107 protein-coding genes, 2 pseudogenes and 1 riboswitch (1 of these 110 only partly in view) are annotated in these 110,580 nt (G+C 72.6%); of the genes and pseudogenes, 48 read left to right on the top strand and 61 right to left on the bottom strand.

What is annotated here, in order from left to right:
* Positions 1-1,796: the 3' portion of an SMC family ATPase gene (locus AB0L89_RS20960; RefSeq protein WP_365142918.1), read on the top strand. Its footprint begins 1,309 nt before the window's first position; only the last 1,796 of its 3,105 coding nucleotides appear in the window; its start codon lies beyond the left edge, outside the window; it ends in the stop codon at positions 1,794-1,796.
* Between the two features lie 21 nt (positions 1,797-1,817).
* Here the strand turns inward: AB0L89_RS20960 and AB0L89_RS20955 are convergent, their stop codons facing one another.
* Positions 1,818-2,264, bottom strand: a complete 447-nt coding sequence (locus AB0L89_RS20955) for an Lrp/AsnC family transcriptional regulator (protein WP_365142916.1) — start codon at positions 2,262-2,264, stop codon at positions 1,818-1,820.
* A 196-nt stretch (positions 2,265-2,460) separates the two neighbouring features.
* On the bottom strand, positions 2,461-3,198 hold the full coding sequence (locus AB0L89_RS20950; RefSeq protein ID WP_365142914.1) for a trypsin-like serine protease: 738 nt from the start codon (positions 3,196-3,198) through the stop codon (positions 2,461-2,463).
* A 615-nt stretch (positions 3,199-3,813) separates the two neighbouring features.
* On the opposite strand from AB0L89_RS20950, the gene AB0L89_RS20945 reads away from it, so the two are divergent.
* Positions 3,814-4,332 (top strand): rhodanese-like domain-containing protein, encoded by a 519-nt coding sequence (locus tag AB0L89_RS20945; protein ID WP_365142912.1) that lies wholly within the window; start codon positions 3,814-3,816, stop codon positions 4,330-4,332.
* A gap of 175 nt (positions 4,333-4,507) precedes the next feature.
* Here the strand turns inward: AB0L89_RS20945 and AB0L89_RS20940 are convergent, their stop codons facing one another.
* On the bottom strand, positions 4,508-6,226 hold the full coding sequence (locus AB0L89_RS20940; protein ID WP_365142910.1) for a DUF885 domain-containing protein: 1,719 nt from the start codon (positions 6,224-6,226) through the stop codon (positions 4,508-4,510).
* A 46-nt stretch (positions 6,227-6,272) separates the two neighbouring features.
* Positions 6,273-6,773 (bottom strand): Lrp/AsnC family transcriptional regulator, encoded by a 501-nt coding sequence (locus AB0L89_RS20935; protein WP_365142908.1) that lies wholly within the window; start codon positions 6,771-6,773, stop codon positions 6,273-6,275.
* A 60-nt stretch (positions 6,774-6,833) separates the two neighbouring features.
* On the opposite strand from AB0L89_RS20935, the gene AB0L89_RS20930 reads away from it, so the two are divergent.
* A complete protein-coding gene (locus tag AB0L89_RS20930; protein WP_365142906.1) occupies positions 6,834-8,117 on the top strand; it encodes a PLP-dependent transferase in 1,284 nt (427 codons plus the stop codon).
* Between the two features lie 4 nt (positions 8,118-8,121).
* Here the strand turns inward: AB0L89_RS20930 and AB0L89_RS20925 are convergent, their stop codons facing one another.
* Complete coding sequence (locus AB0L89_RS20925) at positions 8,122-9,594, bottom strand: GNAT family N-acetyltransferase (RefSeq protein ID WP_365142904.1); 1,473 nt, start codon at positions 9,592-9,594, stop codon at positions 8,122-8,124.
* 112 nt (positions 9,595-9,706) lie between these two features.
* A complete protein-coding gene (locus AB0L89_RS20920) occupies positions 9,707-11,287 on the bottom strand; it encodes an alkaline phosphatase D family protein (protein ID WP_365142902.1) in 1,581 nt (526 codons plus the stop codon).
* Between the two features lie 268 nt (positions 11,288-11,555).
* On the opposite strand from AB0L89_RS20920, the gene AB0L89_RS20915 reads away from it, so the two are divergent.
* A complete protein-coding gene (locus tag AB0L89_RS20915) occupies positions 11,556-11,966 on the top strand; it encodes a VOC family protein (protein WP_365142900.1) in 411 nt (136 codons plus the stop codon).
* Here the strand turns inward: AB0L89_RS20915 and AB0L89_RS20910 are convergent.
* Positions 11,924-13,489, bottom strand: coding sequence for a PLP-dependent aminotransferase family protein (locus AB0L89_RS20910; protein ID WP_365142898.1), 1,566 nt, complete (start codon positions 13,487-13,489; stop codon positions 11,924-11,926). The two genes, AB0L89_RS20915 and AB0L89_RS20910, sit on opposite strands and share 43 nt — an antisense overlap.
* Before the next feature lie 211 nt (positions 13,490-13,700).
* On the opposite strand from AB0L89_RS20910, the pseudogene AB0L89_RS20905 reads away from it, so the two are divergent.
* Positions 13,701-14,489, top strand: a pseudogene (locus AB0L89_RS20905) (DMT family transporter); the annotation flags it as partial.
* Between the two features lie 105 nt (positions 14,490-14,594).
* Here the strand turns inward: AB0L89_RS20905 and AB0L89_RS20900 are convergent.
* Positions 14,595-15,443 (bottom strand): alpha/beta fold hydrolase, encoded by an 849-nt coding sequence (locus AB0L89_RS20900; RefSeq protein WP_365142896.1) that lies wholly within the window; start codon positions 15,441-15,443, stop codon positions 14,595-14,597.
* Between the two features lie 261 nt (positions 15,444-15,704).
* Between AB0L89_RS20900 and sigJ the strand changes: the two genes are divergently transcribed.
* Together sigJ and AB0L89_RS20890 are read left to right on the top strand one after the other, a co-directional pair.
* Complete coding sequence (gene sigJ / locus AB0L89_RS20895) at positions 15,705-16,595, top strand: RNA polymerase sigma factor SigJ (protein ID WP_365142894.1); 891 nt, start codon at positions 15,705-15,707, stop codon at positions 16,593-16,595.
* Between the two features lie 307 nt (positions 16,596-16,902).
* Positions 16,903-17,661: a GntR family transcriptional regulator gene (locus AB0L89_RS20890; protein ID WP_365142892.1), complete on the top strand. Its 759-nt coding sequence runs from the start codon at positions 16,903-16,905 to the stop codon at positions 17,659-17,661.
* A gap of 108 nt (positions 17,662-17,769) precedes the next feature.
* Here AB0L89_RS20890 and AB0L89_RS20885 read toward each other — a convergent pair whose 3' ends face one another.
* A complete protein-coding gene (locus AB0L89_RS20885; RefSeq protein ID WP_365142890.1) occupies positions 17,770-18,927 on the bottom strand; it encodes an ROK family transcriptional regulator in 1,158 nt (385 codons plus the stop codon).
* Positions 18,928-19,060: 133 nt separating this feature from the next.
* Entirely contained in the window at positions 19,061-20,302 is a 1,242-nt protein-coding gene (locus AB0L89_RS20880; protein ID WP_365142888.1) for a histidine kinase, read from the bottom strand.
* A 147-nt stretch (positions 20,303-20,449) separates the two neighbouring features.
* Between AB0L89_RS20880 and AB0L89_RS20875 the strand changes: the two genes are divergently transcribed.
* Positions 20,450-20,905 (top strand): hypothetical protein, encoded by a 456-nt coding sequence (locus AB0L89_RS20875; protein WP_365142886.1) that lies wholly within the window; start codon positions 20,450-20,452, stop codon positions 20,903-20,905.
* A 39-nt stretch (positions 20,906-20,944) separates the two neighbouring features.
* On the opposite strand, the gene AB0L89_RS20870 is transcribed toward AB0L89_RS20875, so the two are convergent.
* The 5 genes from AB0L89_RS20870 to AB0L89_RS20850 all read right to left on the bottom strand — a co-directional run bounded on the left by AB0L89_RS20870 (position 20,945) and on the right by AB0L89_RS20850 (position 28,074).
* A complete protein-coding gene (locus AB0L89_RS20870; protein ID WP_365142885.1) occupies positions 20,945-22,018 on the bottom strand; it encodes an enoyl-CoA hydratase/isomerase family protein in 1,074 nt (357 codons plus the stop codon).
* Between the two features lie 96 nt (positions 22,019-22,114).
* Entirely contained in the window at positions 22,115-23,122 is a 1,008-nt protein-coding gene (gene meaB / locus AB0L89_RS20865; protein ID WP_365142883.1) for a methylmalonyl Co-A mutase-associated GTPase MeaB, read from the bottom strand.
* 19 nt (positions 23,123-23,141) lie between these two features.
* Positions 23,142-25,343 carry a methylmalonyl-CoA mutase gene (gene scpA / locus AB0L89_RS20860; protein ID WP_365142881.1) on the bottom strand — a complete coding sequence of 734 codons (2,202 nt, stop codon included), beginning with the start codon at positions 25,341-25,343 and terminating at the stop codon, positions 23,142-23,144.
* Positions 25,343-27,193 (bottom strand): methylmalonyl-CoA mutase small subunit, encoded by a 1,851-nt coding sequence (gene mutA, locus AB0L89_RS20855; protein ID WP_365142879.1) that lies wholly within the window; start codon positions 27,191-27,193, stop codon positions 25,343-25,345. Before mutA ends, scpA begins: the two co-directional genes overlap by 1 nt.
* The gene (locus AB0L89_RS20850) at positions 27,190-28,074 is read right to left on the bottom strand and encodes a GNAT family N-acetyltransferase (protein ID WP_365142877.1); all 885 of its coding nucleotides are present in this window, start codon (positions 28,072-28,074) and stop codon (positions 27,190-27,192) included. Before AB0L89_RS20850 ends, mutA begins: the two co-directional genes overlap by 4 nt.
* Before the next feature lie 374 nt (positions 28,075-28,448).
* On the opposite strand from AB0L89_RS20850, the gene AB0L89_RS20845 reads away from it, so the two are divergent.
* Positions 28,449-28,868 carry an SAV_915 family protein gene (locus AB0L89_RS20845; protein ID WP_365142875.1) on the top strand — a complete coding sequence of 140 codons (420 nt, stop codon included), beginning with the start codon at positions 28,449-28,451 and terminating at the stop codon, positions 28,866-28,868.
* Between the two features lie 25 nt (positions 28,869-28,893).
* Entirely contained in the window at positions 28,894-30,291 is a 1,398-nt protein-coding gene (gene lysA, locus AB0L89_RS20840; RefSeq protein ID WP_365142873.1) for a diaminopimelate decarboxylase, read from the top strand.
* 63 nt (positions 30,292-30,354) lie between these two features.
* Here the strand turns inward: lysA and purB are convergent, their stop codons facing one another.
* From purB to AB0L89_RS20825, 3 genes are all read right to left on the bottom strand, one after another.
* Entirely contained in the window at positions 30,355-31,797 is a 1,443-nt protein-coding gene (gene purB, locus AB0L89_RS20835; RefSeq protein ID WP_365142872.1) for an adenylosuccinate lyase, read from the bottom strand.
* 119 nt (positions 31,798-31,916) lie between these two features.
* Positions 31,917-32,696, bottom strand: coding sequence for an SGNH/GDSL hydrolase family protein (locus AB0L89_RS20830; protein ID WP_365142870.1), 780 nt, complete (start codon positions 32,694-32,696; stop codon positions 31,917-31,919).
* 82 nt (positions 32,697-32,778) lie between these two features.
* Entirely contained in the window at positions 32,779-33,273 is a 495-nt protein-coding gene (locus AB0L89_RS20825) for a MarR family winged helix-turn-helix transcriptional regulator (RefSeq protein ID WP_365142868.1), read from the bottom strand.
* A gap of 288 nt (positions 33,274-33,561) precedes the next feature.
* On the opposite strand from AB0L89_RS20825, the gene AB0L89_RS20820 reads away from it, so the two are divergent.
* Positions 33,562-34,134, top strand: a complete 573-nt coding sequence (locus tag AB0L89_RS20820) for an NAD(P)H-dependent oxidoreductase (RefSeq protein ID WP_365142866.1) — start codon at positions 33,562-33,564, stop codon at positions 34,132-34,134.
* Between the two features lie 93 nt (positions 34,135-34,227).
* A complete protein-coding gene (locus tag AB0L89_RS20815; RefSeq protein ID WP_365142864.1) occupies positions 34,228-34,482 on the top strand; it encodes a holin in 255 nt (84 codons plus the stop codon).
* A 45-nt stretch (positions 34,483-34,527) separates the two neighbouring features.
* Here the strand turns inward: AB0L89_RS20815 and AB0L89_RS20810 are convergent, their stop codons facing one another.
* From AB0L89_RS20810 to AB0L89_RS20785, 6 genes are all read right to left on the bottom strand, one after another.
* Positions 34,528-35,541, bottom strand: coding sequence for a hemolysin family protein (locus tag AB0L89_RS20810; RefSeq protein ID WP_365142862.1), 1,014 nt, complete (start codon positions 35,539-35,541; stop codon positions 34,528-34,530).
* A complete protein-coding gene (locus tag AB0L89_RS20805; protein WP_365142860.1) occupies positions 35,538-36,872 on the bottom strand; it encodes a hemolysin family protein in 1,335 nt (444 codons plus the stop codon). Before AB0L89_RS20805 ends, AB0L89_RS20810 begins: the two co-directional genes overlap by 4 nt.
* A 153-nt stretch (positions 36,873-37,025) precedes the next feature.
* A complete protein-coding gene (locus AB0L89_RS20800; protein ID WP_365142858.1) occupies positions 37,026-37,451 on the bottom strand; it encodes a GNAT family N-acetyltransferase in 426 nt (141 codons plus the stop codon).
* Between the two features lie 130 nt (positions 37,452-37,581).
* Positions 37,582-38,472 (bottom strand): TIGR03621 family F420-dependent LLM class oxidoreductase, encoded by an 891-nt coding sequence (locus AB0L89_RS20795; RefSeq protein WP_365142856.1) that lies wholly within the window; start codon positions 38,470-38,472, stop codon positions 37,582-37,584.
* Between the two features lie 77 nt (positions 38,473-38,549).
* Positions 38,550-41,114, bottom strand: a complete 2,565-nt coding sequence (locus tag AB0L89_RS20790; protein WP_365142854.1) for an FtsX-like permease family protein — start codon at positions 41,112-41,114, stop codon at positions 38,550-38,552.
* Between the two features lie 14 nt (positions 41,115-41,128).
* On the bottom strand, positions 41,129-41,977 hold the full coding sequence (locus AB0L89_RS20785) for an ABC transporter ATP-binding protein (RefSeq protein ID WP_365142852.1): 849 nt from the start codon (positions 41,975-41,977) through the stop codon (positions 41,129-41,131).
* A 165-nt stretch (positions 41,978-42,142) separates the two neighbouring features.
* On the opposite strand from AB0L89_RS20785, the gene AB0L89_RS20780 reads away from it, so the two are divergent.
* The 3 genes from AB0L89_RS20780 (at position 42,143) to AB0L89_RS20770 (ending at position 43,254) form a co-directional block, all read left to right on the top strand.
* Positions 42,143-42,370: an antitoxin gene (locus tag AB0L89_RS20780; RefSeq protein WP_365142850.1), complete on the top strand. Its 228-nt coding sequence runs from the start codon at positions 42,143-42,145 to the stop codon at positions 42,368-42,370.
* A gap of 3 nt (positions 42,371-42,373) precedes the next feature.
* A complete protein-coding gene (locus AB0L89_RS20775) occupies positions 42,374-42,745 on the top strand; it encodes a fic family toxin-antitoxin system, toxin component (protein WP_365142848.1) in 372 nt (123 codons plus the stop codon).
* A gap of 146 nt (positions 42,746-42,891) precedes the next feature.
* A complete protein-coding gene (locus AB0L89_RS20770) occupies positions 42,892-43,254 on the top strand; it encodes a VOC family protein (protein ID WP_365142846.1) in 363 nt (120 codons plus the stop codon).
* Positions 43,255-43,264: 10 nt separating this feature from the next.
* Here the strand turns inward: AB0L89_RS20770 and AB0L89_RS20765 are convergent, their stop codons facing one another.
* From AB0L89_RS20765 to bioB, 4 genes are all read right to left on the bottom strand, one after another.
* Positions 43,265-43,936: a class I SAM-dependent methyltransferase gene (locus AB0L89_RS20765; protein WP_365142844.1), complete on the bottom strand. Its 672-nt coding sequence runs from the start codon at positions 43,934-43,936 to the stop codon at positions 43,265-43,267.
* Between the two features lie 122 nt (positions 43,937-44,058).
* On the bottom strand, positions 44,059-44,793 hold the full coding sequence (bioD, locus tag AB0L89_RS20760) for a dethiobiotin synthase (protein ID WP_365142842.1): 735 nt from the start codon (positions 44,791-44,793) through the stop codon (positions 44,059-44,061).
* A gap of 1 nt (position 44,794) precedes the next feature.
* Entirely contained in the window at positions 44,795-46,072 is a 1,278-nt protein-coding gene (locus AB0L89_RS20755) for an adenosylmethionine--8-amino-7-oxononanoate transaminase (RefSeq protein ID WP_365142840.1), read from the bottom strand.
* Positions 46,065-47,270 (bottom strand): biotin synthase BioB, encoded by a 1,206-nt coding sequence (gene bioB, locus AB0L89_RS20750; protein ID WP_365142838.1) that lies wholly within the window; start codon positions 47,268-47,270, stop codon positions 46,065-46,067. Before bioB ends, AB0L89_RS20755 begins: the two co-directional genes overlap by 8 nt.
* Before the next feature lie 120 nt (positions 47,271-47,390).
* Between bioB and AB0L89_RS20745 the strand changes: the two genes are divergently transcribed.
* Positions 47,391-48,569, top strand: a complete 1,179-nt coding sequence (locus AB0L89_RS20745) for an 8-amino-7-oxononanoate synthase (RefSeq protein ID WP_365142836.1) — start codon at positions 47,391-47,393, stop codon at positions 48,567-48,569.
* Between the two features lie 33 nt (positions 48,570-48,602).
* On the opposite strand, the gene AB0L89_RS20740 is transcribed toward AB0L89_RS20745, so the two are convergent.
* Both AB0L89_RS20740 and AB0L89_RS20735 read right to left on the bottom strand, forming a co-directional pair.
* On the bottom strand, positions 48,603-48,827 hold the full coding sequence (locus tag AB0L89_RS20740; protein WP_365142834.1) for a DUF397 domain-containing protein: 225 nt from the start codon (positions 48,825-48,827) through the stop codon (positions 48,603-48,605).
* Positions 48,824-49,699 carry a helix-turn-helix transcriptional regulator gene (locus AB0L89_RS20735; protein WP_365142832.1) on the bottom strand — a complete coding sequence of 292 codons (876 nt, stop codon included), beginning with the start codon at positions 49,697-49,699 and terminating at the stop codon, positions 48,824-48,826. Before AB0L89_RS20735 ends, AB0L89_RS20740 begins: the two co-directional genes overlap by 4 nt.
* Positions 49,700-49,972: 273 nt before the next feature.
* Here AB0L89_RS20735 and AB0L89_RS20730 point away from each other — a divergent pair, with 273 nt between their 5' ends.
* Positions 49,973-50,425: an ATP-binding protein gene (locus AB0L89_RS20730; protein WP_365142830.1), complete on the top strand. Its 453-nt coding sequence runs from the start codon at positions 49,973-49,975 to the stop codon at positions 50,423-50,425.
* 84 nt (positions 50,426-50,509) lie between these two features.
* Here AB0L89_RS20730 and AB0L89_RS20725 read toward each other — a convergent pair whose 3' ends face one another.
* Complete coding sequence (locus AB0L89_RS20725) at positions 50,510-51,427, bottom strand: LysR family transcriptional regulator (protein ID WP_365142828.1); 918 nt, start codon at positions 51,425-51,427, stop codon at positions 50,510-50,512.
* Positions 51,428-51,511: 84 nt separating this feature from the next.
* Here AB0L89_RS20725 and AB0L89_RS20720 point away from each other — a divergent pair, with 84 nt between their 5' ends.
* Positions 51,512-52,129 carry a LysE family transporter gene (locus tag AB0L89_RS20720; RefSeq protein WP_365142826.1) on the top strand — a complete coding sequence of 206 codons (618 nt, stop codon included), beginning with the start codon at positions 51,512-51,514 and terminating at the stop codon, positions 52,127-52,129.
* Positions 52,130-52,242: 113 nt separating this feature from the next.
* On the opposite strand, the gene AB0L89_RS20715 is transcribed toward AB0L89_RS20720, so the two are convergent.
* The 3 genes from AB0L89_RS20715 to AB0L89_RS20705 form a co-directional block, all read right to left on the bottom strand.
* Positions 52,243-52,716: a C40 family peptidase gene (locus tag AB0L89_RS20715; protein WP_365142825.1), complete on the bottom strand. Its 474-nt coding sequence runs from the start codon at positions 52,714-52,716 to the stop codon at positions 52,243-52,245.
* A 3-nt stretch (positions 52,717-52,719) separates the two neighbouring features.
* Positions 52,720-52,896: riboswitch (cyclic di-AMP (ydaO/yuaA leader) on the bottom strand.
* Positions 52,897-53,254: 358 nt separating this feature from the next.
* Positions 53,255-53,563, bottom strand: coding sequence for a hypothetical protein (locus AB0L89_RS20710; protein ID WP_365142823.1), 309 nt, complete (start codon positions 53,561-53,563; stop codon positions 53,255-53,257).
* Positions 53,564-53,570: 7 nt separating this feature from the next.
* Positions 53,571-54,206 (bottom strand): ATP-dependent Clp protease proteolytic subunit, encoded by a 636-nt coding sequence (locus AB0L89_RS20705; protein ID WP_365142821.1) that lies wholly within the window; start codon positions 54,204-54,206, stop codon positions 53,571-53,573.
* A gap of 130 nt (positions 54,207-54,336) precedes the next feature.
* Here AB0L89_RS20705 and AB0L89_RS20700 point away from each other — a divergent pair, with 130 nt between their 5' ends.
* Positions 54,337-55,119, top strand: a complete 783-nt coding sequence (locus tag AB0L89_RS20700) for a GNAT family N-acetyltransferase (protein WP_365142819.1) — start codon at positions 54,337-54,339, stop codon at positions 55,117-55,119.
* Positions 55,120-55,189: 70 nt separating this feature from the next.
* Positions 55,190-55,468 (top strand): type II toxin-antitoxin system Phd/YefM family antitoxin, encoded by a 279-nt coding sequence (locus AB0L89_RS20695; RefSeq protein ID WP_365142817.1) that lies wholly within the window; start codon positions 55,190-55,192, stop codon positions 55,466-55,468.
* A gap of 107 nt (positions 55,469-55,575) precedes the next feature.
* On the opposite strand, the gene AB0L89_RS20690 is transcribed toward AB0L89_RS20695, so the two are convergent.
* Positions 55,576-56,583 (bottom strand): ABC transporter permease, encoded by a 1,008-nt coding sequence (locus tag AB0L89_RS20690; RefSeq protein ID WP_365142815.1) that lies wholly within the window; start codon positions 56,581-56,583, stop codon positions 55,576-55,578.
* Positions 56,584-56,761: 178 nt separating this feature from the next.
* Here AB0L89_RS20690 and AB0L89_RS20685 point away from each other — a divergent pair, with 178 nt between their 5' ends.
* The 8 genes from AB0L89_RS20685 to AB0L89_RS20650 all read left to right on the top strand — a co-directional run bounded on the left by AB0L89_RS20685 (position 56,762) and on the right by AB0L89_RS20650 (position 64,002).
* On the top strand, positions 56,762-57,382 hold the full coding sequence (locus AB0L89_RS20685; protein WP_365142813.1) for a TetR/AcrR family transcriptional regulator: 621 nt from the start codon (positions 56,762-56,764) through the stop codon (positions 57,380-57,382).
* Between the two features lie 199 nt (positions 57,383-57,581).
* Entirely contained in the window at positions 57,582-57,884 is a 303-nt protein-coding gene (locus tag AB0L89_RS20680; RefSeq protein WP_055697283.1) for an urease subunit gamma, read from the top strand.
* 49 nt (positions 57,885-57,933) lie between these two features.
* Complete coding sequence (locus AB0L89_RS20675; RefSeq protein ID WP_365143378.1) at positions 57,934-58,245, top strand: urease subunit beta; 312 nt, start codon at positions 57,934-57,936, stop codon at positions 58,243-58,245.
* Complete coding sequence (locus AB0L89_RS20670) at positions 58,238-59,959, top strand: urease subunit alpha (RefSeq protein WP_365142811.1); 1,722 nt, start codon at positions 58,238-58,240, stop codon at positions 59,957-59,959. Before AB0L89_RS20675 ends, AB0L89_RS20670 begins: the two co-directional genes overlap by 8 nt.
* 29 nt (positions 59,960-59,988) lie before the next feature.
* Positions 59,989-60,663, top strand: coding sequence for an urease accessory UreF family protein (locus tag AB0L89_RS20665; RefSeq protein ID WP_365142809.1), 675 nt, complete (start codon positions 59,989-59,991; stop codon positions 60,661-60,663).
* Between the two features lie 95 nt (positions 60,664-60,758).
* Positions 60,759-61,442 carry an urease accessory protein UreG gene (gene ureG / locus AB0L89_RS20660; RefSeq protein WP_365142807.1) on the top strand — a complete coding sequence of 228 codons (684 nt, stop codon included), beginning with the start codon at positions 60,759-60,761 and terminating at the stop codon, positions 61,440-61,442.
* On the top strand, positions 61,424-62,251 hold the full coding sequence (locus tag AB0L89_RS20655) for an urease accessory protein UreD (protein WP_365142805.1): 828 nt from the start codon (positions 61,424-61,426) through the stop codon (positions 62,249-62,251). Before ureG ends, AB0L89_RS20655 begins: the two co-directional genes overlap by 19 nt.
* A 137-nt stretch (positions 62,252-62,388) precedes the next feature.
* Positions 62,389-64,002: an alpha/beta hydrolase gene (locus AB0L89_RS20650; protein WP_365142803.1), complete on the top strand. Its 1,614-nt coding sequence runs from the start codon at positions 62,389-62,391 to the stop codon at positions 64,000-64,002.
* Positions 64,003-64,073: 71 nt separating this feature from the next.
* On the opposite strand, the gene AB0L89_RS20645 is transcribed toward AB0L89_RS20650, so the two are convergent.
* Positions 64,074-65,105 carry an NAD-dependent epimerase/dehydratase family protein gene (locus AB0L89_RS20645; RefSeq protein WP_365143376.1) on the bottom strand — a complete coding sequence of 344 codons (1,032 nt, stop codon included), beginning with the start codon at positions 65,103-65,105 and terminating at the stop codon, positions 64,074-64,076.
* 116 nt (positions 65,106-65,221) lie between these two features.
* Positions 65,222-65,956: a lysophospholipid acyltransferase family protein gene (locus tag AB0L89_RS20640; protein ID WP_365142801.1), complete on the bottom strand. Its 735-nt coding sequence runs from the start codon at positions 65,954-65,956 to the stop codon at positions 65,222-65,224.
* Between the two features lie 190 nt (positions 65,957-66,146).
* On the opposite strand from AB0L89_RS20640, the gene AB0L89_RS20635 reads away from it, so the two are divergent.
* A complete protein-coding gene (locus AB0L89_RS20635; RefSeq protein ID WP_365142799.1) occupies positions 66,147-66,539 on the top strand; it encodes an SSI family serine proteinase inhibitor in 393 nt (130 codons plus the stop codon).
* A gap of 77 nt (positions 66,540-66,616) precedes the next feature.
* Here AB0L89_RS20635 and AB0L89_RS20630 read toward each other — a convergent pair whose 3' ends face one another.
* The 5 genes from AB0L89_RS20630 to AB0L89_RS20610 all read right to left on the bottom strand — a co-directional run bounded on the left by AB0L89_RS20630 (position 66,617) and on the right by AB0L89_RS20610 (position 71,176).
* A complete protein-coding gene (locus AB0L89_RS20630; protein WP_365142797.1) occupies positions 66,617-66,772 on the bottom strand; it encodes a hypothetical protein in 156 nt (51 codons plus the stop codon).
* An 87-nt stretch (positions 66,773-66,859) separates the two neighbouring features.
* The gene (locus tag AB0L89_RS20625; RefSeq protein WP_365142795.1) at positions 66,860-67,810 is read right to left on the bottom strand and encodes a cytochrome c oxidase assembly protein; all 951 of its coding nucleotides are present in this window, start codon (positions 67,808-67,810) and stop codon (positions 66,860-66,862) included.
* Positions 67,811-67,991: 181 nt separating this feature from the next.
* Entirely contained in the window at positions 67,992-69,017 is a 1,026-nt protein-coding gene (locus tag AB0L89_RS20620) for a 6-phosphofructokinase (RefSeq protein ID WP_365142793.1), read from the bottom strand.
* A 170-nt stretch (positions 69,018-69,187) separates the two neighbouring features.
* Positions 69,188-69,916 (bottom strand): glutamine amidotransferase, encoded by a 729-nt coding sequence (locus AB0L89_RS20615; protein ID WP_365142791.1) that lies wholly within the window; start codon positions 69,914-69,916, stop codon positions 69,188-69,190.
* 21 nt (positions 69,917-69,937) lie between these two features.
* Positions 69,938-71,176, bottom strand: coding sequence for a MurT ligase domain-containing protein (locus AB0L89_RS20610; RefSeq protein WP_365142789.1), 1,239 nt, complete (start codon positions 71,174-71,176; stop codon positions 69,938-69,940).
* A 141-nt stretch (positions 71,177-71,317) separates the two neighbouring features.
* On the opposite strand from AB0L89_RS20610, the gene def reads away from it, so the two are divergent.
* Positions 71,318-71,857: a peptide deformylase gene (def, locus tag AB0L89_RS20605; protein WP_365142787.1), complete on the top strand. Its 540-nt coding sequence runs from the start codon at positions 71,318-71,320 to the stop codon at positions 71,855-71,857.
* Positions 71,858-71,880: 23 nt separating this feature from the next.
* Here the strand turns inward: def and AB0L89_RS20600 are convergent, their stop codons facing one another.
* Positions 71,881-72,525: a TetR family transcriptional regulator gene (locus AB0L89_RS20600; protein ID WP_362337119.1), complete on the bottom strand. Its 645-nt coding sequence runs from the start codon at positions 72,523-72,525 to the stop codon at positions 71,881-71,883.
* Positions 72,526-72,689: 164 nt separating this feature from the next.
* Here AB0L89_RS20600 and AB0L89_RS20595 point away from each other — a divergent pair, with 164 nt between their 5' ends.
* On the top strand, positions 72,690-73,916 hold the full coding sequence (locus tag AB0L89_RS20595; RefSeq protein WP_365142785.1) for an acyl-CoA dehydrogenase family protein: 1,227 nt from the start codon (positions 72,690-72,692) through the stop codon (positions 73,914-73,916).
* Positions 73,917-73,990: 74 nt separating this feature from the next.
* Here AB0L89_RS20595 and AB0L89_RS20590 read toward each other — a convergent pair whose 3' ends face one another.
* On the bottom strand, positions 73,991-74,500 hold the full coding sequence (locus AB0L89_RS20590) for a nucleotidyltransferase domain-containing protein (RefSeq protein WP_365142783.1): 510 nt from the start codon (positions 74,498-74,500) through the stop codon (positions 73,991-73,993).
* A gap of 6 nt (positions 74,501-74,506) precedes the next feature.
* Positions 74,507-74,953: a PaaI family thioesterase gene (locus AB0L89_RS20585; protein ID WP_365142781.1), complete on the bottom strand. Its 447-nt coding sequence runs from the start codon at positions 74,951-74,953 to the stop codon at positions 74,507-74,509.
* Between the two features lie 140 nt (positions 74,954-75,093).
* On the opposite strand from AB0L89_RS20585, the gene AB0L89_RS20580 reads away from it, so the two are divergent.
* Positions 75,094-75,621, top strand: coding sequence for a DinB family protein (locus tag AB0L89_RS20580; protein ID WP_365142779.1), 528 nt, complete (start codon positions 75,094-75,096; stop codon positions 75,619-75,621).
* Between the two features lie 57 nt (positions 75,622-75,678).
* Here AB0L89_RS20580 and AB0L89_RS20575 read toward each other — a convergent pair whose 3' ends face one another.
* Positions 75,679-76,806: a hypothetical protein gene (locus AB0L89_RS20575; protein ID WP_365142777.1), complete on the bottom strand. Its 1,128-nt coding sequence runs from the start codon at positions 76,804-76,806 to the stop codon at positions 75,679-75,681.
* A 269-nt stretch (positions 76,807-77,075) separates the two neighbouring features.
* Here AB0L89_RS20575 and AB0L89_RS20570 point away from each other — a divergent pair, with 269 nt between their 5' ends.
* The 3 genes from AB0L89_RS20570 (at position 77,076) to AB0L89_RS20560 (ending at position 79,708) form a co-directional block, all read left to right on the top strand.
* Positions 77,076-77,519: a MarR family transcriptional regulator gene (locus AB0L89_RS20570; RefSeq protein WP_365142775.1), complete on the top strand. Its 444-nt coding sequence runs from the start codon at positions 77,076-77,078 to the stop codon at positions 77,517-77,519.
* Positions 77,516-78,967 (top strand): MFS transporter, encoded by a 1,452-nt coding sequence (locus AB0L89_RS20565; RefSeq protein ID WP_365142773.1) that lies wholly within the window; start codon positions 77,516-77,518, stop codon positions 78,965-78,967. Before AB0L89_RS20570 ends, AB0L89_RS20565 begins: the two co-directional genes overlap by 4 nt.
* A gap of 189 nt (positions 78,968-79,156) precedes the next feature.
* Positions 79,157-79,708, top strand: a complete 552-nt coding sequence (locus AB0L89_RS20560; protein WP_365142771.1) for an isochorismatase family protein — start codon at positions 79,157-79,159, stop codon at positions 79,706-79,708.
* Positions 79,709-79,765: 57 nt separating this feature from the next.
* Here the strand turns inward: AB0L89_RS20560 and AB0L89_RS20555 are convergent, their stop codons facing one another.
* The 4 genes from AB0L89_RS20555 to AB0L89_RS20540 form a co-directional block, all read right to left on the bottom strand.
* Positions 79,766-80,554, bottom strand: coding sequence for a GNAT family N-acetyltransferase (locus AB0L89_RS20555; RefSeq protein ID WP_365142769.1), 789 nt, complete (start codon positions 80,552-80,554; stop codon positions 79,766-79,768).
* Positions 80,555-80,618: 64 nt separating this feature from the next.
* On the bottom strand, positions 80,619-81,659 hold the full coding sequence (locus AB0L89_RS20550; RefSeq protein ID WP_365142767.1) for a PhlD: 1,041 nt from the start codon (positions 81,657-81,659) through the stop codon (positions 80,619-80,621).
* 116 nt (positions 81,660-81,775) lie between these two features.
* Complete coding sequence (locus AB0L89_RS20545; RefSeq protein WP_365142765.1) at positions 81,776-82,591, bottom strand: helix-turn-helix domain-containing protein; 816 nt, start codon at positions 82,589-82,591, stop codon at positions 81,776-81,778.
* A 430-nt stretch (positions 82,592-83,021) separates the two neighbouring features.
* Positions 83,022-83,912, bottom strand: a complete 891-nt coding sequence (locus AB0L89_RS20540) for a Gfo/Idh/MocA family oxidoreductase (protein WP_365142763.1) — start codon at positions 83,910-83,912, stop codon at positions 83,022-83,024.
* A gap of 357 nt (positions 83,913-84,269) precedes the next feature.
* Here AB0L89_RS20540 and AB0L89_RS20535 point away from each other — a divergent pair, with 357 nt between their 5' ends.
* The 3 genes from AB0L89_RS20535 (at position 84,270) to asnB (ending at position 88,553) form a co-directional block, all read left to right on the top strand.
* Positions 84,270-85,763, top strand: coding sequence for an MFS transporter (locus tag AB0L89_RS20535; RefSeq protein ID WP_365142761.1), 1,494 nt, complete (start codon positions 84,270-84,272; stop codon positions 85,761-85,763).
* A 2-nt stretch (positions 85,764-85,765) separates the two neighbouring features.
* Positions 85,766-86,383 (top strand): TetR family transcriptional regulator, encoded by a 618-nt coding sequence (locus tag AB0L89_RS20530; protein WP_365142759.1) that lies wholly within the window; start codon positions 85,766-85,768, stop codon positions 86,381-86,383.
* Positions 86,384-86,711: 328 nt separating this feature from the next.
* On the top strand, positions 86,712-88,553 hold the full coding sequence (gene asnB / locus AB0L89_RS20525; protein ID WP_365142757.1) for an asparagine synthase (glutamine-hydrolyzing): 1,842 nt from the start codon (positions 86,712-86,714) through the stop codon (positions 88,551-88,553).
* A 27-nt stretch (positions 88,554-88,580) separates the two neighbouring features.
* On the opposite strand, the gene AB0L89_RS20520 is transcribed toward asnB, so the two are convergent.
* Both AB0L89_RS20520 and AB0L89_RS20515 read right to left on the bottom strand, forming a co-directional pair.
* The gene (locus AB0L89_RS20520) at positions 88,581-88,865 is read right to left on the bottom strand and encodes a hypothetical protein (RefSeq protein WP_365142755.1); all 285 of its coding nucleotides are present in this window, start codon (positions 88,863-88,865) and stop codon (positions 88,581-88,583) included.
* Between the two features lie 315 nt (positions 88,866-89,180).
* Complete coding sequence (locus AB0L89_RS20515) at positions 89,181-89,936, bottom strand: sulfite exporter TauE/SafE family protein (RefSeq protein ID WP_365142753.1); 756 nt, start codon at positions 89,934-89,936, stop codon at positions 89,181-89,183.
* A 190-nt stretch (positions 89,937-90,126) separates the two neighbouring features.
* On the opposite strand from AB0L89_RS20515, the gene AB0L89_RS20510 reads away from it, so the two are divergent.
* The gene (locus AB0L89_RS20510; RefSeq protein WP_365142751.1) at positions 90,127-91,077 is read left to right on the top strand and encodes a LysR family transcriptional regulator; all 951 of its coding nucleotides are present in this window, start codon (positions 90,127-90,129) and stop codon (positions 91,075-91,077) included.
* On the opposite strand, the gene AB0L89_RS20505 is transcribed toward AB0L89_RS20510, so the two are convergent.
* Both AB0L89_RS20505 and AB0L89_RS20500 read right to left on the bottom strand, forming a co-directional pair.
* On the bottom strand, positions 91,041-92,273 hold the full coding sequence (locus tag AB0L89_RS20505) for a sigma-70 family RNA polymerase sigma factor (protein WP_365142749.1): 1,233 nt from the start codon (positions 92,271-92,273) through the stop codon (positions 91,041-91,043). The genes AB0L89_RS20510 and AB0L89_RS20505 overlap by 37 nt on opposite strands.
* Positions 92,270-92,686, bottom strand: coding sequence for a YciI family protein (locus AB0L89_RS20500; protein WP_365142747.1), 417 nt, complete (start codon positions 92,684-92,686; stop codon positions 92,270-92,272). Before AB0L89_RS20500 ends, AB0L89_RS20505 begins: the two co-directional genes overlap by 4 nt.
* Positions 92,687-92,887: 201 nt before the next feature.
* Here AB0L89_RS20500 and AB0L89_RS20495 point away from each other — a divergent pair, with 201 nt between their 5' ends.
* Complete coding sequence (locus AB0L89_RS20495) at positions 92,888-93,034, top strand: hypothetical protein (protein WP_365142745.1); 147 nt, start codon at positions 92,888-92,890, stop codon at positions 93,032-93,034.
* Positions 93,031-94,542, top strand: a complete 1,512-nt coding sequence (locus tag AB0L89_RS20490; RefSeq protein WP_365142743.1) for an MFS transporter — start codon at positions 93,031-93,033, stop codon at positions 94,540-94,542. The genes AB0L89_RS20495 and AB0L89_RS20490 overlap by 4 nt, the downstream gene beginning before the upstream one ends.
* 35 nt (positions 94,543-94,577) lie before the next feature.
* Here the strand turns inward: AB0L89_RS20490 and AB0L89_RS20485 are convergent, their stop codons facing one another.
* Positions 94,578-96,746 (bottom strand): MMPL family transporter, encoded by a 2,169-nt coding sequence (locus AB0L89_RS20485; protein ID WP_365142741.1) that lies wholly within the window; start codon positions 96,744-96,746, stop codon positions 94,578-94,580.
* A gap of 131 nt (positions 96,747-96,877) precedes the next feature.
* Complete coding sequence (gene lpdA, locus AB0L89_RS20480) at positions 96,878-98,281, bottom strand: dihydrolipoyl dehydrogenase (RefSeq protein WP_365142739.1); 1,404 nt, start codon at positions 98,279-98,281, stop codon at positions 96,878-96,880.
* A gap of 279 nt (positions 98,282-98,560) precedes the next feature.
* Here lpdA and AB0L89_RS20475 point away from each other — a divergent pair, with 279 nt between their 5' ends.
* Both AB0L89_RS20475 and AB0L89_RS20470 read left to right on the top strand, forming a co-directional pair.
* A complete protein-coding gene (locus AB0L89_RS20475; protein ID WP_365142737.1) occupies positions 98,561-99,448 on the top strand; it encodes an SAM-dependent methyltransferase in 888 nt (295 codons plus the stop codon).
* A gap of 205 nt (positions 99,449-99,653) precedes the next feature.
* The gene (locus tag AB0L89_RS20470; RefSeq protein ID WP_365142736.1) at positions 99,654-100,574 is read left to right on the top strand and encodes a TauD/TfdA family dioxygenase; all 921 of its coding nucleotides are present in this window, start codon (positions 99,654-99,656) and stop codon (positions 100,572-100,574) included.
* 2 nt (positions 100,575-100,576) lie between these two features.
* On the opposite strand, the gene AB0L89_RS20465 is transcribed toward AB0L89_RS20470, so the two are convergent.
* Positions 100,577-101,086 (bottom strand): GNAT family N-acetyltransferase, encoded by a 510-nt coding sequence (locus AB0L89_RS20465; protein ID WP_365142734.1) that lies wholly within the window; start codon positions 101,084-101,086, stop codon positions 100,577-100,579.
* 231 nt (positions 101,087-101,317) lie between these two features.
* Here AB0L89_RS20465 and AB0L89_RS20460 point away from each other — a divergent pair, with 231 nt between their 5' ends.
* The gene (locus AB0L89_RS20460; RefSeq protein WP_365142732.1) at positions 101,318-102,556 is read left to right on the top strand and encodes a CoA transferase; all 1,239 of its coding nucleotides are present in this window, start codon (positions 101,318-101,320) and stop codon (positions 102,554-102,556) included.
* Positions 102,557-102,586: 30 nt separating this feature from the next.
* Entirely contained in the window at positions 102,587-103,012 is a 426-nt protein-coding gene (locus tag AB0L89_RS20455) for a hypothetical protein (protein WP_365142730.1), read from the top strand.
* Here the strand turns inward: AB0L89_RS20455 and AB0L89_RS20450 are convergent.
* The 3 genes from AB0L89_RS20450 to AB0L89_RS20440 all read right to left on the bottom strand — a co-directional run bounded on the left by AB0L89_RS20450 (position 102,997) and on the right by AB0L89_RS20440 (position 105,886).
* Positions 102,997-103,716: a cupin gene (locus AB0L89_RS20450; protein ID WP_365142728.1), complete on the bottom strand. Its 720-nt coding sequence runs from the start codon at positions 103,714-103,716 to the stop codon at positions 102,997-102,999. The two genes, AB0L89_RS20455 and AB0L89_RS20450, sit on opposite strands and share 16 nt — an antisense overlap.
* A gap of 162 nt (positions 103,717-103,878) precedes the next feature.
* The gene (locus AB0L89_RS20445; RefSeq protein ID WP_365142726.1) at positions 103,879-104,319 is read right to left on the bottom strand and encodes an SSI family serine proteinase inhibitor; all 441 of its coding nucleotides are present in this window, start codon (positions 104,317-104,319) and stop codon (positions 103,879-103,881) included.
* A 346-nt stretch (positions 104,320-104,665) separates the two neighbouring features.
* Complete coding sequence (locus tag AB0L89_RS20440; protein WP_365143374.1) at positions 104,666-105,886, bottom strand: diaminopropionate ammonia-lyase; 1,221 nt, start codon at positions 105,884-105,886, stop codon at positions 104,666-104,668.
* A 105-nt stretch (positions 105,887-105,991) separates the two neighbouring features.
* On the opposite strand from AB0L89_RS20440, the gene AB0L89_RS20435 reads away from it, so the two are divergent.
* The 3 genes from AB0L89_RS20435 to AB0L89_RS20425 all read left to right on the top strand — a co-directional run bounded on the left by AB0L89_RS20435 (position 105,992) and on the right by AB0L89_RS20425 (position 110,485).
* Positions 105,992-106,921 (top strand): LysR family transcriptional regulator, encoded by a 930-nt coding sequence (locus AB0L89_RS20435; RefSeq protein WP_365142724.1) that lies wholly within the window; start codon positions 105,992-105,994, stop codon positions 106,919-106,921.
* Between the two features lie 164 nt (positions 106,922-107,085).
* Complete coding sequence (locus AB0L89_RS20430) at positions 107,086-109,890, top strand: hypothetical protein (protein ID WP_365142722.1); 2,805 nt, start codon at positions 107,086-107,088, stop codon at positions 109,888-109,890.
* 79 nt (positions 109,891-109,969) lie between these two features.
* Complete coding sequence (locus AB0L89_RS20425; protein WP_365142720.1) at positions 109,970-110,485, top strand: GNAT family N-acetyltransferase; 516 nt, start codon at positions 109,970-109,972, stop codon at positions 110,483-110,485.
* Here AB0L89_RS20425 and AB0L89_RS20420 read toward each other — a convergent pair.
* Positions 110,483-110,580: pseudogene (locus AB0L89_RS20420) on the bottom strand (slipin family protein); the annotation flags it as partial. The gene AB0L89_RS20425 and the pseudogene AB0L89_RS20420 overlap by 3 nt on opposite strands.

Genomic DNA, 110,580 nt, shown 5'->3' with positions numbered 1-110,580 from the left:
CCGCCCTCCACGAGCGCATCACCTCCGCCCAGGAGGCCGCCACGCATGCCGAGCGTCTGGCAGGGCGCCTCGAACCGGCCCAGGCACGTCTCGCGGCGGCGCGCCGCCGCGACCGGCTCGCCCAGGACGCGGCACAGGCGCAGGAGCGAGCCCTCGCCGCCCGCGAGAGCGCCACCGCCGCCCACGAGCACTGGCTCGCCCTCAAGGAACAGCGCCTGACCGGCATCGCCGCCGAACTCGCCGCGCACCTCACCGACGGCGAGCCGTGCGCGGTGTGCGGCGCGACGGAACACCCCGCGCCCGCGCGGAAGGTCGCCGGACACGTGGACCGCGGCGCAGAGGAAGCCGCGCTCGCCGCCCACCGCGAGGCGGACGAGTCCCGCACGGCCGCCGAGCGCGCGCTCGGCGACGTACGCGAACTGCTCGCGGCGGCGACGGAGGCCGCGCGGGGCGGCACGGCACCGGAGCGGGAGGCGGCACAGGACGGCACCCGCGCGCCGGACGCGCAGCCGACGGGCGCCGCCGCGCGGGAGGCCACCGTCGACGAACTCGCCGCGGCCGTCGAGGAGCTGCGCCGCGCCCACGCCGTGGCCCACGAGAGCGCCTCCGGGCTGCACGCCGCAAGGGAGGCCCTCGCGCGGGCCGAGCGCGAGTACGACCGCAGACTCGCCGGGCAGCAGGAGGCCGCTCGCCGGGCCGCCTCCCGGACCACCCTGCGCGACGCCCTGGAGCGCGAACGGACGGCACTGGACGAGGAGTTGGCCCGCGCGCGTGGCGGTGCCGGCAGTGTGGCGACCCGCGCCCACCAGCTGGAGCGGCAGGCCGCGCTGCTCACCGAGGCCGCGGACACCGCCCGCGCCGCCGACGAGACCGCCGAGCGCCTCAAGGACGCGGACGCGCGACTCGCCGACGCCGCCTTCCGCGCCGGGTTCGACACGCCGACGGACGCGGCTGCGGCGCTGCTCGACGACGCCGGGTACCGCGAGGTCCAGCACCGCATCGACGCCTGGCGCAACGAAGAGGCCGCGGTCCGCTCGGTGCTCGCCGAACCGGACACGGCCGCCGCCGCGCGCCAGCGGCCCGCCGACCTCCTCGCGGCGCGGAGCGCCGCCGACGCCGCGGGCCTGCGCCTGCGCCGGGCGGCCTCGGCGCGCGACGCCGCGGCCCGGCGCTGCGCCGAACTCGACCGGCTCTCGGGCCGGGCGGCGGACGGGATGCGGGGACTCGCGCCCCTGCGCGCCGCGTACGACCGGGTGGCGCGCCTCGCCGGTCTCGCCGCGGGCACTTCGGCGGACAACGAACGCCGGATGCGCCTGGAGTCGTACGTGCTGGCGGCCCGGCTGGAACAGGTCGCGGCGGCCGCGACCGTGCGGCTGCGGCGCATGTCGTCCGGGCGTTACACCCTCGTGCACTCCGACGACCGCACGGGGCGCGGCCGTTCGGGCCTCGGCCTGCACGTCGTCGACGCCTGGACGGGCCGCGAGCGCGACACGGCGACGCTGTCGGGCGGCGAGACGTTCTTCGCCTCGCTGGCGCTCGCGCTCGGCCTCGCCGACGTGGTCACCGACGAGGCGGGCGGCGTCCGCCTCGACACGCTCTTCATCGACGAGGGCTTCGGCAGCCTCGACGACCAGACGCTCGACGAGGTCCTCGACGTCCTCGACGCGCTGCGCGAGCGGGACCGCAGCGTCGGCATCGTCAGCCACGTAGCGGACCTGCGACGCCGCGTGCACGCGCAGCTGGAGGTCGTGAAGGGGCGCGCGGGATCGACGGTGCGGTTGAGGGGCGGCGGCTGAGCGGCGTCCGTGCCGCCGGGGTCAGCGTCCGAGGGGGCGGCGTGGCAAGGGGGAGGAGTAGACGACGCTCGTCGTCACCGATCCCAGTGCGCCGATCTTTCCGGAGACCTCTTCGAGGTGCTGCATCGAGCGCGCGGTGACCTTGATGACGAAGCAGTCGTCGCCCGTGACGTGGTGCGCCTCCAGGATCTCGGGGGTGGCGTCGACCAGGTCGTGGAAGGGCTTGTAGTTGCCGTTCGGATAGCGCAGCCGTACGAACGCGAGGATGGGGAGGCCGAGCCGCTCCGGGTCGACCACGGCGGCGTATCCCTGGATGACGCCCGCCTCCTCCAGGCGCCGCACGCGTTCGGTGACGGCGCTCGCCGACATCGAGACGGCGCGCGCCAGTTCGGCGTAGCTGGCGCGGCCCTCGCGCTGGAGGACCTCGAGTATGCGCCAGTCGGTGGCGTCCGTGGAATAACCCGTCATCCCCGAGAGGTACCAGGGAAATCCCCGGTCGATCAAGGGGTGAGCCCGAGAAAGTCGCTGCTCGGAGGGTGTCGCCCCCGCGCGGTGGGAGCGCGGAGGCGACGGTTCTTGCGGGTTCCCGGGACCCGGGAGCCCTCAGGCTGCCCGGCTTCCGGGCCCGGGGAGCCGGGCCTCAGGTGCCCGTGCGGTCATGCCGTCAGACGCCCGCGACGCTCTGGATCCAGGAGCGGTACGCCGTCACGTTCGTGTAGGCCGTCGTGGTCTGGCGGTCGCTGGTGGAGGCGACGCCGACCTGCGCGCCGCCGGCCATCATCGGACCGCCCGAGTCGCCGCCCGCGGTGATGCCGTCGCCGCGGCGGGCGCAGATGGCCTGGCCCTGGTAGGCGTCACGGCAGCCGCCGGTCACGACGACGTTGGCGACCTTCAGGAGCCGGGACTGGCAGTTGATCTCAGGGCTGCACTGGGAGGTCGCTCCCCAGCCGTAGACCTGGACGGTCTGGCCCACGGAGACGGATCCGGGAGTGCCCAGACGCGCGTACGTGCCCGGCACGGAGCGGTCCAGCTTGACCAGGGAGAGGTCCGAGGCCGAGTGGCTGGTGACGCTGATGCCGTTGGCCGTGGTGCCGCCGGACGACTGGTCGAGGCTGCCGATGCGGAAGGAGAGGCCGCCGCCGCTGACGCAGTGCTTCGCGGTGAGGATCCAGGTCGGGGCGATGATGGTGGCGCTACAGGTCTGCCGGCCGTTGGAGAAGAGCCGGGCCGCCCAGGGCGCGTTGCTCGCGTTGCCGCCGCCGATGATCGGCTGGGGGGAGTCGACGGAGGCCGCCGGGGGAGCTGGTGTCTGCGCGGCGGTCTGGGCCACTGCCGTGGGGGCGAGCCCCAGAACGGCGAGGGCGGTGGCCGCGAGCGCGGGGACGAGTCTGGATATACGCACGTTCGTCTCCATTGTGTGGGGATGAAACGTTCTGTTGGGGAGCAGGGCTGCATAGGTATGCGGCCACGGTGCACACGCAGGAGGCGGGTAACTCCTGTTGCGTGCATGCCATTTCGGCTGGGGTGAATCTGGCAGAGGAGGCGTCGGCGGCGCAAGAGGTCGGCCGCCGGAAATCCGTTGCCATCGTGGGCCGGTGGCGTTCCTCGGACCGCTTTCTTAGACCAGCGCGGCGCATTGACCTTCAATCGAACGATCAGTCGGGCGTTCGCCCCTGCCGCGCCGCTGGCCGGATGTCGTCGTTCCGGGGGGCGGGTGGGTGTGCTGCCGGGCTGATCCCTCGTCATGGAGTGCGCGTGCCGCGGTGTTTTGCGGCAGCGCGGAACCGCCGTGTGAGCTTGCGTTTTTCCGCATGGGCAAGCGGACTCTGGTCTGAACCATTCTCGGCGGGAAGGGTGCCCCTCTGGCAACGGTCTTTCGCGACAAAGCCGTTCTCTCCGCGCCTCCATGAGTGGCCCCGGCGAATGCCGCGCATCGCAGGGGATTCCACGGCGCGACGGTCGTGATGCCGGGGAAAAGCCCTTCAGGGTTTCGGCCACCGCCCGTAGATTTTCTGCCATGAACAACACGAACGTGCAGCTCAGCGCCCCTTCCGCAGTCCCCGCCGCCACGGCGGGCAACCCCGTTCTGCGTGTCCCCCCGGCATCCCCGGCCGCGGCTGCCGCCTACTTCGGCGCGAGCCTCGCCTTCCACGCGGACGTCTCCGACGTGGCGTCCGCGCTCGCCGCCGAGGGCGACCCGGGCTTCGTCGTCATCGACACCCGCTCCACCGCGTCCTGGGGCCAGGGGCACGTCCCCGGCGCCCTCCACCTGCCCACGGCACTCATCCCCGAGCAGGCGGAGGCGCTGCTCGACAAGTCGGTGCCCGTCGTCACCTACTGCTGGGGCCCCGGCTGCAACGGCGCGACCCGCGCGGCCCTCGCCCTCGCCCAGCTCGGCTTTCAGGTCAAGGAGATGCTGGGCGGCTTCGAGTACTGGGCGCGCGAGGGCTTCGAGTTCGAGACCTGGGAGGGCCGCGAGCGGCGTGACCCGGACGCGCTCACGGCGCCGGTCGACGCCGAGGACTGCGGCTGCTGAGGTCCGTGCAGGGGCAATCGCCGCGCGCGGCGGCCGCGCGGCACGCATCACCGCGCTCGTCACCGGAGCCAGTCGGCGCGGCTCGCCCGCGCGGCCGTGACCTCCGGGGCGAACTCGGGGTCGGGCCGCGCGGCGCGCTAGGAGGCGGACGGGACGACGGAGGCGAAGCCGGCACTTACAGCGCGGACAACTCGTCGACCAGGTCGTCCAGGCCCAGCGAGCCCTGCGAGAGCGCGGCCATGTGCCAGGCCTTGGCGTCGAACGCGTCGCCGTGCCGACGGCGCGCGTTCTCCCGGCCGAGCAGCCAGGCGCGCTCGCCGAGCTTGTAGCCGATGGCCTGGCCGGGCATGGTCAGATAGCGCGTCATCTCGCTCGTCACGTAGTCCGTGGGACGGCTGCAGTGCGCGTCGTAGAACTCCTGGGCGAGGTCGGGCGTCCAGCGCTCGCCCGGGCGGAAGGGCGAATCCGCCGGAATCTCCAGTTCCAGGTGCATGCCGATGTCGACGATGACCCGCAGCGCCCGCATCATCTGGGCGTCCAGATAGCCGAGCCTGCGCTCGGGGTCGGTCAGGAAGCCGAGCTCGTCCATGAGCCGCTCCGCGTACAGCGCCCAGCCCTCGGCGTTGGCGCTGACGATGCCGACGGTGGCCTGGTAGCGCGAGAGGTCCTTCGCGACGTGCGCCCACTGGGCCAGCTGGAGGTGATGGCCCGGCACGCCCTCGTGGTACCAGGTGGAGACCAGGTCGTAGACGGGGAAGCGGGTGTCGCCCATCGTCGGCAGCCAGGTGCGGCCGGGGCGCGAGAAGTCCTCGGAGGGGCCGGTGTAGTAGGGGGCCGCGGCGCCGCCGGGCGGGGCGATGTGGGACTCCACCTTCCGTACCCGCTCGGCGAGTTCGAAGTGCGTGCCGTCCAGGGCGCCGATGGCCTCGTCCATCAGCTCCTGCAACCAGACGCGGACCTCCTCGACGCCCTCGATGTGCGTCCCGTGCTCGTCGAGGTGGGCCAGCGCCACCCACGGCGTCTCGGCGCCGGGCAGGATCTTCTCGGCCTCGGCCCGCATCTCCGCCAGCAGCCGGTGGAACTCCGCCCAGCCGTACGCGTACGCCTCGTCCAGATCCAGGTCGGTGCCGTTGAAATCGCGGGAGAGGAGGGCGTAGCGCTCGCGGCCCACGACGTCGGGGGAGCCCTCGATCGCGGGCGCGTAGACGTCCCGCATCCAGTCGCGCAGCGCCACGACCGACGCGGTCGCGGCCCGGGCCGCGGCGTCCAGGTCGGCGCGCAGCGCCTTGGGGCCCGCGGTCGCGAAGTCCTCGAACCAGCCGCGTCCGCTCGGCTCCGCGCCCGCCTCGCCCGCCCACTCGGTCAGCTGCCCGATGAAGGTGGCGGTCGGGCGCGGCGGCCCGAACAGCTTGCGCTCCAGGCCCAGTTCGAGTCCGGCGCGATAGCCCTCCAGCGCGGCCGGCACGGCCCGCAGCCGCTCCGCGATCGCCGCCCAGTCCTCCTCGGTCTCCATGGGAGTCACCGTGAAGATCTCCCGCACCTGGTGCGGCATCGTGTGCAGATTGCCGACCGCGCGCAGCCCCTCGCCGGCCTCGTGCACGGCCAGCTGGGCGGTGAGCCGCTCCCGCAGCAGCCGGCCGCAGCGGCGCTCGATCTCACTGTCCGCGCCGGGCAGGCGCTCGGCCTCGTCGAGCCGGGCCAGCGTCGTCCGGGCCAGGCGGGCGAGGGCCTCCTGGCCCTCGGGGGAGGTGTCGGGGAGCTTGCTGTTGCTCTCCTTGACGCCGAGATACGTGCCCGTGATGGGGTCGAGGGCGATCAGCTCGTCGACAAAGGCGTCGGCGACGGCGCGGGGCAGGAGACCGGTGTTCGGCTGCGGGTTCTTCGTGTCTGACATGCGGACATCCTCGTACGCGGGACGGGCGCGCGTCATCAAGATTCACTCACTGGCCGGGCGCTGCCGCGGCCACGGGGTCGGGCGGCAGCAGCGGGCCGCACGCCCACTGCTGGAAGATCAAGCGCGTCTCCACGCGCGCCACTTCGCGCCGTGCCGTGAACTCGTCGAGGACGAGCCGCTGGAGATCCGCCGGTCCGGCCACCGCCACGTGCACCAGGAAGTCGTCGGGCCCCGTGAGGTGGAACAGGGACAGCGACTCGGGGAGGGCGCGTACGCGTTCGATGAACGGGCCCACGAGGTCCCGGCGGTGCGGCCGGACCTGGACGGACAGGAGCGCCTCGAGTCCGCGGCCGAGTTTCGCCGGGTCGAGCCGCAGGTCGTGTCCGAGAATCACCCCCGAGCGCCGCAGCCGCGTCACACGGTCGAGGCACGTGGACGGCGCGACACCTACCTGCGCCGCCAGGTCGCGGTACGTGGTCCGGGCGTCGTTCTGCAACAGGCGCAAAATATGCAGGTCCACCGGGTCCAGTGCGACAGATTCGGCCATCGGCCGAACGTAGCACGGCATCCCGGCGACGGTCCCCGGCCGATGTTCAGCCTGGGCGACATGGAAGCGAACACCGGCACCGCATCGCGCACCCCCACCCCCACCGCCGACGTCACGTCACCGCCGCGCGCCCTGGCCACCGAGGCCGTGCACGCGGGCCGCGACGACCTGGCCGACCTCGGCCTGCACGCCCCGCCGATCGACCTCTCCACGACCTACCCCTCCCGGGACAGCCGCGGCGAGGCCGCGCGCATCGACGCGTTCGCCGCCGACGGGACCGTCGACGACGGCCCGCCGGTATACGCCCGCCTCGGGAACCCCACCGTCGCCCGGTTCGAGACGGCCCTCGCCCGCCTCGAAGGCACGGAGAGCGCGGTCGCGTTCGCGAGCGGCATGGCGGCGCTGACCGCCGTCCTTCTCGTCCGAGGGGCCGCGGGCCTGCGCCACGTCGTGGCCGTCCGCCCGCTGTACGGATGCAGCGACCACCTGCTCACCGCGGGCCTGGTCGGCACCGAGGTGACCTGGGTCGATCCGGCGGGCATCGCGGATGCCGTCCGGCCCGACACCGGCCTGGTGATGGTCGAGTCACCCGCCAACCCCACCCTCGCCGAACTCGACCTGCGCGCGCTCGCCCACGCCTGCGGCACGGTGCCGCTGCTCGCCGACAACACCTTCGCCACGCCCGTGCTGCAGCGGCCCGTCGAGAGCGGCGCCCGCCTGGTCCTGCACAGCGCCACGAAGTACCTGGGCGGGCACGGCGACGTCCTCGGGGGAGTGGTCGCGTGCGACGAGGAGTTCGCGCGACAACTGCGCCAGGTGCGGTTCGCCACCGGCGGCGTGCTCCATCCGCTGGCCGGGTACCTGCTGCTGCGCGGCCTGGCCACGCTGCCGGTCCGGGTGCGGGCGGCGTCGGCGAACGCGGCGGAGCTGGCCCGCAGGCTCGCCGCCGACCCGCGCGTGGCCCGCGTCCACTACCCGCGGCTCGGCGGGGCCATGGTCGCCTTCGAGGTGCACGGCGACCCGCACGAGGTGATCGCGGGAGTACGGCTGATCACTCCGGCGGTCAGCCTCGGCAGCGTCGACTCGCTGATCCAGCATCCGGCGTCCATCAGCCACCGCGTGGTCGACGTCGGCGACCGGCACGCGTCCGGCGTGAGCGACCGGCTGCTGCGGATGTCGTGCGGACTGGAGGACGTCGAGGACCTGTGGCGTGATCTGGACCGGGCACTGGGCGGTCCGGGTGCCCGTCCCGCAGGAGGCTTCCGTCCTCGGGACGGCCACGGCCCTGTAGGGATGTCCGTCCGGGAGGGGCAACCTGCCCCGGAGGCCGTCCCGGCCCCGTGAACCGTCAGCGTTCCAACCGCTGATGCCGTTCGGCCGGGCCGTCCCGCCCCTCCTCGACGTCGTACGGCAGGCGTGAGCCGACCGGCGTCGCGTCGAGGCGGGCCGTGATCACGAGCGTGCCCTCCTCGATCTGGTAGTCGAGCGGCAGGCCCAGGCCGCGCATCGCGGCGACCATGCCCGTGTTGGACGCCTGCGTCACCGCGTACACGCTCTCGCAGCCCGCCTCGACCGCCATCGTCACGAGCCTGCCGAGCAGCTGACCGCCGATGCCGCGGCGCTGCCAGCCGTCCTCGACGAGCAGCGCGACCTCGGTCTCGTCGCCGTCCCAGAGGAGGTGGCCGATCCCGACGATCCTGCCGGACGCGGTCTGCACCGCGAGGGTGCGGCCGAACCGGGGGCTGAGCAGGTGGTTGAGGTAGCGGTCGGCGTCGCGCACGGGGCCGTGGTACCGCATGCTCAGCGTGCGCGGGGAGCAGCGCTCGTGCATGGCCTTGGCGGCGGCGACGTCGCCGGTGTCGGCCCGGCGCACGGTGATCGAGTCGCCCTCGGGCAGCGTCAGGACGTCCTGGCTGCGGGGGATGCGCGGGCCGAGGCGGGTGTCGAGCTCGACCAGGGCCCGTGCGCGGGCGAACTCCGTGGGAGTGAAGGGCAGATAGGGCCGCTCAATGGTGATCACTTCGCCCTCGGGGCCCTTGAGGCGCAGCACGGTGCCTTCGAGTACGCCGTCGACCGGGACGCCGTCCGCCTGCGTGGCCTCGCCCTTGCGTGCCGTGGCGGGCAGCGAGCGGATGGTGCAGCGGCCGAGCAGGTGGCGCAGCGCGAGCGGCAGTTCGGCCGCGTCGAGCGCGGTGCGGGTGGCCAGGCCCAGGATGCGGGTGGGGGCGTCCACCAGGTCGTGGGCGTCGGCGCGCTCGATCCAGGTGCCGGAGCCGCCGGCGCGGGAGACGGCCCGGGTGATCGCGGCGGCGGACAGGTCGTCGGGAGCGCGCAGTAGGAACTCGTCGACGGTGCCCTCGGCCAGCGGGTGGGCCTGGAGACTCAGGATGTCCACGCGCTGCTCGGCGAGGGAACCGCACAGGGCGGCCAGGGAGCCCGGTTCGTCCCGCACCGTGGTCCGCATCCGCCACAGGGTGCCGGCACCCGGTACCGGCGCGTCGGCGGACGCCCCCGCGGTCGTCGTGGGGCCGGTGGTCGCGGGCCCGGCCTGCTCCGCGTCCGCGGGCGGCCGGGCGCCGGTATCGTGCGCCGTCGGTGGCGCGTGGTTGTGGCGCCGTGCCCACCACGTGTGGAAGCCGACCGTGGCGAGGAGCACCACGGCCGACACCACGAGCAGGGCGGGCCCGTCGGGGCCGTGCCCGACCATGTTCGCCACGGCGTCGGCCACCGCGACGGCCGTGAAGAGCGCCGCCAGTTCGACCACGTCGCGCCGCCAGTGGTGAACGGGGCGACCGTGCTTGGTCCGTGTCACGTCAGGCATCTCAGCTCGCATACGGCCACTGTGCTGGACGGGTGTTGCGTGATCACGAACGATGTGTGACCGATGGGTTAAGAGGTCATATGTCCCTTCAGTGGCGATTTGCCCTGGCGGGCTACTGTCCCACCCGCCCCGGCTCCAGGACCTGCGTGAACAGCACGCCACCACCCTCCTGCCGCAGCCGCACCGTCAGCGCGCCGCTGTCCCCGTCGATGTCGACCTCGCCGAAGTACTGCGGGGTCTCGGCCGGGGAGGTGTTGGCACGGCTCGGCGCCTTGATGAACTTCTGCTCGGGACCGAACGTCCCGTCGAGCTTCGTCGCCGGGAAACCGCCGGCGGCCAGCGGCCCGGACACGAACTCCCAGAACGGCGCGAAGTCCTTGAACGCCGCGCGCGAGGGGTCGTAGTGCTGCGCCGAGGTGTAGTGGACGTCGGCGGTCAGCCACAGCGTGCCGGTGATCCTGCGGTGCTTGATGTGCCGCAGCAGCTCGGCGATCTGCAGCTCGCGGCCCAGCGGGGCACCGGGATCGCCCTGCGCCACGGCCTCGAAGTTCTCCTTGCCGTCGGCCACGACCAGGCCCAGCGGCATGTCGGAGGCGATGACCTTCCACACCGCACGCGAGCGTGAGAGCTCCCGCTTCAGCCAGGCCAGCTGCCGGGCACCCAGGATGCCGGTGGCGTCGTCGGGCTGCCGGCCCGGCGAGTTGGCGTTGCGATAGGAGCGCATGTCCAGGACGAACACGTCCAGGAGCGGACCGTGCCGCAGCACGCGGTACACCCGGCCGTCCTCGTCGCCCGGCGGCAGCGTCGAGACGGGGAAGTACTCGCTGAACGCCCGCAGCGAGCGCCCGGCGAGGACGTTCACGTCCTTCTCCGTGTAGCGCGCGTCGTCCAGGATCTGCCCGGGGTACCAGTTGTTGCGCACCTCGTGGTCGTCCCACTGCACGATGGACGGCACCTGGGCGTTGAACCGCCTGAGGTTCTCGTCGAGGAGGTTGTAGCGGAACGCGCCGCGGAACTCCGCGAGCGACTCGGCGACCTTGGACTTCTCCTCCGTCGTGACATTGCGCCACACCGTGCCGTCGGGCAGCGTGACGCTCGGCAGGATGGGCCCGTCGGCGTAGATGTTGTCGCCGCTGCACAGGAAGAAGTCCGGGTCCCGCCGCCGCATCTCCTCGAAGACGCGATAGCCGCCCCGGTCGGGGTTGATGCCCCAGCCCTGCCCGGCGATGTCGCCCGACCACAGGAAGCGCACGCCCTGCTTGCGGCCCTTGGGCGTGGTGCGGAACGTGCCGCGGACCGGTTCGCCGGTGCGCCGGGGGTCGTCGGGGTCCGCGAGCAGCACGCGGTAGTGGATCTGCTCGCCCGCGGGCAGACCGCGCAGCCGGGCCGTCCCGGTGAAGTCCGTGTCCGGGCCGAGCAGCGGGCCGTGCCACCGCCGGGGATTGCGGAACGACTCGGTGGCCGACGTCTCCACGATCATCCGGGCCGGTCTGTCGGACCGGACCCACACGAGCCCCGAATGCGCGCCCACGTCGCCCGCCTGCACCCCCCACCCGGCCTTCGGGCGTCCCGAGAGGGCGAGCGAGGGGGCCGCCCCGGCCAGCGCGGGCACGGCGAGCGCCGCCGGAACGGCGAGCGAACCGCGCAGCACACTGCGGCGGCGGGGGGACGGGCTCGGCTGACGATCTGACATGAATGCGCCTCCAGTTGACGGGTGCGACCAGTGTGCGGGTGCCCGGCCGGTACTGCGCCACAGCGTCCACGCGAACCACAAGTGAACAACTCCCCACAGGCGAGGGGGAACCGCCGCGCGGGGATCCCGTCGACCCGGCCTGGGCCGATGGTCGTACGTCGCAGGGCCGGACGCCCGGGACCCACGACCGATGTCCGCAAGATCCACTGCTGGCTACGCTCGGGACCAGGGCACGCCGCCGGGCGTGCCGCACCGAAGGGGGAGTCCCGTGCCCGTGAACGGCCGGAGCCACATCCGCATCGCCCGCCCGTCCCGCGACCTGGCGGCCGCCGAGCGCTTCTGGGCCGGCGGACTCGGCCTTGACGTGGTGTACCGGGCCGAGAGCGGCGGCGCGCCCGGCGAGCACGACCTGCTCATGGTGGGCTGGCCCGACGCCTCCTGGCACCTCGAACTGGTCCACGATGAGGCCGCGCCCGTCCGGCCCCGGCCCACCGAGGAGGACCTGCTCGTCGTGTACGTCGACGGCGAGGTGCCCGACGCACTCGTCACGCGCCTGGAGGAGCACGGCGGCAAGCCGGTCCTGTCGCCCAACCCCTACTGGAACGAGTGGGGCGTCACCGTGGAGGACCCCGACGGCTACCGCTTGGTGCTCTCCACCCGCGCGTGGTCCAACTCCTGAGCCGTCCGCGCCGCGCCCGCCTTGCGCCCCGGCCGGGCCTTGCGCAGGGCCTCCGGTTGATGGACGACCGTCGGCTGCCGCACGGCCTCCGCCAGGATCCGTACGCCCTCGGTGATGCGGGCCGGTGACAGGTGGGCGTACCCGAGCACCAGACGCACGCCGTCGCCCGCCGGACCCGTGCGGTCCGCCGCCGCGCCGTAGTCGCTCAGCGGACGGACGGCGACGCCCGCCGCCGCGGCCCGCGCCAGGAAGGCGTCCTGCGGGCCCCAGCGGGCGGGCAGCCGGGCGATGACGTGCAACCCGGCCGCGATCCCGGTGACCCGCACGCCCGGCAGCCGCTCGTGCAGCGCCGCCACCAGCGCGTCCCGGCGCTCGCGGTACGCCCGCTGGCAGCGGCGCAACTGCCGGTCGTAGTCGCCCTGCTCGACGAACCCGGCCAGGAGCGCCTGGTCGAGTGCCGGGTTGCCCAGGTCGACGACGCGCTTGCGCTCCACGATCTCCTCGGCGAGCCTCTCCGGCACCAGCACCCAGCCCAGCCGCAGCCCGGGAGCCAGCGACTTGCTGACCGATCCGGTGTACGCGACGTGCTCGGGGTCGAGGCCCTGCAACGCGCCCACCGGGGCGCGGTCGTAGCGGAAGTCCCCGTCGTAGTCGTCCTCGACGACCAGGCCGTCCACGGACCGCGCCCAGTCCAGGAGCGCGGCGCGGCGCCGCGCGGAGTAGGCGATTCCCGCGGGGAACTGGTGGGCCGGGGTGGTGACGACCGCGCGCACGCCCTGTTCCCGCAGGGCGTCGACGACCACGCCCTCCTCGTCCACGGGGATGCGCACCGGCGCGACCCCCGCGGCGGCGAGCAGCGTCTCGTGCTCGGGGCTCCCGGGGTCCTCGACGCCGATCGCGGTGTGTCCGCGCGCGTGGAGCACCTGCGCCAGGAGCGTCATCGCCTGGGCCACTCCGGAGCACACGACCACGCGCTCCGGTTCCGCGACCACGCCCCGGCGCCGCACGAGCAGTTCGGCCAGAACCGTCCGCAGCCGGGGCAGCCCGCGCGGGTCCGGATAGCCCAGCATGTGGTGCGGCAGCGCGGCGAGTTCGCGCCGGTGGGCGGCGGCCCAGGCGGCGCGCGGGAACAGCGACAGGTCCGGGAGGCCGGGAAGGAAGTCCACGCGCGCGTGGCCGTCGCGCGGCGCGAGGTCGCGCACCGGGGGCGTCGCGGCCCGCGCCGCGTCGCTCACCCACGTCCCCGAACCGCGGTCGCTGCGCAGATAGCCCTCCGCCGTCAACTGCTCGTACGCCTCCGTGATCAGGCCCCGGGAGACGCCCAGGTCGGCGGCGAGTTCACGGCTGGAGGGCAGTCGGGTGCCCGGCGTGAGCCGGCCCGACCTGACGGCCTCGCGCAGGGCCGAACGCAGCGTGCGGCCCCGGCTGCGCGCGGGGGCGGACACGGCCGGCAGCAGCAGTTCCCAGGCGGCGTTCCACCGCCCGCGGCCGGCGTCACTCTGTGGCAGTGATGTCAGCGCCATGCACCTCTTCGGTCTTCTTGTTCCTCGGACGAACGGGTGGACTGATGAACGGTCGCGCAGGTGAACGTTCGTGCGGGTGAGCGGTCGTGCGGTGGGGAACGCGGGTGCCGGTCGGAGCGAGCGTACGGGTGACGGGCCGGGCGAAGTGGTCCCCGAAGCAGCCACGGAAGTGGACCTCGAAGGGGACCGCCGGGCTTCCTAGCGTCGAGGCATGAACGTGAACTCCACGCGAGGAGCGCTGCCCGCGGCCCTCGCCTGTCTCCTCGTCGGCTGCTCCTTCACCGCCAACAGTGTGCTGGGCGACTACCCATACCTGGGAGGCCAGTTCGTCCGCTACGGCTTCGCGTGTCTGCTTCTCATCCCCCTGTTGGGCACGGGCGGCACGAGGCCTCTGCGACGCCTGAGCACCGGCCAATGGGGCCGCCTCGCGCTTCTCGCGGCCGTGGGGATGGTCGGTTTCAACGTGGCGATTCTGGCTGCGGAACGATCGGCGGAACCTGCCGTACCGGGTGTCTTCGTAGGATGCGCGCCGGTTGTCGTGGCCCTCCTTGTGCCCCTCCTGGAACGGCGTTCCCCTCAAAGGGCCGTGCTGCCCGGCGCCCTGCTCGTCGCCGCCGGGGCCTTCGCCGTGCAGGGGTGGGGCCGCACCGACGTGCCGGGGCTCGTCTTCTCGGTGGGCGCGCTCGCCGGTGAGGTCGGCTTCGCGGTGCTCGCGGTGCCCGTGGTGCGCCCGCTCGGCCCCCGGCTCCTCGCGGCCACCGTGTGCGGCCTCGCCGCCGTCGAGTCGGCGGTCCTGGGGATCGCCGTCCACGGGAGTGCCTTCGTGAGCCTGCCCGACCTCACCGAAGGCGCCGCCCTGCTGTGGCAGTCGGCGATCGTCACCGTCGTCGGGTTCGTCCTCTGGTACACGGGCCTGCAGCGCATCGGCGCCGAGCGGGCCACGCTCTTCTCGGGACTCATCCCGGTCGCGACGGCCTGCACCGCGCCCCTCGTCGGGACGGGAAGCTACGGAGCACCCCAGGCCATCGGCAGCGCCCTCGTCGGCGCCGGGGTGGCCCTGGGGTCCGGAGTCCTCGGCCGGCGTACGTCGACGGCAGGCGTCGGGTCAGCGGCTGACGTCGGGTCGGCGGCAGGTGTCGAGGATGACGCGCGAGACGAGGGCCGGGTCGTCGTGCATCGGCACATGACCGCACCCGCGCAGCCGGACGAGCCGCGCGCCGGGGATGGCGTGCTTGGCGCGGATGCCCTGGCGGGGCAGGAGCAGCCGGTCCCGCGTACCCCAGGCGACGGTGACGGGCAGGCCCGGCACGTCGTCCCGGACGACGACGTCACGCCCGGCCGCGAGCGTCGCGTCGAACCCGGTGGCATCGCGCAGCGCGAGCGTCTCGGCGACGACGGCCCCCGGTGAACGGCGCCAGGGGCGGGCGTAGATGGTGCTCGTCAGCGCCGTGCGCCCGGCCGCCGAGCCCGACAGGCGCTCGATCGCGGGCAACGGCAGCAGCCGGGCGCCCCGCCGCATCGCGAGCAGTGTGGTGAACGCGTACCGGCGCTCCGCGGGCGACCAGAAGCCGCCGGGGGACAGTGCGGTGACGGAACGCACGAGCTTCTCGCGGCCCAGCTCCAGGGCGAGCAGCCCGCCGAGCGAATTGCCCGCCACGTGCGGACGTTCGACCTCCAGGGCCTCGCAGAACGCGCCGAGGACGGGGACGACCGTCGCGAGGTCGTAGGCGAGTCCGTCCGGCAGCGCGGGGGACGCCCCGAAGCCGGGCAGGTCCGCGGCGATCACGTCGTGCTCGGCGGCCAGGATCTCGATCACCGGGTCCCAGGCCTGCCGGTGGTGTCCGATGCCGTGCAGCAGGAGCAACGGCTCGCCGGCGCCCGCCCGTTCATAGCCGACCGTCACGGTGCGCGGGCCGTCGGGGGACGCCACGCCGAAGGACACCTCTGACGCCATGACCACTCCTGTCCCCGCCGCGGGGCGACGGCTCGTCCGATGCGTTAGACATGCTGTCAGCAACAATTACCGCTCAGTAGCCCCCACTTCAAGCGCTCCGTGGGCCCCACTTCAAGAGGGCCGCCGTCGGCCCTGGCCGGATCCGGCCGGACCCGCCGCCGTCACGCCCCGCGCACACCCCCGCGAGGGGACGCCCGATGTGCTCTGCGCCGCACCGATTTCTCCTGGACAGACGCTGTTTCGTGGGCTGGGATGGAGGGCGTGGGTACCGACAGCGCGACCGATGTCTTCGAAGAGCACCGCCCCGTCCTGATGGGCGTCGCCTATCGCATGCTCGGCCGGGTGGCCGACGCGGAGGACGTCGTCCAGGAGGCGTGGCTGCGCTGGTCGGCGGCCGACCACGACCAAGTGCGCGAGCCGCGCGCCTACTTGGTGCGCGTGACGACCCGGCTCGCCGTCGACCGCCTGCGCCACGTGCAGTCCCGGCGCGAGGCGTACGTGGGGCCGTGGCTCCCCGAGCCCTACGTCACCGACTTCGGGCGGACCGTCCCCGATACCGCGGAGCGTGCCGTCCTCGCCGAGTCGGTGTCCCTGGCGGTCCTCGTCGTCCTGGAGTCCCTCTCGCCCCTGGAGCGCGCCGTGTTCGTGCTCCGCGAGGCCTTCGGGTTCCCCTTCTCCGAGATCGCCCTCACGCTCGACCGCAACGAAGCCGCCGTGCGCCAGCTCGCGGCGCGGGCGCGCAAGCACGTCGACGCGGGCCGCCCGCGCTACGAGGTGGACCCGGCCGAGCGCCGCGACCTGACCGAGCGCTTCCTCGCGGCGGCGACGGAGGGCGACCTGGACGGGCTGATGTCGCTGCTCGCGCCGGACGTCCGCCTGGTCGGCGACAGCGGCGGGAAGTCCAAGGCGCCGCTGCGGGTCATCGAGAGCGCCGACAAGGTGGGTCGGTTCCTGCTGGGCGCCGCCCGCAAGAGCGTGCCCGGAGCCGGCGAGTTCGCCTTCCGGTTCCTGGAAATCAATGGCGCCGACTCCGTGCTCTTCCTCGTCGACGGCAAGCCGGACAGCATCTTCCAGTTGGATGTCGCCGACGGGCGGGTCCAGAGCGTCTACATCGTCCGTAATCCGGACAAACTCGTGTCGCTCGCGCCCTAGAGCGGCGCCTCGGGATCGTCGCCGGCGCCGTATTTCCGCAGGACAGAGCCCCCGCCCGGAAAAGCGGGGGCTTTTTGCTGCGATCTTTGTGCGCCGTTCACGCGCGCGTGGCCGATTTCGCCCGCTTGGCCCCGCACGAACAGCACATGAATGCTCTGTGGCATCACCCCTGTGCGGGCTGTAACGGATCGAGGATTGGTCTTGACCAAGGGTGAGTGCGGCCCTATGGTCGCAGAGATAGTGCAGGAACCTTTAATAAACAAGGGCGCTAAAAAGCCGCCGGTGAACGGCGATTGCGGAGGACAGGGTGGGGACCACGCAGCTCGAAACGGTGCCGGAGCCGAAGTACTGGCATCTGAAGACCGTGCTCAGTGAGGCACTCGACTCCGAGTTCACGGTCGGCGAGATCCTGCCGAACGAGCGCGACCTCGCCGCCCGCTTCGGTGTCGCCCGTGCCACGCTCCGGCAGGCTCTCGAACAGCTCGAACTCGAAGGCAGGCTCCAGCGCCGCCGCGGAGTCGGCACGACCGTCGCTCCGCCGCGGATGGGCGTGGCCGTCGGATCGGCGCAGGGCTCGTGGCCGGGCGCGGTCGGCGACGCCTGGCAGCCCGCGGACTGCGCGCCGGCGGCCCCGCCCGCCGAGGTGGCCCGCATGCTGGAGACGCTCCCCGAGGAGCAGGTGCACGTGGTGCGCCGCACCCGCGTGTCGAACGGCCAGCCCGTCGCCGCCGAGCTCCTGTACGTTCCCACGTCGGCGGTCGCCGAGCTGACCGGGATGGACGCGCCGTCCGGCGCGGCCCGCGCCCGCGTGGTCCTGCGCGAACTCGCCCGGCTCGACCTCGAGGGCCAGGACCGGGCCGTCGAGCTCGGCTCGGCCCGCGCGGACGACGCCAAGGCGCTGGACCGCCTCCCGGGGGCACCGGTCCTCGTAGTGACGACCCGCTTCTTCGCCGAGGGGCGTACGGCCGCGGTCTCGGTGGCCACCTACCGCGCCGACACGTGCCGCCTCACCTTCGGCGACACGGGCGGCGTCGAGATCCACCACGAGGGGGAGGGGCGGGCCTAGACCGAGGCCGCCGACGGGGTCCGCGACGTACGCGAGCCCCAGCTCAAGTGATACGGCATCCAGCGCCCGGCACTCCGTGTGCCGGGCGTCCTGTGTGCGCGGCGGTGCTCAGCGCCGGGCCGTGACCGTTCCCTCCACGGCGAACAGCTGCTCCTCCACGTGGTCGAGTGCCAGACGCAGGGCGCCGGTCGAGACCGCCGCCTCGCCCAGCGTCGACAGGGCCACCTTCGGAGGGCGCAGGCAGTAGCGGGCCAGTTCGCGGTCCAGGGGCTCCAGGACGCCGTCCAGGCCCGAGGCCCAGCCGCCCACGACGACCAGCTCGGGGTCGAGGGCGAGGACCAGGGCCGCCACGTCGTGGACGAGGCGCTGGATGAAGCGCTCCACCGCCGCCCGGGCGCGCTCGTCGCCCTCGCGCGCGTGGGCGAAGACGTCGGCCACCGCCTCCTCGTCCAGAGGGTGCAGGGGCTCGCCCGTGGTGGACAGGAGGGTCTCCGGGGTGGCCTCGCGGCCCAGCAGGTGCAGCGCGCCGATCTCGCCGGCCGCGCCGCCGTAGCCGCGGTGCAGCCTGCCGCCGATCAGGGACCCGGCGCCGGGGCTCAGCCCCGCGCGCACGAACACCACGTCGTCCGTGTCGGCCGCGACGCCCTTCCAGTGCTCGGCCACGGCCGCGGCGTTCGCGTCGTTCTCCACCAGGACCGGACACTTGAACGAGCGGCGCAACCGCTCGCCCAGCTGGAGACCCGTCCACTCGGGCAGCGCCGTGCACAGTTGCACCGTGCCGTCCGCCTCCAGGATGCCGGGGCTGCCCACGCCGACCGCGCGCAGTGAACTGCGGGCGATGCCCGCGCGGCGCAGCACGTCGGCGACCATCGTCCGCAGGCGATCGAGCCGGTCGTCCGCCGAGGCTTCCGCGGAGACGCTCTTCGCGCCGGTGCCGAGGACCGTGCCGTCGAGGTCCGAGAGGACGGCCGCGACGCGGTGCGGGCCGATCTCCAGGCCGAGCAGATGCCCTGCCTCCGCCCGGAAGCGGAACTTCCGGGCGGGGCGTCCCTGGCGCCGGGTGCCACTGTCCTCGGGGGCGGACTCCACCACGAGCCCCGCCTCGATGAGTCCCTCGACGACCCCCTCGACGGTGGGCCGGGAGAGCCCGGTCACGCGGGTGATCTCCGTGAGCGTCGCCAAGTCCGCGGCGCGCAGCGCGTGCAGCACCACCGCGGAGTTGATCCGCCGCAACAGAGAGGGGTCCCCGCCGGTCAGCTGCCCCAACGTCCGTCCTCCCAGCTCGTGCGCATGATGGCCGGATCGTACTCGCAGGACGGGACAGCGGCGAGTGCCGGACCCTCCGGAGTCCCGCACGCCGACAGGCGCGACACTGCGACCGGCGTCCGGTCAGCGTAGATCACCGAAGGGGTAGTTCGACGTGGACCTGCCATGCATCGTCGTGCGGACCCGTCGTGGCGCGCCCGCCGAGGAGCGCGGCGCGCTCGCGTATGCCGTGCAGTCCGCTGCCGCCGCGAGCGGTGCCGGGAGAGGCCGACGGGGGCAGTGCGTTGCGTACGTCCAGCACGAGGCGCGCGTCGTCGACGGCGACGCGCAGCCGTACCGGAACCGGGCCCGCGTGGCGCAGCACGTTCGTCAGCGCCTCCTGGAGCATGCGGTAGCCCTCCCGGGAGACCGGCCCCGGCACGCGCTCCACCGGGCCCGTCACCTCGACGTCGACCTCGGTGCCCGAGGCACGGGCGGAGACGAGCAGGCGCTCGGTGTCGAAGAGCGTGGGCCGGTCGCCCGCGGGCTCCCCGTCCTCGCGCAGGACGCGCAGGACGCGTTCCAGGTCCTCCAGGGCGGCCCGGCCGGTCTCTTCGACGGCCTCCAGAGCACGGTCGGTGAACGCGGGGTCGGCCGCGGCTCTCGCGGCGCCCGCCTGGACGACGGCGACGGTCAGCGCGTGCCCGATCGAGTCGTGCAGCTCCCGGGCGATGCGATTGCGTTCCAGGAGCTGTTCGGTGCGCTCCTCCAGGACGGCGAGGCGCTCCGCGGGGGAGGGGCCCAGGAGGTGGCGTGCCGCGCCCGCCATGACGTGACCGGTCGCGACGACCAGCGCGAGGACGGCGAGGACGGGGAGCACGCTCAGGGGGATGTCCGCCCGGCCCAGGGACGGCACGCGCGGGAACGCGCCCGCGTCGTGGGAGCGTTCGTCGTCCGTCGAGCCCAGCAGAGTCAGACTCAGCCCCAGGAGCTGCACCGTCGCCAGGGCCGTGACGACCCCGACCTCCAGGCGCAGCACGAGCCACAGCGCGGTCCTGGCCCGGTCGCGCCACGAGGCGGACGGGGCCACGGAGATGCCCGGGGCGCCCTCGGCGCCCGCCACGCGCGCGTGCCCGTCGTGTCCCGGCGGTGGCGGGGCCGGGAACAGCATCAGCCGTGCCTGGAGCCCCTCGACGCGTCGCATGGCGGGCACCATGGCGGCCACGACGACCAGGGGCACGGGAATGACGAGCAGGAGGAGCCAGTCGGTACGCGCGTCGACGGGCAGGCCGGGATAGATCGCGCCGCAGATCCAGGCGACCACCGAGCCCACGAGGACGTGCAGCCAGCGCGCGTAGGTGACCGCGCGGGTCAGGGGTCTCAGGAAGCCGGGCATGACGTCATCCTGCCAGCCGTTCCCGCGTGGGCGGATCCCCTGCCCGGGGGAGGCGAACTCCCTGGTCCGGGGCGCCCCGGCGGTCTGCCGTGAGCCGGGTGCACGGCAGGTGACCCGTTGTCAGTGGCGCCCGCTTTACTGGACGTCATGAGTACCGCACAGCATCTCGCCGCCATCGATCTGCTGCGCTCCCGGGAGTTCCCCGCGGAGCACGGCAGATCGGCGTGCGGCGCCGAGGGACCCGGGTACCACATAGCGGAGTTACTGACGAGCGACACCTTCTGGGACGACGACGGCACGCGCTGGCACGCCGCCGAGGAGCAGTTCGAGGCCGAGCGCGACGGACTGACCGTGCTGCTGGCCGACCGGTGGGGGCCGCCGCAGAGGTTCAGCCTGGCGAGCCTCTTCGAGCGCGCGATGGAGGCGGACTCGGGGGAGGACACCGAGGAGATACCGGAGCCGTGGCTGCAGTTGTGCTCGGCCGTCCCCGATCTGCACCTGTGGCGGGTGGAGGACCGCTGGATAGCGCTCGGTGTCGCCCAGTGGGACCGCGAGCTGCCCTTCCAACTGCTGGCCGTCGTCACGGAGATCGATCCGCCATGACGCGCGGGAAGCACCCGTCGTGACGGCGCGGCACCGACGTCAGACCAGGCGGAGACCGCCGCCGTCCGCCGGACCGTCCACCGCCGCGAAGACCCGGGCCACGTCCGCCTCCGTCACCTGCGACAGCTCCGCGGGCGACCAGCGCGGCCTGCGGTCCTTGTCGACCACCTGGGCGCGGATCCCCTCGGGCAGGTCCGGCGAGGCGAGCATGGCGCAGGAGACGCGGTACTCCTGCTCCAGGACGGCCTCCAGGGACGGCAGTTCCCGTGCCCGGCGCAGGGCCGCGAGCGTGACCTTCAGCGACGTCGGTGACTTGGCGAGAAGGGTCTCGGCGGCCTCCTTCGCCGGCCGCTCCCCGCTGGCGTGCAGCCGGTCGACGATCTCCTCGACGGAGTCCGTCGCATAGCAGTGGTCGATCCACGCGCGGTGCCCGGCCAGTTCACCCGCCGGTGCCTGGGTGGCGAACCGCCGCACGGCATCCGCCGGATCGGTGTCGGCGAGCGCGGCCGTGAACTCCCGCAGCCGCTCGGAGGGTACGAAGTGGTCGGCGAGGCCGCACAGCAGAGCGTCGCCCGCGCCCACCGCGCCGCCCGTCAGCGCGAGGTGGGTGCCCAGCTCGCCGGGCGCGCGGGTGAGCAGATAGGTGCCGCCCACGTCGGGCGTGAAGCCGATGCCCGTCTCCGGCATCGCGACCCGCGAGCGCTCGGTGACCACACGCACGCCGCCGTGTGCCGAGACGCCCACGCCTCCGCCCATCACGATGCCGTCCATGACGGCGACATAGGGCTTGGGGAAGCGGGCGATACGGGCGTTGAGCCGGTACTCGTCGTGCCAGAACGCCGCCGAAGCAGCGGCGCGGCCCGCGCGCACGTCGTCGTGGATGGACCGGATGTCGCCGCCCGCGCACAGCCCGCGCTCCCCGGCGCCGGTGAGCACCACCGTCGCCACCGACTCGTCCCGCTCCCAGGCGTCGAGGGCGCCCGCCATGAGCTCGACCATGGGGTGGTTCAGGGCGTTGATGGCCCGGGGCCGGTTGAGGACGATGTGCCCCGCCCGCCCCTCACGGCGGAGCAGGACAGGGGCGTCGTCGGGAGTGGCGTTCGCGGCGGTCATCGTGCGGGTGGCTCCAATTCACAGGGGGCGCGGCGCTCGTCGTAGCAGACGCGGTGCCGCCGGGATCGCGGTACGTCGGCGGGGGGGACGCGGTGCTCAGCCGGCGGGTGGTGCGGTCCGCTCGCCCTGGAACGCGTCCAGGATCTGCTCGGCGGCCGAGGTCGCCGTCAACGTACCCTCGCGGACGCGCTGTTCGAGATCCGGGGCGACACGCTGCACGTCGGCGTCGCCGCGCAGCCTGCCCAGCAGCTCGTCCCGCACCATCGACCAGGTCCAGTCGACCTGCTGGTCGCGGCGCTTGGCGGCGAGCCGGCCGGAGGAGTCGAGCAGCGTCCGGTGCTGCTCGATCCGCTCCCAGAGGGTGTCCAGGCCGCTCGACTCGCGGGCGCTGCACGTGAGCACCGGGGGAGTCCAGGAGGCGTCTGCCGGGTGCATCAGGCGCAACGCGCCCGCCAGTTCGCGCGCCGCCGAGCGCGCGTCCCGCTCGTGCGGGCCGTCCGCCTTGTTCACGGCGATCACGTCCGCCAGCTCCAGGACGCCCTTCTTGATGCCCTGCAACTGGTCGCCGGTGCGGGCCAGGGTCAGCAGCAGGAACGTGTCGACCATGTTCGCGACCGCCGTCTCCGACTGGCCGACGCCCACGGTCTCCACGAGCACCACGTCGTACCCGGCCGCCTCCATCACCACGATCGACTCCCGGGTCGCCTTGGCGACCCCGCCGAGCGTGCCGGCGGAGGGAGACGGCCGGACGAAGGCCGCGGGATCCAGCGAGAGCCGCTCCATCCTGGTCTTGTCGCCCAGGATGGAGCCGCCCGTGCGCGTGGACGACGGGTCGACCGCGAGCACCGCGACCCGGTGGCCCAGCGCGGTGAGCATCGTGCCGAGCGCGTCGATGAAGGTCGACTTGCCGACACCCGGCACACCGCTGATGCCGAGCCGCCGGGCCCGTCCGCTGTGCGGGAGCAGCTCGGTGAGCAACTCCTGGGCCAGCGCGCGGTGCCGCGGCCGGGTCGACTCGACGAGGGTGATGGCGCGCGCGACGTACGCGCGCTTCCCGTCGAGGACGCCCTTCACATACGCATCGATGTCGATCGTCACAGGCATGGGGTCGGCGCTCACCGGCTCACAGGTCGTGGCCGAGATCGGCCGCCAGTCGCTTCACCAGGTCGTACGCCGCGTCCGGGATCACCGTGCCGGGCGGGAACACGGCCGTGGCGCCCGCCTCGTGGAGCGCGTCCACGTCCTGCGGCGGGATCACCCCACCCACGACGATCATGATGTCGTCGCGGCCCTCGGCGGCGAGCTCCTCGCGCAGCGCCGGTACGAGGGTGAGGTGGCCGGCGGCCAGCGAGGAGACGCCCACGATGTGCACGTCCGCCTCGACGGCCTGGCGCGCGACCTCCGCCGGCGTCTGGAACAGCGGGCCGACGTCGACGTCGAAGCCCAGGTCGGCGAAGGCCGAGGCGATCACCTTCTGGCCGCGGTCGTGACCGTCCTGGCCCATCTTGGCGACCAGGATGCGGGGCCTGCGGCCCTCGGCCTCGTCGAAGGAGTCCACGAGCGTGCGCGTGCGCTCGACGGACGGGGACTGGCCTGCTTCGGTGCGGTACACACCGGAGATCGTACGGATCTGTCCCGCGTGCCGCCCGAACACGCTCTCCAGTGCGTCGGAGATCTCACCGACGGTGGCCTTGGCGCGCGCAGCGTCCACGGCGAGCGCGAGGAGGTTGCCCTCCAGGCCCTGGCCGGGGCCGCGCTGGGCGGCGGCGGTGAGGGCGCGCAGCGCGTCCTGGCAGGCCGACTCGTCGCGCTCCGCGCGCAGCCGCTTGAGCTTGGCGATCTGCTGGGCGCGCACCGAGGAGTTGTCGACCTTGAGGACCTCGATCTGCTCGTCGCTGTCCACCCGGTACTTGTTGACGCCGATGACCGGCTGGCGCCCCGAGTCGATGCGGGCCTGCGTGCGCGCCGCGGCCTCCTCGACGCGCAGCTTCGGGATGCCGGCGTCGATGGCCTGCGCCATGCCGCCCGCCGCCTCGACCTCCTCGATGTGCTGCCAGGCACGGCGCGCCAGGTCGTACGTGAGCTTCTCGACGTACGCGCTGCCGCCCCACGGGTCGATCGAACGCGTCGTACCCGACTCCTGCTGGATCAGGAGCTGGGTGTTGCGGGCGATGCGCGCGGAGAAGTCGGTGGGCAGAGCGAGCGCCTCGTCCAGGGCGTTGGTGTGCAGCGACTGGGTGTGGCCCTGCGTCGCCGCCATCGCCTCGACGCAGGTGCGCGTGACGTTGTTGAACACGTCCTGCGCGGTGAGCGACCAGCCCGACGTCTGCGAATGGGTGCGCAGCGAAAGCGACTTGGCGTTCTTCGGGTCGAACTGCTTGACGAGCTTCGCCCACAGCAGGCGCGCCGCGCGGAGCTTGGCGACCTCCATGAAGAAGTTCATGCCGATCGCCCAGAAGAACGAGAGACGCGGCGCGAACGCGTCCACGTCCAGGCCCGCGTCACGGCCCGCGCGCAGGTACTCCACGCCGTCGGCCAGCGTGTACGCCAGCTCCAGGTCGGCCGTCGCGCCCGCTTCCTGGATGTGGTAGCCGGAGATGGAGATGGAGTTGTAGCGCGGCATCTTCTGCGACGTATACGCGAAGATGTCGGAGATGATCCGCATCGAGGGCTTCGGCGGATAGATGTAGGTGTTGCGGACCATGAACTCCTTCAGAATGTCGTTCTGAATGGTCCCGGCCAGCTTCTCGGGCGCGACGCCCTGCTCCTCCGCCGCCACGATGTAGAGCGCGAGAACGGGCAGCACGGCGCCGTTCATCGTCATCGACACCGTCATCTTGTCGAGCGGGATCCCGTCGAACAGCTGACGCATGTCGTAGATCGAGTCGATGGCGACGCCCGCCATGCCGACGTCACCCGTCACCCGCGGGTGGTCGCTGTCGTACCCGCGGTGCGTGGGCAGGTCGAAGGCGACCGACAGGCCCTTCTGGCCCGCCGCGAGGTTGCGGCGGTAGAAGGCGTTCGACTCCTCGGCGGTGGAGAATCCCGCGTACTGCCGGATCGTCCAGGGCTGGTTCACGTACATCGTCGGGTAGGGGCCGCGCAGATACGGCGCGACGCCCGGGTACGTGGCGAGGAAGTCGAGGCCCTCCACGTCGCTGCCCGTGTACAGCGGCTTGACCGCGATGCCCTCGGGGGTCTCCCACAGCAGGTCCGCCTCGGAGCGGCCCGCCGACTCCTTCACGGCGGCGCGCCACTGCTCGTCCGAGCCCGAGGGCCCGCCACCCGCGCCGAGTTCGACGTCGGAGAAATCGGGGATCCGCATTACGCCACTCCCATGCGGTCGAGGGTGGAGGTGAGATGGGCGACCGCGTCGCAGCCCACGAAGACGTTGTCGTCGACGTCGGCGAACTCCCCGCGCCCCGCGAGGAACACCCGCTGCGCGCCCGCCGACTTCAGGGCCTTGGCGACATCGGCGGCCTGCTCCTCGTAGAGCGCGTCGCTGGAGCAGAGGCACGCGACGCCAGCCCCGCTCGCCGCGAACGCCTCGGCGGCCGACTCCGCGTCCACCGACACCGGGTCGTGCACGGGCTCGATGCCGCCCGCCATGAAGAGGTTCGACGCGAAGGTGGCGCGCGCGGTGTGCGCGGCGGCCGGGCCGAGCGCGGCGATGAACACCTTCGGGCGGCTGCCCGTGGCTTCGAGGTGCGCGTCCGAACGCGTACGCAGCTCCTCGTACGCCTCGTCGCGGCGCACCCGGGGAAGTCCGCCGGACGGTGCATCGGGAGCGGCCTCGCGCTCCACCGGGCGCTCCGCGAGCAGCGGGAACTCGCTGACGCCCGTGATGGGCTCGCGGCGCCGCGCCAGCTTCTTCTTGCGCTGGGCCCAGGTGGCGGCGATCCGGTCGCCGATCAGCCCCGAGCGCAGTGCAGCGGCCTGGCCGCCCGCGCGCTCGATCTCCTGGAAGAACTCCCACGCGGAGTGCGCGAGTTCGTCGGTGAGCCGCTCCACGTACCAGGAGCCGCCCGCCGGGTCGATGACGCGCGCGAGGTGGGACTCCTCCACGAGGATCGTCGAGGTGTTGCGGGCGATGCGGCGCGCGAACGCGTCCGGCAGGCCCAGCGAGTGGTCGAACGGCAGGACCGTGACGGCGTCCGCGCCGCCGACGCCCGCGCCGAGGCACGCCACGGTCGTGCGCAGCATGTTCACCCACGGGTCGCGGCGGCTCATCATCACCGACGAGGTCACCGCGTGCTGGCGCTGGGCGCCGGCGGCGGGCGCCCCGGACGCCTCGGCGACCCGCGCCCAAAGGCGCCTGGCCGCACGGAACTTGGCGATGGTCAGGAACTGGTCGGCGGTGGCCGCGTAGCGGAACTCCAGCTGGGCGAGGGCCGCCTCGACGCTCAGGCCCGCCTCGTGGAGCGCGCGCAGGTACGCGACGCCGGTGGCCAGCGAGGTGCCGAGCTCCTGCGCGGCGGAGGCACCCGCCTCGTGGTAGGGCAGCGCGTCCACGGTCACGGCACGCAGACCGGGGTGGCGGTCGGCGCACAGCGTGGCGAGCGCCGCGACGCCGTCGAAGGAGGCGGGCTCCTCGCCGGTGCGGGCCGCGTGGCCGAGCGGGTCCGCCCCCAGGGTGCCGCGCACGGCGCCGTCGGCGACGCCCGCGGCCTCGACGACGCGCAGGAACTCGCGCGCCGCGGGCTCGTACTGGTCGCCGGCGTCGAGCGCCACGGGCGCCAGGTCGAGGAAGACACCGTCGAGCGCCCGCTCCAGGCCGGAGACGGGGAGCCCCGCGGGGCCCACGGTCAGCCAGAGCGAGGTGACGCCGTTCTCCAGGTCCGCGAGGACCGCCTCGTTCGTGGCCGCGGGGTCACCGCTCGCGTGCCGCTGTCGTACGTCCCAGCCCGAGGCCGCGTTGCCGCCTGCCGTGCCACCCCGTACGAAGGGGGCGAATCCGGGAAGTCCGACATCGGCTGCGGTGTCGCGGGCAGTGTACAGAGGGCGGGTGATGAGCCCGTCCTCGAGGGCGGTGGACAGAGCGTCCTCGGCGGCCGTGCCCGATACATCCTTACCCGACTTGCGCAGCACGCCTTCCACCAGGCGTTGCCACTGCTCATGGGTCGCATCAGGGAACTCGGCGGCCAGGGAAAGCCCGTCGTCAGGCTGGACCGTCATGCCCTGATGCTAGGGCGCAACCCCTGGCACGCGGTGTCATTCGAGGCTGTGACCTTGCCCTCTTCTGAACACTCTTGATCTCGAACAGGTGGGCGGCTAGGGGCGGGTGATGCCTGGTCCGGGAGTTCCCTGGGGTTTCCCGTGGCGTACCGGACGTATTCATGGCGCAGTCGAAATCCAGCCGTCCAGGCCAGCAGGCGGCTGGGGCGGTTCTCCTGCGCGCACGACCAGCTCGCGGTGCGGCCCCGCGCGGCGATGTCCGCGCACAGGGCGGTGACACAGGCCAGCCCGAGGCGCTCGCGTCGGCGCTCGGGCGCGGTGACCACGGCGACATCCTCGTACGTCTGTCCGACGAAATAGCCGCAGGCCACCGCCGCGAGGGTGCCGTCCCGGTCGAACGCGCCCCGGCCGTGACCGGAGCCCGCGAGCCCCTCGGGTCCGCCCCAACTGTCGTGGATCCAGGCCGTGTCCGGGGGCAGGGCGGCGAGCGCGGGGGCGTCGGCGGCCGTCAGACGCCGGACGGTCACACCGCGCTTCGGGCGGGGCGGGTCCACCGGCTCGCGGTGCACGTACACCATGCGTTCCACCGGGACCAGCCGGTCGAAGGCCGCGCCGAGCACCGGAAGGAAGCGGGCCGCCGCCTCGACGTGACTGTGCGCGAAAGGGGCCAGCAGGCCGGGTCTGACGCAGTGGGGGTCCCCGCGCAGCAGCACATGGCCCGCGCACGCCACCGCCACGGCCCGCGGCTCCTGGGCGCGGTCGGCCCACCAGCCGCCGACGCCGCTGGTGGCGACGTGCTCGGGCAGTACGGCGGGGCCGGGCATCCGGGGCGTGAACCAGTGGGGCGCGGCGGGCAGGCGGTGCGGGGACAGCGGGATCATCGTGAGCTCCTCGGGGGAACCGGACCGGCGCGAGCGGGATCGGGGTGATCACGGGCGCTTCTGGAATGAGGCATTCGGGTGAAACGAGGCGCGGCCGTCCGGCCGGTCCTGGCATGCGGGACGGGCCGCCGCACGCACCGGGTGCCCACCGTGCCCGACATCCAACAGATCCGTGGGCAGCCGCTCAAGAGCGCGCCGGCGGCCTTGACACGGTCCTGATGGACGGACGGACGAAGCGCCAGTATCGCGTCAGGGCGGGGCGTCGGTGCGTCAACGTCACGTCATGGAGGGTCGGTTGACCCCGCGTGCCGGGCATAACGTCACGGAGTGCCGCAGGATGCGGCCTCCCCTTCCGTCTCCCTTGGAGGAACCCCATGGCAGAGCTCCCGTGCGGCGAGGACCCCGAGCCCTGTGAACCGGGCCCGGCCGGACCCCTGTTCGTCCCCGTCCGGCCGGGACCCGCGGGCTGCGTGGCCCGCCTGTTCCGCACCCCCGTCGGCGGCCGCACCGCCGTCGCCTTCACCACCCCGCAGCGCCTGAGCGCGGCCCTCGGCTCCCGGCAGGAGTGGATCAGGCTCTCCGAACCGGCGCTGCGGGCCCTCACCACGCCGCTCGGCGTCCGCGAGGTCACCGTCGACCCACGGCTCGCCGCCCACCCCGTCGGCCCGCCCCCGGCCCGGCGCGCCGCGCGGTACGCGGAGGCCCTGCGCGACCGGGACCCCCGGGCCGTGGGCGCGCTGCGGGTCACCGGTGCGGCGGCCCTGGTGGGCGCCCTGACCCTGTGGATCGGCTGACGTCGAGGCGAAGAGAGAACCTGTCATGGCCACACTGCACGTCCCCCCGTTCCCGTCCCAGGCCTCGGCCGCGACGGACACCCCGCCCCGGCCCGCACACCGCGCCGAAGCCGACGCCCCGGCGGACGACGACCTGTCCGTCTGGCCCTCGTCGACCGCGCGGATCGCCCACGGTGACCTCGCCGTCGGCGGTGTGCCGCTCACCGAGATCGCCGACCGCTTCGGCACCCCCGCGTACGTCATCGACGAAGCCGACGTACGCGCCCGCTGCCGCGCCTACCTGCGCGCCTTCCCCGACGCCGAGGTCCTGTACGCCGCCAAGGCCTTCCTGTGCCGCGCCATGGCGCACTGGATGGACGAGGAGGGCCTGGGCCTCGACGTGTGCTCGGCCGGCGAACTGGAGCTCGCCGTCACCACGGGCTTCCCCGCAGAGCGCATCGTGCTGCACGGCAACGCCAAGAGCCCGCACGACCTGCGGGCCGCCCTCCGGCTCGGGGTCGGCCGCATCGTGATCGACAGCGCGTCGGAGATCGCCCGGCTCTGCGCGGCCGTGCCCGCGGGCAGCCGGCAGAAGGTGATGGTCCGCGTGGTGCCCGGCATCGCGGCCGGCGGGCACGCCAAGATCAGGACGGGCACCGACGACCAGAAGTTCGGGCTGTCCCTCACGGACGGCTCCGCCCAGCACGCCATCGCCCGCATCCTGGGCCAGCCGTCCCTGGAACTCGTGGGCCTGCACTGCCACCTCGGCTCACAGATCACCACGGAGAAGCCGTTCCTGTGCGCCGTGCGGCGCATGGTCGGGCTGATGGCGCGGATCAAGGAGCAGCACGGCGTCACCCTGCCCGAGCTGGACCTCGGCGGCGGCCACGGCATCGCCTATCGCCCCGGCGAGGAGGCGCTCGACATCGGCTCCCTCGCCCGCAAGGTGCGGGCCGAGCTGATCGAGAGCTGTGCGGCGGCGGGCCTGACCGTGCCGCGCCTCATCGTGGAGCCGGGGCGCGCCGTCGCGGGTCCGGCCGGAGTGGCGCTCTACCGCGTCCTCGCCGTCAAGCGGACCGGTGAGCGCACCTTCGTGGCCGTGGACGGCGGCATGAGCGACAACCCCCGTCCGGCCCTCTACGGCGTGCGGTACGTCCCCCGGCTGGTCGGGCGGCAGTCCTCGGCGGAGCCCGCGCCGGTGACGGTCGTCGGGCGGCACTGCGAGGCCGGCGACGTCCTGGCCTCGGACGTCCCGCTGCCCGGCGACGTACGCCCGGGAGACCTGCTGGGCGTACCGGTCGCCGGGGCGTACCACCTGTCCATGGCCTCCGGCTACAACCTCGTGGGCCGTCCGCCCGTGGCCGCGGTGGTCGACGGGCACGCCAGGCTGCTGGTCCGCCGCGAATCGCTGGAGGACTTCCGCAGCAGGGACGTCGGGCTGTAGCCCGAAGGCGAACGCGCGACGGCCCCGGGGCGGGAAGCCCCGGGGCCGTCGCGGCGGTTCCTGCTAGAGGATCGCGCCCGGTGTGTACGCCGCGGCCTCGGGGTGCTCCTTCAGGAGCGCCTCGATCTGCGCGACGACGACGCCGACCTGGTCGCTCGCGGCGCCGGTGAACGACAGCTTGTCGGCCATCAGCTCGTCCAGCTGCGCGCGGTCCAGCGGGATGCGGGCGTCCGCGGCGAGCTTGTCGAGCAGTTCGTTGCGCTCGGCGCCCTGCTCGCGCATGGCGAGCGCGGAGGCGACCGCGTTCTCCTTGATGGCCTCGTGGGCCTCCTCGCGGCCGACGCCCGCGCGCACCGAGGCCATCAGGACCTTGGTGGTGGCGAGGAAGGGGAGGTAGCGGTCCAGCTCGCGCGCCACGACCGCCGGGAAGGCGCCGAACTCGTCGAGGACGGTCAGGAACGTCTCCAGGAGACCGTCGAGCGCGAAGAACGCGTCGGGCAGGGCGACCCGGCGCACGACCGAGCAGGAGACGTCGCCCTCGTTCCACTGGTCGCCCGCCAGCTCGCCGGTCATCGAGGCGTAGCCGCGCAGGATGACGGTGAGGCCGTTGACGCGCTCGCAGGAGCGGGTGTTCATCTTGTGGGGCATCGCCGACGAGCCGACCTGGCCCGGCTTGAAGCCCTCGGTGACCAGCTCGTGGCCCGCCATCAGGCGGATCGTCTTGGCGACCGAGGAGGGCGCGGCCGCGACCTGCACGAGCGCGGTGACGACGTCGTAGTCGAGGGAGCGCGGGTAGACCTGGCCGACCGAGGTGAAGGCCGACTCGAAGCCGAGGTGCGAGGCGATGCGCTGCTCCAGGTCGGCCAGCTTCGCGGCGTCGCCGCCGAGCAGGTCCAGCATGTCCTGGGCGGTCCCGACCGGGCCCTTGATGCCGCGCAGCGGGTAGCGGCCGATCAGCTCGTCGAGGCGGCGGTACGCGACGAGGAGCTCGTCGGCGCCGGTGGCGAAGCGCTTGCCCAGCGTCGTCGCCTGCGCGGCGACGTTGTGGGAGCGGCCCGCCATGACCAGCTCGGCGTACTCACCGGCGAGCCGGCCGAGCCGGGCGAGGACCGCGACGGTGCGGGAGCGGATCAGCTCGAGGGAGAGCCGGATCTGCAGCTGCTCCACGTTCTCGGTCAGGTCGCGCGAGGTCATGCCCTTGTGGACGTGCTCGTGCCCGGCGAGGGCGTTGAACTCCTCGATGCGGGCCTTCACGTCGTGGCGCGTGACCTTCTCGCGCTCGGCGATCGAGGCCAGGTCGACCTGGTCGAGCACGCGCTCGTAGTCGGCGATGGCGGCGTCCGGAACCTCGATCCCGAGGTCCTTCTGCGCGCGCAGCACGGCGAGCCAGAGCTGACGCTCCAGCTTCACCTTCTGCTCGGGCGACCAGAGGGTCGCGAGCTCGGCGGAGGCATAACGTCCGGCGAGGACGTTGGGGATACGGGGCTTTGCAGGCGCAGCAGTCACGTGTACGGATTCTACTGGGCATTCATGCAGGCCAGCGCCACGCCCCCGTTCGTCGGAAGCTACGAGAGCGGGTGTGGCGCCCGGCCTGGGGAGCGGAGCCGGGGCGGTGGACCGGTGCGCTAGGGCAGCGGCCCGTCGTAGGGCAGCAGGTCGGGGCGCTTGGGCGGGCGGCCGTCGCCGGAGGAGCGGCCGGTGAGACGGCGGCCGATCCAGGGAGCGAGGTGCTGCTTGGCGAACCGGGCGTCGGCGACGCGGCGCGCGACCCAGTGCGGCGGCACCGAGGGCGGCAGCGGGCTGCGCCAGTCGTCCTGCGGTGCGTTGCCGAGCGCCTGCCAGACGGCCTCGGCGACCCTGCGGTGCCCCTCGGCGGTCAGGTGCAGCCGGTCCACGTCCCACATGCGCTGGTCGGCGAGCGAGGCGGCGCCGTAGAGGTCCACGACCACCGCGTCGTGCCGTGCCGCCAGGTCGTCGATGTGGGCGAAGAGCTCCTCCATGCGCGGGCGGAACCGCTGGAGCACCGGGCCGTTGCGGCCGGGGCTGCGCATCAGGACGAGCTGCTTGCACGACGGGGCGAGGCGCTCGACGGCCTCGTCGAGCAGCCCGAGCACCCGGCCCATGTCGCACTTGGGGCGCAGCGTGTCGTTGAGCCCGCCCACCAGCGTGACCACGTCGGCCCGCATCGCGGCGGCCGCGTCGACCTGCTCGGCGACGATCTGGCCGATGAGCTTGCCCCGCACCGCGAGGTTCGCGTAGCGGAAGCCGGGGGTCTGCGCCGCCATCCGGCCGGCGAGCACGTCGGCCCAGCCGCGGTAGCTGCCGTCGGGCAGCAGGTCCGACATGCCCTCGGTGAAGGAGTCGCCGACCGCGACGAGACTGGTGTAGTTGGCATTCATCTGCATGGCGGAAGCGATCGTATCCCGCCGGGGCGGGATGCGCGGGCGGGATACCTGTGCCGTCAGCGCGGGCGGGATGCCTGTGCCGTCAGCCCGGTCGCCGCGACGAGCGCCCGCAGGTGTTCCGGGCGGCGAGGTGGGCCACCACCGTCTCGCCGATCTCGGCGAACGCCTCGATCTGCGCGGGGGACAGCAGATCGATGAAGTTCTCGCGCACGGACTCCACGTGCGGCGGGGCCGCCGCCTCCAGGGTGCGCAGTCCCTCGTCGGTGAGCGCGACCACCGCGCCGCGGCCGTCGCGCTCGCAGCCCTCGCGCCCGACGAGCCCGCGCTGCTGCATGCGCGTCAGATGGTGGGAGAGGCGGCTGCGGGACCACAGCATGCGGTCGGCGAGCTCGCTGACGCGGCGGCGGTGGCCGGGGGCGGCGCTCAGGGTGGACAACACGTCGTAGTCGGGGTCGGAGAGTCCGCTGCGGCGCGTGAGGTCGCGGGACACCTCGGCGTCGAGCAGCAGGGACATGCGGCGGTAGGCCTGCCATGCGCGCTGTTCGCGGTCGGTCAGCCAGCGGGGTTCCTCGGTCACGTGACCACCGTAGCGAACGTTTCGTTGACATGTCATCCACCTGGGTCCTACCTTGATGAGTGACACGTCAACCATCTGGAGAAGCCGGTGCCCGCAGGGTCGTTGAGTCCGCTGGGCGGGCTCGTCCTGTGCGGTGCGAAGACCGGGCCGCTCGCCCTGGTGGTGGTACGCCGCTTCGTCACGGCTCCCGGCGTCGGTGCCGTCCGGGCTGACGCGGCCCCGGACCGGCCGGACACCCCTGCCTCCACGCACGCACGTATCCACGCATTCATGCAAAGGACCAGCACGATGCCCCGACTCCACGTCGTCTCCGCCAGCACCCGCCCCACCTCCGCCGGCCGTCCGCTGGCCGCCTGGGTCGCCGAACTCGCCGCCGCACGGCCCGAGTTCGACACCACGCTTGTCGATCTCGGCGAAGTCGCCCTGCCCTTCCTCGACGAACCCGAATACCCGTCCCACGGTCGCTACGTCCACCAGCACACCAAGGACTGGAGCGCGACCGTCGACGCGGCCGACAGCTTCGTCTTCGTGATGCCGATGTACAACGGCGGCTTCACCGCGCCCCTGAAGAACGCGATCGACTCCGTCTACCGGGAGTGGCAGGACAAGCCCGTCGGCCTGATCAGCTACAGCGCGGGTCCCACCGGCGGCGCCCCGGCCCTGGAGATGATCCGGCCGGTGCTCGACCGCGTGGGACTGCGGCCCGCGGCCACCACCCTGTCGATCCCCGGCATCGAGGACCGCGTCGGCCCGGACGGCCGCTTCGTCGCCACGGACGAGCTGATCGCCGGGACCGCCGCCGTCCTGGACGAGGTGGCGCTCCTGACCGCCGACGCCGCGGCCCGGGCCGCCGCCGTATGAGCCGCCCGTGAGCAAGGCGCCGCGGACCTGGGCAGCGGGGCGTGACGGCGGTATGTCATAGACACGTCGTCGTCACGAGAGAGCGAGCCCGCCATGTGGACCGCAGCCTTCTGGAAGGCCACCGCGGAGCGTGCGATCCGCACCTTCGCGCAGTCGCTCGCCGCGGTCCTGGTGGCGGGGGCCACCAGCCTCATGGACGTCCCGTGGGGCGCCGCCCTCGCGACGGCGGGCCTGGCCGCGCTCCTCGCGGTCCTGACGGCGATCGGCGCCTCGGAGGCCGGGGCGAAGGGCCCCGGCCTCACCGAGCGCCCGACCACGGTGAAGGGCCGGGGCGAACCCGTCCTGTGACGGTTCGCCCCGGCCCTTGATCGATTCGTTCCGGCCCCTGCCGGATCACACCGGCTGGCCGAACAGCTCCCTCAGGACGTCCTCCATCGTGACCATGCCGGCGAGCCTGCCGTCCGAGCCGAGCACCGCCGCCACGTGCGTACGGCTGCCGCGCATGGCGGTCAGCACGTCGTCCAGCGGCGTGGTCTCGCGGACCTGGGCGATCTTGCGCATGTCCGGCACCCGGAACGGCAGGTCGCGCGGCGCCCGGTCCAGCGCGTCCTTCACGTGCAGGTAGCCGACGATGCGACGGCCGTCGTCGACCACGGGGAAGCGGGAGAAGCCGGACTCGGCCGAGAGCTGCTCCAGCTTCTCCGGAGTGACGCCCACGCGCGCGTAGACCACGTCCTCCAGCGGCAGCACCACGTCCCTGACCGGGCGGCGGCCCAGCTCCAGCGCGTCGTGCAGCCGCTCCTGCGCACGGTCGTCGATCAGGCCCGCGTCCGAGGAGTCCTTGACCATGCGGGCGAGCTCGTCGTCGGAGAAGCTCGCCGACACCTCGTCCTTCGCCTCCACGCGCAACAGCTTCAGCAGGCCGTTGGCGAACGCGTTGATCGCGAAGATCACCGGCCGCAGCGCCCGCGCGAGCGTCACCAGCGGCGGCCCGAGCAGCAGCGCCGTGCGGACCGGCTCGGCGAGCGCGATGTTCTTCGGGATCATCTCGCCGAGCAGCATGTGCAGATAGGTCGCCAGCGTCAGCGCGATGACGAACGAGATCGGGTGGACCAGGCCGTGCGGCACCCCGACCGCGTCGAACGCCGGCTCCAGCAGATGCGCGATGGCCGGCTCCGCGACGATGCCGAGGACGAGGGTGCACAGCGTGATGCCGAGCTGCGCGGCGGCGAGCAGCGCCGACACGTGCTGCAGCCCCCACAGCACGCTCTTGGCCCGCCGGTCGCCCTCCTCCGCGTACGGCTCGATCTGGCTGCGGCGCACGGAGATGAGTGCGAACTCGGCACCCACGAAGAAGGCGTTGACGACGAGCGTCGCCAGGCCGATCAGCAACTGGACGGCGATCATCGGGCGTCCTCCTCGTGGGCGTCGGCGGCCTGCGGGGCGTGCAGCAGCACACGGGCGGCGCGCCGCCCCGCCGCGTCGACGACGTCGAGCCGCCAGCCGGCCACCTCGACCGTGTCGCCGACGGCCGGGATGCGGCCGAGCTCCGTGGCGACGAGTCCGGCGAGCGTCTCGTAGGGTCCGTCGGGCGCCCGCAGGCCCACCCGCGCGAGCTGGTCGGTGCGCGCCGCGCCGTCGGCGGAGTAGAGCGTCCTGCCGTCGTCGTCGGTGCCCGCGGCGGCGATGTCGGGCGTCTCGTGCGGGTCGTGCTCGTCCCGCACCTCGCCGACGACCTCCTCGACGATGTCCTCCAGGGTCGCGACACCGGCGGTGCCGCCGTACTCGTCGATGACGACGGCCATCGTGCGCTTGCCGGAGAGCCGGTCCAGGAGCCGGTCGACGGTCAGCGTCTCCGGTACGAGGAGCGGCTCGCGCATCAGCTCGGCGACGGAGACGCGCGGCCTGCGGTCGGCGGGCACCGCGAGCACGTCCTTGATGTGGGCGACCCCGACGACCGTGTCGAGGTTGCCGCGGTAGACGGGGAAGCGGGACAGGCCGGTCGCGCGGGTGGCGTTCGCGACGTCCTCGCAGGTGGCGTGCACGTCGAGGGCCATGACCTGGACGCGCGGCGTCATCACGTTCTCCGCGGTCAGGTCGGCGAGGTTCAGCGTGCGCACGAACAGCTCGGCGGTGTCCGCCTCGAGAGCGCCCTCCTTGGCGGAGTGGCGGGCCAGGGCCACCAGCTCCTTGGGGCCGCGCGCGGAGGCCAGCTCCTCGGCGGGCTCCATGCCGAAACGTCGTACGGAACGGTTCGCGGTGTTGTTGAGATGCGCGATGAACGGGCGGAACGCGGCGCTGAACAGGCGCTGCGCCGTCGCCACCCGCTTGGCGACGGCGAGCGGCGAGGAGATCGCCCAGTTCTTGGGGACCAGCTCGCCGACGACCATGAGGAAGACCGTCGACAGGGCGGTGCCGATGACCAGGGCGATCGAGGATGCCGCCGAGCGCGGCACACCGAGGTCGCCCAGCGGGCCCGCGATCAGCTTGGCGATGGACGGCTCGGAGAGCATGCCGACCACCAGGTTGGTGACGGTGATGCCGAGCTGGGCGCCGGAGAGCTGGAAGGTGAGGTTCTTGACCGCCTTGAGGGCGCCGGCGGCCCCGCGCTCGCCGCGTTCGACGGCCCTTTCGAGTTCGCTGCGCTCGACCGTCGTGAGCGAGAACTCCGCCGCGACGAAGACGCCGCAGGTCAGGGAGAGCAGCACCGCCACGAGGAGCAGAAGCACTTCGGTCATCGGGTCACCTCCGTCCCATGATCGGGCAGGGCGGGGAGGAATGCGCGATGTCGGGTACTGGGAGGCTCGCCCATGGGCGGACGCTCACACCTTTCCGTGGGATACGACTGGTGTGTCCATGTTAAAGGACCAGCAAAGCCGTTCGAACTGGTGTCAGGTCTCCAGAGGCTTGACCCAGCGGCTCCACTGCGGTTCGGGAGCGTATCCCGCCGCGCGCCAGGTGTGGTGGGCGAGGTCGTTGCGGTCCAGGACCATCGCGTCGCCGCGGCGCCCGCCGAGCCGCACGAACCGCTCCTCCGCGGCGGCGAGCAGCGCGGAGCCCACGCCCCGGCGGCGGTGGTCCGGATGGACGGCGAGACGGTAGAGGTGGCAGCGCCAGCCGTCGAAGCCGGCGACGACCGTGCCCGCGAGCCCGCCCGCGCGCTCGGCGAGGATCAGCGCCTCGGGGTCGCGGGCGAGGAGCCGCTCCACGCCGGAGCGGTCGTCGCTGATGCTCGTGCCCTCGGCGGCCACCTTCCAGAAGGCGAGCACCGCGTCCAGGTCCTCGGGCGTCGCGGCCCGTATCCGTAGATCGTCCATGCGGTCATCCCACCACCGGGGCGGAGCACGGCGTGCGGGGATTTCAGGATGCGGACGCGGGACGAGGCCGGGGGGGGGAGGCCTTGCTCTCCGGGTGAGGCGGCCCTCCTCAGGAGGGAGGCGGTCTCCCTCAGCTGCCGCTCAGCTCCTCGACGACCGGTCCGAACGCCTCCATGGACGATTCCAGAACGCTGATGTAGGAGAAGCCGAACCGCTCGCGCAGGGCGCGCAGTTGCTCCGCCATCTGCCGGACCGTGCCGAGCAGCAGGACGGGCAGGTCGAGTGCCTGGTCCTCGGTGAGGTGGGGGACCAGGGAGAGGAAGGGGCGGACGGCGGCCCGCCGGTCCCTGGTCGCCTCGACCCGCTGGAGCAGGAAGTTCAGCTCCGCCGGTGCGGCCCGGGACGCGGCGAAGCGGCGGTAGGTGTCGACACGCTCGGCCAGGTCCTCGGTCGACTGGACGGACAGCGTGCCGCTTCCGTCCTCGGGGCTCGTCCGCGTGCCGGTGAAGGCCGCGATGTCGGCGTGCTCGGCCGTCAGCCCCAGCATGCGGTCGCCGGTGCCGCCGATCAGCAGCGGCGGGCGCGGGCGCTGCACGGGCCGGGGCGTGTGCTCCTCGGAGCCGAGCAGCCTGTCCAGCTCCTCGACCGTGCGCCGCAGGTGGGCCACGCGGTCGCCCGGCGAGCCCCAGGGCAGACCGGCCCGGTCGTGCTCGGCCCTGACGTAGCCGGTGCCGAGGCCCAGTTCGAGGCGGCCGCCCGTGAGCGCGTCCGTGGTGGCCACCTCGCGCGCGAGCAGGGTGGGGTTCCAGAAGGCGGCGTTCAGGACGAAGGTGCCGACCCGGGGGCGCTCGGTGGCCTCGGCCGCGGCGACGACGGAGGGGAACGGCGCGGGCATGCCGAGGTGGTCGGCGACCAGGATGACGTCGTAGCCGAGGTCCTCGGCCTTGCGGCACTTCGCCCGCCACTCGTCGCCGGTCGTGGGGGTCATCATGGTGACGCCGAATCGGAAGGGGCGGGCCATGAACTCTCCTCGTGTGGGGTGGACGCGGTCCGGCCGGGCGTGACGGTTGTGTACGCGAGACCGTCCCGACCGGCCCCTCATTCGTGGGCGATCGCCGCCAGGACGTTCATGCGGGACGCCCGCAGCGCCGGAAGGAGCGCCGCCGCGAGGCCCACGAGCACCGAGCCGATCACCACCGCGACGATGGTCGTCCACGGGAACGCCAGCTCCTTCATGCCCTGCAGGGCGAGGACCTGCTGCACGGCGACGCCCCAGATCAGGCCGAGCACGAGACCGAGCACCGCGCCGAACACCGCGATCACCACCGACTCCAGGCGGATCATGCGCCGCAGCTGGCGCCGGCCGAGCCCGATGGCGCGCAGCAGCCCGATCTCCCGGGTGCGCTCCACCACCGACAGGGCGAGGGTGTTCACCACGCCGAGCACCGCGATGACGATCGCGAGGCCCAGCAGCGCGTAGACGAGGTAGAGCATCACGGCGATCTGCTGCCGGATCAGCTCCTTGTAGTCGGCCTGGTCGCGCACCTGCACCTGCGGATAGGGATCGAGAGTCCTGTCCAGGTTCGCGCGCAGCGTGTCCGCGTCCGTACCCGAGGCCGCGTTGACGTACAGCGCGGAGTCCTGACCGCCCGGCACGTACTTCTCGACCGTGCGGAAGCCCAGGAAGAGCCCGCCCTCGACGCCGAAGCCCTCGGGGGAGTCCTGGTCGGTGAGCGCGCCGACGGTCAGCCTCGTGGTGCGCCCGCCGGGGAACGTCGCGGGCAGCGAGTCGCCCGCGCGCACCCGGTGCTCGGCCGCGAAGTCCTTGTCCATGCCGATGTGCCCGGGAGCCAGTGCGGCACGTGAACTGCCCTGTGCGTACTCGACATGGGCGACGTCGTCGAGCTGCCGGTCGTAGCCGGCGGCCGTCGACTTGACGTGCTGTCCGTCGGGCATCGTCAGTTCGATCGGGGTGAAGCGCTGGCGGACGACGAGGCCCGCGCCCTCGGTGTCCTCGACCTTCCGGGTGACCTCGGGCGAGAACGGCATGAAGTTGCTGTTCTGCACCACGAAGTCCGCGCCGAGCGTCTTGTCGATCTGCCGGTCGAACGACTTGGTCATCGACGCGCTCGCCACCGAGAGGCCGCCGACCAGCGCGAGCCCCACCATGAGCGCCGCGGCGGTGGCGCCCGTGCGGCGCGGGTTGCGCAGGGCGTTGCGCTGGCTCATCCGGCCGACCGAGCCGAAGACGGCGGGGAACGCGCCGCCGAGCACCCGGATCACCGGACGCACCAGGAGCGGCCCGGCGAGCACGGTGGCGATCAGGGTGAGGACGACGCCGAGACCGAGCAGGGACGCGGCCGACGGGGTCGTATCCGCCGCCGCGCAGCCCACCAGCGCGGCGGCACCCGCCACCGCGACCACCGAACCCGCCACGGCCCGCACCGCCAACGGCCGCCCCACGCCGGCGACTTCCGCGTCGGCGAGGGCCGCCATCGGCGAGACCTGGGCGGCCCGGCGCGCCGGGAGGTACGCCGCGACGAACGTGACGCCGATGCCGACGACGTACGCGGCGACGGGCGTCACCCAGCCGATCACCATCTCCGTGGACTTCAGGTTCATCCCGAACAGGCCCATCAGCTCGATCAGGCCGAGGGCCAGACCGATGCCGAGGGCGAGCCCCAGCGTGGAGCCGACCAGGCCGAGCAGCAGTGCCTCGGTGAGCACCGAGCGGCGCACCTGCCGCCGGTCGGCGCCGAGCGCGCGCAGCAGGCCGAGCTCCCGGGTGCGCTGCGCGATCAGCATCGAGAAGGTGTTGACGATCAGGAAGATGCCCACGAGGACGGCGATGCCCGCGAAGCCGAGCATCACGTACTTGATGACGTCCAGGAAGGCGCCGAATTCCTCGGCCGCCGACTTCGCCTGCTCGTCGGCGGTCTCCAGCTTGTAGCCGGAGCCCAGCGAGGCCGCGATCCGCTGCTTGAGCACCGTGTCGCCGACGCCGTCGGCGGCGGTCACGGAGATGCTCGTCGCCTCTTTCGTCGAGCCGAGGAGACCGCGCTGGGCGGCCGTCGTGTCCAGGTAGACGAGGGCGGCGCCGGGGTTGGTGGTGGTGAACGTGGCGATGCCGACGACCTCGACCTCGAACGAGCCGGGGCGCGCCTGGATGGTCAGCGTGTCGCCGATCTCCACGTCCTTCTTGTCGGCGGTGTCCGCGTCGAGGACCGCCTGCCCCGCGCGGCGCGGGGCGTGGCCCGAGGTGAGTTCCACGGGGCTGCGGTCCGTGAGGTACCAGTTCGTGGCGACGGTGGGCGCGCCGGTCGTGGGCCCCACCGATTCGTTGTCGCTGTCGACGACGACGGCGTTGTCGACGGACACGTCGAGGTGCGCGTCGGCGACCCCCTTCACCTTCGCCACGCGCGCCCTGAGGCTCGCGGGCACCGTCGGTGTCTGCCCCGAGGGCACCGCCTCGTCGAGGTCCTCCTTCGGCGCGACCGTCACATCGGCGGAGGTCGAGGCGAAGAGCCGGTCGAAGGTGCGGTTCACCGTGTCCGAGAAGATCAGGCTGCCCGCGACGAACGCGACCGACAGGATGACCGCCAGCGCGGACAGCACGAGCCGGCCCTTGTGCGCGAGAAAGCTCCTGAGCGTCGCCTTCAGCACGGCGCCCCCCCGCGTCAGCTCTGCTCGGTGGCGCCGTGGCCGGACGTGTGGTCGCCGGGCGGTGCCGCCCCCGGCGCGGGCGGCACCGCGTGCATGGCGTCGAAGCGCTTCATCCGTTCGAGCACCGCTTCGGCCGTCGGGCGCGCCATCTCGTCCACGATCCGCCCGTCGCCGAGGAAGAGCACCAGATCGGCGTGGGCGGCCGCGCCGGGGTCGTGGGTCACCATGACGACGGTCTGGCCGAGCTGGTCGACCGCGTCGCGCAGGAAGCCGAGCACTTCGAGTCCGGCCCGTGAGTCGAGGTTGCCCGTGGGCTCGTCGGCGAAGATCAGCTCGGGCTTGGCGGCCAGGGCCCGCGCACACGCCACCCGCTGCTGCTGCCCGCCGGACAGCTGCGCCGGGCGGTGCTTGAGGCGGTCCCGCAGGCCCAGCGTGTCGATCACGTGGTCCAGCCAGGCGCCGTCGGGCCGCCGCCCGGCGATGTCCATCGGGAGCGTGATGTTCTCCAGGGCGTCGAGCGTGGGGATGAGGTTGAAGGACTGGAACATGAAGCCGATGCGGTCGCGTCGCAGCCGGGTCAGCTCACGCTCTTTGAGGCCCGTGATCTCGGTGTCCCCGAGCCACACCTGCCCCGCGGAGACGCCGTCGAGCCCGGCCAGGCAGTGCATCAGGGTCGACTTCCCCGAGCCGGACGGACCCATCACGGCCGTGAAGCGCTCGCGCGCGATGTCCACGTCGACCGAGTCGAGGGCGAGCACGGCCGTCTCGCCCGAGCCGTACGCCTTGGTGAGGCCGCGGGCGCGCGCGGCGGTTCCGGCGGGTCGCGAGGAGCCCGCGAGCGGTGCCGAAGCAGGTGTGGACAAGGCCGCCTCCTGGGTCGTGGCCGTTCCAACTGCCGTATGCCCGCGTAGAGTAGTGGGGCCCGCCGGGGGTCCGGTATCCCTCCGAGGTCGGTCGACTCGGACCGGTGTAAGGGGCAGGATCCTGGCGCCCTTGTCGTGCTAGCGCCTCGGCGCTAGCTTGACGGTATGGCGAAGACTCAGCTGAACGTGCGGGTGGACGAGGACACCGCCCGGGCCGCGCGGGAGCGCGCCCTGGCCCGAGGCATGAGCGTGAACCGCTATATCGAAGAGCTCGTCAGACAGGACGCGGGAGAAGTGGGGCATACGTTCGTGGAGGCGGCGGCCGACTTCATGAAGCAGTACGAGACGATCTTCGCCGAGGAGTTCGGCGGCGAGCGAGAAGGCCGTCGCTGAGCGTTGAACCTCAGAATCGATCTTGCCTGGCTCCTCATGATCGCCGAACACAAGACCCCCGGAGACCCCCAGGTCACCGACTGGGGGGCACTCGTCGCCGCCGTCAGCAGGCACGAGGCGGAGATATTCGGCGTACCCGTCTACGAGACCCCGCACGACCGGGCGGCGGCGCTCCTCCAGGTCCTGCTCCACATCCCCGCGCTGGAGCGCTCGAACGCGCTCTTCGCCTCCTCCGTCGCCTACGCCTACCTCGTCTCCAGCGGCCTGAAGGTCGTCACCTCGCCCGAGCAGGTGCGCGACCTCGCACGCCTGGTCAAGGAGGACGGCGCGAACGTGCACGCCATCGCGGACCAGCTGCGGTTGTGGAGTCTGTGACGGCCGCGGCGGCGGACCGCGGACCGCCGTGACACCGGGGCCTTTCCTGACCGAGCGATGAGTTGCGGCCCCCGGCCGAGTCGTAACGGACGACCAGCCGCGGGCCCGACGGCCCGCGCCACCTCGTCCGCCGGAGGAGACCGCCCATGACATCCACCATCCAGCCGATGCTCGTCACCCCCGACGTGGCGCGCCTGCTGTCCTTCTACCGCGATCTGCTCGGCGCCGAGGTGACCGAGCGCTATCCGAAGGACGGCGCGGTCTTCTTCACCCTGCTGCGGATCGGCGGCGCGGACCTCGGCATCGTCGCCGACGCCGAGGCCGAGACCGGCACACCGCAGCGGATGCTCCTGAGCGTGCGGGTGGAGAACGTGGACGACCTGCTCAGCCGCGTCGAGCCCCTGCACGGAACCGTCCTCGGACAGCCGAACGACATGCCGTGGGGCGAGCGCGTCGCCCACATCAAGGACCCGGACGGCAACGCGGTCAACCTCACCCAGAAGCTCTGAGCCCCGTCCGTCAGTCGGCGTCCGGACGCCGTGCCGTGCCGATCACGCAGTACGAGGAGGGCAGCCGCGGCCCCTTCGCGGGCACCAGGACCCGCCGGAACGCGCCGAGTTCGAACCCGGCCCCGCGCAGCGCGCCCAGCGGGTCACGTGCCACATGACAGCCGCCGAACAGGGGCGGCCACACCGTGCGGTCCAGGGCGCGCTGGGTCGCCGCCATCAGGGTGCCCGGCGCCCGCCCGTGCTCGAAGAACCGCAGCTCGCCCCCGGGCCGCAGCACCCGCCGCAGCTCGCCGAGCGCGCGCGGCACATCGCGCACGCTGCACAGGACGAGCGAGGCGACGGCCGCGTCGAACGCCTCGCTCTTGACAGGCAGCGCCTCGGCGGCGCCCGGCACCACGTCGACGGGCACCTCGGCGCGCAGCGCAGCCGACGCGGCCAACTGCCGCAGCAGGCGCTCCGGTTCGATCGCCACGACCTCGGCGACCTCGCGCGGATAGTGCGGGAAGTTCAGGCCGTTGCCCGCGCCGATCTCGATCACCCGGCCCGTGAGCCCGGCGAGCAGCTCCTTGCGGTGAGGGGCGATCACGGGCTCGGCGGCCGTGCTGTGGCGTGCGTAGAAGCGGGCGAAGACGGGGTGGTGCACGGCGTCCCTGTGCGCCGGCCTGGCGGAGCGCGGTGACATGAACCCTCCTCGGCGGAGCGGGCTGATACCGCAATGGTGCCCCGGCGGCGGCCGTTCCCCTCCTGCTGACGCGGGCGAGTCGTGCCGTCGGTCCGCCGCTCGGGCGGACCGACGGCACCGGCTCAGGCGCCCAGGGCCCCGGGCGCCTCCCGCTCCGCGAAGGCCGTCGCGTCCCAGGTGCCGCCCAGCTCGGGCCCCAGCCAACTCCCCGCCGCCGCACGGAAGTCGGCGACCGGCAGGGCGCCCGCCCCCTGCGGGATCGCGCCCAGCAGGCCCCCGCCCGCGTCCTTGGGCAGATCCGTGAGGTTGCAGCGGGCGGCCAGGTCCGGAGCGGTGGGCCAGCTGCCGACGACGACGCCCAGCTGGGCCACGCCGCGCGCCTCCAGCGCCTCCCTGGTCAGCGTCGTCGCGTTGAGCGTGCCGAGGCCCGCCGTCGTGACCACCAGGACGGGCGCGTCGAGCAGCCGCGCCGCGTCCGCCAGCGTGCCGCCCGCGTCGTCGAGACGGACGAGCAGGCCGCCCGCGCCCTCGACCAGCACCAGGTCGTGCTCCGTCGCCAGCTTCCGCGCCGCGTCGGCCACGTCCTGCGGGCCGACCTGTGCCAGTCCGGCCCGGCGCGCGGCGGTGTCGGGGGCCAACGGCTCCGGGTACCGCGCGAGTTCACGCGTGGTGACGCCCTCGCCCGCCAGCCGGGCCACCTCCTGCGCATCGCCCGGCTCGCCGGGGGCGACCCCGGTCTGCGCGGGCTTGAGCACCGCGACGCTCCGCCCCGCGGCGAGCGCGACGGCGGCCACCGCGGCCGTCGTCACCGTCTTGCCGATCTCCGTGCCCGTACCGGACACCACGATCACCGGCATGTCAGCCCTCCTTCGCCGCGGCGCACACCGCGCGCGTGATCCGCGCGACGTCGTCGTCGCCCGTGATGAACGGCGGCATCGTGTAGATCAGGTCGCGGAACGGCCGGACCCACACTCCCTCCCGCACCGCCGCGCGGGTGGCCGCCGCCATGTCCACCGGGTGGTCGAGCTGCACGACCCCGATCGCCCCGAGGACGCGCACGTCCCGGACCGAGCCGTGGTCGGCGACCTCGGCGAGGCCGTCCCGCAGCCCCGCCTCGATGCGCTTGACCTCGGTCTGCCAGTCCTGCCCGAGCAGCAGGTCGATCGAGGCGCTCGCGACCGCGGCCGCCAGCGGATTGCCCATGAACGTCGGCCCGTGGGCCAGGACCGGCACCTCGCCTTGCGAGATCCCGTCCGCGACGCGCGGCGTGCACAGTGTCGCCGCCATCGTCAGATAGCCGCCGGTCAGCGACTTGCCCAGGCACATCACGTCCGGTGTGATCCCCGCATGGTCCGCCGCGAACAGCGCGCCCGTGCGGCCGAAGCCCGTCGCGATCTCGTCGAGGACGAGCAGCACGTCATGGGCGTCGCACGCCTCTCGGAGCACCCGCAGATACGCGGGGGAGTGGAAGCGCATGCCGCCCGCGCCCTGCACCACCGGCTCGACGATCACGGCCGCCAGCTCCTGCGCGTGGCGCCCGATGATGTCGTGCAGATGCGCCGCGTACGCCTCCTCGTACGCGGCCGGCGGCGCGTCGGCGAACACCTGGCGGGGCAGCACGCCCTGCCAGAGCTGGTGCATGCCGCCCTGCGGGTCGCAGACCGCCATCGGCTGCCAGGTGTCGCCGTGGTAGCCGCCGCGCCAGGTCAGCACGCGCTGCTTCTCCGGACGGCCGAGCGAACGCCAGTACTGCAGGCACATCTTGAGTGCGACCTCGACCGAGACGGAGCCGGAGTCGCAGAGGAACACGTGCTCCAGGCCCTCGGGCGTCAGGTCGACCAGGCGCTTGGAGAGCCGGACGGCGGGTTCGTGCGTGAGCCCGCCGAACATGACGTGGCTCATGCGGTCCAGCTGGCCGCGCACCGCGTCGTTGAGGACGGGGTGGTTGTAGCCGTGGATCGCCGACCACCAGGACGACATGCCGTCGATCAGCTCGGTCCCGTCCGCCAGGCGCATGCGGACGCCGCTCGCGGACTCCACGACCAGGGGTTCCTGGCGGCCCGGCATCGGCCCGTAGGGGTGCCAGACGTGCTGCCGGTCGAGGGCGAGCAGGTCGGCCGTGGACAGATCAGGCATTGGGGGCCAGGTCCGTTCCCGCGCCCCGGCGGCGTACCGCCACCAGGTCCGTGCGTGCCTCGTTCGGCTCGGCGGGGGCCCGGTCCGCCGGCTGGTCGCTCCCGCAGGGGCCACAGCCGCCCCCGCCGTGCGAGCCGCAGCCGGCGGCCTCCGCGTCGTGCGAGCCGCAGCCCGCCGCGGCCGCGGCGGCGTCGACGCGGTGCTTCGGCAGCGTCACCTGGTCCGCGCCCTCGACCTCGAAACCTGCGTCCGCGATCATGTCCAGGTCGGCCTTGCCTGCCTGGCCCTCGCTGGTCAGGTAGTCGCCGAGGAAGATCGAGTTGGCGATGTTCAGGGCGAGCGGCTGGAGCGAGCGCAGATGGACCTCGCGGCCGCCCGCGATGCGCACCTCGACGTCCGGGCAGACGAACCGGGCCATCGCGAGGATCCGCAGGCAGCGCTGCGGCGTGAGGTTCCACTCCTTGGCCAGCGGCGTCCCCTCGAAGGGGATCAGGAAGTTCACCGGCACCGAGTCGGCGTCCAGCTCGCGCAGCGCGTACACGACGTCGACCAGGTCCTCGTCGCTCTCGCCCATGCCGGCGATCAGCCCGGAACAGGCGGAAAGGCCCGCCGCGTGCGCCTTCTGGACGGTGTCGACGCGGTCGGCGTACGTATGCGTCTTGGTGATGTCCCCGTACGTCGCCTCGGACGTATTGAGGTTGTGGTTGTACGCGTCCGCTCCCGCGCCCTTCAGGCGCTCCGCCTGACCGTCCGAGAGCAGGCCGAGGCAGGCGCACACCTCGACGCCCTCGTTCTGCTCCTTGACCGCCTCGATCGTCTGTGCGACGCGGTCGACGTCACGGTCCGTGGGGCCGCGGCCGCTCGCCACGAGGCAGACCCGCTTGGCGCCGCCGGCGATGCCGGCCGCGGCGGCCTGCGAGGCCTCGTCGGGCTTGAGCCAGGTGTACTTCAGGATCTCGGCCTTGGAGCCGAGTCGCTGGGAACAGTACGAGCAGTCCTCCGGGCACAGGCCCGACTTGAGGTTGACCAGATAGTTGAGTTTCACCCGTCGCCCGAACCACTGCCGCCGTACCTTCCCGGCGGCAGCCACTACGTCCAGGAGATCGTCGTCGGAGGTGGCCAGAACGGCCAGCGCCTCTTCACGGGTCGGCAGTTCGCGCCGAAGCCCCTTGTCCACCAGCGTGTTCAGCAGGTCCATGGCGCTGATCCTTACGCACGGCAGCCTCCCCGGCCAAGGAGGGTTTGCACAACAGAACCGGTTTGACGTGTGGGTATTGCCACATCCTGGCCAGGTGGCAGGGCGGCTAGGGTCTGTGCAATGTCTACAAACAGCCGCCCCGCGACGGGCGCATCGGGCGTACCCTCCTCCGCCTTCGGGTGGATCGACGAGCAGGCGCGGCTGCGCGCCGCCGCCGGACTCGTCCGCACTCTGCGTCCGCGCCCCGCCGCCGACGCCCTCCTCGACCTGGCGGGCAACGACTACCTCGGCCTGACCCGGCACCCCGAGGTCATCGAGGGGGCGGCCGCCGCTGCCCGCCGGTGGGGCGGCGGCGCCACCGGCTCCCGGCTGGTGACCGGCACCACCGAGCTGCACGCCGAACTGGAGCGGGAACTCGCCGAGTTCTGCGGGGCCGAGTCGGCCCTTGTGTTCTCCTCCGGCTACGCGGCGAACCTCGCCGCCGTCACCGCGCTCGCCCCGCACGGCTCGCTGATCGTCTCCGACGCGGGCAACCACGCATCGCTCATCGACGGCTGCCGGCTCGCCCGCGGGACCACGCAGGTCGTGCCGCACGCCGACCCCGAGGCCGTCCGCAAGACGCTGGACGCGCACGACGGGCCCGCGATCGTGGTCTCCGACTCGGTGTTCTCGGTGGACGGCGACATGGCCCCGCTGGCCGAACTGGCCACGGTCTGCCGCGAGTTCGGCGCCGGACTCGTCGTCGACGACGCCCATGGGCTCGGGGTGCTTGGCGACGGCGGCCGGGGCGCCCCGCACGCCGCGGGCCTGGCGGGCGCGCCCGACACCGTGGTCACCCTGACCCTCTCCAAGTCCCTGGGCAGCCAGGGCGGCGCCGTGCTCGGCCCCGCCGAGGTCATCGAGCATCTGGTGAACGCGGCCCGCACCTTCATCTTCGACACGGGCCTCGCGCCGGCCGCGGTGGGCGCCGCGCTCGCCTCCCTGCGCCTGCTGCGCCGCGAGCCCGAACGGGCCGCCCGGGCCCGCGAGGTCGCCGCCGAACTGCACCGGCGCCTGACGGCCGAGGGCCTTTCGGCGGTACGCCCCGACGCCGCCGTCGTCTCCGTGCGCGCGCCGTCGCCGGAGCTCGCCGTGCGCTGGGCGGCCGACTGCCGGGCCGCCGGCCTCGCGGTGGGATGTTTCCGGCCGCCGTCGGTGCCCGACGGCGTGTCACGGCTGCGGCTGACCGCCCGTGCGGATCTCACCGACGCGCAGATCGCCGATGCCGTACGAGTGATCAGCCGCAGTGCACCTCGATGAAGCATGCCGGGCCCGGTGAGGGCGGGGCTCTGCTCACCGCATGCTGTTGAGGAACGACTCCCAGGGGCCGGGGGAGAGAAGCAGGGCGGGCCCTGCGATGTTCTTCGAGTCACGCACGGCGCACAGGCCGGTCAGCGGACCCGAGTCGAGCGTGGCCGTCTCGACGCAGTTGTTCATTCCGTTGCTGTAGCTGCTGCGCTGCCACCGCGCACCTCGAAGGGTCGTGCTGGAAGGTACGTTCCGAGGCCTTGCGGTCATGGTGCCTCCTTAGCGCCGTCGCAGAGTTCGGCGATGAAATGCGTGGAGTCCTCGGGTGATAGCGCCTGTACCTGAAGGGAGGTGAAGGCCTCCGTGTACGCCTGGAGGTCTTCTTTCCGTTCGAGGTAGAGGCTACTCGTCAAATGGTCGAGAACAACCACATCCAGATCAGCAATGTTCGGAAATGAAAAAATAACGAAAGGACCGATCAGACCCACATGCTCTCCGGCGGCGAACGGCAGCACCTGGAGATGCACGTGCGGCAGCAGAGCCACCTTCCGTAACCGTGACAACTGCCCTGCGAAAACCCGCTCCCCGCCCACCGGCCGGCGCAGCACCGCCTCGTCCAGGATCACGCTCAGGCGCAGCGGCGGATCCGCGCGCAGCACGTCCTGGCGGGCCAGACGCACCTCGACCAGCGCGTCGACCTGCTCCTCCGGCAGGCCGCCGAGTGCGGCCCGGGTCACCGCGCGCGCGTACTCGGGGGTCTGCAGCAGCCCCGGTACGACACTCGTCTCCAGCGTGCGCACCCAACTCGCCTGCGACTCCAGGCTGATGAAATCGCGGTAGGTGGCGGGCAGCAGATCGCGGTAGGCCTTCCACCAGTGGTGGCGCCCCGCGCCGGGGTCATCGGCACCGGCGAACGCGAAGAGCAGTTCGTTCAGTTGGGGGTCCTTCACCTCGTACGCTTCGAGGAGCAGACGCACGTCGGCGGCCTTCACGCCACTGCGGCCGGTCTCGATCCGGCTCACCTTCGACTGGTGCCAGCCCAGCTTGGCCGCGGCCTGGCTGCTGGTGAGTCCCGCGTGGGTGCGCAGCGCGCGGAGTTCGGCACCGAGTTGGCGGCGACGCACCGCGGGGCCGTACTGCATGCCCGTCTCCTTCCGGGTGGAGCCGTCGGGCATCCCGGCGGCAGAGCGGGGGCAGTAGGCGACAGTAGAGGAAGCACCAGTGTGCATCCCAAATACGGTCTGCCGTAGCAGAGTTCACCGCTTCGAGCGACAGATATATGCACATCTCGGTGGATCGCCACCCGTGACAGGGTAAGGAGTGGCAGGCTGGCGCGAAGCACCAGTTCGGGACTGTCCTCGAGTCATCCGCGACGAGTCGGAGACCGGTCCCGGTGGGAAAGGGACAGCGTCGCCATGGCAGACCTCCAGGAAGCCTCCGTCACTCTGCCGAGCGATCCTGCCTCGGTCTCCGCGGCCCGGAAATACGTCTTGCGGGTGCTCTCCGAATGGGGACTGCCCGGCGACGACGAGGTGGCCGACACGATCAGACTGATCGTCTCCGAGCTCGCCACGAACGCCGTGCAGCACACCTTGGGGCAGTCGCCCACCTTCACCGTGGACGTCGAGCTCGACCGGGAGGAGCAGCTGCGGATCGGTGTCACCGACAGCCACCCCCGCTACCCCAGGCGGCTGCCCGCGGCCGTCCAGCAGGACAACGGCCGGGGCATGGTAATCATTCGCTGGCTCACCGCAGAGTGCGGCGGCAGACTCTCGGTCAGTCCGACCGACGAGGGCGGCAAGACCGTGTGGATCGCCCTGCCCTGGAAGGCGCCGGTCCGGCGCAGACAGCGCGGCGCCGCGCACTGAGACGCGGGACCGGCCGATCCGCCCGCGAGAGCTCGCGTGGGGGCCGCGCCGGTGGGTCCGCGCGATCTCCCGGGCCGTGCTCGGTCAGCCCGTCCCGGCCGAGCGGCCGAACGCCCCGCGCAGCAGCGCCCGGAAGGAGTCCGCCGCGGCGTTCGGCTCGTCGGTGCGGTGCACCACGGAGATCGTGCGCCGCAGGTCGCCCGGTTCCAGCAGGCGGGTGCCGACGGGCGTGACCGCGGTGCGCGCCACCATCTCCGGTACCACGGCGACCCCGAGCCCGGCGCTGACCAGCGCGCAGACCAGTGCGTACCCCGGTGTCCCGACCAGCACCGCGGGGCTCGTCCCGGCACGGGCCAGCGCCCGCTCCACCGCCTGCCGGGGCGGATGGTCCGGCGCCATGCTGATCAGCGGCTGTCCGGCCAGCTCGGCCAGCGGCAGCCGGGAGGTGCCGCTGCTGAGGGCGTGCCCCGGCCGGGTCACCAGGACCAGCTCCTCGACCAGGATCGGCTCGGCCGAGACCGCGGCGGGCAACGGCACCGGATCGGCGGGCTCGTAGGTGTGCGTGAGCGCCAGGTCGACCTCGCCCGTCGCCACGGCGGTGACACCCGAGGGCGGCTCGTGCCCCGTCACCGTCAGCTCCACATCCGGATGCGCCCTGCGGAACGCGCTCAGGACGGGCGGCAGCAGATGGATGCCGGCGGTCGGAAACGTCCCCACCCGCAGCCGTCCGCCGGAGAGCCCGGCGAGCCGCGCCAGTTCGTGCCGGGCCCGCTCCATCTCGTCCAGCACCCGGCGGGCATGCCCGACGAGGAGCTCGCCCGCACCCGTCAGCCGCGCCCCGCGATGGTGCCGGACGAGCAGTGCGGTGCCCGCCTCGCGCTCCAGCTTGGCGAGTTGCTGCGAGAGCGCGGGCACGGTGTAGCCGAGGCGCTCGGCGGCCCGGGTGATCGAACCTGCCTCGGAGACGGCCACGAGAGCGGCGAGGCGTGTGGGGTCGTACATGGCATCTCCCTCAACACCTGCTTAAGGCAGACCCAGGATATTCCACATACCTGCTGAAGGCTCCGCCCGGGCAGGCTGGCCCCCATGGACGCACAACTGGTCGCCTTCACCGGCGTCGCCGCGGGCATGGTCGCCGTGCCGGGCGCCGACTTCGCCGTCGTCGTACGCAACGCGCTCGCCTCACGACGGGCCGGAGTCGCCTGCGCGGTCGGTGTGGCCGGCGGGCTCTTGGTGCACACCGCGCTGGCCGTCGCGGGCGTCGCCGCGGTCCTCGCGGCCGAGCCCGCGCTCTTCCGGGCGCTGCAACTGCTCGGCGGGGTCTATGTGCTCCACCTCGCCCACCGCGCGCTGCGGTCGGCGGCGGTGCCGCGGGCCGCTTCGGGGGACGAACCGGTGGCGCGGGGCGGTGGCCTGCGCGAGGGGTTCCTCACCAACGCCCTGAACCCCAAGGCGTCGATCACCTTCCTCAGTGTGCTGCCCCAGTTCGTGCCCGACGGCAGCCCCGCGATGCCCAGGACGTTGCTGCTGGCGACGATCGTGGTGGCGTTCGCACTGCTGTGGTTCCCGGTGGTGGCGCTTCTGGTGGACCGGCTCGGTGCCTGGCTGCGCAGGCCGCGCACCGCCCGTGCCGTCGAGGCCGTCACCGGCGCCGCGCTCGGCGTGCTGGGTCTTGTGCTCCTCCTGGAGCCGGTTCTCGCGTGAGGGCGGAGCCCGTCCGGGTGTGACCGGAGGTTCTGCGGGGCCGCGGCTCCGGCGCGCGTCACGCACGGGCACCTGGCGGGTGCGTGACGCGCGCCGGACCGATCGCGGCCGGGTCAGCGGACCCTGCCGTACCAGACGCTCTTGGACCAGATCTTCTCCAGGCGGACCACCGTGCCCGTCTTGGGGGCGTGCCAGATGCGGCCGTTACCCGCGTAGATCCCGACGTGGTAGACGTTCCGGCCCGAGTGGAAGAACACCAGGTCGCCGGGGGATCGCTGGGACTTGGAGATGTGCCTGGTCTTGTTGTACTGCGCGGCGGCGGTGCGCGGCAGTTTCTTGCCCGTCTTCTTGAACGAGTAGAGCGTCAGGCCCGAGCAGTCGAACCTGTTGGGCCCCACCGCGCCGTAGCGGTACGGAGAGCCCTTCTTGGAAGCCGCGATCTTGAGCGCCTTCGTCCCGTGTGTGGCTGCCTGTGCCTCCGACGCGAGCCCGGGGGCCACGACGGTGCCGCCTACGACGGCGAGCGTGAGGACCGATGCCGCACCGGTCCTGCTGAGCAGCGACGGAACATGATTCAGCGCAGTCATGCGCAACCCTTCGTCAGCCGCCTGTGAAGGATGACCTGTCGGGTTCGGGCAGGCGAAGATGCCCGGCCGCGTCGTGCTCTGCGGCTTCACCCCAAGGGCGTCGTCCGGACTTCCCGGACGGGCCCGCCGTGCTTGGGTCCTCCACTCCTGCCGTTGCACCGATGTCGACCGGTCATCCGGGTGGCGGCAGGACTCGGCGTCCGCCCGGACCGCCCCGCCGCTGTGGCGGGGGCTTGTCGTCGGAAGGGATCTTGACCCGACAAGGGCGAAAAAACCGAGCCGAAACGGCGTTTTGTGAGGCTCCTCACGACTGACCCGTTCGGGTGGACACTGACGAATTCGGGTTGAGGAGGCATGGTCTGACGACCGCTCGACCAGCGTTGGAATGTGTCATTCCGCCCCCGTTGTACACACCTGGCGCAACTCTCCACGGCAGGGCGGCGGACGCCCTGGTACGCCGTCCGGGGTAGCTCGTCTGGTCCGTTTCGAACCGGTCCGGGACGTTCCGGAGGGCCGTGCGGGGGCGTCCGCGCCGTGGTCAACCGGCCGGGGGCGGCGGCACGGTGACCCGCCGGGCCCGTCGCTCGCCGTCGAGGACGCGCAGGGCCGTGGCGAGTGTGCCGGTGTGCACCTCGCTCTCGCCGCGCTGGTGCATGAGCGTGAGCGCGTCCCGCAGGGCGGTCGCCCGGCCGACGAGTGCCTGGGCGGCGCGCAGTCCGCCGTAGGTGTGCTCGGCGCGGGCGGGGTTGATCCGGCCGAGCAGGTCGACGACCTCCAGATAGCGGTCGACCAGCTCGGCCTCGGCCCGCGTCAGGGCGGGCAGGGGTGGCAGTTCGGGTGGCAGCATCGCCCGCTCACCTCGGATCGCGCGCGGCGAGGGAGGTCTTGCGGTTCGGGATGATCCGGTCCACGAGGCCGTACTCCAGGGCCGCCGGCGCGTCCAGGATCTTGTCCCGCTCAATGTCCGCGGTGATCCGCTCCGGGCTCTGCCCCGTGTGCCGTACGAGCAGTTCCTCCAGGAGCCGTCGGGTGCGCAGGATCTCGTCGGCCTGGATCGCGAGGTCGCTGGTCTGCCCCTGGATCGGTTCGGCGACGGAGGGCTGGTGGATCAGCACCCGCGCGCCGGGCAGGGCGCCCCGCTTGCCGGGGGTGCCCGCCGCGAGCAGCACGGCGGCGGCCGAGGCGGCCTGTCCGAGGCAGATCGTCTCCACGTCGCAGGTGACGAACTGCATCGTGTCGTAGATCGCCGTCATCGCGCTGAACGAGCCGCCCGGGGAGTTGATGTAGAGCGAGATGTCGCGGTCCGGGTCGAGGTACTCCAGGTGCATGAACTGCGCCATCACGTCGTTCGCCGAGCGGTCGTCGATGGGGGTGCCGAGAAAGACGATCCGCTCCTCCAGGAGCTTCGAGTAGGGGTCGAGCGTCCGCGTTCCCGAGCTGGTGCGCTCGGTGAACTCGGGCAGGACGTAGCGGGCGGACGGACGGTTCATGGCACGCCTCTCTTCTTCCGGTCGCGGAGCGGTCCGGGCTCTGTAGAAAATGTACAGGACGTACGTTTCTCTGAGGATGGGGAAGAGCGAGGTGTGCCGCCGCGCGGGGCCCGCGTACCCTCTTCGGGCCATGAGGGAAGACGCGCGGGAACGGGACGAGCGAGGGCTGCTCGCCCTGGAGATGGACGTCATCCACGGCCTCGGACCGGCCGGGGAGGGGACCGGAGGGCTGCCGACGGTGACCGATCCGTCGGTGCGGGCCGTGCTGGCCTGGTCGCCGGGGGCGCGGGTGCTGGCACTGGGTGCGGGCGTCGGCCCCGAGGGCCTCTTCGAGAGTGCGGAAGGTCCCGGTCCGGATGTCGATCCCAGGGGCGCCGCCGAAGAGGCGGAACAGCCGTACGCGCCGGGCGAGCCGCCCGCCGTCCTCGTACGGATCGCGGCGGCGCTGACGACGGCCGGCGAACGGGCCTCGGTCGAGGGCGGCCCCTGCTTCACCTTCCCGGACCCGCTCGCCGCGGACCCGCCCGCTGCCCTGCCCCTGCTGCTCTCGGACGAGGAGGGGCTGGAGGCGGCCCGGAGCCTGCGCCGCCCCGACAACTGGCGGCCCGGCGAATGGGCGGAGCTGATCTCAGGGGCGGCGGGGGAGTGGGCGATGGCCGTGCACGACGGCGCCCCCGTGTCCATCTGCCACACTCCGGCCGCCAACGCCCGCGGCGCGGAGGCCGGCATCTGGACCCGGCCGGACTTCCGCGGCCGCGGGCTCGCCCCGGCCGCGGTCGCCGCCTGGTCCCGCCGCGTGGGCCCCGGCAAGGAGGTGCTCTTCTACAGCACCACGGCCGCCAACCGCGCCTCCCGCTCGGTGGCCCGCGCGCTCGGCCTCACGCCGCTCGGCTGGATCTGGACCGTGCGCTGAGCCGTCGGGCCCGCGGGCGGGCGGCGGCTCGCCCCCGGAGCCCCGGAAGGACGGCGTCTAAGCTGGAGGCATGGCCTACGAGATTCCGGTGACGCAAGCCCGAGCAGAGCTCGCGGAGCTGATCAACCGCGTCGTCTACGGGGGCGAGCGGGTCGTGGTCACCCGCCACGGCAAGCCGCTCGTGGCGCTCGTGTCCGCCGCCGACCTGGAGCGCCTCGAACAGCTCGCGGACGCGTCGCAGGAGCGGACCGTCAGCACGGTCACCTCGATCGGTGCCGTGTCGCCCGCGCCGTCCGAGCCCCGGCGCTTCGGCATCGCGGCCGAGCACCGGGGCCCCAACGCCACGTAGCGCAGGGGTTGTCGGCGCCCCGCTGACGCGCACGCACGAGGCCGTACGTCCCCGTCCGCTACAGCGGGGACGTACGGCCGTTCCTGTGCGGCGCGACCCGGCGGGCGTCAGCCGACCGGCGCCGGCTCCGGGTGCGCCGCGGGCGCGGCGGCGGGCGCGGGCCGCCGCCTGCGGGCGCCGAGCAGCACCGCGGCGAGGCCGAGCACGGCCCACGCGCCGAGGGTGAGCGCGGGGCCCGCGGCCCCCGCGCCGTCGAAGAAGGACACCGAGCGCAGCAGGGTGCCCCCGGCGCCCGGGGGCAGCAACTGGCCGATGAATCCGATCGGTTCGGGCAGCAGCTGCGGCGCCGAGGTCACGCCGGAGAAGGGGTTGCCGAGCAGCACCATCAGCAGGGCGCCCACCCCTATGCCCGCCGGGCCGAGCAGCGCCGCGAGCCCGGCGACGGCGCCGGCGACCGCGAGCGTGGCGAGGGCCAGCACGCCTGCTTCCGCGACCCAGTCGCCGGTCAGTACGCCCAGCCAGCTGTGGGTGAGCGCGGTCGCGACGACACCGACGAGCGCGGCGGCGACGAGCAGGGTGAGGACCGCGCGCACACCGCGCAGTCCGCGCACGGTGACGAGCGCGCCGGCCGCGACACCCGCCATGGCCAGCGGCAGCACGCTCGACCCGAGCGCGGCGCCCCGCGGATCGGCCGTGGGCGCGGGCACCACGTCGACCACCGGCACGGCGGCGGACCCGGGGGCCTGCTGCTGCACGGCCTGCTGAAGCAGCTGTGCGACGACCGGGCTCGCGGCCGTCGCGGTGAGCAGCTTGGGCCCGCGGGGCGTGGCGACGACCGCGCCGTACACGGTCCGGTCCTCGACGGCGGCGCGGGCCGCGGCCTCGTCGGCGTACCGGTGGATCTCGAACGCGCCCTCGTGCTGCCGGAGTTGGCGGCTGATCGGCTCCGCCGCGGCGGCCGGTCCGGCGACGCCGAGGGGCAGGTCGCGGGGCGCGGTGCGGGCCGCGGGCCAGGCGAAGGCCCAGAGTGCGATGGTCACGAGCACGGGGACCAGGACGGCCACCATCACCATGCGGGGGCCCTGTGCGGGCGCGCCGGTGGGCGGTGTGGACATGGGGTGCTTCCTTCAGGGAGAGGGGAGGGGCGCTTCAAAGGGCCGCTTCAAAGGGCAGCTCAAAAGGACGCTTCGAAGAGACGCTTTAAAGAGAAGGATCGTTCGTTTTATGTGTGGGCCCACTGTCCTGCGGTGCGGCATTCTTGTCAAGAATGAATGTTCGTTTTACGTTGAGGGCATGGCTCGCGTATCCCAAGAACACCTCGACGCACGTCGTCGGCAGATCCTCGACGGCGCCGCGCTGTGTTTCGCGCGCAACGGCTTCCATGCCACGTCCATGCAGGACGTGCTGAAGGAGGTGGGCCTGTCGGCGGGCGCGGTCTACCGCTACTTCCGCGGCAAGGACGAGCTGATCGCCGCCATCGTCGCCGAGGTGCTCACCGACATCAGTGACATCTTCGAGGCGGCGGGCCGGCAGAGCCCGCCGCCCCCGCCGGACGTCCTGGTGGGCAGGGTGCTCTCCGAGGTCCTCGATCTGCGGCCCGGGATGCGGGAGGGCTCGCGGACCTACTTCCCGCGGCTGATGATCCAGGTGTGGACGGAGACCCTCCGCAACGACGAGCTCTCGGCCCTCATGGCGGACATCTACGTCAAGGTGCGCGGGGCCTGGGTGAAGATCGTGACGGGCTATCAGGAGGCGGGCATGATGCGCGCCGACATCCCCGCCGACCACGTCGCGCGGACGATGATCGCGGCGGCGCAGGGGTTCGCCGCGCAGTACGCGCTCTTCGACGAGGTGCCCGTGGAGGCGCTCCAGGACGGTCTACGGGCACTGATGAGTATGGCGCAGACCAGCTGATGGTCATGAGCCGGTCAATGACTGGTTAACCTCGTTGAAACTCCTCCCAACTACCCTCCCGTGCCACGCCACCAGCGGATTTTGTATCCGGGGTGCGCAAGATCGCGCATCTTCGCTGTGTGTTACATCTATATCCGTCGCGGTGGCCGCGGCAACCGGACCCCGCACGGTTCGGAGCGAGGACTGTGAGGTGGGACGCGTGCAACTGACCCCGCACGAGCAGGAGAGACTGCTCATCCATGTGGCCGCGGATGTGGCCGAGAAGCGAAGGGCGCGGGGGCTGCTGCTCAATCACCCCGAGGCGATCGCCCTCATCACCTCCCACATCCTCGAAGGGGCCCGGGACGGCCGCACCGTCGCCGAGCTCATGTCGTCGGGCCGGAAGATCCTCACGCGTGACGACGTCATGGAGGGCATCCCCGAGATGATCCACGACGTCCAGGTCGAGGCCACCTTCCCGGACGGCACCAAGCTCGTCACCGTCCACGATCCGATCGTCTGACGGGAGTTCGCGCCTCATGCATGCCGCAACGCACGGCACGGGTCAGGGGATGATCCCCGGCGAGATCCTCTTCGCGGACGATCCCGTCTCCTTCAACGAGGGCCGCGAGGTCACCCGCCTCACCGTCCTCAACGCCGCCGACCGCCCCGTCCAGGTCGGCTCCCACTACCACTTCGCCGAGGCCAACCCGGGTCTGGACTTCGACCGCGGCGCCGCACACGGGAAGCGGCTGAACATCGCCGCGGGGACCGCCGTGCGCTTCGAGCCCGGAATCCCCGTCGACGTCGAACTCGTCCCGCTGGCCGGCAAGCGCATCGTGCCCGGTCTACGCGGAGAGACCGGAGGTGCCCTCGATGCCTGAGCTGTCCCGTGCCGCGTACGCCGATCTGTTCGGCCCCACGACGGGCGACCGGATCCGGCTCGCCGACACCGATCTGCTGATCGAGATCGAGGAGGACCGCTCCGGCGGTCCCGGACGCTCCGGCGACGAGTCGGTGTTCGGCGGCGGCAAGGTCATCCGCGAGTCGATGGGGCAGGCCCGCACCACGCGCGCCGAGGGTGCCCCCGACACCGTCATCACCGGCGCGGTGATCATCGACCACTGGGGAATCGTCAAGGCCGACATCGGCATCCGCGACGGCCGCATCACCGGCATCGGCAAGTCCGGCAACCCCGACACGATGGACGGCGTCCACCCCGACCTCGTCATCGGCCCCGAGACCGAGATCATCGCGGGCAACGGCAAGATCGTGACCGCGGGCGGCATCGACACCCACATCCACTTCATCTCGCCGACCATCGTCGACGAGGCGCTGGCCTCCGGCGTCACCACGCTCTTCGGCGGCGGCACCGGGCCCGCCGAGGGCAGCAAGGCGACCACCATCACGCCCGGCGCCTGGCACCTGGCGCGGATGTTCGCCGCGCTGGAGTCGAGCCCGGTCAACGTGGGCTTCCTCGGCAAGGGCAACACCGTCAACGCCGAGTCGATGCACGCCCAGCTGCGCGCCGGCGCCGTCAGCTTCAAGATCCACGAGGACTGGGGCGCGACGCCCGCCACGATCGACGCCTGCCTGAACGTCTGCGAGGAGACCGGCGCCCAGCTCGCCGTCCACACGGACACGCTGAACGAGGCCGGCTTCGTCGACGCCACCTTCGACGCGGTCGCGGGCCGGACCCTGCACGCCTTCCACGTCGAGGGCGCGGGCGGCGGCCACGCCCCCGACATGATCACGGCCGTCTCGCTGCCCAACATGCTGCCGAGCTCGACCAACCCGACCCGGCCGCACACCGTCAACACCGTCGAGGAACACCTCGACATGCTGATGGTCTGCCACCACCTCAACCCCGCCGTGCCCGAGGACCTGGCCTTCGCCGAGTCCCGCATCCGGCCCACCACCATCGGGGCCGAGGACATCCTCCACGACCTCGGCGCCATCTCGATCATGTCCTCCGACTCCCAGGCCATGGGCCGCATCGGGGAAGTGATCATGCGGACGTGGCAGACCGCGCACGTGATGAAGCGGCGCCGCGGCCTCCTGCCGGGGGACACCCGCGCCGACAACCACCGCGCGCGCCGCTATGTCGCCAAGTACACGATCAACGCGGCCGTCGCCCAGGGCATCGAGCACGAGCTCGGCTCGGTCGAGAGCGGCAAGCTCGCCGACCTGGTGCTGTGGGAACCGGCGTTCTTCGGCGTCAAGCCGCAGGTGGTGCTCAAGGGCGGACAGATCGCGTACGCGCAGATGGGCGACGCCAACGCGTCCATCCCCACCCCGCAGCCGATCCTGCCGCGCCGCATGTACGGCGCGCACGGCAGGGCCCCCGCGCGGAACTCGATCAACTTCGTGACGCAGTCGGCCCTGGACGACGGGCTGCCCGAACGCCTGGGCCTGGAGAAGCAGTTCACCGCGATCCGGTCCACGCGCGGTCGCACCAAGGCAGACATGCGCGAGAACGACGCGCTGCCCCGGGTCGAGGTCGCCCCCGACAGCTTCGCCGTCACCATCGACGGTGAACTCGTCGAGCCGTCGCCCGCCGCGGAACTGCCGCTCGCGCAGCGGTACTTCCTGTTCTGACGGCCCCGACGAACCTGGCGACGACACCCATGTCCCGAGCAGCACTACTCGTTCTGGCCGACGGCCGCTTCCCCGCCGGCGGGCACGCCCACTCCGGCGGGGCCGAAGAGGCCGTCAAGGCGGGCCGCATCACCGGGGCCGCGAGCCTGGAGGTCTTCTGCCGGGGACGGCTGCACACCTCCGGGCTCGTGTCGGCCGCCCTCGCGGCGGCCGCCGCCCTCGGCGTCGACCCGGTCGCCCTGGACACGGCGGCCGACGCGCGCACGCCGTCACCCGCGCTGCGCACCGCGGCGCGGCGGCTCGGGCGGCAGATGATGCGGGCCGCCCGCGCCACCTGGCCACACCCCGAACTCGACGCGCTGGCGCAGCGGTTCCCCAAAGGCGCGCATCAGCCCGTCGTCCTCGGGTTGACCGCCCGCGCCGCCGGGCTCGGCCCCGAGGACGCCGCGTACTGCTCGGCGTACGAAGCGGTCAGCGGACCGGCGACGGCCACCGTGCGGCTGCTCAGCCTCGACCCCTTCGACGCCACGGCGGTCCTGGCCCGGCTCGCCCCGGACCTCGACCACGTGGCACTCCGGGCGGCCGAAGCCGCGCGGCGCGCGTCCGACGAAGGCGTCGACGCGCTGCCCGCGGCCTCCGCGCCGCTCCTGGAGATCGGCGCGGAGGCGCACGCGGCCTGGCCGGTACGCCTCTTCGCGTCCTAGCGGTGGCAGCACGGGACGCCCCGACCACGGCGTCCCGGGTCCCCGCGCACCCTCACACCACTAGCACCACCGGCACCACCCGAAGGAGCAGCATCATGCATCTCGATCACTCCCACGACGGCCCCGCCGCGGTCTCCGCCGACGCCCACCGCCCCGACGGAACCCGTCGCGCGGTGCGCATCGGGCTCGGCGGGCCCGTCGGCTCCGGCAAGACCGCGACCGTCGCCGCGCTGTGCCGCGCGCTGCGCGAGGAGTTCTCGCTCGCGGTCGTCACGAACGACATCTACACGCGTGAGGACGCCGACTTCCTGCTGCGCGAGGCCGTCCTGCCGCCCGAGCGCATCACCGCCGTGGAGACCGGCGCCTGCCCGCACACCGCGATCCGCGACGACATCTCCGCCAACCTGGAGGCCGTCGAGGACCTGGAGGACGAGGTCGGGCCGCTCGACCTGATCCTCGTCGAGTCCGGCGGCGACAACCTGACGGCCACCTTCTCCAAGGGCCTCGTCGACGCGCAGATCTTCGTCATCGACGTGGCGGGCGGCGACGACATCCCGCGCAAGGGCGGCCCCGGCGTCACCACGGCCGACCTCCTGGTCGTGAACAAGACCGACCTCGCCCCGCATGTCGGCTCCGACCTCGCCCGGATGGCCGCCGACGCGAAGGCCTCGCGCGCCGAGCTCCCCGTCATCTTCCAGTCGCTGCGCTCCGAAGCAGGCGTCGGCCCGGTCGCCGCCTGGGTGCGCGAGCAGCACGCCGCATGGACCGCGTCGGCGTGACGGTGGACCTCGCCCCACGGGGCGCCGCGCACCCGCGGGGCATCTACCGCGCGGGCAGCGCGGGCGTCCGCGCCACCGCCCGTGTGGAGGCGCGCGCCGGCGCCAAGGGCGGCACCGTGCTGCCCGTGCTCGACGGGGAGGGCCCGCTCGCCCTGCGCCGCACCCGATCCACCTCGGGGGCGGCGCGGGTCACGCTCGTCGGCGCGATGAGCGGCCCCCTCGGCGGGGACCACCTCACCGTCGAGGCCGTGGCCCACGCGGGGGCGGCACTGCACATCGGCTCGGCGGCGGCCACCATGGCGCTGCCCGGCCAGAGCGAGACGGCGGCGCACTACGACGTGCGCCTGACCGTGGCCGACGGTGCCGAGCTGCACTGGCTGCCCGAACAGCTGATCTCCGTGCACGGCAGTGACCTCCGCGTCACCACGCGCGCCGACCTCGCCGAGGGCGCGCGCCTGGTGCTGCGCGAGGAGCAGGCGCTGGGCCGCACGGGTGAGGCCCCGGGCCGCCTCACCAGCCGCCTCACCGTCCGCCGCGCGGGCCGCCTCCTCTTCGACCAGGAACTGGCCTGCGGCCCCGGAGCCCCGGGCGGCTGGGACGGCCCCGCCGTCCTGGGCGGACATCGCGCGGTGGGCCAACTGATCGTCGTACGACCGGAGTTCGAGCACGCCAAACCCCCGGGCGCACCCTTGGGGGAGTGGGCGGCCCTGACGCCCCTGGCGGGCCCGGGCGTCCTGGTCACGGCGGTGGCCCCGGACGCCCTCCAGGTCCGCCGGGCGCTGGACGAGGCCCTGCACCGGCTGACGTGATCCGCTCACCGGGTCGGACCAATCCGTTTATCGGATTGGCAAAGAAAGCCTGTCGTGGCTGTTGCCGGGGTCCCCGCAGGCGCAAGGATCCCCCGTACTGATCGAACCGGTTCGAATCGATGTGCGGGAGGCCCCACTTGAGTAGGACGCCAGGGACCAGACGGACGGCGGTGCTCGGTTCCGCGGGCGCTCTTGTCGCGGCGACGCTGATAGCGGGTGCGTTCGCGGCGCCGACGGCCAGCGCCGACGCGCAGGGCGCCGCGGCCTCCCGCTCCGGCAAGGACCGCGAGGCCCGCGGCGCCGCCCTCGCCGCCGAGCGCGCCGCGAAGGCCGGCGTCGACTGGCGGGACTGCCCCGCCGACTGGGGCCTGGAGAAGCCCATCCAGTGCGGCTGGGTCACCGTCCCGCTCGACTACGCCAAGCCGCACGGCAAGCAGATCAAGCTGGCCGTCGACCGCATCGGCAACACCGGCACCAAGGACGAGCGCCAGGGCGCCCTCGTCTACAACCCGGGCGGCCCCGGCGCCTCCGGCCTGCGCTTCCCGCGCCGCGTCGTCACCAAGAGCAAGCTGTGGGAGAAGACCGCGAAGGCCTACGACTTCGTGGGCTTCGAGCCGCGCGGCGTCGGCCACTCGGCCCCCGTCTCCTGCGTGGACCCGCAGGAGTTCGTCAAGGCGCCCAAGCCGGACCCCGTCCCCGACAGCGAGGCCGACAAGCGCGCCCAGCGCAAGCTCGCCGCCCAGTACGCGGACGGCTGCCAGGAGCGCAGCGGCGAGCTGCTGCCCCACATGACGACGCCCAACACCGCCCGGGACCTCGACGTCATCCGCGCCGCCCTCGGCGAGAAGAAGCTGAACTTCCTCGGTGTCTCCTACGGCACCTACCTCGGCGCGGTCTACGGCACGCTCTTCCCCACGCACGTGCGCCGCATGGTGTTCGACTCCGTGGTCAACCCGCGCACGGACAAGATCTGGTACGAGGTCAACCTCGACCAGGACGTGGCCTTCGAGAAGCGCCTCGTCGACTGGATGACCTGGGTCGCGAAGAACGACGCCGCCTTCCACCTCGGCGACACCTACGACGAGGTCCGCGCCCAGTGGGACACGCTGCGCGCCACCGCGAAGAAGCAGCCCCTCGGCGGCGTCGTCGGCCCGGCCGAGCTGCACTCCTACTTCCAGAACGCGCCGTACTACGACTCCTACTGGGTCGAGATCGCCACGAACTGGAGCAAGTACGTCGCCGGTGACCCGAAGCCCCTCGTCGACGCCGCGAGCCCCGACCTCTCCGACACCGCGGGCAACATCGCCGCGGAGAACGGCAACGCCGTCTACACGGCCGTCGAGTGCGCGGACGCCAAGTGGCCGCGCAGCTGGCGGAAGTGGGACCGCGACAACACCCGCATCCACCGCACCAGCCCCTTCTTCACCTGGGGCAACGCCTGGATGAACCTGCCGTGCGCGACCTGGTCGAGCAAGCAGCAGCGCCCAATGGAGATCGAGACCCGCAAGGGCCTGCCGCGGACGCTGATCGTCCAGTCCACCCGTGACGCGGCCACGCCGTACCCCGGCGCCCTCGAACTCCACAAGACCCTCAAGGGCTCCCGCCTGGTCACGGAGAAGGACGCCGGTTCGCACGGCATCACCAACATCGCCAACCCGTGCCTCAACGACCGCGTCGACACCTACCTGTTGACCGGCGAGCTGGACGCCTCCGACGTGACCTGCGGGCCGCACGCCACGCCGAAGCCGTAGCCGCGGCAGGAGCAGTCCACCGGCCGACCGTCGCCCGTGCCCACGCGCGGTGACGGTCGGCCGTTGGCGTCTCAGGCCGTTCGTCGCGCCAGCCAGTCGTCCTCCGCCGCGTAGTCGAACAGATCACCCGACGGGTCGTAGTTCCCGGCCATCTTCGGGAACGCCGCGCGCCAGTCCTGCCCCGCGAGCCGCGCGGCCAGCCAGTCCACCGTCTCCTGGAGGCTGTCGGCGTACGTCGTCACGGCGCGGTAGCCCAGCTCCCGCTCCGCCGCCGACATGTCGTACACCACCGGATGCCCCGCCGACCACGGCGTGTCCCCGACGTTCGGCGCCGGCGGCCCGCCCGGCACCGTCACCGTCTCGGTCCGGGTCCCCATCGCGGCGTCGATCGCCGCCCCGATCTCCGCGACCGTGGGCGCCTCGGGGTCGCCCGCGTTGAGCACCCGCGAGCCCGGGCGCACCGCGGCGAGCCGCACCAGCTCCGCGATGTTGTGGACGCTGACCGGATGGAACCGGCTGGCCCCGCCGTGCGCGAGGACCCGGGTGCGCCGCCCGTCCAGGTTCCGCTTCACGAAGTACAGCTCGCGGGGCGTGCGGCAGTGCGGTCCGTGGATCGCGCCCGCGCGCAGCAGCGTCACCGGAAGGCGCTCACCGAGCGCCAGCAGCGTGCGCTCCAGCGCGATCTTGCGGGTGCCGTACGTGGCCTCGCCCGGCGCCACCGTCGGCTGGCTCTCGGGGATCGGCACGGGGTGCTCGGGAAATCCGTCGGGCTCCTCCTGGGTGTCGAAGCTGCGGCCCCGCCCGTCCGCGTAGACCGCCCCGCTGGAGAGGACGACGGCCGACCCGATCCGGTCGGCCAGGGCCTCGTACTGCCGGGCGTGCGTCGCCGTGAACGCCACCGTGTCGACCACGAGATCCACCCCGTCGCCCAGCGCCGCGGCGAACGCCGGGTCGTCCTCCCGGTCCAGGCGCACCGCCCGTACGTCCTCGGGCCACCGCGTGTCGCGTCCGCCGCCCCGCGACGCCGCCGTCACCGCCCAGCCGTCCTCGGCGAGCGCCTGAACCGTCACGCGCCCCGTCTGTCCCGTCGCACCGATCACCATCGCGTTCTTCATGATCGGACCGTATGGTCCGACAGCCGGACGGGGGACGTGCTCTGCTCTCAGCAGAGGCGCCGGCCGGCGCGACGGGGACCACGCCGGGGGAGTGCGCCGCCGCGTCAGCTCAGCGGCATCCTCGGGAACTTCCGCTGGTCCTTGGTGCCCGCCGCGGCCTGCTCGGCCTCCTCCGCCTTCACGACGGCCGCGTACTTGTCGACGTACTCCTGACCGGAGAGCCCGAGGATCTCGTACATGATCTCGTCGGTGACGGCCCGCAGCACCGCCTTCTCGTTGTCCATGCCGACGTAGCGGGAGAAGTCGAGGGGCTCGCCGAAACGAATCGTCACGCGCTTGAACTTGGGGACCTTCTGGCCGGGCGGCTGCGCCTCGAACGTGCCGATCATCGCGCACGGCACCACCGGCACCTGCGCCTTGAGCGCCATCGCCGCGACGCCGACCTTGCCCTTGTAGAGCCGGCCGTCGTGCGAGCGGGTGCCCTCCGGATAGATGCCGAGCAGCTCGCCCTTGCACAGGACGCCGAGCCCCTCGCGGATCGCGGCCTGGCCCGCCTCCCGGCCGGAGCGGTCCACGGGGATCTGCCCCGCGCTGCGGAAGAACGCGGCCGTCAGCCGGCCCTTGATGCCGGGGCCCGTGAAGTACTCGGCCTTGGCGAGGAAGGTGATGCGGCGCTTGATGATCGCGGGCATCAGGAAGTGGTCGGAGAACGACAGGTGATTGCCCGCGACGATCGCCGCGCCGTTCTCCGGCACATGCTCCAGGCCCTCGATTCTGGGCCGGAACATCAGCCGGAGCAGCGGGCCGAGGATCACGTGCTTGAGCAGTAGATAGAACATGGCGGCCGCCTTCCCCGTGGTCCCGGTGCCGACGCACAGTAGCCAATCGGCGCCGCGTACGCGAGAGCCCGTTCGGGCCCTTGCGTACGCCCCGGCGGGGGAACGACCGGCGCGGCGGCTCGCCCCGCGCCACGGACGGAAGGTGCTCTGGCCTCTCCCCGATGTCACCGTCCGTTCCCGGAGGTCACCGATGCGCCCGCTCACCGTCACAGCCGCCGCCCTGCTCGCGCTCGCCGCCGGGGCGCCCGCAGCCCACGCGACACAGGAGATGCCCCCTCCGGAGCGTGGGCTCTTCCTCACCGTCTCGGGGTCGGACAACACCTGGATCCGGGGTGTCCTGCTGAACTGCGAGCCCGAGCCCTCGGGCCACCACCCGCAGGCGGCCAAGGCCTGCGAGGCGATCGCCCAGGCGGGCGGCGATCTCGACGAACTCCCCGAGGACCCGCACGCGTGCACCAAGGAGTTCGACCCGGTCACGGTGAGCGCGACGGGGACCTACCGGGGCCGGATGGTCGGCTGGCACAAGACGTACCCGAACGCCTGCACGATGGACGCGGCCACCGGATACGTCTTCCGGTTCTGAAGCGGCCACGCCGCACGGGACAGGGCGCTTCACGGGCCGGTGTCACGGCGCATGCCGATTCGCGCACCACGCCCCCACTAGGCGCGCGACAGCACCATCGCCAGCGTGATCAGGCCCAGCACGACCCAGCCGAACCACAGCCAGCCGTTGCTTCCGAGCGCCGCCGTGTAGGCCGTCACCATGACCAGGCCTCCGATGGTGAACCCACCCATGGTCTTCGTGGAACCGGGCATCGCTCAGCCTCCTCCCGGCAGCCCTGTGCGCCCACGCGCCGCGGCTGCGGTCCGAGGTCCATCGTCCCCCGTGACACCCGGTTGCCGCTAGCGCCCGCGTGCGGCCAGTGAGGCCAGATAGGCGTTGTACTCCTCGAGCTCCTTGTCCCCGTCGCGGTCCGCGGCGCGGTCCTTGCGCCGCGCCTCGCGCTCCTCGGACTTGCGCCACTGGAACAGCAGGGCGACCAGAACCACCACGGACGGGATCTCACTGAAGGCCCAGGCGATGCCGCCCGCCGCCTCCTGGTCCTGGAGCGCGTCGATGCCGAGCGAGGCGGGCGGGTGCATGTACGTGCCGATCATCGGCTGGGTCGCCATCATCAGCGCGATGCCGAAGAAGGCGTGGAACGGCATGCCCGCGAACAGCTCCAGCATCCGCATCACATAGCCGGGCCGGTGCGGACCCGGGTCGACGCCCATGATCGGCCAGAAGAAGACCAGGCCGACGGCGAGGAAGTGGACCATCATCCCGATGTGGCCCGCCTTGGACCCCATCAGCGTGTCGAAGAGCGGCGTGAAGTAGAGCGCGTACAGGCTCGCGATGAACAGCGGGATCGTGAAGGCGGGGTGCGTGATGATCCGCATGTACCGGCTGTGCAGCAGCCAGAGCAGCCACTCGCGCGGCCCCTTGCTGCCGCGCGCCGCCACCGGCAGCGCGCGCAGCGCCAGCGTGATCGGCGCGCCGAGCAGCAGCAGGATGGGCGACAGCATGCTGATCACCATGTGCTGCACCATGTGCACGCTGAACATGACCATGCCGTAGTCGTTCAGCTTGGTGCACATCACGAGCAGGACGGTGAGGACACCGAGCACGAAGGAGATCGTGCGGCCCACCGGCCACTTGTCACCGCGCCGCACGAGCCGTGCCACGCCCCACCCGTACAGGCCGAGGGCCACCAGGCAGCCGATGAGGAAGAAGGGGTCGGCCGAGGGTTCCAGGCCTCGCCCCAGCGTGAACGGCGGCAGATCCATGTTCATGCCGTGCCCGCTGTGATCCATCCAGTGGCTCCTGATTCGTGCGGATTGTGCGACGTGTCTCGGCACCAGAGTAGAACTGCCCCCGGCCGCTGACGCGACCGGGGGCAGATAGTTCAACAGGTGATGAGTTGGCGTACGGAGGGGGGAAGGCGGGCGCTCTGGAGACGGGCGCCTTGAGGGCGGACGTCGGCGCGGGCCGGACCTACAGCACGCACTCCGCTTCGGCGTACCGCTCGTCGGGCACCGTCTTCAGGGTCGCGACCGCCTCGGCGAGCGGCACCATCGTGATGTCGGTGCCGCGCAGCGCGGTCATCTTCCCGAACTCGCCGCGGTGCACGGCCTCGACGGCGTGCCAGCCGAAGCGGGTCGCGAGCACGCGGTCGTACGCGGTGGGGGTGCCGCCGCGCTGGACGTGGCCGAGGATGACCGGACGCGCCTCCTTGCCCAGGCGCTCCTCCAGTTCGAGGGAGAGCTGCCGGGCGATGCCGGCGAACCGCTCGTGGCCGTAGACGTCCTTGCCGCCCACGTCGAACTCCATGGAGCCCTCGCGCGGCTTGGCGCCCTCGGCGGCCACGACGATCGCGAACTTCTTGCCCGCGGAGAAGCGCTCGCCGACCTTCTTGGCCAGTTCCTCGATGTCGAAGGGCCGCTCGGGCACGACGATGGCGTGCGCGCCGGCCGCCATGCCGGAGTGCAGCGCGATCCAGCCCGTGTGCCGGCCCATGACCTCGACGATGAGCACCCGCTGGTGCGACTCGGCGGTGGTCTTGAGACGGTCGAGCGCCTCCGTGGCGACCCCGACGGCGGTGTCGAAGCCGAAGGTGACGTCGGTGACCGCGATGTCGTTGTCGATGGTCTTGGGCACCCCGACGATGGGCAGACCCGCGTCGGACAGCAGCCGGGCCGCCTTCAGCGTGCCCTCGCCGCCGATCGGGATGATCGCGTCGAGGCCCAGCTCGGCGACGTGCCCCCTGGCGCGCTCCACGCCGTCCCGCAGATGCGCGGGCTGCACGCGCGAGGAGCCCAGAATCGTTCCGCCGCGGGCGAGGATGCCGCCCACCGCGTCGAGGTCGAGCTTGCGGTAGTCACATTCCAGGAGGCCCTTCCAGCCGTCGTGGAAGCCGATGACCTCGTCGCCGTGGTCCGCCACCGCGCGGTGCACGACGGATCGGATGACGGCGTTCAGTCCGGGGCAGTCGCCGCCGGAGGTCAGGACACCAATGCGCATAGCCCGGAATACCTTTGCAACGTGGGCCGATGACCGGACCACGTCGTCCGGCGGGATTCCCGCCTCACCCTATAGGCGCCGGGGGGCGGGACCGCATCAGGCGTCCGAGGGCTGGACGCCCCCGCTCACATGTGCGGGCGGGGCGTCAACCGGGCCTTCGTGCCGGGATGTTACGCGGGCTGCTGGGCGGCGTTGATCCGCTCGTTGCGCAGCGCCTCGTACCACCGGTCGTCCGTCGGCGGCAGCGCGTTCACGTCGAGGGCCAGCTTGAGCAGCAGGTCCGCGATGAGCGGGTTGCGGGCGAGGACCGGGCCGTGCATGTACGTACCGAACACCGTGCCGTTGTACGCGCCCTCGGTGCCGTCGCCCGTGCCGTTGCCCCGGCCGAGCTGGACCCGGGCGAAGGGGCGGGCGGCGGGGCCCACGTGGGTGACGCCCTGGTGGTTCTCGAAGCCGGTCAGCTGCGGCAGGCCCAGCTGCGGGTCGATGTCGGCGAGCACGTCGCCGACGCACCGCTCGCCCTCGCCGCGCGTGGAGACCACGTCGAGCAGGCCGAGACCGGGCTCGCGCTGGCCGAGGTCGTTGATGAACTCGTTGCCGAGGATCTGGTAGCCGGCGCAGACCGAGAAGACGATCGCGCCGTTGCCCACGGCTCGCTGCAGACCGCCGTCGCGGCGCAGCCGCTCGGCCGCCAGGCGCTGCGGGCGGTCCTCGCCGCCGCCGATGAGGTAGATGTCGCCGGAGGTGGGCACCGGCTGGTCGCTGCGTACGTCGTAGCGCTCGACCTGGAGGCCGCGCTGGCGGGCGCGGCGCTCCACGACGAGGGCGTTGCCCTGGTCTCCGTACGTGCTCAGGAGGTCGGGGTAGACCCAGACCAGACGCAGGCTGTTGTCGCTCATGCTCATTGTCCTTACCCGGGGTCAGTTGCCGACGCGGCGGCGCAGGTCCTGGAACGCGGTGTAGTTCGCGATGGTCTCGATGCGTCCCGGCGGGGCGAGCTGCACCGCCTCGTCGACCGACTCGCAGACCCGGAAGTCCAGGCCCGCGACCTCAAGCCGCACGGCGAGGTCCAGCTTGCGGTCACCGAGGACGAAGATCGGGTGACCGGCCAGACGGGTGTAGTCGACGTCCCACAGCCAGGAGGTGTCCGTGCCGTCCGCGCCGCGGGCGTTCACGGAGAGGATCACCGGGGTCGGCGGCGGGTCGATCAGCGAAAACGTTTCGAGCCAGCCCGCCGGGTTCTTCGCGAGCAGCAGGCGCAGGTCACGGCCCTGGAACTGCACCACGTCGTAGCGTCCGGCGACGGCCTGCACCTGGTACATGCGCTCCAGGGCGACCTGCGGAGGCACGCCGAAGACGGCGGCGACGGCGGCCGAGGAGGCGGCGTTGGCCTTGTTGGCGCGACCGGGCAGCTGGAGGTGGATCGGCCAGGCCGAGCCGTGCGGGTCCAGGACGTGGTCGCCGGAGAGCACCCAGCTGGGCGCGGGGCGGCGGAAACCGCACTCGCCGCAGAACCAGTCGTCGCCGGGGCGCTGCATGACGCCACCGCAGGACGGGCACGACCAGGCGTCGTCCTTCCACTCCTGGCCGGCGGCCACCCACACCACGTTCGGCGAGGAGGAGGCGGCCCAGACGACCAGCGGGTCGTCGGCGTTGGCGACGATGACGGCCTTGGAGCCGGCGAGGCCCTCGCGCCACTTCTCGGCGAGCATGCGGGTCTCGGCGGCGCGGTCCAGCTGGTCGCGCGAGAGGTTGAGCAGCGCGATCGCCTTCGGGTCGACGTCACGGGCGACACCCGCGAGGTACTTCTCGTCGACCTCGATCACGCCGAACTTCGCGTCGGAGCCACCGGCCAGGGCCGAGGTGATTCCGGCGGGCATGTTCGCCCCGAGGGCGTTCGAGACGACCGGGCCGCTGGCCCGCAGCGCCTCGGCGATCAGACGCGTGGTGGTCGTCTTGCCGTTCGTGGCCGACACGAGGACCACGTCCAGGTGCGTGGCGAGCCGTCCGAGCAGCTCGGGGTCGAGCTTGAGCGCGACCTTGCCGCCGATCACCGATCCGCTGCCGCGGCCCGCCGCTCGCGACACCGCCGCGGCCGCCTTGCCCGCCGTCACGGCCAGCTTGGCCCGCGGCGACAGCGGGTCCGTGTTGCCTGACATCTGTCGAGATCCTCCTTGCGTACGGCGCCGCGCCTGCCCCCGGCATCGTTTCTCTGCTCAGCCTATCGAGATCCACTGGCAAGCCCGAATCACGGCACCACCTCGATGCCGCCCCGCCACCTGGACCGTACTCTTGCCGCCATGCGACACGGCTCGATCCCGGGCGCCTCGGGGCGCGTACGACCCATGACCCTGCTCGGTGACCCCGTGCTGCACACACCCTGCGAGGAGGTCACCGACTTCGGCGCCGAACTGGCGGACCTCATCGAGGACATGTTCGCGACGATGTACGCCGCGAACGGCGTGGGTCTCGCCGCGAACCAGATCGGCGTGGGCAAGCGCGTGTTCGTGTACGACTGCCCGGACGACGAGGACGTCCGCCATCTCGGGTACGTCGTCAACCCGAGGCTCGTCGAGGCGGACGGCGAGACGGTGCGCGGCCCCGAGGGCTGTCTTTCGCTGCCCGGCCTCGAGGCGCTCACGCCGCGCTTCGACCACGCGGTGGTCGAAGGGGTCGATCTGCGCGGCGAGCCGGTGCGGGTGCACGGGACGGGCTGGTTCGCGCGCTGCCTCCAGCACGAGTGCGACCACCTGGACGGCGGCGTGTACACCGACCGTGTCACCGGCTGGCGGCGGCGCAGGGTGCTGAGGGCCGCCGCCAGGGCCTCCTGGAACGCCTGAGCGCCCGCTGAGGCGCCCGGGGATCAGAAGCCGGGTCCGCCGACGCGGTTGCCCGCGGCCGCGAGCCTGCCCCACAGCAGATCGGCCAGGCTGCGCACCAACTGGGCGCGCGGGCACGGCCGTTCGCCGAGCCACCAGTCGCCGGCCGCGTGCATCATGCCGACGATGCCGTGCCCCCACACGCGGGAGAGTTCGGCGCTCTCCGGGCCGAGGTCGACGCGCTCCTCGATGACCTCCGCGAGCTCCTCGCCGAGGCGGCGGAGCAGGGGAGCGGAGTGCAGCCCGACGTCGAAGCCCTGCTCTCCGGGGGAGGGGGATTCCGACGGATGCATGAGGAAGCGGTAGACCTGAGGACGTGCCTCGATCGCCGCGAGATAGGTGTCGAGCGTGGCCTCGACCCGCTCCCTGCGCTCGGCGGGGGCGTCGAGCGCGGCGCGCAGGGCCTCGAGCAGCGCGTCGGTGTGCCGCTTGGCGAGCGCGGCGTACAGGCCGCCCTTGTCGCCGAAGTGGCGGTACAGAATCGGCTTGGTGATGCCCGCTTCCGCGGCGATGGCGTTCATCGACGCACCTGGGCCGTCGCGGAGCACCACCCTGTCCGCGGCCTCGAGCAGCTCCCGACGCCGGTGCTCGGCGGACCGCTGCTGATCGGTCCGCTGCGTGGTCTCCATGGCTTCTCCCCGCCCGTGATGAATCGGTGACGCACGCGCAACGTAACACCAGTGGACCTGTGCCCATCGAACGGGCTGCCGGGAGTTGACATGGACTACTGGCCAGTAACAGACTGCGGTTACCGCAAGTAACGCCGCAGTTGATCGCAGGTCCTGGAGGGGTCATGGCCGAGTTCACCATGGAGCTCAACGACGAACAGAAGGAGGTCCGGGACTGGCTCCACGGGTTCGCCGCGGATGTGATCCGCCCCGCGGCCGCCGAATGGGACGAGCGCGAGGAGACTCCCTGGCCCATCATCCAGGAAGCGGCGAAGCTCGGGATCTACTCCCTCGATTTCTACGCCCAGCAGTTCTTCGACCCCTCGGGCCTCGGCATCCCGATGGCGACCGAGGAGATCTTCTGGGGCGATGCCGGTATCGGCCTGTCCATCATGGGTACCGGCCTGGCCGCCGTGGGCGTGCTCGCCAACGGCACCGAGGAGCAGATCGGCACCTGGATCCCGCAGATGTACGGCGACGTGAACGACGTCAAGGTCGCCGCCTTCTGCTCCTCCGAGCCGGACGCCGGTTCCGACGTGGCGGCCATGCGTACGCGGGCCGTGTACGACGAGGCCAAGGACGAGTGGGTCCTCAACGGCACGAAGACCTGGGCGACCAACGGCGGCATAGCCAACGTCCACGTCGTCGTCGCGGTCGTCGACCCCGAGCTCGGCTCCAAGGGGCACGCCTCCTTCATCGTGCCGCCGAACACCCCGGGCCTGTCCCAGGGGCAGAAGTTCAAGAAGCACGGCATCCGCGCGTCGCACACCGCCGAGGTCGTCCTGGAGGACGTGCGCGTGCCCGGGCACTGCCTGCTCGGCGGCAAGGACAAGCTGGACGAGCGCCTGGCCCGCGCGCGGGAGCGTGCCAAGTCGGGCGGCGAGCGGGTGAAGAACGCCGCGATGGCCACGTTCGAGGCGTCCCGCCCCGCGGTCGGCGCCATGGCGGTGGGCACGGCGCGCGCCGCGTACGAGGAGGCCCTGGAGTACGCCAAGACGCGCACGCAGTTCGGCCGCCCGATCATCGACAACCAGGGCATCGCCTTCCAGCTCGCCGACATGCGCACCCAGATCGACGCGGCCCGCCTGCTGGTGTGGCGTGCCTCCTGGATGGCCACCACCGGCAAGAAGTTCGAGTCGGCCGAGGGCTCGATGTCGAAGCTGTACGCGAGCGAGGTCGCCAAGAAGGTCACCGCGCAGGCCGTCCAGATCCTCGGCGGCAACGGCTTCACGCGCGAGTACCCGGTGGAGCGGATGCACCGCGACGCCGCGATCTACACCATCTTCGAGGGCACGAGCGAGATCCAGCGCCTGGTCATCGCCCGCACGCTCTCGGGCATGCCGATCCGCTGACGCGTCCGGCCCGCGCGGCCGATGTTGCACGTGAAACATCCGCTCCTGTCGCTTTGGCGCCAGGAGCGGATGTTTTATCTCACATCGTCACGCCTGCCAGAGTTGTACGTATCCCTCCCGGAGGGGCCCGCCGAGGACCCCGAGCACCTGCTCGGGGTCCTCGGCGGTGCCGGTCCAGCCGCCGTGGTGGGCGATGAGGGAGCGGGCCCCTCGGCGAGCGTCGCTCGTGCCCGGGTGCGTACGGGTGGGACGAGGTCGTGGGGGTCGGTGAGGGGCAGGCCCTGGTCGTAGAGGAAGAGGATGGTGCCCCGGCGCAGGAGGCGGTCCCTCTCGAAGTGCGCGGGGACGTCCGTCAGGGTGTGCAGGAAGAGCTCGGCCACGCGGCCGTCGTGGCGGACGACCTCGCGGCGGCTCGTCTCCCCTTCCGGGAGGAGCACGGCGATGTCCAGGTCACTGCTCGCGGTGGCCCGGCCCCGGGCGGCCGAGCCGCCGAGTACGGCGCCCAGGGCGCGGGGGAAGCGCTCCTCGACGAGGGCCAGGGCCTGGACCCCGGCCCGGTCGGACGGTGTGGCGTGTGTGTCCATCTCTCGTCACCGGGCCACGCGGATCAGGGTCTGCTGGCCGCTCGCCACGAGGTCGCGGTGATCGGGGCCGACGCCGAAGACCTCCAGGTGGCAGACGGTCAGGGTGCGCCCGGACCTCAGGACCGTGCCGACCGCCTCGATGTGGTCGCCGACGGCGGGCGCGAGGAGATTGATCTTGTACTCGACGGTGAGGACGTCGGTGTCCTCGGGGAAGAGCGTGAACGCGGCGTAACCGCCGGCGCTGTCGGCGATGGCGCTGGTGGCCCCGGCGTGGAAGTAGCCGTTCTGCTGGGTGACTTCGGGGCGGCCCGGCAGCTCGATGTGCACCCGGCCCGGCGCGATGTGCGAGATCCGGGCGCCGAGGTGACCCATCAGGCCTTGGCGGCCGAAGCTCTCCAGGATGCGTGTCCGTGTCTCCGGGGTGGCCTGCTCCTGCCGCGTCCGGTCCGTCATGAGCACTCCGTCCACGAGGGGAACCTGCCGTTCGCGATCATCATGGCATCGGCCCCGGCGGGCGAGGGGCCGCGGGGGTGGTCGGTCCGCGGCCGTGAATATCGGTTGCGGGTCCGCGCCGCGTGCGTGAGGGTTCCGGAGTGAAGCCTTCCCAATGCGCCCTGCTCGGCTGGCAGTTCGAGCTGACCTGGTCGCTCTTCGAGTACCACCTGGAACGCCTGGAGCCCGAGGACTTCCTGTGGGAGCCGGCGGCGCTGTGCTGGACCGTGCGGCCCGACGGCGCGGGGAGCTGGACTCCCGACTGGGCGGACGAGGAGCCCGACCCGGTGCCGGTGCCCACCATCGCCTGGGTCGGCTGGCACCTCGGCTGGTGGCTGGGCGTGGCGACCGACCACGCGGCGGGCCGGCCGCCGCGCGAGCGCACCGAGATCGTGTGGCCGGGGGAGAAGGCGGCGGTCGACTGGCTGCGCCGGGCGCGCGACGACTGGGCGACCGTCCTGGAGCGGCTCACGGACGAGGACCTGGAGCGTCCCGCCACGTTCCCCTGGCGGGACGACCCGCAGTTCACGCTCGCGCACACGGTGGCCTGGGTGAACGCCGAGCTGATGAAGAACGTGGCGGAGATCGGCCAGCTGAGGCTGGTGCGGGCGGGGTCCAGGGAGGCGTGAGCGGCCGCGGGCCGCCCGCTTCGGACCGGCGCCGTCTCGCCCGTCGCCGCCTCGGACTCAGACCAGCTTGTCCTTGTATGCGATGTTGGCACGCCGGTCCCCCTCGGCCCCCGAGGCGAAACCGAAGGTCAGGCGTGGGCGGTAGCCGCCGGGTGCGGACGCGTCCGGGACGAGCATGATGTTCATGCCCTCGGGCTCTCGAAAGACGAGGCTCTTCAGGGCGCGGGTCAGTGCCTTCTCCGTGGCGCCGGTGTTGAGGTCGAAGCGGGTGATGTACGTGTTGCCGGTGTCGTCCGCGTCGCCCGGACCGCCGTTCTTGTACGCCTCGCCCTCGTAGATGTACATGAACGAGCCGTAGAGGCAGAAACCCTGCGCCACCGGCGGCTTGTAGAGGCCCGCACGGTGGGCGAGCGGGGCGCCCAGAGGCGAGGCCACCGCCGTGTCCAGGTCCCAGACGGCGCACTGCTGGTTGCCGCCGCGGTCGAAGCGGACCAGGACGCGGCGGTGGTGCATGTCGACCACGGGGCGCGGCGAGGTGAGGGTGCTGCCCGTGCCGGGGAGCTTCGCCGGGTCCGGGGTGCGGTCCTTGAAGTCCATCGCGGTGCGGTCGGCCGCGTCGTCCCAGTGGAAGCTGCGCGGCGGCTGGTCGGCGGGCGGACCGAGGTACTTGATCCGGCAGAGCTTCGTGCCGAACCCGGTCCTGCCGTCGGCGGCGCGCGCGTCGTACTCGATCCAGAGGTAGGGCGGCCGGCCCACCGCCGTCGGCTCGACGCCGATCTGCGCGCCGTGCCCGAAGCCCCGCAGATACATCCGGCCGATCTTGGTGGCGCCGTCCGTGCCGAGCGCGGTGACGGCGATGTCGCCTTCCTTGAGCCGCGTCGCGTAGGGGACGCCGTCGCCGGGGTTGTACATCACCTGGGCGACGTACCAGCGGTTGTTGAGGTGGTCGTGGCCCGCGCTCTGCATGACGGTCGGGCACCAGGCCGGCCGGTGCATGAACACCGGGTCGGAGGGGTCGGCCAGATCGAAGGCCCGCGACACCGGCAGGGCGAGGGGTGCGGCGAGCGGGGCAGGTGACACCGCGGACGGCTCCGAGGCCCGTGCCGTGCCCCCGGCCGGGCCCGTTCCTGACAGGCCCGCGCCGGTGAGCGCGGCGGTGGCGGCGGCGCCCGAACCGAGGCGCATGAGGTCTCTGCGGCTGAAGTGGTCCCCCATCATCTGCCCTTTCGCGTAGGGGAGTTGGGCCTGATGGGGGAGAGCGTAGGGGCTTGTGGGACGGGGGTGTACCCGGTGTGCGAATGAGGCGGACCGGAATCGCGCGTCAGGCGGGCGAGGTGGCATCGCACGGGGAGCTCGCAGGGCGAGCCCGCACGGGGAGCTCGCAAGGAGAGTCCGCAAGGAAACCTTGCCAGTAAGACTTGCAAGTCTACCTGTCCATCTCCTACGGTGACGGCATGAGCGGACACTCTGGTGAACCCACCTCTGAGCAAGTCGCCGCGGATCTCGCGAACGTGGTCGGCCGCTTCGTGCGCAGACTGCGCGGCGCCGCGCCGGACACGGGGCTGAGCCCGTCGCAGCGTTCCGTCCTCGCCCGGCTCAGCCGCCAGGGCCCGGCCACGACCGCGGCCCTGGCCCGTGCCGAACTCGTGCGGCCCCAGTCGATGCGGATGACCGTGGGGGCGCTGGAGGCCATGGGGTTCGTCGAACGCGCCCCGGACCCGGACGACGGGCGGCAGTCCGTCGTCTCCGTGACGGACGAGGGCCGCCGCACGTTCGCCGACATGCACGCGGCCAAGCGGGGCTGGCTCTCGGTGGCCATCGCCGACGAGCTCGACCCGGCGGAGCGCCGACAACTCGCCGAAGCCGTCGAGCTGTTGGAACGGTTGGTGCGGAAGTGAAGGCGGTATCCGTCGCGCGGGGCGACCCGGTGAAGGGCGACCGGTCCGGTTTCGGCGCACGGCTCACCGCGCCGCTGCTGCTCGGCTCGCTGCTCAACCCGCTCAACACCACGATGATCTCCACCGGCCTGGTGGCGATCGGCCACGACTTCGGTGTCGGCCCCGCCGACACCGTGTGGCTCGTGTCCGTCCTCTACCTCGCGAGCGCCATAGCCCAGCCCGTGCTCGGCAGGCTCGCCGACGAGCTCGGCCCGCGCCGGGTCTTCCTCGCGGGCCTCGTGGTCGTCGCCGTCTCCGGCCTCGTCGGGGCGCTCGCCCCCGGCTTCGGCTGGCTGCTCCTCTCCCGGCTGCTGCTCGGCGTCGGAACCTCCGCCGCGTACCCGGCCGCGATGGCCGTCCTGCGCGACGAGTCCACGCGGCTCCGCCGCCCGATACCGCGTACCGTCCTCGGCCGTCTCTCCTTCGCGGCGCTCGGCAGCGCCGCGGCAGGCCCGACGCTCGGCGGGCTGCTCGTCGCGACCGGGGGCTGGCGGGGGATCTTCGCCGTCAACGTCCCGGTGGCGCTTCTCGCGTACGCGAGTGCGCTGCGCTGGATCCCCAAGGACCTGCCGCGCGGGGAGCGGACCGGGAAGGACGAGAAGCACAGGGGAGGGTCGGGCAGGGCGCATTGGGGCGGGACGCCGGACCCGCTCGGCATCCTGCTCTTCACCGGAGCGCTGAGCTGCCTCGTCGTCTTCCTGCTCGACCTGCGCCACCCGATGTGGTGGCTGCTGGCCCCGGTCGTCGTACTCTCGACCGCACTGACCTGGTGGCAGCTGCGCCACCCCAGGCCCTTCATCGACCTGCGCATGCTGGGCACCAACCACGCGCTCGCCCGCACGTATCTGCGGCACGGGCTGAGCTGTCTCGTCGTCTACTGCGTGTTGTACGGCTTCACGCAGTGGCTGGAGGAGGAGCGCCGCCTCTCCTCGCTGCACACGGGACTCGTCATGCTGCCGATGTCCCTCGCCGCGCTGGCCTGTTCACTTCTCGGGGCGCGCACGAAGGGCATCCGCGCGCCGCTGACCGTCACCGCCGTGCTCCTCGCCGTGGGCAGCTCGCTGCTGTTCTTCACGACGGGGTCCACGCCGCTCGCCGTACTGCTCCTGACAGGCGCGTGCTTCGGTATCCCGCAGGGGCTCATGGGAACCGGCAACCAGGCGGCCGTGCAGGAGTACGCGCCCGCCGACGCCATCGGCTCGGCGGCGGGACTCCAGCGCACCGCCCAGTACCTCGGCGCGATCACGGCCTCCGGTCTCATCGGCCTCGCCTATGGACAACGGGCCGACGACACGGGGCTGCACCTCATGGCGGTCGTCGGCGGGGTCCTTGCGCTGGCGCTGATCGTCCTGACAGTGACGGACCGGGCGCTGCGGGTGCGGCCGAGCGGGGCGCGGGCCGGGAACTGAGCGGGCCCGTAACCGAAGAGCGGACGAGGGCTGCCGCAAGGAGACGGACACGGAAGAGGACTGCCTCAAGGAATCCGAACACATCACGCACGAAGCAAGACGCACAAGGCACTACGTACACGCACGAGCGCTACGCATGACGCGCGGTGCGCGGCGTATGACGCACGACGCACGAGAAAGGCAACTCCCATGTCTGCCACCACGCTTGACCCCACCACGGCCCTCGTCCTCGTCGACCTCCAGAAGGGCATCACCGCACTGCCCACCGTCCACCCTTCGGAGGAGGTCGTCGCGCGGTCCGCCGAACTCGCCGCCGCCTTCCGCGCGCACGGCCTGCCCGTGGTCCTGGTCCGGGTGACCGGCGGCGCTCCCGGACGCACCGAGGCCCCCGCGCGCGGAGGCGAGCCGCCCGCGGACTGGGCCGACCTCGTTCCCGAACTCGGCCGTACGGACGGCGACATCGTCGTCACCAAGCAGCAGTGGGGCGCCTTCTACGGCACCGATCTGGACCTCCGGCTGCGCCGCAGGGGCGTCACCCAGGTCGTGATCGCCGGGATCGCGACGAGCATCGGCGTGGAGTCGACGGCGCGTGCCGCGCACGAGCACGGCTATCACGTCACCGTGGCCGTCGACGCGGTGACCGACATGGACGCCGAGGCGCACCGCAACAGCGTGGAGAAGATCTTCCCGAGGCTCGGCGAGACGGACACGGCGGCGGCGATCGCAGAGCTGCTCGGATGAAGCGCCCGACCTGACGGGAGGGGACGAGGCCCACGACGCCGCCGATACGGGTGCGGGCTACGGCTGATACACGTACGGAGTCGTCGTGCAGAGGGTGGCGAAGCCGAGCCGGTCCAGGATCGGACGGCTGTCGTCCGAGGCGTCGACCTGGAGATAGCGGTAGCCGCGGGCGACGGCGATGCGGGCGCGATACGCGACCAGCGCGCGGTAGATGCCCTTGCCCCGCCAGTCCGGGGCGGTGCCGCCGCCCCAGAGGCCGGCGAAGTCGGTGTCCGGACGGAACTCCATCCGGGCGCCGCACACCGGCCGGTCGCCGTCCATGGCGACGACCGCCACGATGTCGTCCGGCGTCTCGGTGAGTTGAGTGAGGACGCGCCCGGCGATCCGCTCGCTCAGCTCGGCGTCGGCCTCGCCGAAGGCGGCCAAGTGCGCCTCGGCCAGGAGCTTCACGCCGGCCTCGTCCGTCACCGGCAGCAGGTGGATGCCGTCGGGCAGCTCGGGCCCCTGGGGCAGGGCCGCGGCCTCGGCGACCATCACGGTCTCCAACTCCTCGGCCACGAATCCGGCCGCGAGGAGACGCTCGGCGAGATCGGCGGGGCGGTCGTACGAGTGCAGCTTCCACTCGAACTCCACGCCGGCCGCGGTGAAGTGCCGCACCTGCTCGGCGATCACGGAGTCCGCGCTCGTCGCGTCGACGTCGGACCACAGAACGCCGTTCCAGTCGTGCGCCGCCCCGGTCACCCGGACGACACCACCGGTCCGCTCGACCCGGGTACCGGGCCCCTCACCGCGCGCATCGCGCCGAATCTGCCGGTCGTACGCGGCGAGCACCGCTTCATGGTCCATGGGGTCACTCCAGCAGGCGGGCGGGGGGACGGCAACTGGTTTCTCCCGTTGCCGCGGAGCCCTCCTATGCGTGCCAGCGGCAGCGCAGGGCAGCCGTGGCGAAGCCGGGGCCGTAGGCGACGGCGATGCCCCGGGCGTCCTGCGCGGGCGGTTCGCCATGCGTGCGTTCGAGGACGCGGAGCACGCTGACACCGCCGAGGTTGCCCTCGTCGGCGAGCGTGGCGGTGGAGTGGCGGACGTCGTGGGAACCCAGGCCGAGGGCCGCCGCGGTGTCACCGATGATGCGGGGGCTGCCGGGATGGACGACCGCGAAGTCGGCGTCGTACGGACCGAGCCAGTCCAGGACGGCGGGGAGTACGTCATCGGCCGCGCTGAGGGCCTCCTTGGTGGAGTCGAAGTGGAAACCGTCCGGGGCGATGCGGCCGCGGTAGCGGTCGAGGCTGTTCGGCAGCACGTATTCGAGGGAATCCTCGATCATGATCCCGGGGCCCAGGGGGGTGCTCGTGACGATCGTCGCGGCGGCGGAGTCCCCGAACAGCGCCTTGTAGATCATTGATTCGATGCTGGTGTCGTTGTGGTTGTAGACACTGGAGATGGTCTCGGCGGCGACCACGAGCACCTTGCTGCCCGGCCGTGCGGTCACGAGGTCGGCGGCACGGATCAGCGCCTGCACGCCCCCCGCGCAGGCCAGCGTGGTGAGCGCGACGTGCCGTGCGGTCGGGCGCAGGCCGAGCCGGTCCATGAGAAGGATGTCGAGATTTGGTACTGCCCATCCGGTGCAGTGGGCTGTGACAATGGCATCGATGTCTCCGCCGGTGAGCCCCGATGCGTCGAGCGCCGCGGTCGCGGCGCGCTCGGCCATGGCGAGCGCGTCCTCGAAGGCCGCGTGGGCGCGTCCGTCGATGCCCGCCGTGCCGGCCACCGTCGGAGCGTCGACGGGCCGGGTGAAGTGACGTGTGACGACGCCGCAGTTGCCCACCACGCGAAGTATGGCCCGAAGCCGCGGGTGGTCCGGATGGTGGGTACGTATGTCGTCGGCTATCTCACCCGTGGTGATCTTGTGGTCACCGAAGACGGTCAGGGGTCTGGACACATAGGCTGGCACGGCGTTCTCCCACGGGCTCGGTTGGATGTGGGGGGTGCGGCACAACGTACTTCACCGTGCAGAGCCCGTCGCCCCTGCTGAAGGGGCGTGAGAGACGCATATGAGGATGAACGGGGTCAGAAGGCCCGCAGCATGGGCGCCCGTGTGTGCGCACGCTTCTCGCCGGGGTGGAAGACGAGGATGATGAGCCGCGCGCCGGGCGCGGTCATGGGCTGTGCCGCGCACATCGTGACCCACCCCGGGCCGAACTCCGCGTGCAGCAGCGGACGCTCGTCGCCGTCCGGGTGGGGGATGGAGTCACCCGCTCCATAGAGGAGGGCGGCCTCCGGGTCCGCGAGGATCTCCTTCTCGATCTGCCGCAGGACCTCGTCCTCGGGGCGGGCGGCGAGCGCGGCCCGCAGTTGCGGCAGGACGACCGGTGCCCAGGCGGTGTGCCAGTTCGTCAGGACCTCACGCCCTTCGAGCAGCATCCACCGCATGGTGTTCGACGGGACGCTCCTGCCCGGGAAGAGCGCCGCGAAGGGTTCGTTGTAGGCGAGGAGGTCCCAGGACGCGTCCGATACGTAGGCGATGTGCCGGATCCCCTCGACGGCCTCCTGCCATACGCCCGGTATCTCCTTGCCCGAGGTCGGGTGGAGCGGCCCCGGAGGATCCTGCAGGAGTGCGTACCTGCACAAGGACACCCATTCCTGCTCGTTCAGACCGAAGAGCCGCGCGACATCGCGGAGCAACGTCGTCGGAGGATTGGGGTAATTGCCGGACTCGAGACGGTGATATGTCCCGAGCGTGCGATGCAGCAACTGATCGACCTGATGTTGCGACAGGCCCGGAGCGCGCCGGCCCTGCCCCGTGGGACGGGCGAAGCCGTGTGATTCGGGGGCGATGAGGGCGCGTCGTTCGCGGAGCAGAGCGCGGAGCGCCGTCTTGTTCATGATGGGTAATCCCTCTTGTGCACGCCGAGTTGGAGCGTGATCAGTCTAAATATTCACATCGGCTTTGGTAGTAAACATTGCCCGAAGAAAACGATCAGTCGCTGCGGCATCATGGAGTACGCGAGCTCGCCGACCTGCAGGTTTGATCGTCGGAGGGCGCGTACGCACAACAGTGGGGCATCTTGTCCGGGGAGCCAGAGAATGGCTGAAATTCCCCGGCATTGGGTACCCCCGAGGCCTAGGGCCGATGTGGGAAGCGTGTGGGACGGTTGCCCATATTCCGATCCGTGTGGTCGGAAACGTGGCAGCGCAGGACCGCACCGTGGTCTTCTCGCGGCGGTTCCACAGGGCCACCGGCTGCGGTCGGTGCCGTCACTCGCCATTACGTAGCGGCCACGGTACCGACCGCGCGTGCGTTTCCCGGGCGGGTTCACGCGGCCGAGATCCGCTCCTCCGCCCGCGCCAGGATCTCCGTCACCCGCAACCCGAACCGGACGTCGCACGGGTGTGCCGTGCCGGTGCGCGCCGCCTCGGCGAGCGCGTCGACCGCGGCGGGGAACGCCTCGTCCGCCCCTTCCCACGCGGGCAGCGCCGCCGTGCCGCTCTCGCCGCGCAGCTCCATGGCCAGCCCCGCCGCCTTCACCGGCGCCGTCAGACTCAGCGCCGCCGTGCTGGACGCCCCGCCCGTGTGCCGCAGGACCAGATGGGCCGTGTCCCCGGGGCCCGGCGCCGCCGTCACGTCGGTCACGTCGCCGAGGACGGGCAGCAGCATCGACAGGGCGTGCGGGCCGACGTCCCACAGGCCGCCCTTGCTCGCGCGCCACGGCGAGGAGAACGCCGCGCCGTTGCCGTCCGGGGCGAAGAACGAGCCGTACCAGTCGACGCGGCCGGTGAACCAGCCGCCCGTCGCCCGCTGTTCGGCCAGCCAGGCCGAGCTGACCTCGGCGAAGCGCAGCGTGAAGAAGACCACGGACGCCACCCCGGCGCGCTCCGCCGCCGCGGCGAGCCGGCTCGCCGCGTCCGGTGTCGTGGCCACCGGCTTGTCGAGCAGGAGATGGCAACCGGCCGCCGCGGCGCGCTCGGCGAGCGGCGCCTGGACGTCCGGCGGGACGGCGAACGCCATGGCGTCGCTCGCGGCGAACAGCGCGTCCACGTCCTCGTATGCCGTCGTCTTGTGCGTGGCCGCGAGCGCGGCGGCGGCCTCGGGGCGGCGCCCCCATATGCCGCTGAGTTCGACGCCCGGGTGGCCGGCCAGGGCGGGGGCGTAGGTGGCGGAGGCCCAGGGACCGGTGCCCACCAGGCCGATTCGGAGTGGATTCATGGGCGGCAGTATGACCGAAGGCGCCAGGGGTGGACCTCCCGCGGAGAAAGGTCCTTCTCGGCAGGGGCGTCGACGGCCTGCGCGAAACGGGGGTGGAGGGGAGGGGCGGAGTGGGGTGGAGCGGGAAGGGCGGGGCGGACCAGTCGGGTGTGGCTTCGCAAGCACGTCGAAGCTGCGACACATACGAGCGCGGAGCGTGGTGAGCGTGATGGGTGTGATGCGGCAGAGGTGGCGGTGTGGGCGCCTTTAGGACGTCGATCGGCATGTCCGTCTGGCACATGCCTAGTTCCTGGCGGTGAATGCCCATTCACCCCTATGGTGAATTGCCATTCACCACATGCTGGCGGGGGAGACTTCATGGGGGACGTCCCGATATCCGGTGATGCGCGGGCATCCGGCGCCGCGCGAGGCCTCCGGGAGCGGCTCACCGTGCCCGTCCTGGCCTTCGGCGGCATTCTCATGGCCGTCACACAGACGGTGGTCGTGCCGCTGCTGCCCGATCTGCCCCGGCTGACCGGCAGTTCGCCGGGCGCCGTCTCCTGGCTGGTGACCGCCACCCTGCTGTCCGGTGCGGTCCTCACGCCCGTCCTCGGGCGGGCCGGCGACATGTACGGCAAGCGCCGCGTGCTGCTCGCCGCCCTCGGCCTGATGGCCGGCGGGTCGGTGCTCTGCGCACTCACCTCCGACATCCGGCTGCTGATCGCCGCCCGCGCCCTGCAGGGCGCCTCCGCCGCGGTCGTACCGCTGTCCATCAGCATCCTGCGCGACGAACTCCCGCCGCAGCGGACGGCCTCGGCGGTCGCCCTGATGAGTTCCACGGTCGGTATCGGCGCCGCGCTCGGGCTGCCGCTGGCGGCGCTCATCGTGCAGTACGCCGACTGGCACGCCATGTTCTGGGCGACCGCGGGGCTGAGCGCCCTCGGCCTCCTGCTCGCCGCGTGGGCGGTGCGGGAGTCGCCGGTGCGCTCGCCGGGGCGCTTCGACACCTGGGGCGCGCTGGGGCTCGCGGCCGGGCTGGTCTGTCTGCTGCTCGCGGTGTCCCAGGGCGGCCAGTGGGGATGGCGCAGCGGCCCGGTCCTCGGGCTGTTCGCGGGCGCCGTCGTCATCCTGTCGCTGTGGTGGCGCATGCAACTGCGCGCCAAGCAGCCGCTGGTGGACCTGCGGCTGGCGGTCGGGCGGCGCGTGGCGCTCCCGCACGTGACCGCGCTGCTCGCCGGATTCGCCTTCTACGCCAACTCGTTGGTGACGGCCCAACTGGTGCAGGCGCCCGCGGCGACCGGGTACGGCCTGGAGCTGTCGATCGTGGCGACGGGACTGTGCCTGCTGCCCAACGGCGTCGTCATGCTGGTCCTCTCCCCGGTGTCGGCACGGGTCTCGACGGCGCGCGGCCCCCGGGTGACGCTGGCGATCGGCGCCGCGTTCATGGTGCTCGGATACGTCGTACGGATCGTGGACAGCCGGGAGTTGTGGGTGATCATGGTGGGGGCCGCGATCGTGTCGATCGGGACCACCTTCGCGTACTCGGCGCTGCCCACGCTGATCCTGCGGGCGGTGCCGGTCGAGCAGACCGCGTCCGCGAACGGCGTGAACGTCCTCATGCGCACGATCGGGCAGAGCGTCTCCAGTGCGGCGGTCGCCGCCGTGCTCGTGCGGCACACCTCGGCCGTCCAAGGCGTGCAGGTGCCGACCCTGGGCGGGTATCAGATCGCCTTCGCGCTGGCGGGCACCGTCGCGCTCGTCGCGTGCGCGGTCGCGTTGGCCATACCCTCGGACACGGCGCCGGACAATGGCCGGGCGAGCGCCGTCGGGCGCGGGGGACCCGCCCAGGAGACGGCTCTGGAGGGGCGGTGACCATGGGGGCGAGGAAGGCGACGGCGGCGGACGTGCCGTCGGCAGGCGGCCCGGCGCCCGCCCCCTGCGCGGGCCGCAGGGACGCCGAGGCGACCAAGGCGGCCATCGTGCGCGCCGCACGGTACCTGCTCGCGCGGCACGCGCACGGCGACATCACGCTCAAGGCGGTGGCCGAACGCGCCGGTGTCAGCGCGCCATTGGTCCTCAAGTACTTCGGGAACAAGGATGCCCTGTTCTCCCGGATCATGTCGTTCGAGGCGGATGCCTCGGGTTTCCTCGACGCGCCGGTCGCGGACCTCGGCCGCCACATGGTCCGGCACGTGCTGGCGGGCCAGGCGGAGCGGGGCACCGACCCGATCCTGCGCATCGTCTTCGCCCCGCTCCACGGTGAGCAGGGCGACATCCTGCGCGCCAACTTCCGAGCCCAGGTGGTCCAGCGGCTGAGCGACCGGCTGTCGGGGCCGGACGCGGGGCTGCGGGCCGAGCTGGCCGTCGGCATGCTGATCGGCCTCGGCGCGATGTACGGCATCGCACGGGGCCCGCACGTGCGCGGCGCGCGGATCGCCGACATCACCGAGCGGTACGCGCCCGCGGTGCAGGAGCTGCTGACTCCGCGGTGACCGGTTGACCCCACCGGATCGTGGGCCGCCGAGCCGCCGAGCCGCCGAGCCGCCGAGCCGCCTGGGCGGCGAGCGCCACGGATCGTGGACAAGCCTTTGCCGATGGCCGGAATGTTTCCTTCCGTGACGGGCCCGGCGCTCCGTCCCACGCGGTGGCAGGGCGTGGGCTCCCCGCCCGCCCTCCTCTGGCCTTGGTAAAACGCGGCCGGATCCCGCAGGGTCAGCGAGACGCTCGCGTTTCGATGACGTTGACCGTACGCAATCGCAGGCGCACGCTCACCTATGTAGGTGCTAGATACACCTACTTCGACGAGCGGGAGGAAAGCGCATGTGCGGTATCACCGGCTGGGTCTCCTTCGACCGTGACCTGACGGTCGAGTCCACCACCCTGGACGCCATGACGGAGACGATGTCCTGTCGCGGTCCCGACGACCGCGGCACCTGGACCGGCGGGCCCGCCGGGCTCGGGCACCGCCGCCTCGCGATCATCGATCTGCCCGGCGGGCGCCAGCCCATGACGGTCGAGACCCCGACCGGCACCGTCGCCCTCGTCTACTCGGGGGAGACCTACAACTTCACCGAGCTGCGGCGCGAACTGGCGGGCCGCGGGCACCGGTTCACCACCGAGTCCGACACCGAGGTCGTGCTGCGCGGCTACCTGGAGTGGGGCGAGGCGCTCGCCGAGCGGCTGAACGGCATGTACGCCTTCGCGATCTGGGACGCCCGCCGCGACCGGCTCGTCATGATCCGCGACCGCATGGGCATCAAGCCCTTCTACTACTACGAGACCTCCGACGGCGTCCTGTTCGGCTCCGAGCCCAAGGCGATCCTCGCCCATCCGCTGGCCCGCGCCCGCGTCACGCTCGACGGGCTGCGGGAGGTCTTCGCCACGGTCAAGACCCCCGGTCACGCCGTGTGGGACGGGATGCGCGAGGTCGAGCCCGGCACCGTCGTGACCGTCGACCGCTCGGGACTGCGCCGGCACGTCTACTGGGCTCTGGAGACCCGGCCCCACACCGACGACCAGGAGGCGTCCATCGCGCGGGTCCGCGAGCTCCTCGACGACATCGTGCGTCGCCAGCTCGTCTCGGACGTGCCGCGCTGCACCCTGCTCTCCGGGGGCCTCGACTCCTCGGCGATGACGGCGCTCGCCGCGCGGCAGCTGGCGGAGGCGGGCGAGACGGTGCGCAGCTTCGCCGTCGACTTCGTCGGGCAGACCGACAACTTCGTCGCCGACGAACTGCGCGGCACGCCCGACACCCCCTTCGTGCACGACGTCGCGAAGACGGCCGGCACCGACCACCGCGACATCGTCCTGGACTCGCACGCCCTGGCCGACCCGGAGGTCCGCGCCAAGATGATCCGCGCGCGGGACATCCCCATGGGCTTCGGCGACATGGACGCCTCCCTCTACCTCCTCTTCCGGGCCATCCGCGAGCACTCCACGGTCGCGCTGTCCGGGGAGTCCGCCGACGAGGTCTTCGGCGGCTACCTGCAATTCTTCGACGAGGGCGCGCGCCGCGCCGACACCTTCCCCTGGCTGGTGCGGTTCGCCGACCACTTCGGGGACGACTCCGGCGTCCTGCGCCCCGATCTGAACGCCGCGCTCGATCTGCCCGCGTACGTCAAGGACGGTTACGCGACCGCCGTCGCGGGGATCCGGCGCCTGGACGGCGAGAGCGACTTCGAGTACCGGATGCGGAAGATCTGCCATCTGCACCTCACGCGGTTCGTGCGTCTCCTGCTCGACCGCAAGGACCGCGCCAGCATGGCCGTGGGCCTGGAGGTCCGCGTCCCGTTCTGCGATCACCGGCTCGTCGAGTACGCGTACAACACGCCCTGGTCGCTGAAGTCCTTCGACGGCAGGGAGAAGAGCCTGCTGCGCGAGGCGACCGCCGACGTACTGCCGCAGTCCGTGTACGACCGGGTCAAGAGCCCCTATCCGTCCACGCAGGACCCGAAGTACGCGGTCGCGCTCCAGGGGCACGTGAAGGAACTGCTCGCCCGGCCCGGCCATCCGGTCTTCGACCTCGTGGACCGGGAGGGCGCCGCGCGGGCCGCGGAGCACGGCGCCCCGCAGATCACCCAGGCCTCCCGGCGGAGCCTGGAGCGGACCCTCGACCTGGCGCTCTGGCTCGACCTCTACAAGCCGGAGATCGTCCTGTCCTGACGCCCGCCCCGCCGCGCCCCTTCCCCGTCACGGTCCGTGCTGCTCCCTGGGCTCGGCCGCGGCGGCGAGGGTGTCGAGGAAACGCTGGAGCGCGGGCGTCCCGTCCGCGTCGAGGCTCCGCTGCACCGGCGGCACGGTCGCCCCGCGCCGGGTGTCGACGGCCTGGCAGGGGCCCGCGTCGTCCTCGTCACGGACGGTCGCCGCGCGCCGTACGAACTCCGCCACCGGCACCCCGAGACGATCCGCGTGCCGCAGGATCTCGGCGTACTCCTCGGGCGTGAACAAGACCTGCACAGGCTTGGCACCGTCCATGGACGCATGATGCCGGTCGGGCGTGTGTGACGCGCTGTGGTTGGCATATTCGCCCTCGAAGGCGTGAAAACAGGAGAAGACGGCAGCGCGAACAGAAAGTGACCCCGACCGGACGGGGGAATCTCGGTCGGGGTCACATCATGTTCAACGATAAACCATAGGGCGGTGTTCCCAGGTGAGGGGCCTGGGCGTGTGAGCTGCGTCATGGGGGCGTCGAGAGCTGCGTCCGCAGAGGTGGCCCCCGTCGTGGCCCCCGTCGTGACGCCTGCCGCGGTCGTGCGCGCCGCGGCGCTCCCGCCGCATGGCCCCGCCGCCCTATCGGGCGATCATGATCACCGAAGCCGTGACGCCCACGATCACGATGAAGGCGCGCATCACCGTCGGCGGCAGCCTGCGGCCGTAGCGGGCGCCGATCAGCCCGCCCGCCGTCGACCCCAGCGCGATGAGTCCGGCCGCCGTCCAGTCGATGTCGGCGACCACGATGAAGATGACGGCCGCGACGCCGTTCACGATCGAGGCCAGGACGTTCTTCGCGGCGTTCAGGCGCTGCAGGTCGTCCTGGAGGAACGTGCCGAACAGGGCCATGAGCAGCACCCCTTGGGCGGCCCCGAAGTAGCCGCCGTAGACACCGGTGGCGAGGACGCCGCACCACATGGGCACGCCGCCGTCGCGCCGGCCGTTCTCCGCGCGGCCCTTGAGCCTGCGGCTCAGCCAGGGCTGCAACAGCACCAGGACGCATGCCGTCAGGATCAGGGCGGGCACGATCGCCTGGAAGGCGTCGGCGGGCAGCTTCAGCAAGAGCAGCGCGCCGATCAGCCCGCCGATGAGCGAGGCCGTGCCGAAGCGCAGCAGGCGCCGGGACTGCCCCTTCATCTCCCTGCGGTAGCCGTACGCGGCGCTGAGGGTGCCCGGCACCAGGCCGAGGTTGTTCGACACGTTGGCCAGCACCGGCGGGAAGCCGAAGGCCAGCAGGGTGGGGAAGGTGATGAGGGTGCCGGACCCGACCACCGCGTTGAGCCCGCCGGCCGCGACACCGGCGGCCCCCACGGCCACCATCTCGAGCGCTTCCACACGTCACCTTTCCGTTGTCCGTGGAGGCCGATGGCTCCTGCCCCCGTGTCTCCGGTCCCGCCTCGCGGGCCCCGGGTCGACGCCCGTCGCAGGGTCGCCGCCCGGGCCTGCAACGATCTTGGTGCACCCCGAAAACCCAAGTCAATCCTCGGGTTTCCTTGTATGCCTCCAAGGGATAACTTCCTACCTCGTGACCCTCGACGACCTCCGCACCTTCATCGCCGTATGCCGGGCCGGGAGCCTCAGCGCCGTGGCCCGCGAGCTGTCCTGTACGCAGTCGGCCGTGAGCCAGCACGTCAAACGCCTGGAGCGGGAGCTGGGCGTGAGCCTGCTCGAACGGCACGCCAGGGGGGTGGTGCCCACGTCCGCCGGGCGGATCCTCCAGGCGGCGGCGTGCGACGGGATCGGCGGCATCGACCTCGCCGTGCGCCGGCTGCGGGAGCAGGTGCGCGGTGACGGCGGCGCGGTGCGGATCACCACCGGTGCCACCTCCGTACGGCACTTCATGGCCGAGGCCGTCGTCGGCTTCCGGGCCCGCTATCCGCGCGTCGGCCTGGAGTTCCAGACCGTGAGCTCCAGCCGCAGCTGCTTCGACGCGCTCGCCGCCGACGATCTGGACCTCGCCTGGATCACGCTCGGCGAGCCCGTGCGCGGCATCGAGCTGCGGCCCGTCGTCGAACTGCCCTGGGTGCTCGCCGTCCGTGCCGACGACCCGCTGGCAGGCCGCCCGCGCGTCGACCCCGCGGAGCTGGCCGCGGGACAGCTCATCACGCCGCCGGGGAACTCCACGTCACGCGGGCAACTCGACGCCCACATGGATGAGTTGGGTGTCGCGCTGCCGACGGTCACCGGCGTCGCCGACTGGGACACCGCCGTGCTGCTCGCCGAGCTCGGGCTCGGGCAGGCCGTCGTGCCCGCCCTGCCCGGCTGGCGCGACCGGGGTCCCGAGGGGGTCTGCCTCGTGCCGGTCCCCGCGCTGCCGCCCCTGTCGGTGGGGTGGGCGGTGCGCCGCTGGGACGCTCTGAGCCCGCTGGCCCGCGCCTTCGCCGACACCGTCGCCGAGCACTGCGCGCCGCTCGGCCCGACGCTCGCCGAGGTCCCGGCTCAGGACGACAGTCCGGCCGCACGCGTACGGAGGTAGTGGGCCTCTGGGCCACTGAGGGTGCCCTGCGCGGCCAACTGGTAGGCGGCGCGGGCCCCTTCGGTGTCGCCCACCCGCTCCAGCAGATGCGCGCGCACGGCTTCCAGCCGGTAGTGGCCGCGCAACTTCTCCTCCAATGCGGCGAGTTCATCGAGTCCGGCCTGCGGGCCGTGCACCATCGCGTGCGCCACGACCCGCCCCAGCTCGGCCATGGGCTCGGGCGTGCGGCGTACGAGATGGCCGTACAGGGCGAGGATCTGCGGCCAGTCGGTGGCCTCGGCGCGCGGCGCCTCGTCGTGCAGCGCGGCGATCGCCGCCTGCAACGGGTAGACGCCGGGCGGGCCTTGGGTCAGCGCCTCCTCGACCAGTGCCGTGCCCTCGGCGATCGCCCGCCGGTCCCAGCGGGTGCGGTCCTGCTCGTCGAGCGGGATCAGCTCGCCGTGCGGACCGGTCCGGGCGGCGGTGCGCGCCTCGGTGAGCAGCATCAGCGCCAACAGGCCGGTCACCGCGCCCTCCTGAGGCAACAGGCGGCGTACGGAACGCGTCAGACGGATCGCCTCGCCGGCGAGATCGGCGCGGTGCAGGGCCTCGCCGGACGTCGCCGTATAGCCCTCGTTGAAGATCAGGTAGAGCACCTGGAGCACCACGGCGAGCCGCGCGTCGCGGTCCTCGGGGCCCGGCTGCCGGAACGCCACCCCCTTGATCCGTCCCTTCGCCCGGCTGATCCGCTGCGCCATCGTGGCCTCCGGGACCAGATGCGCGCGGGCGATCTCGGCCGTGGTCAGACCGCCCACCGCCCGCAGGGTGAGGGCGACCTGCGCGGCCGGTGCCAGCTCCGGGTGGCAGCACAGGAAGAGCAGCGTGAGGGTGTCGTCCTCCGCAGGGGCGCGGGCCTCGCCCGGCGGGGGAGCGGTGAACGCGTCGCGCGGCGTGAGCGCCGCCGCGTCCTCCTCGCGCCGCCGCCGGGCCTCGTCCGCGCGCAGCTGGTCCATGAGCCGGCGCGAGGCGACCCTGATCAGCCAGCCCCGCGGATTGTCCGGCACCCCCCGCTCCGGCCACTGCCGCGCCGCCGCGAGCAGCGCCTCCTGTACGGCGTCCTCGGCGGCCGGGAAGTGGCCGTACCGACGCACGAGCGCGCCGAGGACCTGCGGCGCGTGGCGGCGCAGCAGGTCCTCGACCTCGCTCCTCCGTCTCAACAATCGCCTCCCGCACCGTCCTGGACGGGCCGGATCACGACGGGCGGCTCGACGAGCCCCTCGGGCCCGGGGCACTCCGTGATGCGCCGGGCGATCTCGGTGACCCGCTCCAGGCTCGCGCAGTCGACCAGCCAGTACCCGGCGAGCACCTCCTTCGTCTCGCCGTAGGGACCGTCCGTGACGACCGGGCGACCGTCCTTGTCCTTGCCGACGAAGCGGGCCTGCGCGGGCTCGGTCAGGCCCTGCGCGTCGACGAGCTCACCGGACTCGGCGAGGTCGTTGGTGATCCCGCCCATGAAGGCGAACATCGCCTGCAGTTCCTTCTCGCTCCAGGCCGGGCTGTTCTCGGACGGCTTGCCCGTCATCGCCTCGTAGTCGGCCTGCGAACCCTGGACCATGACCAGATACTTCATGACGTCTCGCTCCTCGGCTGCGCCGTCACCCCTCGTGGGCGACTCTCACAGGGGACGTCGGAGCGGGCGGCGCGTTCTCGACAGTCGCGGTGACATTTCTTCCGGAAGAATTTTATCGGTGGAAGGGCACGAGTTCCTGGGGAACGTCCACGATGGCGGGTAGGGCGGGCCGGGACGGGTGAGACGGGGGTGGGCGAGGACATGGCTGTCGACAGCGGGGTGGTCCTGCGGGAGCCGCACGCGTACGTGAAGGGGCCGATGGAGCCGCCCGCGTACGTGAAGAGGCCGATGGATCAGCACGCGCACGAGAAAGGGCAGGCCGACGGCCGTGCCGGTGGGCGCCGGTGAGCGAGCGCGCGCCGGGCGTCTCCCTGTGGGCCAACCGCAACTACCGGATCTTCCTGGCCATCCAGACCCTGTCCGCGCTCGGGGACTCGTTCTCCTTCGTGGCGATACCGCTGCTCGTGCTGCACAGCACCGGGTCGGTCGTACAGATGGGCCTGGTCACGGGCCTGACGGGCGTCGCGTCGATCGTCACGGGACTCTTCGCCGGTGTGATCGCCGACCGGTTCGACCGGCGTCGGCTCCTGATGCTCGCCGACGTGGCGCGCTGTCTGCTGTACGCGCTGATCCCGCTGGTCTGGCTCTTCGCGACACCGCTGTGGCTGATCTACACGGTCGTCCCGCTCACCGGCGGCTTCGCGATGCTCTTCCAGGTGACGTACGTGACCGTGGTCCCCGCCATCGTCGAGCCCGGCCAGATCACCCGGGCCAACGCCCACTTGTACGGCTCCTACGCCGTCGCGACGGTCGGCGGCCCCACCCTCGCGGGCTTCGTCGCCGCCGCCTTCGGGCCCGTGGCCGCCATCGGCATCGACGCCGCGACCTTCGCCGTGTCCGCGGCGGGACTGCTCCTGGTCAAGCTGCGGCCGGTCCCGCCGCCCGCCGAGGAGGCGGGGGAGAGGGAGAACCGCGGCGGTGTGCGCGGCGAGTTCCTCGCCGGGATCCGGTTCCTGTGGGCGCACCCGGTCCTGCGCCCGCTGACGGTTCTGCTGTCCGTGTTCATCTTCCTCACCCACGGCATGACCGACGTCATCATCTTCCGCGTGAAGAAGGACCTCGGGCACGGGGACGGCACGGTGGGCTCCGTGCTGAGCGCGGGGACGGTGGGCTCCCTGCTCGCGTCGTTCGTGGTCACCCGGCTGCGCAAGGGGCTGGGGTTCGGGCCGAGTTGGATCGGCGCCATCACGCTCGGCGGAGTCGCCGTCGCCTGTCTCGGACTGACCGAGAGCGTGCCGGTGATCGGCACGCTCTCGGCGGCCATGCTGCTCGCCACCGGTGTCGCGGGCATCTGCTCGATGTCCCTGCGCCAGGAGGTGACGCCTCCCCATCTGCTGGGCCGGGTCACCGCGGCGTTCTGGACCACGCACTACTCCCTCGGCCCCATCGGCGCCGCCGCCGTCACCGCGGCCGCGGCCGGGTTCGGGGTCGCCCGGGTCTGCCTGGCCGTCGGCGTGGGCGTGGTGTGCGTGGGCCTGAGCGGGCTGCTGACGGGGATCGTTCGGGCCGAACCGGCGGCGCGAGCCGCGCGGCCCGACGCGCACGCCCCGGTCACGGCCCGCCCGCGGAAGCCGGCGCCCCGACCGCGGGGTCAGGACCGTGCCCACGACAGGCGGTCCACGCACGACACGCAGGTCCCCGCCCACGACACCCAGCTCCCCGCCCACGACACGCAGGTCCCCGCCCACGACACCCAGCTCCCCGCCCACGACACGCAGGTCCCCACTCACGACACCCAGCTCCCCGCCCACGACACCCAAGGCCCCGCCCACGACAGTCGGGGCCCCGACCAGTGAAGTCAGGGCCCCGCCCGCCGCACCACCGCTCCCGCCTACCCCGTACGCGTCGCGTCCCCGACCGGTTCCGCGTCCGCGTCCGGCGGCGCCGTGCCGTTCTTCCCGTTCCGCTTCTCGTCACCGTGCCCCGGCCACCAGGCCGCGTGCCCGATGAGGGCCGTCAGCGAGGGCGTGAAGATCATCGCCATGACGAAGGCGGCGATGGCGATGCCGAAGGAGAGCGAGAAGCCCATCTGGGAGAGCGTCGAGTTGCCCGCGAGCATCAGCGTCGCGAACGTACCCGCGAGGATCACGCCCGCGGAGCCGATCGTCGGCCCGGAGTGACGCACCGCCGTGCCCGCCGCGTCGTGCGGGCTGCGGCCCTCGCGGGCCTCCTCACGCAGCCGCGACACCATGAGGATGTTGTAGTCCGTGCCGAGCGCGACCACGAACAAGTACATGATCACGGGCAGCATGAACATGAGGCCGGGCTGGCTGCCGATCTGCTGGAAGATCAGCGAGGTCGCGCCGAGCGTCGCGCCGAAGCCGAGGGCGACGGACAGCATCAGGTACCAGGGCGCCACCAGGCTGCGCAGCAGCAGGCCGAGGATCACCATGATGGCCAGGGCCGCCACCGGGAAGACCACCGAGTAGTCGCGGTCCACCGCCTTGTTGATGTCGACGTACACCGCGGTGGTGCCGCCGACGAGCGCCTCTGTACCCGCCGGCGCGTCCTCGTGCGCGGCCGGGCGCAGCTGGTCCTTGACGGTCGCCAGCGCCTTCTCGGAGGCCGGTGGGTCCGCGAGGATCACGGAGTACGAGGCGGTGGTGCGGTCCGGGCTCAGGCGCGGCTGCGCCACCTCGCCCACGCCCTGGACGTCGGCCAGCCTGCCGCGGAAGGCCGCGGCCTGGGCCTGCGTCACCGGTTCGTCCGACGTCGAGGTGAGATAGACGGAGGTCGGATCGGTGGTGCCCGCGGGGAAGCCCTTCTGGAGGTTGTCCATGGCGACCATGGACTCCTTGTCCTTGGGCAGAGAGGAACCGGCGAGGTCGAAGTTGGCCTTGTAGCCGAGCGCGCCGAGCGCGAGGGCGCCCATGAACAGCGCGGAGACCACCGTCCACACGGCGGGCCTGCGGGCGATGGACGCGCCCAGGCGCGCGTAGCCGGTGCCGTGCGGTTCGCGCTGCCAGGACTTCGAGGGCCAGAACACCTTGGTGCCGAGCAGCGAGACCACCGCGGGGACGAGGGTGAGGCCGGCCAGCAGGGTGACGAACACCGCGATGGCCAGTGCCGGGCCCATGGAGCGCAGCATGCCGAGCGAGGAGAGCGTGAGCGCGGCGAACGCGACGATGACGGCGCCGGCCGCCGAGGTGATGGCCTCGCCGACCCGCTCGATGGCGTGGACCATGGCGCTCTTGGAGTCCTCGCCCGCCCGGAGCGCCTCTCGGTAGCGGAAGAGCAGGAACAGGATGTAGTCCGTGCCGACGCCGAACAGGACGACGGTGAGCAGCTCCTGGATCGAGGAGTCCGCCTTCATGTCGAAGGCCTTGTTCGCGGAGGCGATCAGGCCGGTCGCCATCGGCGAGATCAGGCCGATCAGGACCACCGGCAGCAGCGCGATGATGGGGCTGCGGAAGATCACGAGCAGCAGCACGATGATGATCACGATCGTGCCGACCCCGACGAGGATGCCGGCCCGCTGGGACGCGTCGCTCTCGTCGAGCGCCTGGGCGGCGGAGCCGGTGATCCCCGCCGAAAGTTCGGTGCCCTTCAGCTCGGGACCCAGGTCGTCGCGCAGCTGCTTGACCGCGTCCTGCTGCGAGGTGTCCTCGGGGTTGGTCATCTTCGGCATGGCGACGACGGACGTCTGCACCAGCTTGTTGGGCGAGACCTCGCCCGGCACGACGGCCTGCACCTCGGGGATCCTCTGCGCCTGCAGGTCCTTGGAGATGCGGGCGACATCGGCGGAGTCCGCGGCCGTCAGCTTCTCGCCGTCCGAGCGCTGGAAGACGATGATCGCGCCGATGTTCTGCTGCTTGGGGAACTCCTTCTCCTGCACGTCGGCGGCGCGAATGGACTCGTAGTGGTCGGGAAGGAAACTCGCCTCGTCGCTGCTGGAGGTGAGCTTCGGCGCCAGCGAGATCACCGCGCCGGCCACCACCACCCACGCCAGGATGATCCACCAGGGGCGGCGGACCACGAATCGGCCAAGGCCAGAGAACATCGGCTACTGCCTCTCCTCGCCCCCGAGGCATCACAGTCGTGTTCCGCCCAGGATCGGCCGGAGCGGGCGGCCCCGCCACCTGAACGGACCGGTTCCGGTCATTCGTGCCGTGGCGGGGCCGCCGGGTGCCGTCAGAAGTTGATCATGTGCCCGGCCAGGCCGTGCACCGCTTCCTTGACGGCCTCGCCCAGCGTCGGGTGCGCGTGGACGTTGCGCGCGACCTCGTGGACGGTGAGGTCCCACTGCTGGGCCAGGGTGAGCTCGGGGAGCAGCTCGGTCACGTCCGGGCCGATCAGGTGCGCGCCGATGATCTCGCCGTACTGCGCGTCACTGATGATCTTGACGAAGCCGACGGTGTCGCCGAGGCCGTGCGCCTTGCCGTTGGCCTGGAAGGGGAACTTCGCGACCTTGACGTCGAAGCCCTTCTCCTTGGCCTGCGCCTCCGTCCAGCCGAAGCTCGCGATCTGCGGCTGCGAGTAGGTGGCGCGCGGGATCATCGGGTAGTCGAGTTCCATCGTCTCGGCGTCCGAGAGGGTCTCGGCGGCCACGACGCCCATGGACTCGGCGGTGTGCGCCAGCATCAGCTTGGCGGTGACGTCGCCGATGGCGTAGATGTGCGGGACGTTCGTGCGGCAGCGGCCGTCGACGTCGATCGCACCGCGCTCGGTGAGCCGGACGCCGGTCGCCTCCAGGCCGTAGCCGGTGACGTTCGGCGCGAAACCGATGGCCTGGAGGACCTTGTCCGTCTCCAGGACCTGCTGCTTGCCGTCCTTGCCGGTGACGGTGACCTGGACCTGCTCGCCCGACTCGTCGATCGACTCGACGCGCGTCGAGGTCAGCACGTCGATGCCGAGCTTGCGGTACTGCTTGGCCAGCTCCTTGGAGACGTCCGCGTCCTCCAGCGGCGCGACGCGGTCGAGGAACTCGACGATCGTCACCTTCACGCCGTAGTTGTGCAGGACGTACGCGAACTCGATGCCGATCGCGCCCGCGCCCGCGATCACGATGGAGCCGGGCAGCGAGTCGGCGAGGATCTGCTCCTCGTACGTCACGACGCGCTCGCTGCGGCTCGTGCCGGGCAGCAGCCGGGGCGTGGCACCGGTGGCGATGATGCAGTTGTCGAAGCCGATCGTGGCGGTCGTGCCGTCGGACTTGGCCACCTGCAGCGTGTTCGCGTCCAGGAAGGTGCCCCGGCCGTCGAACTCGGTGATGCCGTTCTTCTTCATCAGGAAGTGGACGCCCTTGACCCGGCCGTCCGCGACCGTGCGGCTGCGGCTGTACGCCTCGCCGTAGTCGAAGGAGACCTGGCCGTCGACCTTGATGCCGTACGTCTTCTGCTCGTGCGTGAAGAGGTGGGCGAGCTCGGCGTTGCGCAGCAGCGCCTTCGTCGGGATGCAGCCGACGTTGAGGCAGACACCGCCCCAGTACTTCTCCTCGACGACCGCGACCCGCTTGCCCAGCTGGGCGGCGCGGATGGCGGCCACGTAGCCGCCGGGTCCTGCTCCGAGTACGACGACGTCGAAGCGGTCTTCCATGGGGAGGTCCTCTCTGGGTGGTACGGATCCGTCCGTGCGGATGGCTCTCTGCCACGATCATGCGCCATGCGAGGGCCGGTACGGCGAGCGGGTGGGCCACGCCACAGTCGCGGGGGCGCGCCGCGCGCGGGAAGGGGCCCGGCTTTCCCCTCAACCGCCCTTCCGGCACGGTCTGTTGGAGATCCCGTGATCGGTTCACCCGAACGTGGATCTCCGGATAGTGTCACGGCCAGGAACGCGTCCGGTGAACCCCGTGGGAGAGGTGGAGAGCGCACTGTGGTGAGTGACAACCGGCCCGGGACGGCGTCCATTCCGGCCTCTTCCTCTCTTCCTTCCGTTCCCTACGACATCCCTACCTCGGCGCGCGCCTACGGCTGGATGCTGGGCGGCAAGGACAACTACGAGGTGGACCGGAACTTCCTGCTCTCCACCCTGCCGTCGTTCCCGGAGTGCGTCGACATCGCCCGGCAGAACCGCGAGTTCCTCTTCCGGGCGGTGCGCCATCTGACCCGTGAGGAGGGCATCCGCCAGTTCGTCGACATGGGCTGCGGACTGCCCACCGACGACAACGTCCACCAGGTCGCCCGGCGCTTCGCCCCCGACGTCCGCGTCGTGTACGTCGACATCGACCCGATCGTCCTGGCGCACGGCCGCGCGCTGCTCGCCGACGACTCCTCCACGACGGTCATCCACGCGGACATGCGCGACCAGGAGGCGGTCCTCGGCCACCCCGACGTGGCACGCCTCATCGACTTCGACGAGCCGGTCGCCGTGCTCTTCCTCTCCGTGGGGCACCATCTGACCGACGCGGACGGGCCCTCCCGGATCCTGCGGACCGTCATCGACCGCGCGGCCCCGGGCAGCGTCCTCGGCTTCTCGCAGGTGGTCGCCGACGATCCGGAGCGGGGGGCCGCGATGACCGCGCACATCGCGGCGGGCGGCGTCCCCTGGCAGACCCGAACCCCCGCCGAGGTCGACGCGCTCCTCGCCGGTCTGGAGCCGTTGGAACCCGGCCTGGTGAACCTCGTCGACTGGCGCCCCGACGCCGACCAGCCGCCGCTCGCGCCGGTCGCCCCCGACCTCCTGCCGTACCTCGGCGCCACCCGGTCCAACAGGGGGATCTACGAGTACGGGGGAGTGCTGCGCAAGCCGCGCGGGAACGGCTGAACCGACGGGGGTCTCCCGGTCGGCTGTTGACCCGGACGGACCAGCGCCCCACAATGTCGACCATGATCCAGCACCTCACCGCCGCGTGTCGGACGTTCGACGTCCCCTGGCGGCGCGGGTGCGAGCGATCGGGCCGCTAGCCGCACGCAGCACCACCTCCGTGCAGCTCTCCCGTTCGTTTCGGCGTCCGAAGGATCAGATCCCCATGACCACCGTGTCCCTGCGTGAAGCCCGTGTCCCCGCCGACGGCATGTACGAAGGCCGCCGCACCCTGCGCCGCCTGCCCGCAGGGTGGCAGGAGCGGCCCTACGAACTCTTCGACGTCGTCCCCCAGGGACGGATCATCGGCGCCGAGATCCGCGGCGTCGACCTCGCCCGGCCCCTGACGCCCGCCCTGCGCGAGGAGCTCAACCGCGCCCTCCTGGAGTGGAAGGTGCTGTTCTTCCGCGGCGCCGGCATCACCGCGCAGCAGCAGCGTGCCTTCGCCCTCAACTGGGGTGAGCTGGAGACCAATCCGCTGCTCGCGCGCGGCTCCGCCGACGACGTCGCGCGCTTCGCGAAGGGCGGCGACGCCGAGCCCACGTACGAGAACGTCTGGCACGCGGACGTCACCTTCCGCGAACGCCCCGCGCTGGGCGCGGTGCTCCAGCTGCGCGAGGTGCCGCCGTTCGGCGGCGACACCCTGTGGGCGGACATGGCCGCCGCTTACGACAACCTCTCCGACGACGTCAAGGCCCGCGTCGACGGTGCGCGGGCCGTGCACGACTTCCTCCCCGGCTTCGCCCGCTTCTACGGCCCGGAGCGGCTCACCCCCCTCCAGGACCGCTTCCCGCCCGTCACCCACCCCGTGGTGCGCACGCACCCGGAGACCGGGCGGCGGATGCTCTTCGTCAACACCTCCTTCACGACGCACATCGTCGGGATGGAGCGCGCGGAGAGCGACCGGCTGCTCGGCCACCTCGTGCGCCAGGCGCACGTGCCGGAGTACCAGGTGCGCTTCCACTGGCAGGCGGGCGACGTCGCCTTCTGGGACAACCGCGCCACGCAGCACTACGCGGTCGACGACTACGCCCCGCACCGCAGGGTGGCGGAGCGGGTCGCCGTCGCAGGCGACCGGCCGCGCTGACCTCAGGCCCGCGCGGCCGACTCCCAGCGGATCTCGCCGTCCTGGACCACATCGGTGGCGGCGAGACCGGCGGCCCGCGCCACGGCCGCGGACGCCCCGTGGTCGGGGTGGACGTGCGCCACGAACGTCCGCACACCCTGCCGCGTCAGCCAGTCCACCAGGCCACGGGCCGCCTCCGAGGCGAGGCCGCGCCCCTGCCAGGGCGTCCCGACCACCCAGGCGATCTCCGCGGGGCCGCCCCGGGCGACCGTCGCCTGCACCGTCCCGACCAGCGGCCCGCGCCCGTCCCGCCCGCGCAGGCGCAGCACCCAGTTGCACCAGGAGACGGCGGGGTCGGGGGAGCCCGCGAGCATCCGCCGGTAGCGGGCGCGCAGGGCCTCGACGTCGTCGGGGGCGCCGCCGATGAACGTGTGCAGCGCCGGATCGCCGAGGACCAGGGCCATCTCGTCGGCGTGCTCGACGCGCAGCGGCAGCAGGTCGAGCCGGTCGGTGCGGAACTCGGTGGGGATCATGGAGGCATTGTGCCGCTGCCCCGCCGCACCACCTCCGGGCGGGGTTCCGGGTGCGGGGCTCGTGCGCGCAGGTGGTGCCTGTCTCCGCCTCGGCTCTCCCCGGCGGGATCGGCAACTGTCCGGGATCAGGGGCCGGTTCATGGCCGAAGAGCCGTGGCCCGGAGCCGCCGGGAGGGCATACGTTTTGGAGGACATGATCTTTCACGTTCCGGGTCTGCCGAGGTCCTTCTGATGACGACACCGAACACCGGGCCGAGCACGTCCAGCGGTGCCCTCGCCGGACTCAGGGTGCTGGACCTCTCCCGGGTCCTCGCGGGCCCGTACTGCGCCCAGATGCTCGCCGACCACGGCGCCGACGTCATCAAGGCGGAACCGCCCGCGGGGGACGAGACCCGCGGCTGGGGCCCGCCGTTCGTCGCGCCGGGCACCTCCGCGTACTACCGGAACCTCAACCGCGCCAAGAAGAACATCGTCGTCGACCTCTCCGTGCCCCAGGGGCGGGACATCCTCGACACGCTGCTGCGCGACACCGACGTGCTCGTCGAGAACTTCAAGGCGGGCACCCTCGCCACGTGGGGCTTTCCCGACGACGCACTGCGCCGCCGTTTCCCCGCCCTGATCCACTGCCGCATCACCGGATTCGGCACGGACGGACCGCTCGGCGGGCAGCCCGGCTACGACGCGGTGCTCCAGGCGTACGGCGGCCTGATGAGCGTCAACGGCGAACCGGACGGAGCGCCGCTGCGCGTCGGCGTGCCCGTCGTCGACCAGGTCACCGGCATCCTCGCCTTCTCCGGCATCCTGCTCGCCCTGCACGAACGCCACCGTTCCGGCCTCGGCCAGCTCGTCGACTGCACCCTCCTGGACACCGCCGTCAGTCTGCTCCACCCGCACTCGGCGTCCTGGCTCGCGGACGGCTCCGTGCCGCGCCGCACCGGCTCCGCGCACCCCTCCATCGCGCCCTACGACTCCTTCGCCGCCGCCGACGGTCCCCTCTTCGTCGCGGTGGGCAACGACCGGCAGTTCGGCGCGCTCACCGACGTCCTCGGTGTGCCGGAGCTCGCGGACGACCCGCGCTTTCGCACCAATCCCGACCGTGTGCGCCACCGGCAGGAGCTGCGGGCCGTCCTGGAGAAGGCCATCGCCGCGCGCCCCCGCGCGGAGGTGGCCGCGCTCCTGACGGACCGGGGCGTCCCCGCTTCCCCGGTGCACGACGTCGCCGAGGCGCTGACCGCACCCCAGGTGCGCCACCGCGGCCTGGTCGTCGAGGCCGACGGGTACCGAGGACTCGCCTCGCCCGTGGCCCTGTCGCGCACCCCGGCCCGGGTGCGGCCCGAGGTGCGGGGCGCGGGGGCGGACACGCGGGAGGTGCTCGCGGACGCGGGGTACGACGAGGAGGCCGTGGGCAGGGCCGTGACGGACGGGGTCGTACGGGCCGCCGAAGCGGGCCCGAGCGGCGACGACGCATGATTGTCAGTGGCGGCTGCGACAGTGGCCGGCATGACACCACTGCTCCTGAGCGACATCGAGGCGGCCCTGCGGGCCAGTTGGGGCGCGGACACCTACCCGCCCGACTCCACGGACGTGTGGCCGCCGGACAACCCCGCGCGCGGCCAGTGCGGCGTCACCGCCCTGGTCCTGCACGACCTGCTGGGCGGTGACCTCCTGCGCGGCGAGGTGCTCGTCGACGGGGCGCACGCGGACTACCACTGGTGGAACCGCCTGGGCGAGGGCCTGGAGATCGACCTGACGCGCGAGCAGTTCGGGCCCGAGGAATTCGTCACCGAAGGCACGGTCGTGGTGCGGCCGCCGGAGATCCGCCGCTGCCGCGAGGAGTACGAACTGCTGCGCGCCCGGGTCCTCCAGCGCCTCGACGACCAGGTGCGGGAGCGGTCGGTCCGGCCGGTGGGTCAGGCCACGTCGTAGACGTCGAGCCGCCCGCACATCCCGAACCTGCCCCGGGCGGCGGGCTGTTCGGAGCGGACCCGCGCGGCGGCGAGGTAGTCGGCGTCGCCGCGTTCGATCCGGTCGAGCTGGGCGGCGGTCGCCTCCGCCGCGACGGCCGCACCGGCCCGCCAGCGCTCCCGCCACCGCGCGGCCGACGGACGGACCAGGGCGAGCGCGGCCCGGTGGAAGGCGGCCAGCGGCTCCGGGTCCCCGGCATCGGCCGCCGCGCGGAGCGCGGTGAACCCCTCCACGGCCAGGTCGCGGCGGCGCCGGGCCGCCTCCGTGAGCTCCGCCTCGGTCCCGTCGGCGGGCAGCGCGACGGCGGCGCGGTAGGCGTCGGGGTCGGCGAGCAGCCGGGGCGGCAGGGTCAGCACGGCGTCGCCGGCCTCGGGAAGTCCGCAGTTCTGCATGAGGACATTGATCGTCAGGCTGCCCTCGTTGACCAGGCGGTGGATGGTGCCGGGCGTGAACCAGACCAGGGCGCCCGGGGCGAGGGGCGTCTGCCGGAACCCCGACGTGGTGAGCGTCTGCACGGCGCCGCGTCCGCCGGTCACGGCGTACCCCTCCGAACAGGTCAGGTGCAGATGGGGAGTTCCCCCGCGCAGCCCGTCGGCGGCCGGCCAGTCGTACACGCTCAGCCTCGACACTCCGATCCCGCCGGGCAGTCCCTCGTACTGGGTCACCGTGTACTCCTCGCGACGTCGGCTGGGGCTGTGAGAAGTGGTACGAGAAGACACTACGGCCCCCGGTGTCGCCCGACACCGGGGGCCGACCCGCGTCCCGGCGTCCTTCCCCCACGAAAGGCCACCGGAACTCCCCTGAGTGTGGTTCAGGGTGTGATCCCGTCAGAAGGTGAGTGCGGCACCCTCCCCGAGACCGGCCTTCATCGTGCAGTGGTTGGAGAAGGTGGTGGACCACCCGACGTGTCTGCCGTTCCAGACGCCCGCCACGGTCACCGTGACCGGCCGCCACTCCTTCGTACACGCGATGTCGGACGTGGCGCCCACCAGCTCGGTGAACCGGGCGTCCACACCCTTCAGTTCGGCGCACGCGGCCGCCGCCGCGGGGTGGCTGCCGGCCGGACGCGGGGCGCAGGTCAGCGTCACGGCGCGCTCCACGGCGGCGGTGGTGGCGTCCTCGCCCTGGCCGACCGTGAGCACCAGGGCGGAGGGCGCGTAGAGGCTCCGGGGCTTCGGGGTCTCGGCCTGCGCGGTGCCCGATGTCGCGACGAGGACGCAGGCAGCCGACGTGGCGGCCGCGCCCACGGCCTTGAGGGTGCGACGCATGGTGTTCTCTCCTTCACTCGGTGTGGTGGTGACTGCGGTGAGGAGTCTCGCCGGTGCGGAGAGTGAATGCCATACGGATGGTCGATTTCCGGATGTGTCGCTCCGGTGAGCGGTGCACGCACGGTCGTTCGGGCAGCTCAGGGGTGGTGGGGTGACCTTGCGTCGAGTGTCCAGCATGTGGACAGATCTTATTGGTATAAGCAAGAACCAAGCTCTGACCTGCAATGACGGGAAATTGGTTCTTTCTTCGACGATCTGTATCGACCGGAAATGATCGGTGTGTGACGGGCGTTCGACGGCGATACGGGGAGAGTGTCGCGGCGCCGCACGGCGGCACGGGCCGCCTTCACGCTTGGGGGTTCGCGTCCGCCCCCTCGGTGCTGACGAGGACGAGCGTCGAGGCGGGCCCGACGCCCAGCGCGGCACGGCGCCCGGCGGCATCCCCGCCGGTGAGGGCGGCCCGCACTCCGGCCAGCGAGGCGGCACCGCACGGGCCGGACGAGACGCCCAGCTCCGCGAGGTCGCGGGCGGCTCTCGCGGTGTCGGCGTCGGTGACGGCGACCGCCGCGTCCAGGCCGTCCCGCAGCACGGGCCAGGCGAGCGCGGACGGCGTCCCGCAGTTGAGTCCGGCCATGGTCGTGACGCCGGTCGGCACGGTGGTGAGCGCGCCCGCGCGAAGGCTGGCCAGCACGCCGGCGGCCGTCACCGGCTCCACGGACAGCACGGCGGAGGGGGCGTCACCGGAAGCGGAGGCGGAGGCGGGGCCCGACGCGGCACGGCCGCGGTAGTGCGTGACGGCGGCCTGGGCGAGCGAGCCGACCCCGACCGGGACCGCGACCAGCGCGGGCGAGGGCGCGCCCGCAGCGCCCAGTTGGGCGTCGACCTCGGCGAACAGGGTCTCGTACCCCTCGACGATCAGCGCCGGGATCTCCTCGTACCCCTCCCACGCCATGTCCTGGACCAGCACCGATCCCGGTGCCTGCGCCGCCTGCGCCGCGCGGCGCACCGCCGCGTCGTACGACCCCGGCACCGCCGTGACCTCGGCGCCCTCGCCCTCGATCGCGGCCACCGCCGAAGGATGCACGCCGTCGGGGACGAAGACGAGCGCGCGCCGGCCGAAGCGCCGCGCCAGCCGTGCCACGGCCCGGCCGTGGTTGCCGTCGGTGGCGGTGACCAGGCGCAGGGGCGTCCCGGCGGAGGCCGCCGAGGAGCCGTCCGTGTGGCGTGCCACGATCCGGTCGATCGCCCAGGACGCGCCCAGCGCCTTGAACGCCGGCAGGCCGAACCGCGTCGACTCGTCCTTGACGAAGACCCGGGACACCCCGAACTCCCGCGCCAGCGCGGGAAGTTCGTGCAGCTTCGTGGGGGCGTATCCGGCCAGTGAGGTGTGGAAGTGCCAGGCGTCCGGCGGGGGAGGGGCGCAGGTCCACGCGCGAGCGGCGGGTCGCGCGTACCAGGCGCCGGAGGGAGCGGACGCGGGCTCGCACGGGGCGGAGGCGGGTTCGGAAAGGGCGGACGCGGGGTCGGAAGGGGCGGACGCGGGCGCGGAGGCGGTCTCTTGATCCATCACGGGACCAGCCTGCGGCCCCGGCCTCCCTTCGGTCCAGCACATGTTTCCGACCCATAATGATCAGAGAAGCCGATGAATCGGTGACGGACCGGAAGGGCGAGGATGTTCGACCTGCACCGCCTGCGGCTCCTGCGCGAGCTGAAGCACCGCGGCACCCTCGCCGCCGTCGCCGCGGCCCTGTCGTACAGCCCCTCCACCGTCTCCCAGCAGCTCTCGCAACTGGAGACGGAGGTGGGCGTACCCCTTCTGGAGCCGGTCGGGCGGCGGGTGCGCCTGACCCCGCAGGCCGAGATCCTCGTCGCGCACACCGAAGCCGTCCTCGCACGGCTGGAGCGCGCCGAGGCGGACATCGCCACCTCGCTCTCCGGCCTCACCGGCACCCTGCGCATCGCCTCGTTCCAGACGGCGAACCTCGCCCTGGTCCCGACCGCGCTGACGCTGCTGCGCGAGGCGCACCCCGCGCTGCGCGTCCACGTCACCCAGGCCGAGGCCGAGACCGCGCTGCCCGCCCTGCTGGCCCGCGACTTCGACCTGGTCATCGCGGAGGAGTACCCCGGAGACCCCGAACCGCGCCCCGCGGAACTCCAGCAGGAGGTCCTCTGCGACGACCCCCTGCGCCTGGCCGCGCCCGCCGTCGCAGGCCGGGTCGATCCGCGGGGGACGGACCCGCAGGAGGCGCTGCGCGCGTACGCCGACCACCCCTGGGTCATGGAACCGGTCGGCAGCGCGGCCCGGCGGTGGGCGACGGCGCTGTGCCGCTCCGCCGGCTTCGAACCCGACGTACGTTTCGAGTCGACCGACCTCCTGCTCCATCTGCGCCTGGTCGAGCTCGGCCACGCGGTCGCCTTCCTGCCCGACCTGGTGTGGAACGACCGCGGACCCACCCTGGAACTCGGCCCGCTGCCAAGGGGGTGGCGCTCCCGGCGCCTGTGCACGGCGGTACGCGCGGGCCGCAGCACGCACCCCGCGATCGTGGCCTGCCGCAAGGCGCTGCGCCGGGCGGCGGCGGCGACCGCGCCGCGAGAGGCCTGAGCCTTCGGCAGCGCCCGACAGCCGTTTCTCGCCACCCGCGCCCGGCCCGGGGGAACACCGGGTCAACCGTGTTCGTCGTCGAAGTGGCAGGAGGGGTACCTGAGTTCGCATGCGTGCCCTGATGTGAGCGATCACGAGGAGGGCCACCGTGAGACGAGTTCCCCGTGCGACAGCTGTGGTGTTGGCGTTGGTCACGTTCGCCGCCCTGCTGCCGGGCGCGGCGCAGGCCGCGGACGCCCCCGTCCGCCCCGGCGCCGCTGTCGCAGTCACCGCCGTCGCTGGCGCAGTCACCGCCCCCGCCGTCCGGCAGCGACGACGCCGGGCTGCCGAAGGGCTGGCGGCTGCACGGCGAGGGCGTCGGACAGGAACTCGTCTGGACCTCGCGCGAGCCGGTCCCGGTGGGCGACGCCCGGATCGAGTTCCACTCCGGGGACAGACTGCTCGGGGCGCCCGTGGCCACGCAGGACCGGCGTTCCTTCCGCCTGCCGTTGCGCGGTGCCCGCGTCGGCCCGGCGAAGGAGCTGAAGGTCCTGGCCGCGGGGCGCAGGCTCGACGAGGCCGGCGTCCGGGAGGAGGCACGAAGGCCGCGGCCCGCCGTGCCCGCACGCCCCGCGACGCCGCCTCCCGCGAACGAGGTCGACCCCGGGGAACCGGGCCCCTACCGCACCGTCACCGGTGCCTACACGCTCCCGTCGGTACGCCTGCCCGGCTTCGCGGAACCCGTGGAGATGCGGGCCCAAGTGGTCGGCCCCGCCGACGCGCCGGGCAAGCGGCCGGTGGCGCTCTTCCTGCACGGCCGTCACTCCACCTGCTACGGCGGCCCCCCGAGGGACACGAGCTGGCCCTGCGGGCCCGGCAAGAAGCCGCTGCCCAGCCACGAGGGCTTCCGGTACGCCCAGCAGCTGCTGGCCTCCCAGGGATACGTCACGGTGTCCGTCTCCGCCAACGGCATCAACGGCCAGGACGAGTTCGTCGGGGACGCCGTGGGCGAGCAGGCCCGCTCGTCGCTGGTGCGGCTGCACCTGGGCAGGTGGGCGGACTGGGCGCGGAAGCGGTCCGCCGCCCCGGCGGCGGTGCGCGCCGTCGCGCCCGCTGATCTCTCCCGGGTCCTCCTCGTCGGACACTCCCGGGGCGGCGAGGGCATCAACCAGGCCGCGCTCGACAGCCTCTACCCGCCGCCGTCCGACGTGGACGGGTACCACGGCGCGGTGCGCTGGAGGATCCGCGGCACTGTGCACATAGGCCCCACCTCCTTCGGACGGAACCCGGTCGCCGACGTGCCCTCCGTGACGATCCTGCCGGGATGCGACGGCGACGTGTCCGACCTGGCGGGGCAGTACTACGTGGACGGAACGCGCGGCGTCAGCCGCGGCGCCGCCCTGCACAGCGCGGTGTACATGGTCGGCGCCAACCACAACTTCTTCAACAGCGAGTGGACTCCGGGACAGGCCACGGCGCCCGCGGAGGACGACTTCTCGCCCCCGTCGGACCCGGTCTGTTCGAAGGGAACCCGCACCCGGCTGACCGTGGAGCAGCAGCAGGCCGCGGGGGCGACGTACCTGGCGACGGCGGCCCGGCTGTTCGTCGCGGGCGACGACCGGGCGCGCCCGCTCCTGGACGGCTCGCGCCGCCGTGCTCCTTCGGCGGGCCTCGCGCAGGTGCTGACCAGCGCCGTGGGCGCCCACCGCACGGCGGCTCTGGTGCCGGACGGCTCGACCCGGGTCGAGGGCGGGCGGCTGTGCGCGCAGGAGCGTCCCGGCGACGCCCGCGCCTGTCTGCCGACCACCACGCCGTGGACATCGGGGTCACCGCACTTCTCCCGGTGGTGGGTCTCGCCGGAGACCGGCCGCCAGGCCGTCGCCATGGACTGGTCGCGGCCGGGCGACCCGGTACGGATGAGCCCGGCGCGCCCGTTCTCCCTGGCCGGCGCGGAGGACCTGGCGCTGCGCGTGTTCGTGCCCCCGAACACCACAGGCACCGAGCTGGACGTCTCCCTCGTCGACACCGCGGGCCACCGGGCCGCACTCGGGCGGGTCCGTGTCGACGGACTGCCGGGCAGCGACAGGACGGCCTCCTTCTGGGCGCAAGAGGTCCGGGTGCCGCTGTCGGCGGCGGCCCGGCAGCGGCTGGACCTCGGGCGGGTGAGCACCGTGGAGCTGACGCCGCGCACCCGCTCGGGCAAGGCGTGGCTGATGGACGCCTGGGGTTGGCGCCCCGGCACCCCCGAGGTGAGGCCCGCCGCGCTGCCGCGCGTCGACATCGGGCGCCTGACGGTCGAGGAGGGCGACTCCGGCGTGCGCACCTACCGCGTGCCGGTGCGCGTCTCGGGCCAGGGCAGCGGCACGGTCCGGCTGTTCGTGCAGAAGCCCGGCACGGACGAGGCGACGCACCGCACGGTGACGGTGCGGCCCGGCGGTGACGTCGACGTGCCGGTGGAGGTCCGCGGGGACACCCGCTTCGGCTACGACATCGAGCATCACCTGCTGGCCAAGCCGGTGCACGGCGCGGTGGTCGGCTCCTTCCGAGGTGGCGTGACGGTCCAGGACGACGACCCGATGCCCGACGTGACCCTCGAACCCGTCGCCGGGCGGGTCGCCTGGGGCGAGCCGCTGACCTGGCGGATGACGCTGTCCGAGCCCGTCGACGTGGACCTGCACGCCGACCTCGCCTTCCTGCCGGTGGGCGGCGGCGCGGAACTGTCCACCCTGGACGTGGACCCGCGCTGGCTGGACAGCGGGTTCCACGCGGAGCCCCGCCCCGAACGGCCGCTGTCCGAGGTGACGCGGAGCGAGGGGCTGCGGGTGACCGTGCCCGCCGGGGAGAGGAGCGTCGACGTGCGGGTGCCCACCCTCAAGGGCGCGGCGCAGCAGCCGGAGAAGTCCTTGAAGGTCCGACTCTCCGTCCTCGACAGCGCCTCGGTGCCGCGGCCGGGGCCGGTGGTCACGGGGACGGTGAGCGAGGCGCCGTAACCACATGCGGCCCAGGGGGGAGCGAGGCCGACCCGAAAATGATCGCGCGCGGTCGGCCGCGCCCTCGTAGGGTGCCCGCATGCCCGACTCCTTGACCGAACCCGAACCCGAACCCGAACCCGAACTCCAGCTCCTGCACGCCGACCACGCGCCCGCGCTGCTCGCCTTCGAGGAGGCCAACCGCGCGTACTTCGCCGCGTCGGTCCCCGACCGGGGCGACGCGTACTTCCGTGACTTCGACGCACGGCACGCCGCTCTCCTCGCCGAACAGGACGAGGGCGTCTGCCACTTCCACGTGCTGGTGGACGACGGGGGCGAGATCGTCGGGCGGATGAACCTCGTGGACGTCGCGGACGGCGGCGCCGAACTCGGCTACCGCATCGCGGAGAAGGCCGCGGGGCGGGGCCTCGCCACGCGCGCGGTCCGCCAGGTGTGCGACCTCGCCGTCACCGCGTACGGACTGACCCGGCTGCGGGCCGCGACGACGCTCGACAACCCCGGCTCACACGCCGTGCTCACCCGCACCGGCTTCGTGCCCCGCGGCGACATCGTGCTCGACGGGCGCCCGGGGACCCGCTACACCCTGACGCTCTGACGCCCGTTCCAGGAAGCGCAGGAGCTCCACGGGGAAGGGCAGGACGAGGGTGGAGTTCTTCTCGGCGGCGACGGCCACCACGGTCTGCAGGAGCC

Source organism: Streptomyces sp. NPDC052114 (assembly GCF_040680155.1).
In the GTDB taxonomy this organism is placed as follows: domain Bacteria; phylum Actinomycetota; class Actinomycetes; order Streptomycetales; family Streptomycetaceae; genus Streptomyces.
Note: the sequence above shows the minus strand (reverse complement) of the source record. Positions and strands in the feature narration are given on the sequence as shown.

Bases quoted from the DNA above. Each gene is read 5' to 3' on its own strand.
- AB0L89_RS20955 (WP_365142916.1), bottom strand. From the start codon at position 2,264: ATGACGGGTTATTCCACGGACGCCACCGACTGGCGCATACTCGAGGTC.
- AB0L89_RS20945 (WP_365142912.1), top strand. From the start codon at position 3,814: ATGAACAACACGAACGTGCAGCTCAGCGCCCCTTCCGCAGTCCCCGCC.
- AB0L89_RS20940 (WP_365142910.1), bottom strand. From the start codon at position 6,226: ATGTCAGACACGAAGAACCCGCAGCCGAACACCGGTCTCCTGCCCCGC.
- AB0L89_RS20935 (WP_365142908.1), bottom strand. From the start codon at position 6,773: ATGGCCGAATCTGTCGCACTGGACCCGGTGGACCTGCATATTTTGCGC.
- AB0L89_RS20930 (WP_365142906.1), top strand. From the start codon at position 6,834: ATGGAAGCGAACACCGGCACCGCATCGCGCACCCCCACCCCCACCGCC.
- AB0L89_RS20925 (WP_365142904.1), bottom strand. From the start codon at position 9,594: ATGCCTGACGTGACACGGACCAAGCACGGTCGCCCCGTTCACCACTGG.
- AB0L89_RS20920 (WP_365142902.1), bottom strand. From the start codon at position 11,287: ATGTCAGATCGTCAGCCGAGCCCGTCCCCCCGCCGCCGCAGTGTGCTG.
- AB0L89_RS20910 (WP_365142898.1), bottom strand. From the start codon at position 13,489: ATGGCGCTGACATCACTGCCACAGAGTGACGCCGGCCGCGGGCGGTGG.
- AB0L89_RS20900 (WP_365142896.1), bottom strand. From the start codon at position 15,443: ATGGCGTCAGAGGTGTCCTTCGGCGTGGCGTCCCCCGACGGCCCGCGC.
- AB0L89_RS20880 (WP_365142888.1), bottom strand. From the start codon at position 20,302: ATGCCCGGCTTCCTGAGACCCCTGACCCGCGCGGTCACCTACGCGCGC.
- AB0L89_RS20875 (WP_365142886.1), top strand. From the start codon at position 20,450: ATGAGTACCGCACAGCATCTCGCCGCCATCGATCTGCTGCGCTCCCGG.
- AB0L89_RS20870 (WP_365142885.1), bottom strand. From the start codon at position 22,018: ATGACCGCCGCGAACGCCACTCCCGACGACGCCCCTGTCCTGCTCCGC.
- meaB (WP_365142883.1), bottom strand. From the start codon at position 23,122: ATGCCTGTGACGATCGACATCGATGCGTATGTGAAGGGCGTCCTCGAC.
- scpA (WP_365142881.1), bottom strand. From the start codon at position 25,343: ATGCGGATCCCCGATTTCTCCGACGTCGAACTCGGCGCGGGTGGCGGG.
- mutA (WP_365142879.1), bottom strand. From the start codon at position 27,193: ATGACGGTCCAGCCTGACGACGGGCTTTCCCTGGCCGCCGAGTTCCCT.
- AB0L89_RS20850 (WP_365142877.1), bottom strand. From the start codon at position 28,074: ATGATCCCGCTGTCCCCGCACCGCCTGCCCGCCGCGCCCCACTGGTTC.
- AB0L89_RS20845 (WP_365142875.1), top strand. From the start codon at position 28,449: ATGGCAGAGCTCCCGTGCGGCGAGGACCCCGAGCCCTGTGAACCGGGC.
- lysA (WP_365142873.1), top strand. From the start codon at position 28,894: ATGGCCACACTGCACGTCCCCCCGTTCCCGTCCCAGGCCTCGGCCGCG.
- AB0L89_RS20830 (WP_365142870.1), bottom strand. From the start codon at position 32,696: ATGCAGATGAATGCCAACTACACCAGTCTCGTCGCGGTCGGCGACTCC.
- AB0L89_RS20820 (WP_365142866.1), top strand. From the start codon at position 33,562: ATGCCCCGACTCCACGTCGTCTCCGCCAGCACCCGCCCCACCTCCGCC.
- AB0L89_RS20815 (WP_365142864.1), top strand. From the start codon at position 34,228: ATGTGGACCGCAGCCTTCTGGAAGGCCACCGCGGAGCGTGCGATCCGC.
- AB0L89_RS20810 (WP_365142862.1), bottom strand. From the start codon at position 35,541: ATGATCGCCGTCCAGTTGCTGATCGGCCTGGCGACGCTCGTCGTCAAC.
- AB0L89_RS20805 (WP_365142860.1), bottom strand. From the start codon at position 36,872: ATGACCGAAGTGCTTCTGCTCCTCGTGGCGGTGCTGCTCTCCCTGACC.
- AB0L89_RS20800 (WP_365142858.1), bottom strand. From the start codon at position 37,451: ATGGACGATCTACGGATACGGGCCGCGACGCCCGAGGACCTGGACGCG.
- AB0L89_RS20795 (WP_365142856.1), bottom strand. From the start codon at position 38,472: ATGGCCCGCCCCTTCCGATTCGGCGTCACCATGATGACCCCCACGACC.
- AB0L89_RS20780 (WP_365142850.1), top strand. From the start codon at position 42,143: ATGGCGAAGACTCAGCTGAACGTGCGGGTGGACGAGGACACCGCCCGG.
- AB0L89_RS20770 (WP_365142846.1), top strand. From the start codon at position 42,892: ATGACATCCACCATCCAGCCGATGCTCGTCACCCCCGACGTGGCGCGC.
- AB0L89_RS20765 (WP_365142844.1), bottom strand. From the start codon at position 43,936: ATGTCACCGCGCTCCGCCAGGCCGGCGCACAGGGACGCCGTGCACCAC.
- bioD (WP_365142842.1), bottom strand. From the start codon at position 44,793: ATGCCGGTGATCGTGGTGTCCGGTACGGGCACGGAGATCGGCAAGACG.
- AB0L89_RS20755 (WP_365142840.1), bottom strand. From the start codon at position 46,072: ATGCCTGATCTGTCCACGGCCGACCTGCTCGCCCTCGACCGGCAGCAC.
- bioB (WP_365142838.1), bottom strand. From the start codon at position 47,270: ATGGACCTGCTGAACACGCTGGTGGACAAGGGGCTTCGGCGCGAACTG.
- AB0L89_RS20745 (WP_365142836.1), top strand. From the start codon at position 47,391: ATGTCTACAAACAGCCGCCCCGCGACGGGCGCATCGGGCGTACCCTCC.
- AB0L89_RS20740 (WP_365142834.1), bottom strand. From the start codon at position 48,827: ATGACCGCAAGGCCTCGGAACGTACCTTCCAGCACGACCCTTCGAGGT.
- AB0L89_RS20735 (WP_365142832.1), bottom strand. From the start codon at position 49,699: ATGCAGTACGGCCCCGCGGTGCGTCGCCGCCAACTCGGTGCCGAACTC.
- AB0L89_RS20730 (WP_365142830.1), top strand. From the start codon at position 49,973: ATGGCAGACCTCCAGGAAGCCTCCGTCACTCTGCCGAGCGATCCTGCC.
- AB0L89_RS20725 (WP_365142828.1), bottom strand. From the start codon at position 51,427: ATGTACGACCCCACACGCCTCGCCGCTCTCGTGGCCGTCTCCGAGGCA.
- AB0L89_RS20720 (WP_365142826.1), top strand. From the start codon at position 51,512: ATGGACGCACAACTGGTCGCCTTCACCGGCGTCGCCGCGGGCATGGTC.
- AB0L89_RS20715 (WP_365142825.1), bottom strand. From the start codon at position 52,716: ATGACTGCGCTGAATCATGTTCCGTCGCTGCTCAGCAGGACCGGTGCG.
- AB0L89_RS20710 (WP_365142823.1), bottom strand. From the start codon at position 53,563: ATGCTGCCACCCGAACTGCCACCCCTGCCCGCCCTGACGCGGGCCGAG.
- AB0L89_RS20705 (WP_365142821.1), bottom strand. From the start codon at position 54,206: ATGAACCGTCCGTCCGCCCGCTACGTCCTGCCCGAGTTCACCGAGCGC.
- AB0L89_RS20700 (WP_365142819.1), top strand. From the start codon at position 54,337: ATGAGGGAAGACGCGCGGGAACGGGACGAGCGAGGGCTGCTCGCCCTG.
- AB0L89_RS20695 (WP_365142817.1), top strand. From the start codon at position 55,190: ATGGCCTACGAGATTCCGGTGACGCAAGCCCGAGCAGAGCTCGCGGAG.
- AB0L89_RS20690 (WP_365142815.1), bottom strand. From the start codon at position 56,583: ATGTCCACACCGCCCACCGGCGCGCCCGCACAGGGCCCCCGCATGGTG.
- AB0L89_RS20685 (WP_365142813.1), top strand. From the start codon at position 56,762: ATGGCTCGCGTATCCCAAGAACACCTCGACGCACGTCGTCGGCAGATC.
- AB0L89_RS20675 (WP_365143378.1), top strand. From the start codon at position 57,934: ATGATCCCCGGCGAGATCCTCTTCGCGGACGATCCCGTCTCCTTCAAC.
- AB0L89_RS20670 (WP_365142811.1), top strand. From the start codon at position 58,238: ATGCCTGAGCTGTCCCGTGCCGCGTACGCCGATCTGTTCGGCCCCACG.
- AB0L89_RS20665 (WP_365142809.1), top strand. From the start codon at position 59,989: ATGTCCCGAGCAGCACTACTCGTTCTGGCCGACGGCCGCTTCCCCGCC.
- ureG (WP_365142807.1), top strand. From the start codon at position 60,759: ATGCATCTCGATCACTCCCACGACGGCCCCGCCGCGGTCTCCGCCGAC.
- AB0L89_RS20655 (WP_365142805.1), top strand. From the start codon at position 61,424: ATGGACCGCGTCGGCGTGACGGTGGACCTCGCCCCACGGGGCGCCGCG.
- AB0L89_RS20645 (WP_365143376.1), bottom strand. From the start codon at position 65,105: ATGGTGATCGGTGCGACGGGACAGACGGGGCGCGTGACGGTTCAGGCG.
- AB0L89_RS20640 (WP_365142801.1), bottom strand. From the start codon at position 65,956: ATGTTCTATCTACTGCTCAAGCACGTGATCCTCGGCCCGCTGCTCCGG.
- AB0L89_RS20635 (WP_365142799.1), top strand. From the start codon at position 66,147: ATGCGCCCGCTCACCGTCACAGCCGCCGCCCTGCTCGCGCTCGCCGCC.
- AB0L89_RS20630 (WP_365142797.1), bottom strand. From the start codon at position 66,772: ATGCCCGGTTCCACGAAGACCATGGGTGGGTTCACCATCGGAGGCCTG.
- AB0L89_RS20625 (WP_365142795.1), bottom strand. From the start codon at position 67,810: ATGGATCACAGCGGGCACGGCATGAACATGGATCTGCCGCCGTTCACG.
- AB0L89_RS20620 (WP_365142793.1), bottom strand. From the start codon at position 69,017: ATGCGCATTGGTGTCCTGACCTCCGGCGGCGACTGCCCCGGACTGAAC.
- AB0L89_RS20615 (WP_365142791.1), bottom strand. From the start codon at position 69,916: ATGAGCGACAACAGCCTGCGTCTGGTCTGGGTCTACCCCGACCTCCTG.
- AB0L89_RS20610 (WP_365142789.1), bottom strand. From the start codon at position 71,176: ATGTCAGGCAACACGGACCCGCTGTCGCCGCGGGCCAAGCTGGCCGTG.
- def (WP_365142787.1), top strand. From the start codon at position 71,318: ATGCGACACGGCTCGATCCCGGGCGCCTCGGGGCGCGTACGACCCATG.
- AB0L89_RS20600 (WP_362337119.1), bottom strand. From the start codon at position 72,525: ATGGAGACCACGCAGCGGACCGATCAGCAGCGGTCCGCCGAGCACCGG.
- AB0L89_RS20595 (WP_365142785.1), top strand. From the start codon at position 72,690: ATGGCCGAGTTCACCATGGAGCTCAACGACGAACAGAAGGAGGTCCGG.
- AB0L89_RS20590 (WP_365142783.1), bottom strand. From the start codon at position 74,500: ATGGACACACACGCCACACCGTCCGACCGGGCCGGGGTCCAGGCCCTG.
- AB0L89_RS20585 (WP_365142781.1), bottom strand. From the start codon at position 74,953: ATGACGGACCGGACGCGGCAGGAGCAGGCCACCCCGGAGACACGGACA.
- AB0L89_RS20575 (WP_365142777.1), bottom strand. From the start codon at position 76,806: ATGCGCCTCGGTTCGGGCGCCGCCGCCACCGCCGCGCTCACCGGCGCG.
- AB0L89_RS20570 (WP_365142775.1), top strand. From the start codon at position 77,076: ATGAGCGGACACTCTGGTGAACCCACCTCTGAGCAAGTCGCCGCGGAT.
- AB0L89_RS20560 (WP_365142771.1), top strand. From the start codon at position 79,157: ATGTCTGCCACCACGCTTGACCCCACCACGGCCCTCGTCCTCGTCGAC.
- AB0L89_RS20555 (WP_365142769.1), bottom strand. From the start codon at position 80,554: ATGGACCATGAAGCGGTGCTCGCCGCGTACGACCGGCAGATTCGGCGC.
- AB0L89_RS20545 (WP_365142765.1), bottom strand. From the start codon at position 82,591: ATGAACAAGACGGCGCTCCGCGCTCTGCTCCGCGAACGACGCGCCCTC.
- AB0L89_RS20540 (WP_365142763.1), bottom strand. From the start codon at position 83,912: ATGAATCCACTCCGAATCGGCCTGGTGGGCACCGGTCCCTGGGCCTCC.
- AB0L89_RS20535 (WP_365142761.1), top strand. From the start codon at position 84,270: ATGGGGGACGTCCCGATATCCGGTGATGCGCGGGCATCCGGCGCCGCG.
- AB0L89_RS20530 (WP_365142759.1), top strand. From the start codon at position 85,766: ATGGGGGCGAGGAAGGCGACGGCGGCGGACGTGCCGTCGGCAGGCGGC.
- asnB (WP_365142757.1), top strand. From the start codon at position 86,712: ATGTGCGGTATCACCGGCTGGGTCTCCTTCGACCGTGACCTGACGGTC.
- AB0L89_RS20520 (WP_365142755.1), bottom strand. From the start codon at position 88,865: ATGGACGGTGCCAAGCCTGTGCAGGTCTTGTTCACGCCCGAGGAGTAC.
- AB0L89_RS20500 (WP_365142747.1), bottom strand. From the start codon at position 92,686: ATGAAGTATCTGGTCATGGTCCAGGGTTCGCAGGCCGACTACGAGGCG.
- AB0L89_RS20495 (WP_365142745.1), top strand. From the start codon at position 92,888: ATGGCTGTCGACAGCGGGGTGGTCCTGCGGGAGCCGCACGCGTACGTG.
- AB0L89_RS20485 (WP_365142741.1), bottom strand. From the start codon at position 96,746: ATGTTCTCTGGCCTTGGCCGATTCGTGGTCCGCCGCCCCTGGTGGATC.
- lpdA (WP_365142739.1), bottom strand. From the start codon at position 98,281: ATGGAAGACCGCTTCGACGTCGTCGTACTCGGAGCAGGACCCGGCGGC.
- AB0L89_RS20470 (WP_365142736.1), top strand. From the start codon at position 99,654: ATGACCACCGTGTCCCTGCGTGAAGCCCGTGTCCCCGCCGACGGCATG.
- AB0L89_RS20465 (WP_365142734.1), bottom strand. From the start codon at position 101,086: ATGATCCCCACCGAGTTCCGCACCGACCGGCTCGACCTGCTGCCGCTG.
- AB0L89_RS20460 (WP_365142732.1), top strand. From the start codon at position 101,318: ATGACGACACCGAACACCGGGCCGAGCACGTCCAGCGGTGCCCTCGCC.
- AB0L89_RS20455 (WP_365142730.1), top strand. From the start codon at position 102,587: ATGACACCACTGCTCCTGAGCGACATCGAGGCGGCCCTGCGGGCCAGT.
- AB0L89_RS20445 (WP_365142726.1), bottom strand. From the start codon at position 104,319: ATGCGTCGCACCCTCAAGGCCGTGGGCGCGGCCGCCACGTCGGCTGCC.
- AB0L89_RS20440 (WP_365143374.1), bottom strand. From the start codon at position 105,886: ATGGATCAAGAGACCGCCTCCGCGCCCGCGTCCGCCCCTTCCGACCCC.
- AB0L89_RS20435 (WP_365142724.1), top strand. From the start codon at position 105,992: ATGTTCGACCTGCACCGCCTGCGGCTCCTGCGCGAGCTGAAGCACCGC.
- AB0L89_RS20425 (WP_365142720.1), top strand. From the start codon at position 109,970: ATGCCCGACTCCTTGACCGAACCCGAACCCGAACCCGAACCCGAACTC.